The organism is Paenarthrobacter aurescens (assembly GCF_041549525.1).
In the GTDB taxonomy this organism is placed as follows: domain Bacteria; phylum Actinomycetota; class Actinomycetes; order Actinomycetales; family Micrococcaceae; genus Arthrobacter; species Arthrobacter aurescens.
Window position 1 is genome coordinate 736524 of sequence record NZ_CP157456.1, and the last position, 115343, is coordinate 851866.

At 63.0% G+C, this 115343-nt stretch carries 97 protein-coding genes, 4 tRNA genes, 1 pseudogene and 1 riboswitch (1 of these 103 only partly in view); of the genes and pseudogenes, 50 read left to right on the forward strand and 52 right to left on the reverse strand.

The window, feature by feature from the left end:
* The 5 genes in view from ABI796_RS03605 to ABI796_RS03625 are tightly spaced (at most 14 nt apart) and all read left to right on the forward strand, a layout consistent with a single transcriptional unit that may run on beyond the window.
* Positions 1-100, forward strand: the 3' portion of a protein-coding gene (locus tag ABI796_RS03605; protein ID WP_090824798.1) for an MFS transporter. The gene continues 1232 nt to the left of window position 1, outside the view; the window shows 100 of its 1332 coding nt (coding positions 1233-1332); its start codon lies beyond the left edge, outside the window; its stop codon occupies positions 98-100.
* Positions 97-1719, forward strand: coding sequence for a thiamine pyrophosphate-dependent enzyme (locus tag ABI796_RS03610; RefSeq protein ID WP_141283201.1), 1623 nt, complete (start codon positions 97-99; stop codon positions 1717-1719). Before ABI796_RS03605 ends, ABI796_RS03610 begins: the two co-directional genes overlap by 4 nt.
* Positions 1720-1733: 14 nt before the next feature.
* Positions 1734-3140: a gamma-aminobutyraldehyde dehydrogenase gene (locus ABI796_RS03615; RefSeq protein ID WP_141283200.1), complete on the forward strand. Its 1407-nt coding sequence runs from the start codon at positions 1734-1736 to the stop codon at positions 3138-3140.
* Between the two features lie 8 nt (positions 3141-3148).
* Positions 3149-4885 (forward strand): amidohydrolase, encoded by a 1737-nt coding sequence (locus ABI796_RS03620; RefSeq protein WP_141283199.1) that lies wholly within the window; start codon positions 3149-3151, stop codon positions 4883-4885.
* Positions 4886-4893: 8 nt separating this feature from the next.
* On the forward strand, positions 4894-6153 hold the full coding sequence (locus ABI796_RS03625) for a M20 family metallo-hydrolase (protein WP_141283198.1): 1260 nt from the start codon (positions 4894-4896) through the stop codon (positions 6151-6153).
* 10 nt (positions 6154-6163) lie between these two features.
* Here the strand turns inward: ABI796_RS03625 and ABI796_RS03630 are convergent, their stop codons facing one another.
* Positions 6164-6895: a hypothetical protein gene (locus ABI796_RS03630; protein ID WP_141283197.1), complete on the reverse strand. Its 732-nt coding sequence runs from the start codon at positions 6893-6895 to the stop codon at positions 6164-6166.
* A gap of 43 nt (positions 6896-6938) precedes the next feature.
* On the opposite strand from ABI796_RS03630, the gene ABI796_RS03635 reads away from it, so the two are divergent.
* Complete coding sequence (locus ABI796_RS03635; RefSeq protein ID WP_141283196.1) at positions 6939-7544, forward strand: YdeI family protein; 606 nt, start codon at positions 6939-6941, stop codon at positions 7542-7544.
* Here the strand turns inward: ABI796_RS03635 and ABI796_RS03640 are convergent.
* A complete protein-coding gene (locus ABI796_RS03640; protein ID WP_141283195.1) occupies positions 7541-8698 on the reverse strand; it encodes a glycoside hydrolase family 76 protein in 1158 nt (385 codons plus the stop codon). The genes ABI796_RS03635 and ABI796_RS03640 overlap by 4 nt on opposite strands.
* Positions 8699-8789: 91 nt before the next feature.
* On the opposite strand from ABI796_RS03640, the gene ABI796_RS03645 reads away from it, so the two are divergent.
* The gene (locus ABI796_RS03645) at positions 8790-9587 is read left to right on the forward strand and encodes an SDR family NAD(P)-dependent oxidoreductase (RefSeq protein ID WP_141283194.1); all 798 of its coding nucleotides are present in this window, start codon (positions 8790-8792) and stop codon (positions 9585-9587) included.
* Positions 9584-10813: an acyl-CoA dehydrogenase family protein gene (locus ABI796_RS03650; RefSeq protein ID WP_141283193.1), complete on the forward strand. Its 1230-nt coding sequence runs from the start codon at positions 9584-9586 to the stop codon at positions 10811-10813. Before ABI796_RS03645 ends, ABI796_RS03650 begins: the two co-directional genes overlap by 4 nt.
* 9 nt (positions 10814-10822) lie before the next feature.
* Here ABI796_RS03650 and ABI796_RS03655 read toward each other — a convergent pair whose 3' ends face one another.
* From ABI796_RS03655 to ABI796_RS03665, 3 genes are all read right to left on the reverse strand, one after another.
* Entirely contained in the window at positions 10823-11650 is an 828-nt protein-coding gene (locus tag ABI796_RS03655) for a DUF1684 domain-containing protein (RefSeq protein ID WP_141283192.1), read from the reverse strand.
* A 229-nt stretch (positions 11651-11879) separates the two neighbouring features.
* Positions 11880-13184, reverse strand: coding sequence for an Ig-like domain-containing protein (locus ABI796_RS03660; protein WP_170224902.1), 1305 nt, complete (start codon positions 13182-13184; stop codon positions 11880-11882).
* A gap of 100 nt (positions 13185-13284) precedes the next feature.
* Positions 13285-14031: a hypothetical protein gene (locus tag ABI796_RS03665; protein WP_141283190.1), complete on the reverse strand. Its 747-nt coding sequence runs from the start codon at positions 14029-14031 to the stop codon at positions 13285-13287.
* A 151-nt stretch (positions 14032-14182) separates the two neighbouring features.
* Between ABI796_RS03665 and ABI796_RS03670 the strand changes: the two genes are divergently transcribed.
* The 4 genes from ABI796_RS03670 to ABI796_RS03685 all read left to right on the forward strand — a co-directional run bounded on the left by ABI796_RS03670 (position 14183) and on the right by ABI796_RS03685 (position 20284).
* Positions 14183-15793 carry a sigma-70 family RNA polymerase sigma factor gene (locus ABI796_RS03670; RefSeq protein WP_141283189.1) on the forward strand — a complete coding sequence of 537 codons (1611 nt, stop codon included), beginning with the start codon at positions 14183-14185 and terminating at the stop codon, positions 15791-15793.
* Positions 15794-15964: 171 nt separating this feature from the next.
* Positions 15965-16891 carry an ATP-grasp domain-containing protein gene (locus ABI796_RS03675; protein WP_141283188.1) on the forward strand — a complete coding sequence of 309 codons (927 nt, stop codon included), beginning with the start codon at positions 15965-15967 and terminating at the stop codon, positions 16889-16891.
* Between the two features lie 183 nt (positions 16892-17074).
* Entirely contained in the window at positions 17075-19873 is a 2799-nt protein-coding gene (gene ppc / locus ABI796_RS03680) for a phosphoenolpyruvate carboxylase (RefSeq protein ID WP_141283187.1), read from the forward strand.
* A 105-nt stretch (positions 19874-19978) separates the two neighbouring features.
* Positions 19979-20284, forward strand: a complete 306-nt coding sequence (locus ABI796_RS03685; RefSeq protein ID WP_141283186.1) for a hypothetical protein — start codon at positions 19979-19981, stop codon at positions 20282-20284.
* Positions 20285-20307: 23 nt separating this feature from the next.
* Here the strand turns inward: ABI796_RS03685 and ABI796_RS03690 are convergent, their stop codons facing one another.
* Positions 20308-20952, reverse strand: a complete 645-nt coding sequence (locus ABI796_RS03690) for a DedA family protein (RefSeq protein ID WP_141283185.1) — start codon at positions 20950-20952, stop codon at positions 20308-20310.
* Between the two features lie 54 nt (positions 20953-21006).
* Here ABI796_RS03690 and ABI796_RS03695 point away from each other — a divergent pair, with 54 nt between their 5' ends.
* Positions 21007-21555 carry an O-acetyl-ADP-ribose deacetylase gene (locus ABI796_RS03695; protein ID WP_141283184.1) on the forward strand — a complete coding sequence of 183 codons (549 nt, stop codon included), beginning with the start codon at positions 21007-21009 and terminating at the stop codon, positions 21553-21555.
* Between the two features lie 11 nt (positions 21556-21566).
* On the opposite strand, the gene ABI796_RS03700 is transcribed toward ABI796_RS03695, so the two are convergent.
* Entirely contained in the window at positions 21567-22226 is a 660-nt protein-coding gene (locus ABI796_RS03700) for a hypothetical protein (protein WP_141283183.1), read from the reverse strand.
* 77 nt (positions 22227-22303) lie between these two features.
* Complete coding sequence (locus ABI796_RS03705) at positions 22304-23233, reverse strand: RluA family pseudouridine synthase (protein WP_141283318.1); 930 nt, start codon at positions 23231-23233, stop codon at positions 22304-22306.
* A 146-nt stretch (positions 23234-23379) separates the two neighbouring features.
* Between ABI796_RS03705 and ABI796_RS03710 the strand changes: the two genes are divergently transcribed.
* Together ABI796_RS03710 and ABI796_RS03715 are read left to right on the forward strand one after the other, a co-directional pair.
* Positions 23380-24021: a helix-turn-helix domain-containing protein gene (locus ABI796_RS03710; protein WP_141283182.1), complete on the forward strand. Its 642-nt coding sequence runs from the start codon at positions 23380-23382 to the stop codon at positions 24019-24021.
* A complete protein-coding gene (locus ABI796_RS03715; RefSeq protein WP_141283181.1) occupies positions 24014-24706 on the forward strand; it encodes an SRPBCC domain-containing protein in 693 nt (230 codons plus the stop codon). The genes ABI796_RS03710 and ABI796_RS03715 overlap by 8 nt, the downstream gene beginning before the upstream one ends.
* On the opposite strand, the gene ABI796_RS03720 is transcribed toward ABI796_RS03715, so the two are convergent.
* Complete coding sequence (locus ABI796_RS03720; RefSeq protein ID WP_246095757.1) at positions 24703-25290, reverse strand: TetR-like C-terminal domain-containing protein; 588 nt, start codon at positions 25288-25290, stop codon at positions 24703-24705. The genes ABI796_RS03715 and ABI796_RS03720 overlap by 4 nt on opposite strands.
* 89 nt (positions 25291-25379) lie before the next feature.
* On the opposite strand from ABI796_RS03720, the gene ABI796_RS03725 reads away from it, so the two are divergent.
* Complete coding sequence (locus tag ABI796_RS03725) at positions 25380-25883, forward strand: DUF4188 domain-containing protein (protein ID WP_141283180.1); 504 nt, start codon at positions 25380-25382, stop codon at positions 25881-25883.
* Here ABI796_RS03725 and ABI796_RS03730 read toward each other — a convergent pair.
* Entirely contained in the window at positions 25880-27343 is a 1464-nt protein-coding gene (locus tag ABI796_RS03730) for a PLP-dependent aminotransferase family protein (protein ID WP_141283179.1), read from the reverse strand. The genes ABI796_RS03725 and ABI796_RS03730 overlap by 4 nt on opposite strands.
* A 61-nt stretch (positions 27344-27404) precedes the next feature.
* Between ABI796_RS03730 and ABI796_RS03735 the strand changes: the two genes are divergently transcribed.
* Positions 27405-28028, forward strand: coding sequence for a YitT family protein (locus ABI796_RS03735; protein WP_141283178.1), 624 nt, complete (start codon positions 27405-27407; stop codon positions 28026-28028).
* 36 nt (positions 28029-28064) lie between these two features.
* Here ABI796_RS03735 and ABI796_RS03740 read toward each other — a convergent pair whose 3' ends face one another.
* Genes ABI796_RS03740 through ABI796_RS03750 form a run of 3 tightly spaced genes read right to left on the reverse strand, consistent with a single transcriptional unit; the run spans position 28065 to position 31657 of the window.
* Positions 28065-29294, reverse strand: a complete 1230-nt coding sequence (locus ABI796_RS03740; RefSeq protein ID WP_141283177.1) for a glycoside hydrolase family 26 protein — start codon at positions 29292-29294, stop codon at positions 28065-28067.
* A complete protein-coding gene (locus tag ABI796_RS03745) occupies positions 29285-29728 on the reverse strand; it encodes an STAS domain-containing protein (RefSeq protein ID WP_141283176.1) in 444 nt (147 codons plus the stop codon). Before ABI796_RS03745 ends, ABI796_RS03740 begins: the two co-directional genes overlap by 10 nt.
* A 51-nt stretch (positions 29729-29779) precedes the next feature.
* Positions 29780-31657, reverse strand: coding sequence for a glycosyltransferase (locus tag ABI796_RS03750; RefSeq protein ID WP_174754516.1), 1878 nt, complete (start codon positions 31655-31657; stop codon positions 29780-29782).
* 342 nt (positions 31658-31999) lie between these two features.
* Between ABI796_RS03750 and ABI796_RS03755 the strand changes: the two genes are divergently transcribed.
* Positions 32000-33262, forward strand: a complete 1263-nt coding sequence (locus tag ABI796_RS03755) for a glycoside hydrolase family 16 protein (protein WP_141283175.1) — start codon at positions 32000-32002, stop codon at positions 33260-33262.
* Between the two features lie 221 nt (positions 33263-33483).
* Here the strand turns inward: ABI796_RS03755 and ABI796_RS03760 are convergent, their stop codons facing one another.
* From ABI796_RS03760 to ABI796_RS03785, 6 genes and pseudogenes are all read right to left on the reverse strand, one after another.
* A complete protein-coding gene (locus ABI796_RS03760; RefSeq protein ID WP_141283174.1) occupies positions 33484-34314 on the reverse strand; it encodes a DNA-formamidopyrimidine glycosylase family protein in 831 nt (276 codons plus the stop codon).
* On the reverse strand, positions 34307-39331 hold the full coding sequence (locus ABI796_RS03765; RefSeq protein ID WP_141283173.1) for a DEAD/DEAH box helicase: 5025 nt from the start codon (positions 39329-39331) through the stop codon (positions 34307-34309). The genes ABI796_RS03760 and ABI796_RS03765 overlap by 8 nt, the downstream gene beginning before the upstream one ends.
* Before the next feature lie 55 nt (positions 39332-39386).
* Positions 39387-40043 carry a DUF4232 domain-containing protein gene (locus ABI796_RS03770; protein WP_174754515.1) on the reverse strand — a complete coding sequence of 219 codons (657 nt, stop codon included), beginning with the start codon at positions 40041-40043 and terminating at the stop codon, positions 39387-39389.
* A gap of 104 nt (positions 40044-40147) precedes the next feature.
* Positions 40148-40882, reverse strand: a complete 735-nt coding sequence (locus tag ABI796_RS03775) for a YcnI family protein (protein WP_141283170.1) — start codon at positions 40880-40882, stop codon at positions 40148-40150.
* Positions 40883-41004: 122 nt separating this feature from the next.
* Positions 41005-41625: a hypothetical protein gene (locus tag ABI796_RS03780; RefSeq protein WP_141283169.1), complete on the reverse strand. Its 621-nt coding sequence runs from the start codon at positions 41623-41625 to the stop codon at positions 41005-41007.
* A gap of 149 nt (positions 41626-41774) precedes the next feature.
* A pseudogene (locus tag ABI796_RS03785) lies at positions 41775-42125 on the reverse strand (polyketide cyclase); the annotation flags it as partial.
* 33 nt (positions 42126-42158) lie between these two features.
* Here ABI796_RS03785 and ABI796_RS03790 point away from each other — a divergent pair.
* The 4 genes from ABI796_RS03790 to ABI796_RS03805 all read left to right on the forward strand — a co-directional run bounded on the left by ABI796_RS03790 (position 42159) and on the right by ABI796_RS03805 (position 44711).
* Entirely contained in the window at positions 42159-43301 is a 1143-nt protein-coding gene (locus ABI796_RS03790) for an RHS repeat-associated core domain-containing protein (protein WP_344763603.1), read from the forward strand.
* Positions 43295-43720 carry a hypothetical protein gene (locus ABI796_RS03795; protein WP_141286742.1) on the forward strand — a complete coding sequence of 142 codons (426 nt, stop codon included), beginning with the start codon at positions 43295-43297 and terminating at the stop codon, positions 43718-43720. The genes ABI796_RS03790 and ABI796_RS03795 overlap by 7 nt, the downstream gene beginning before the upstream one ends.
* Positions 43721-43937: 217 nt before the next feature.
* Positions 43938-44321, forward strand: coding sequence for an RHS repeat-associated core domain-containing protein (locus ABI796_RS03800; RefSeq protein WP_344763604.1), 384 nt, complete (start codon positions 43938-43940; stop codon positions 44319-44321).
* 78 nt (positions 44322-44399) lie between these two features.
* A complete protein-coding gene (locus tag ABI796_RS03805; protein ID WP_141285475.1) occupies positions 44400-44711 on the forward strand; it encodes a hypothetical protein in 312 nt (103 codons plus the stop codon).
* A 235-nt stretch (positions 44712-44946) separates the two neighbouring features.
* Here the strand turns inward: ABI796_RS03805 and ABI796_RS03810 are convergent.
* Positions 44947-45036: transfer RNA gene (locus ABI796_RS03810), tRNA-Ser, on the reverse strand.
* Positions 45037-45173: 137 nt separating this feature from the next.
* Here ABI796_RS03810 and ABI796_RS03815 point away from each other — a divergent pair.
* From ABI796_RS03815 to ABI796_RS03825, 3 genes are read left to right on the forward strand one after another with little or no spacing between them, the layout of a single operon-like run.
* Entirely contained in the window at positions 45174-46181 is a 1008-nt protein-coding gene (locus ABI796_RS03815) for a zinc-binding alcohol dehydrogenase (RefSeq protein ID WP_141285477.1), read from the forward strand.
* 3 nt (positions 46182-46184) lie between these two features.
* Positions 46185-46583: a 6-carboxytetrahydropterin synthase gene (locus ABI796_RS03820; protein WP_024819572.1), complete on the forward strand. Its 399-nt coding sequence runs from the start codon at positions 46185-46187 to the stop codon at positions 46581-46583.
* 14 nt (positions 46584-46597) lie between these two features.
* Positions 46598-47644 carry a glycosyltransferase family 4 protein gene (locus ABI796_RS03825; protein ID WP_141285479.1) on the forward strand — a complete coding sequence of 349 codons (1047 nt, stop codon included), beginning with the start codon at positions 46598-46600 and terminating at the stop codon, positions 47642-47644.
* On the opposite strand, the gene ABI796_RS03830 is transcribed toward ABI796_RS03825, so the two are convergent.
* On the reverse strand, positions 47610-48122 hold the full coding sequence (locus ABI796_RS03830; protein ID WP_141285481.1) for a nucleoside deaminase: 513 nt from the start codon (positions 48120-48122) through the stop codon (positions 47610-47612). The genes ABI796_RS03825 and ABI796_RS03830 overlap by 35 nt on opposite strands.
* A 22-nt stretch (positions 48123-48144) precedes the next feature.
* Between ABI796_RS03830 and upp the strand changes: the two genes are divergently transcribed.
* From upp to ABI796_RS03850, 4 genes are all read left to right on the forward strand, one after another.
* Complete coding sequence (gene upp / locus ABI796_RS03835; protein WP_017198151.1) at positions 48145-48780, forward strand: uracil phosphoribosyltransferase; 636 nt, start codon at positions 48145-48147, stop codon at positions 48778-48780.
* Positions 48781-48826: 46 nt separating this feature from the next.
* Positions 48827-49204: a glyoxalase superfamily protein gene (locus ABI796_RS03840; protein ID WP_141285483.1), complete on the forward strand. Its 378-nt coding sequence runs from the start codon at positions 48827-48829 to the stop codon at positions 49202-49204.
* Between the two features lie 45 nt (positions 49205-49249).
* Positions 49250-49969 (forward strand): HAD-IA family hydrolase, encoded by a 720-nt coding sequence (locus ABI796_RS03845; protein ID WP_141285485.1) that lies wholly within the window; start codon positions 49250-49252, stop codon positions 49967-49969.
* Between the two features lie 61 nt (positions 49970-50030).
* On the forward strand, positions 50031-51422 hold the full coding sequence (locus ABI796_RS03850; RefSeq protein ID WP_141285487.1) for an aminotransferase class V-fold PLP-dependent enzyme: 1392 nt from the start codon (positions 50031-50033) through the stop codon (positions 51420-51422).
* 96 nt (positions 51423-51518) lie between these two features.
* Here ABI796_RS03850 and ABI796_RS03855 read toward each other — a convergent pair whose 3' ends face one another.
* The 3 genes from ABI796_RS03855 to ABI796_RS03865 all read right to left on the reverse strand — a co-directional run bounded on the left by ABI796_RS03855 (position 51519) and on the right by ABI796_RS03865 (position 54912).
* Positions 51519-52370: a hypothetical protein gene (locus ABI796_RS03855; RefSeq protein WP_141285489.1), complete on the reverse strand. Its 852-nt coding sequence runs from the start codon at positions 52368-52370 to the stop codon at positions 51519-51521.
* 3 nt (positions 52371-52373) lie between these two features.
* Positions 52374-52559: riboswitch (cyclic di-AMP (ydaO/yuaA leader) on the reverse strand.
* A gap of 76 nt (positions 52560-52635) precedes the next feature.
* Positions 52636-54168, reverse strand: coding sequence for a HAMP domain-containing sensor histidine kinase (locus tag ABI796_RS03860; protein ID WP_141285491.1), 1533 nt, complete (start codon positions 54166-54168; stop codon positions 52636-52638).
* Positions 54169-54171: 3 nt separating this feature from the next.
* Positions 54172-54912 carry a response regulator transcription factor gene (locus tag ABI796_RS03865; RefSeq protein ID WP_141285493.1) on the reverse strand — a complete coding sequence of 247 codons (741 nt, stop codon included), beginning with the start codon at positions 54910-54912 and terminating at the stop codon, positions 54172-54174.
* 642 nt (positions 54913-55554) lie between these two features.
* Between ABI796_RS03865 and ABI796_RS03870 the strand changes: the two genes are divergently transcribed.
* Positions 55555-56421 (forward strand): winged helix-turn-helix domain-containing protein, encoded by an 867-nt coding sequence (locus tag ABI796_RS03870; RefSeq protein WP_141285495.1) that lies wholly within the window; start codon positions 55555-55557, stop codon positions 56419-56421.
* 202 nt (positions 56422-56623) lie between these two features.
* A complete protein-coding gene (locus ABI796_RS03875; protein ID WP_141285497.1) occupies positions 56624-57148 on the forward strand; it encodes a SixA phosphatase family protein in 525 nt (174 codons plus the stop codon).
* 46 nt (positions 57149-57194) lie between these two features.
* On the opposite strand, the gene ABI796_RS03880 is transcribed toward ABI796_RS03875, so the two are convergent.
* A complete protein-coding gene (locus ABI796_RS03880) occupies positions 57195-57521 on the reverse strand; it encodes a hypothetical protein (RefSeq protein WP_246095868.1) in 327 nt (108 codons plus the stop codon).
* 125 nt (positions 57522-57646) lie between these two features.
* Positions 57647-58564: a LysR family transcriptional regulator gene (locus ABI796_RS03885; protein ID WP_141285499.1), complete on the reverse strand. Its 918-nt coding sequence runs from the start codon at positions 58562-58564 to the stop codon at positions 57647-57649.
* A 21-nt stretch (positions 58565-58585) separates the two neighbouring features.
* On the opposite strand from ABI796_RS03885, the gene ABI796_RS03890 reads away from it, so the two are divergent.
* Positions 58586-59551, forward strand: coding sequence for an EamA family transporter (locus tag ABI796_RS03890; RefSeq protein ID WP_141285501.1), 966 nt, complete (start codon positions 58586-58588; stop codon positions 59549-59551).
* A gap of 43 nt (positions 59552-59594) precedes the next feature.
* Here ABI796_RS03890 and ABI796_RS03895 read toward each other — a convergent pair whose 3' ends face one another.
* Positions 59595-61073, reverse strand: coding sequence for a gamma-aminobutyraldehyde dehydrogenase (locus ABI796_RS03895; RefSeq protein WP_141285503.1), 1479 nt, complete (start codon positions 61071-61073; stop codon positions 59595-59597).
* Positions 61074-61187: 114 nt separating this feature from the next.
* Positions 61188-61868 (reverse strand): TetR/AcrR family transcriptional regulator, encoded by a 681-nt coding sequence (locus ABI796_RS03900; protein ID WP_141285505.1) that lies wholly within the window; start codon positions 61866-61868, stop codon positions 61188-61190.
* Between the two features lie 195 nt (positions 61869-62063).
* Between ABI796_RS03900 and ABI796_RS03905 the strand changes: the two genes are divergently transcribed.
* The 6 genes from ABI796_RS03905 to ABI796_RS03930 all read left to right on the forward strand — a co-directional run bounded on the left by ABI796_RS03905 (position 62064) and on the right by ABI796_RS03930 (position 70434).
* Positions 62064-63761, forward strand: coding sequence for an amidohydrolase (locus ABI796_RS03905; protein ID WP_141285507.1), 1698 nt, complete (start codon positions 62064-62066; stop codon positions 63759-63761).
* Positions 63758-65452 carry an ABC transporter substrate-binding protein gene (locus tag ABI796_RS03910; protein ID WP_141285509.1) on the forward strand — a complete coding sequence of 565 codons (1695 nt, stop codon included), beginning with the start codon at positions 63758-63760 and terminating at the stop codon, positions 65450-65452. The genes ABI796_RS03905 and ABI796_RS03910 overlap by 4 nt, the downstream gene beginning before the upstream one ends.
* Position 65453: 1 nt before the next feature.
* Positions 65454-66476, forward strand: coding sequence for an ABC transporter permease (locus ABI796_RS03915; protein WP_141285511.1), 1023 nt, complete (start codon positions 65454-65456; stop codon positions 66474-66476).
* A complete protein-coding gene (locus ABI796_RS03920; protein ID WP_141285513.1) occupies positions 66473-67330 on the forward strand; it encodes an ABC transporter permease in 858 nt (285 codons plus the stop codon). The genes ABI796_RS03915 and ABI796_RS03920 overlap by 4 nt, the downstream gene beginning before the upstream one ends.
* Positions 67327-68943, forward strand: a complete 1617-nt coding sequence (locus tag ABI796_RS03925) for an ABC transporter ATP-binding protein (RefSeq protein ID WP_141285515.1) — start codon at positions 67327-67329, stop codon at positions 68941-68943. Before ABI796_RS03920 ends, ABI796_RS03925 begins: the two co-directional genes overlap by 4 nt.
* A 72-nt stretch (positions 68944-69015) precedes the next feature.
* The gene (locus ABI796_RS03930; protein WP_141285517.1) at positions 69016-70434 is read left to right on the forward strand and encodes an FAD-binding oxidoreductase; all 1419 of its coding nucleotides are present in this window, start codon (positions 69016-69018) and stop codon (positions 70432-70434) included.
* Positions 70435-70659: 225 nt separating this feature from the next.
* Here the strand turns inward: ABI796_RS03930 and ABI796_RS03935 are convergent, their stop codons facing one another.
* The 5 genes from ABI796_RS03935 to ABI796_RS03955 form a co-directional block, all read right to left on the reverse strand.
* On the reverse strand, positions 70660-71331 hold the full coding sequence (locus tag ABI796_RS03935) for a hypothetical protein (protein ID WP_246095869.1): 672 nt from the start codon (positions 71329-71331) through the stop codon (positions 70660-70662).
* A gap of 212 nt (positions 71332-71543) precedes the next feature.
* The gene (locus ABI796_RS03940; RefSeq protein ID WP_141285521.1) at positions 71544-72179 is read right to left on the reverse strand and encodes a TetR/AcrR family transcriptional regulator; all 636 of its coding nucleotides are present in this window, start codon (positions 72177-72179) and stop codon (positions 71544-71546) included.
* Complete coding sequence (locus tag ABI796_RS03945) at positions 72176-74212, reverse strand: YhgE/Pip domain-containing protein (protein WP_141285523.1); 2037 nt, start codon at positions 74210-74212, stop codon at positions 72176-72178. Before ABI796_RS03945 ends, ABI796_RS03940 begins: the two co-directional genes overlap by 4 nt.
* A complete protein-coding gene (locus tag ABI796_RS03950; RefSeq protein ID WP_141285525.1) occupies positions 74209-75009 on the reverse strand; it encodes an ABC transporter ATP-binding protein in 801 nt (266 codons plus the stop codon). Before ABI796_RS03950 ends, ABI796_RS03945 begins: the two co-directional genes overlap by 4 nt.
* Before the next feature lie 72 nt (positions 75010-75081).
* Positions 75082-76539 carry an NAD(P)/FAD-dependent oxidoreductase gene (locus ABI796_RS03955; RefSeq protein ID WP_141285527.1) on the reverse strand — a complete coding sequence of 486 codons (1458 nt, stop codon included), beginning with the start codon at positions 76537-76539 and terminating at the stop codon, positions 75082-75084.
* Positions 76540-76695: 156 nt separating this feature from the next.
* Here ABI796_RS03955 and ABI796_RS03960 point away from each other — a divergent pair, with 156 nt between their 5' ends.
* Positions 76696-77517 carry a sulfurtransferase gene (locus ABI796_RS03960; RefSeq protein WP_141285529.1) on the forward strand — a complete coding sequence of 274 codons (822 nt, stop codon included), beginning with the start codon at positions 76696-76698 and terminating at the stop codon, positions 77515-77517.
* 111 nt (positions 77518-77628) lie between these two features.
* Here ABI796_RS03960 and ABI796_RS03965 read toward each other — a convergent pair whose 3' ends face one another.
* From ABI796_RS03965 to ABI796_RS04000, 8 genes are all read right to left on the reverse strand, one after another.
* Positions 77629-78828, reverse strand: coding sequence for a hypothetical protein (locus ABI796_RS03965; protein WP_141285531.1), 1200 nt, complete (start codon positions 78826-78828; stop codon positions 77629-77631).
* 163 nt (positions 78829-78991) lie between these two features.
* A complete protein-coding gene (locus tag ABI796_RS03970) occupies positions 78992-79678 on the reverse strand; it encodes an N-acetylmannosamine-6-phosphate 2-epimerase (protein ID WP_141285533.1) in 687 nt (228 codons plus the stop codon).
* Positions 79679-79711: 33 nt separating this feature from the next.
* Positions 79712-80698 carry an ROK family protein gene (locus tag ABI796_RS03975; protein WP_141285597.1) on the reverse strand — a complete coding sequence of 329 codons (987 nt, stop codon included), beginning with the start codon at positions 80696-80698 and terminating at the stop codon, positions 79712-79714.
* 18 nt (positions 80699-80716) lie between these two features.
* The gene (locus ABI796_RS03980) at positions 80717-81634 is read right to left on the reverse strand and encodes a dihydrodipicolinate synthase family protein (RefSeq protein ID WP_141285535.1); all 918 of its coding nucleotides are present in this window, start codon (positions 81632-81634) and stop codon (positions 80717-80719) included.
* Positions 81635-81671: 37 nt separating this feature from the next.
* Positions 81672-82487: an ABC transporter ATP-binding protein gene (locus ABI796_RS03985; RefSeq protein ID WP_141285537.1), complete on the reverse strand. Its 816-nt coding sequence runs from the start codon at positions 82485-82487 to the stop codon at positions 81672-81674.
* A complete protein-coding gene (locus ABI796_RS03990) occupies positions 82484-84595 on the reverse strand; it encodes a dipeptide/oligopeptide/nickel ABC transporter permease/ATP-binding protein (protein ID WP_141285539.1) in 2112 nt (703 codons plus the stop codon). The genes ABI796_RS03985 and ABI796_RS03990 overlap by 4 nt, the downstream gene beginning before the upstream one ends.
* 3 nt (positions 84596-84598) lie before the next feature.
* Positions 84599-85555, reverse strand: a complete 957-nt coding sequence (locus ABI796_RS03995) for an ABC transporter permease (RefSeq protein WP_170224972.1) — start codon at positions 85553-85555, stop codon at positions 84599-84601.
* A 101-nt stretch (positions 85556-85656) separates the two neighbouring features.
* Positions 85657-87291: an ABC transporter substrate-binding protein gene (locus ABI796_RS04000; protein ID WP_141285541.1), complete on the reverse strand. Its 1635-nt coding sequence runs from the start codon at positions 87289-87291 to the stop codon at positions 85657-85659.
* A 310-nt stretch (positions 87292-87601) separates the two neighbouring features.
* Here ABI796_RS04000 and ABI796_RS04005 point away from each other — a divergent pair, with 310 nt between their 5' ends.
* Complete coding sequence (locus ABI796_RS04005; protein WP_141285543.1) at positions 87602-88330, forward strand: FadR/GntR family transcriptional regulator; 729 nt, start codon at positions 87602-87604, stop codon at positions 88328-88330.
* Between the two features lie 143 nt (positions 88331-88473).
* Here ABI796_RS04005 and ABI796_RS04010 read toward each other — a convergent pair.
* A tRNA-Arg gene (locus ABI796_RS04010) sits at positions 88474-88547 on the reverse strand.
* A gap of 284 nt (positions 88548-88831) precedes the next feature.
* Between ABI796_RS04010 and ABI796_RS04015 the strand changes: the two genes are divergently transcribed.
* On the forward strand, positions 88832-90658 hold the full coding sequence (locus ABI796_RS04015; protein WP_141285545.1) for a phosphoenolpyruvate carboxykinase (GTP): 1827 nt from the start codon (positions 88832-88834) through the stop codon (positions 90656-90658).
* 111 nt (positions 90659-90769) lie between these two features.
* Here the strand turns inward: ABI796_RS04015 and ABI796_RS04020 are convergent, their stop codons facing one another.
* The 5 genes from ABI796_RS04020 to ABI796_RS04040 form a co-directional block, all read right to left on the reverse strand.
* Positions 90770-91927, reverse strand: a complete 1158-nt coding sequence (locus ABI796_RS04020) for a globin domain-containing protein (protein WP_141285547.1) — start codon at positions 91925-91927, stop codon at positions 90770-90772.
* A 134-nt stretch (positions 91928-92061) separates the two neighbouring features.
* The gene (locus ABI796_RS04025; RefSeq protein WP_141285549.1) at positions 92062-92532 is read right to left on the reverse strand and encodes an Rrf2 family transcriptional regulator; all 471 of its coding nucleotides are present in this window, start codon (positions 92530-92532) and stop codon (positions 92062-92064) included.
* 22 nt (positions 92533-92554) lie between these two features.
* The gene (locus ABI796_RS04030; RefSeq protein WP_141285551.1) at positions 92555-93010 is read right to left on the reverse strand and encodes a hypothetical protein; all 456 of its coding nucleotides are present in this window, start codon (positions 93008-93010) and stop codon (positions 92555-92557) included.
* Positions 93007-93927 carry a hypothetical protein gene (locus ABI796_RS04035; protein WP_141285553.1) on the reverse strand — a complete coding sequence of 307 codons (921 nt, stop codon included), beginning with the start codon at positions 93925-93927 and terminating at the stop codon, positions 93007-93009. The genes ABI796_RS04030 and ABI796_RS04035 overlap by 4 nt, the downstream gene beginning before the upstream one ends.
* A gap of 12 nt (positions 93928-93939) precedes the next feature.
* Complete coding sequence (locus ABI796_RS04040; RefSeq protein ID WP_141285555.1) at positions 93940-95358, reverse strand: phosphomannomutase/phosphoglucomutase; 1419 nt, start codon at positions 95356-95358, stop codon at positions 93940-93942.
* A gap of 125 nt (positions 95359-95483) precedes the next feature.
* Between ABI796_RS04040 and ABI796_RS04045 the strand changes: the two genes are divergently transcribed.
* Positions 95484-97649, forward strand: a complete 2166-nt coding sequence (locus tag ABI796_RS04045; RefSeq protein WP_141285557.1) for a RecQ family ATP-dependent DNA helicase — start codon at positions 95484-95486, stop codon at positions 97647-97649.
* Positions 97650-97799: 150 nt separating this feature from the next.
* Positions 97800-99230 carry an MFS transporter gene (locus ABI796_RS04050; RefSeq protein WP_141285559.1) on the forward strand — a complete coding sequence of 477 codons (1431 nt, stop codon included), beginning with the start codon at positions 97800-97802 and terminating at the stop codon, positions 99228-99230.
* Positions 99231-99268: 38 nt separating this feature from the next.
* Here the strand turns inward: ABI796_RS04050 and ABI796_RS04055 are convergent.
* A tRNA-Ser gene (locus tag ABI796_RS04055) sits at positions 99269-99356 on the reverse strand.
* A gap of 148 nt (positions 99357-99504) precedes the next feature.
* On the reverse strand, positions 99505-101775 hold the full coding sequence (locus ABI796_RS04060) for a prolyl oligopeptidase family protein (protein ID WP_141285561.1): 2271 nt from the start codon (positions 101773-101775) through the stop codon (positions 99505-99507).
* A gap of 59 nt (positions 101776-101834) precedes the next feature.
* On the opposite strand from ABI796_RS04060, the gene ABI796_RS04065 reads away from it, so the two are divergent.
* Entirely contained in the window at positions 101835-103772 is a 1938-nt protein-coding gene (locus ABI796_RS04065) for an FAD/NAD(P)-binding protein (RefSeq protein WP_141285563.1), read from the forward strand.
* A 107-nt stretch (positions 103773-103879) separates the two neighbouring features.
* Here ABI796_RS04065 and ABI796_RS04070 read toward each other — a convergent pair whose 3' ends face one another.
* From ABI796_RS04070 to ABI796_RS04080, 3 genes are all read right to left on the reverse strand, one after another.
* Complete coding sequence (locus ABI796_RS04070) at positions 103880-108412, reverse strand: ExeM/NucH family extracellular endonuclease (RefSeq protein ID WP_373092314.1); 4533 nt, start codon at positions 108410-108412, stop codon at positions 103880-103882.
* Between the two features lie 190 nt (positions 108413-108602).
* Positions 108603-109388, reverse strand: a complete 786-nt coding sequence (locus tag ABI796_RS04075) for a VOC family protein (protein ID WP_141285565.1) — start codon at positions 109386-109388, stop codon at positions 108603-108605.
* 204 nt (positions 109389-109592) lie between these two features.
* A tRNA-Ser gene (locus ABI796_RS04080) sits at positions 109593-109680 on the reverse strand.
* A 102-nt stretch (positions 109681-109782) separates the two neighbouring features.
* Between ABI796_RS04080 and ABI796_RS04085 the strand changes: the two genes are divergently transcribed.
* The 6 genes from ABI796_RS04085 to ABI796_RS04110 all read left to right on the forward strand — a co-directional run bounded on the left by ABI796_RS04085 (position 109783) and on the right by ABI796_RS04110 (position 115195).
* Positions 109783-110766: an NAD(P)H-quinone oxidoreductase gene (locus tag ABI796_RS04085; protein WP_141285567.1), complete on the forward strand. Its 984-nt coding sequence runs from the start codon at positions 109783-109785 to the stop codon at positions 110764-110766.
* A gap of 47 nt (positions 110767-110813) precedes the next feature.
* Positions 110814-111380: a PadR family transcriptional regulator gene (locus ABI796_RS04090; protein WP_141285569.1), complete on the forward strand. Its 567-nt coding sequence runs from the start codon at positions 110814-110816 to the stop codon at positions 111378-111380.
* A gap of 128 nt (positions 111381-111508) precedes the next feature.
* Positions 111509-113779, forward strand: a complete 2271-nt coding sequence (locus ABI796_RS04095; RefSeq protein WP_141285571.1) for a carbon starvation CstA family protein — start codon at positions 111509-111511, stop codon at positions 113777-113779.
* A gap of 31 nt (positions 113780-113810) precedes the next feature.
* Complete coding sequence (locus tag ABI796_RS04100) at positions 113811-114002, forward strand: YbdD/YjiX family protein (protein WP_141285603.1); 192 nt, start codon at positions 113811-113813, stop codon at positions 114000-114002.
* A 90-nt stretch (positions 114003-114092) separates the two neighbouring features.
* Complete coding sequence (locus ABI796_RS04105; RefSeq protein WP_141285573.1) at positions 114093-114746, forward strand: bacterial proteasome activator family protein; 654 nt, start codon at positions 114093-114095, stop codon at positions 114744-114746.
* A gap of 8 nt (positions 114747-114754) precedes the next feature.
* Positions 114755-115195 (forward strand): hypothetical protein, encoded by a 441-nt coding sequence (locus tag ABI796_RS04110; protein ID WP_141285575.1) that lies wholly within the window; start codon positions 114755-114757, stop codon positions 115193-115195.
* The last annotated feature ends 148 nt before the right edge of the window (positions 115196-115343 follow it).

Below are 115343 nucleotides of genomic sequence, written 5' to 3' on the forward strand. Positions count from 1 at the left end.
GCCGGGCGCCATCATCCTGCTGGTTGTGTCCGTACTGACCGCACTGTCCGGTCTGTTCCTCCCCGCCCTTTCCATCAAAGAAGAAGGAATGAAGCATTGAGCACCACTACCGCAGGTCACTTGATTGTTGGCCAACTCGAACGGGCAGGCATCAATCGTGTGTACACCGTTCCCGGCGAGAGCTTCCTCGACGTCCTTGACGGCCTGCACGGCTCGCCCATCCAGAACGTGGTGGCCCGCCAGGAAGGCGGTGCCGGGTTCATGGCACTCGCCGAAGGCCGTCTGACTGAGCTCCCGGGCGTTGCCATGGTGACCCGGGGTCCGGGTGCAGCCAACGCCTTCATCGCCATCCACACCGCCTACCAGGACGCCACTCCGCTCATCCTGTTCGTCGGCCTGATTCCGGTGGCCGACCGGGGCCGCGAGTCCTTCCAGGAATTCGATATCAACGCCTGGTTCGGCAGCACCGCCAAGAAGGTAGTGACCCTCGACGACGCCGCTTCCGCCGCCCGCGTGGTGGACGACGCCATCTTCACCGCCCTGAGCGGACGCCCCGGCCCCGTGGTGATCGGCCTCCCGGAAGACGTGTTGGTGCACGTCGTGGAGAACGCCACGGTGGAACCCCGCAAGGTTGCCCGTCCGGAGCCTGCCGCGGCGGACCTGTCAGGCCTCACCCAAAAACTGGAGAAGGCACGCAAGCCGCTCATCGTCGTCGGCGGTGAAGGCTGGACGCAGGACTCCGGCGAGCAGCTGTCCGCCTGGGCCAGCCGTAACAGCATCCCGGTGGTGGCCGACTTCCGCGCCTACGACGCCGTCCCGCACCGCAGCGACGCCTACGCCGGCTTCCTTGGCTACGGCCGCAGCGACGCCAACGCCCAGCGCCTGGACGACGCCGATCTGATCGTCTTTGTTGGATGCGTCCGCGGCGACGTCCTCTCCGACGGCTACAAGCGCGGACTCGACGCAGAAACCGTAGTGGTCAACGCGGACGCCAATCTCCTGGGCCACTTCGGCCGCGTGGACCAGCACATCATCGCGGACGTCACCGCATTCGCTGCGGCCCTCCCCGCCACGGCTGTGGAGGCCAACCGCGAGGAAGGCTGGTTCGCCAGCGCCCGCGCCGATCAGCTCGCCTTCTCCACGCCAGCGCCCGACGGCGGCATTGGCGTCGACTTGGGGGTCGCCATGGAGGTCCTCAAGAAGGAAATGGCTGACAACGCCGTCCTCACCTTTGGTGCCGGGAACCACGCCCTGTGGCCCGCCCGGTACTTGGACCACAACTCGGCCAACTCCCTGGCCGCTCCGCGCAACGGCGCCATGGGCATGGGTATCCCGGCAGCCGTGGCAGCCTCGCTCGCCTACCCGGGCCGCCAGGTCATCTCCGTGGCAGGCGACGGTTGCTTCATGATGAACGGCCAGGAGATCGCCACGGCCATGGGCTACGGCGCCACGTTCATTGTCCTGGTGGTGGACAACGGCATCTTTGCCACCATCCGCGAGCACCAGGAAGCGCACTACCCGGACCGCCCGTCCGGCACCCACATGACCAACCCGGACTTCGCCGCACTCGCCCGCTCCTACGGCGGTTACGGCGAGCGTGTGGACCGCACGGAAGACTTCGCGGCCGCGTTCCGCCGCGCCGTCGACTCCGGCCTCCCGGCCCTGTTGCACCTGCCGCAGGACCCCACCACGCGTTCCCCCAAGACTTCAACACACTGACCGGAGCCCTCACCGTGATCCAGCTTCAGAACATCATCAACGGCGAGTCCGTGTGCGCCACGGCCAGCCTGCCGTTCTTCGACCCCGCCACGGGCCAGCAGATCGGCACCGCGCCGGACAGTGACGCGGCCGCCGTCGGCGCCGCTTTCCAGGCCGCTGCCGCAGCTTTCAAGAGCTACAAGCGCACGACGCCGGGAACGCGCCAGTCGCTGCTGTTGCAGCTGGCCGACCTCATCGAGGCGAACGTTGACCGTCTGCTCGAGGCTGAGGTTGCCTGCACGGGCAAGCCTTCCGCCCTCACCAAAGAGCTCGAAATCCTGCGCGGCGCGGACCAACTGCGCTTCTTCGCCGGGGCGTGCCGGGTGGTTTCCGGTACGGCGCAGACCGAGTATGTGGAGGGTTTCTCGTCCACCATCCGGCGTGAACCCATCGGTGTGGTGGCCCAGATTACCCCGTGGAACTACCCGTTCATGATGGCCATCTGGAAGATTGGTCCGGCCCTCGCAGCGGGCAACACCTTGGTCCTCAAGCCTGCCGATACCACCCCTTGGTCCACGCTGGTCCTGGGTGAACTGGCGCAGCAGGTCTACCCGGCCGGCGTAGTGAACATCGTGTGCGGCGGGCGCGAAGCCGGTGCTGCGATGGTGGACCATGACATCCCGGAGATGGTGTCCATTACTGGCTCCACCCGGGCCGGTGCGCAGGTCATGTCCGCGGCGTCCAAGACGCTCAAGGACGTGCACTTGGAGCTTGGCGGCAAGGCGCCCGCTGTGGTGTTTGCCGACGTCGATATCCAGCGGACTGCCAGCGAAATCGCCCTGGCTGCCTTCTTCAACGCCGGGCAGGACTGCACTGCGGTGACCCGCGTACTGGTGCACCAGGACATTCATACGGAGTTCGCAGCAGCCCTGGCTGACGCCGCCTCTGCCTTGAAGGTGGGCGGTTCCGATGCGGATCTTGGCCCGCTCAACAGTGCCGCGCAGTTGGAGCGGGTAGAGGGCTTCATGTCCCGCCTGCCCGCCAATGCCCGCGTCCTCTCCGGCGGCAAGCGCACCGGAACCGGCTTCCACTTCGAGCCAACGGTGATCGACGGCGTCTTCCAGAGCGACGAGGTGGTGTGCGACGAAATCTTCGGCCCCGTGCTGACCGTCCAGCCGTTCGCCACCGAGGAAGAAGCGATCGAACTCGCCAACGGCACCAAGTACGCGCTGGCCTCCAGCGTGTGGTCCGAGAACCATGGCGTGGTGACCCGCGTATCCAACGAGCTCGACTTCGGGGCCGTCTGGATCAACTGCCACCAGGTGATCCCGGCCGAAGCACCCCACGGCGGATTCAAACATTCAGGCACGGGCAAGGACCTCTCCGTCTACGGACTTGAGGACTACACGCGCATCAAATCCGTCACCACCTCCCACCGCTAGAACCGGACATGAAACTCGACCTCCTCCTGCGGAACGCAGAGATCATCACCATGGATCCGGACCGCCCGGTGGCCGGTTCGCTGGGCATCTGGCAGGGCCGCATCGTGGGCTTGGACGAGGATCTGGATGGCTTGGATGCTGTTCAGGTGCTCGATCTTGGCGGTGCCATCGTCACCCCAGGCTTCATCGATGCCCACTGCCACACCACGTGGTTCGGGCTTGGCCTGGCGGAACTGGACGTCTCCGGTGCCCGCGGTTTGGAGGAGCTCTATGAGTTGCTTCGGGGCGTTGTTGCCAACCCCGGGACCGACGTCGAGGGCTGGCTCTTCGCCACCGGCTTCAGCCAGACCCAGCACGGCGGGGTCTTCCCGGACATCGTCGAGTTGGACCGCATCACGGGGGAGCGGCCGCTGTTCATGCGGCACAACTCCGGGCACATGGCCGTGGTCAACACAGCCGCGTTGCGGCTGGCAGGTGCGGAGTCGCCGTCGTTCCCGGATCCCGACGGCGGAGCGATCGTCCGCGACGCAGCGGGACATCCCACGGGACTGGTTCAGGAGACGGCCCAGGAACTGATCCAGCAGCTGATCCTGCCGTATTCGCTGGAGGACATCGAGGCCGCCCTTGAGAGGGCCACGTTGTATTACGCTTCCGAGGGCATCACGAGTTTCACCGAGGCCGGGGTGGGCGGCGGCTGGATCGGGCACAGCCCCGCCGAACTTGCTGCCTACCAGAGCGCCTCCGCCAACGGCCGGTTGCATGCCCGGGCACAGGTCATGCCCGTGCTCGATGTGCTGCATGGCCTGGGCGGTCATGCTTCTGACAGTGCTGGTGCCGCACCGGCCGGGCTGGACCTTGGCATCACCAGCGGCTTCGGGAACGAGTACCTGTCCCTGGGCCCCGCGAAGGTGTTCCTGGATGGCTCGCTCCTGGGAGAAACCGCGGCCGTGAGCCACGAGTTCTGCAGCCACGGGCACAAGGACAACAGGGGCAACGTCGGCTACTTCCAAGCGGACCCGGCCCAGTTGCGGGAACGCATCGAGGCCGCCTACGCCGCCGGGTGGTCCATCGCGGCCCACGCCATCGGGGACCGGGCCGTTGACCTGGCCGTGGATATCATCACCGACTGCCAGGCCGTGTATGGGCAGCGCCGTTTGCCCAATAGGATCGAACACGCCTCCATGACCCGCCCCGAGCAGCTGGCGAGGCTCGCGGACGCAGGAATCGCCGTGACACCTCAGGCAAGTTTCTTCCGCGACGGTGGGGACGGCATGACCGCGTCCCTCGGGCCGGACCGTTTGCCGTGGGCCTACCGCGCAGCCAGTTTCCTGGACGCAGGAGTGATGCTCGCGGGCAGCTCGGACCGGCCTGTTGCCGATGGGAACGTGCTCCGCGGCATGCAGGCGTTCGTGGACCGCAGGACCGGGTCCGGGGCTGTCTTCGGTAACCCGGCCGAACGCCTCACCCCACACCAGGCACTGGCCACGTACACCTCCGGGGCCGCCGCAGCCACGGGGACCCTGGCCGAGAAAGGCACGCTGACACCGGGCAAGCTTGCCGACTTCGCCGTCCTGTCCGCTTCACCGTTGAAGGCACCTTCCATCAGCGAACTGCAGGTCCTGGCCACTGCCGTCGGAGGCCGTTTTACCTACCAATCGACCCACTTCCACGAGGCACTTTCCCCGGAAAGTCCGTTTGCGGCCCGTGTTTCAGCGAACCGCGTATCAGCAACCCAAAGCTCATAGGGGAGACCATGACCATCACCACCAGTTTCACCACCCAGGACACCGCCTTCGTGCAGGACTTCCGCGCCATGAGTGCCTTCGGTGCCACGGAGAACGGCGGCGTGGACCGCCAAGCCGCAACCATTCCCGACGGCGAGCAGCGCCGCTGGCTCGCCGGACTCCTGGAGGAGCACGGCTTCACGGTGAAGTTCGATCACGCCGGCAACCAGTGGGGCCTCTACGAAGCCGTGCCCGGTGCGCCCTACGTGGTGGTCGGCTCACACATGGATTCACAGCCGACGGCGGGACGTTACGACGGCGCGTATGGCGTCCTCGCTGCTGCCCACGCCGCATTCCGCTTGGCCGCCCGCTGGGAAGCCGGCGCAACGGCACCCACGTTCAACCTCGCCGTCGTCAACTGGTTCAACGAGGAAGGCAGCCGTTTCAAGCCGTCCATGATGGGCTCGTCCGTCTACACCGGCAAGCTGGAACTCGAGGACGCCCTCAACACCAAGGACGCCGCCGGGGTCTCCGTGCGCGATGCCTTGGACGCGATCGGCTGCCGCGGAACGTACGAGGGGCCGGAGGCAGCGTACTGCGCCGAGATCCACATCGAGCAGGGCCGCAGCATGGAGCGCGACGGCGTCACCATCGGGCTGGTCAGCTCCAACTGGGCCGCCAACAAGTACGAGTTCGTGGTTCACGGAGAGCAGGCACACACCGGTTCCACGGTGATCGCGGACCGCAAGGATGCCCTCCTGGGCGCCTCGATGCTGGTGGTTGCGGCACGCGAACTCGCCGACCGCTTCCCGGGTGTCCTGCACACCTCAGTGGGTCAGCTCAACGTGTACCCCAACTCGCCCGTGGTGGTGCCGTCCCGCGTGAACCTCCTGCTGGACCTGCGCAGCGCCGACGAAGCCGTCCTGGCCGAGGCCGACGCCCTGCTGCACGCCCGCATCACGGAGATCGAACAGCTGGCCAACGTCACCGTAGAGAAAAACCACTCACACTCCTGGGCCGTCACCCCGTACCAGCCCGAAGGCGTGGAGCTCGCAGCCAAGGTTGCCGCGGACCTGGGGCTGTCCAACAAGGAAGTGATGACCCTCGCCGGGCACGACTCCACGAACATGAAGGACATCGTTCCCACCGTGATGCTGTTCGTGCCCAGCGTTGATGGCATCTCCCACAACGAGCACGAATACACCACCGACCAGGACATCGTGGCCGGGCTTACCATGCTCACCGAGGTTGTTGCCCGTCTATGTGACGGTGCGCTGGAGAACAGCTGAACTAGCTGTTCTAGCTCGCTTGCGGTGCCGGCTTTCGGTCAACCGGTGGGCTTTCCACCACGATCGACGCCGGCGCCGCGCCACCTGAGGCGTCAGGATTGGCGATGTACAGGACATCCTCGCTGATCCTGGCCTCAATGTCCGCAGCCTTGAGCCGCGCCAGCAGCGGTTCCAGATCGCCGTCGTACTCAAAGGCCAAGTCCCCGTTGGTGGCGTCCGCGCCGTGAATGACCTGGAGGATGCCACCATTCTTGGTGGTGAAAGTGGCTGATTCGTCGTCCTCGGTGCGCGGTCGGGCGCCGATGTTCCTCAGATCGTTGGCCGCAAGGCCCACAAGAGGGCTGACCCACGTGGCTACCACCGTCAGCGCCGGCTCAGCCTCCTTGGATGTGGCCCAGGTGCCATCCGCTGCCCGTTGTGCGGGGAAAGCGAAGAAGTCAAAGCCGTCGTCGGTGGAGATCTGTACCGTGGTTCCGGACTCTGCCTCGTGGAGTTCGGCCTGGGTCCCTGCTTCCTCAGTGCGCCGGGCAAACTCCTGCACATCACCCACCTCCACACCGAAAACCGTGGAGCCATCCAGTGGGTGGCCGTGAACCACTGAGGCCACCGCAAGGCGACCCGAACCGGCGTCGAACTCCTGCCAGTCATCCTCGTCCACGGTCTTCACCAGTCCGAGTGCGGTCAGCAGCGTGGCCCACTGCCGGGGGTGTGAGGTGTAGTGGGTGGGTCGGGCTCGCAACATTGGTCCTCCTGGGTGGGTCCTCATCAAAGCCTATGCTGAACCCATGGCCACTGAACTTGAAGAACTTCTTGTCCAAGACGGCGCCCAATGGCGTGCTTGGCTTGCAGCGCACGGAGCGGAGAGCCCCGGCGTGTGGCTGATCCTGCACAAGAAGGGCGGCACGGTCACAGAGTTGGACTACGACGCCGCGCTGGACGAAGCCCTGTGCTTCGGCTGGATCGACGGCCAGGCAAAGAGCCGCGACGCCGAAAGTTACTTCCAGCGCATGACACCCCGGGGCCGCAGGAGTATCTGGTCGGCGCGGAACGTGGGGCACATTGCGCGTCTGGAATCCGAGGGCAGAATGACCGACGCCGGACGTGCCGCCGTGGAAGCTGCAAAAGCTGATGGCCGCTGGGAAGCCGCCTATGCCGGGCCGGCGGATTCGGTGGTTCCGGACGATCTCGCAGCCGCCATTGCCGCAGTCCCGGAGGCCCAGGCCATGTTCGAGTGCCTGACGTCCCAAAACCGCTTCGCGCTCATTCACCGCACCAACGGGGTCAAACGGGCTGAGACCCGGGCACGCAAGATCGAAGGTTTTGTGGAAATGCTTGCCCGCCACGAAACTCCGTACCCACAGCGGAAACGTCCCGGCTCCAGCGGCAATTAGAGCGTGGCCGCGGCTTCCAGCGCCATCCAGGCTTGCAGCTGGGTGGAAAGCTCGACGGCGGCCCCCGCCGGATAGGTTTCGGCTGCCGGCCGCTGGGGGTCGAATGAGAACACGATCGCGGGTGTGCCCCGGCTGGGATTGCCCGTGTTGACACGGCGGCCTGCCCAGAACGCTTCAGCAGTGCTGTGAACCAGGGACTTGGCGGTGTCCCGTGTTGGGGCCGGAAGCCTGCCATCGCGGGCAGCCAGGGCGAGGTAGCGGAGCAGGATGCCGGTAAAAAGACCGCCATCGCCCGTGCCCTCGCCGCGGATGACCTCCATCCCGGGAAGCGTGAGTTCCCGTTTCACGGCGTCCACCAAAAGGTCTGCCCTGCGCAGATTGTCTTCTCCACCCAACTCCAGCAACGCGCCCAGGACCGGGCCTTGGTTGTAGGTGTAGATGGCCGTATCAACCGCCAACCCGCCCTCTTTGATCCGAACCCCGTCCTGATAAATACCGCGTTCGGGGTGAAGGAGTTTGCTGTTGAGCCAGTTCACCAACTGCTGTGCACGCTCTGTGTGGCCGGTCCGGGCGTAGTACAGGGCAACCGGGGCTGTGGCCGGCGTGTTCTTGAAGTCACGTTTGGTGCTCCAAAACGTGCCACCGCCAAAGTCGTCAGTAGATGCCGAATCGAATTGCAGCGTCAGGCTCTTTTGGACGTACGCGTTCCTCCGGCGGCCGGGTTTCCGGGTCTCTTCGGCCAGCTTCTCCAAACGCAGCGTCGCCAGGGCCAGCCACGCCATGTCGTCGTAATAGTCGTTGACGAACCGCAACAGATTCCGCAACCGGATGGTGGTGACCAGCCGGGAAGCGAGCCTGCCGGCGCTCGGCCGGGAGCCGCCGTCGAACTTTGTCTTCCCCGCGAGCTCGCGGCGGCCGGCATCCACCAGGCAGTCCACGTAGTGCGCTTGCCACCAATAGTGCCAGGGGCCGGAGAGGCTCTTAAGGGAACTGCTGGGCAGGCTTACTGCGCCAATGTGGGTGCCGGGCAGGAAGAGGAAGCGCCTGCCGAAGCTGCGGGTTACTGATCGGGCCGCCTGGTTGGCGCGCGCTGCCCACTCGGCGGCGTCTTTGGTGGGGGCCGGTGTTCCGTTTGGCTGGATCTGGCTGGACATGTCTTTAGCCTAGCGGGGCTGGAAATGTGCGCTGGACCACAATTCCAGTTAACATGCATTAACGGATCTGGGTCTGCATCAAGGAGGATGAATGGACATCAAGGGCACTGTAGCGCTGGTAACCGGTGGGGCATCAGGACTGGGGGCCGCCACCGCCAGGCGCTTGTACGACGCCGGAGCATCGGTGGTGCTGGTTGACCTGCCGCAATCAGCAGGTCAGTCCTACGCCGCCGAGCTGAATGCCCTGGATGCGGGCGAGGCGCAGCGTGCGGTCTTCGCCCCGGCGGATGTGACCAATGAATCCCAAATCCAGGCCGCCGTCGATGCCGCAAACTCCATGGGGCCGCTCCGGATCGTGGTCAACTGCGCAGGCATTGCGACACCCGGAAAAGTCCTTGGCCGTGATGGCGTGCTGCCGCTGGAAACCTTCAATAAGGTCATCCAGATCAACCTTGTAGGCACCTTCAACGTGATTCGCTTGGCCGCCGCGGCCATGGCGGAAACCGAGCCTGTCACTACGGAACTGGGCGGGCCCGAACGTGGCGTCATCATCAACACCGCATCCGTTGCCGCCTTCGAAGGCCAGATCGGCCAACCCGCGTACGCCGCTTCCAAGGGCGCGGTTGCAGCCATGACGCTGCCCCTGGCACGAGAGTTCGCCCGTTCCCTGATCCGGGTGGCCACCATTGCGCCCGGCATCTTTGAAACGCCCATGATGGCCGGACTTCCCCAGGCGGCCCAGGACTCTCTTGGACAGCAGGTTCCACACCCCGCACGCCTCGGCCGTGCCGCGGAATACGCAAACCTGGCTGCCCACATCGTGGAGAACGCCATGCTCAACGGGGAAACCATCCGGCTCGATGGCGCCATCCGCATGGGACTCAAATGATGGGGGATGCCAGCTGCGCGGACCTTCCTTCTGCCGACTTCTTTGACTTCGAGTCGCTGCTCAGCGTCCAGGAACAGCGGAAGCTCAACGAACTCCGGGCATTCCTTGCCTCCGAGATCGCCCCCTACGCCGGGCAATGGTGGGAGAAGGCGGAGTTCCCGGAACACATCCTTCCCAAACTCGCGGCCCTCCGGCTCAGCGCGCCAGCCCAGCGCGGGTACACGCACCTGTTCGCTGGACTGGTGATCGCGGAAATGACACGCGTGGACACCTCGATCGCCACGTTCTTCATGGTCCACCACGATCTCTTCGTGGAATCCCTGTACGACTTCGGCAGCGATCAGCAACAGGACCGCTACCTCGACGACGCCTCCAACCTTCGCACCACCGGAGCCTTCGCCCTCACAGAACCGAACCACGGGTCCGACGTCGCCGGCGGGATGGAGACCACCGCACGCCGGGTTGAGCGGCCAGAATCCGACGGCGGCGATTACTGGGTGATCAACGGCGCCAAACGCTGGATTGGCAACGGGACGTTCTGCGACTACATGCTGGTGTGGGCCAAGGACGAATCAGACGGCTCCGTACGTGCCTTCATTGTTGATGCTTCCCTGCCGGGCATCACACGCAGCCGGATCGAGAACAAAATTGCCCTACGCACGGTGCAGAACGCCGACATCGTCTTTGAGGACGTTGAGGTAGCTGAAGCGGACCGCTTCGCCGGCATCAGCAGCTTCGTGGACACCAACCATCTCCTCCGCGGATCCCGCATCATGGTTGCCTGGCAAGCAGTAGGCCAACAACTGGCTGCATTCGACGTCGCCCGGCAATACGCCGTCGAGCGCATGCAGTTCGGCAAGCCACTGGCCAAGTTCCAGCTGGTCCAACAACACCTGGTGGACATGCTCGGCAACGCGGTGGCCAGCATGGGGATGATGGTCCGCATAGCGCAGTTGCAGGAGGACATCTTCACAGACGCCCAAGGGGAGCGCCACGGTGGCGCCGAAATGGCGCAGGTGGCGCTCGCCAAGGCCTACTGCAGCGCCAGGATGCGGGAAACCGTGGCATTGGGCCGGTCCATCCTGGGCGGAAACGGGATTGTCACCGATTACCGCATTGCCAAGATCTTTGCCGATGCCGAGGCAATCTTCACCTACGAAGGCTCCTACGAAATCAACTCATTGATTGTTGGCCGGGCAGTGACAGGGGTTTCAGCCATTACCTAGGCCCTGCCCTCACTCCTGCGGAAGCTTCTCTCCCGCTTCCACCCGCACGTCCAGTGAGTTTCCACGGACGGGCATAGGGCAGGTGCCATATGGAGTGAAGGCGCTGGGGTAGTTGATTGCGCGGTTGAAATCGATGATCACCGAACCGTCCGGACGGGGACGCGGAATGAAAACCTTGCGCCATTCATCCGTGGTTTCGCCGTTGCTTTCATCATGGAAAGTCACGTTCAGGGCGCCCAGCTTCTCCGCTTCCGCGTGAAGCCGGACTTCGTGGGCAACACCCGGGACACGGAACACCACCTCACCCACTGACCGGTGGACGCCATCCACCAAGGGATTCGCCGTGCCGATCGGTACGTCCACGGGTTCGGCGTAAGCCTCAAACCGGCCTTGAATCACCCAATCCGGGCTGTACTCATACGTGGGGACACCAGTGAACCCAGTCAACACAGGCGAGCCGTTGTCCCGGGTGCGGAGGGCATACTTGTCCGCACGCATGGCAAGTTCCACCACAACCTGCTTGCCGTCGTCGCCACCGTACTGCACCCACATGAGCGACTCTTCGTCCTGCAATGTGGCTTTGATGGTTCCCTCCACCACCTGACCTGTTTCAACCACAGTCAATCCGTCCGCTGCGCTCGCCGTGAGGAAAGCCGTAGTGCCATCGGTAGACCAAAGGCCAGGGACCAGTTCCATCCGGGACGGCTGGGACTCAAGCCACTGGAAAGAGGTGAGCGTCAACCATCCGTGTTCCGTGGCAAGGGCTGAATGTCGGCCTGCACGGAACCGCTCCCAACGGGCATGCTGGGCATCGGTTGCGGTAGTGGGCGAGCTCATGGTTCTCCTCGGCTGGTGTTCGCTTCAGTTGCACTTGCCTCAACTATGCGCCGGGCATACGCATTCCCTGAATTCTTCCGGGCCGAGAGAGAACTCCGCTACCTTGGATCGGCTCGCGCTGGCCCTGAAACCATGCCAGCGCGAGCCGGGTCTGATGGACGGCGACTGTTGGACCCTCACCACCTGCCAGGCCCTTGCCGCCGTACTGCCTCGAAAGGCGTTTTCCTCCCTAGTGCGAACCGCGCCTGTATCTGCGGGCTCCCATCAAGGCGAGCGCAGATCCCACGGCCAACAACGCCCCGGCCAGGAAGAGGAATGCCTGGCCATTCGCACCCGTCTCAGCCAGCTGTCCTGGAGTGCCAACCGGAGATGGAGTGGTTGCCTGGACCGGTTCGTTTGGTTGAATCGGTACGTTCACCTGGGCTGGTGGAGTGGTTTCTGTGGGTGGAACAACAACTACGGGGCTGCTGGTGGTTGGTTCCGGCGTGGGGGTTGCTGAGGCACTGCTCGGGGACGGCGTGGGGGTTGCCGTAGTGCTCGGGGTAGGCGTTGCCGTAGGCGTCGGGATGGCAGTTCCTTGCCCCGTTCCGCTGGCACTGCTCCGGCGCGTTTGGGCCCCTACAGGGATTTCCTCGCCCGAGATGGTCACTGTTCCGCTATTTTCGTAGGCGTCCCGAGAATCATCGGAGACTGTGGTCATCACGAAGAGCTCAACGTTTTCGCCCTTGGGGAGGCCGGTCCAGCTGACGGTGAGTGACTGGGGAGTGCAATCGATGGTGGCTGGATATTGCTCGTCGTCGAAGGGTTCAACAATGTTGCCGGCAACTCCCCGCACCATCCCCACACGGGGTGTTACACGGCTGCAGTCGATCACCATGCCGGGTGCGGGGACATCAGTGACTACAACATCGTTGCTTTCGGACGGCATAGGCGGCATGTAAATGATCGATTGAAGTTCTGTTTGGGCAGGATCTGCCCACCACATCGACTTTCCGGCAGATGTGGGTACCTCCGGAAGGCAGTTTTCCGTGCACGGCTCAATGTTCACGGGAATGCGGAGCACGGTCTCGCCGAACACGAAGCTGAGGTCCTGTGTTCCTCCCGTGTCCGGATCCACGGAGTATTGGGTGGCGAACGAACAGGTTCCGCCCACGTTCAGCGGATGCGAGGCTACAAAGTCCGTAAGCGTAAAGACCACTAGGCCGGCATCGGTTGCTGCAGCCGATGCTACGGTCTGGCCGTCGGGGTTCTTCAGGTCAAAGGTAGAAGCGCCGAACCACCGAAGTTCAGCAGGAAGCTGCAAAGTGAACGTGTCCCCGGGTTGCGAGTTGTCCGGGACGGACCATGTACAGCTCAGGTCCACTTGGTCCCATTGTTTAGTAACCACGGAGCTGGTGTTGAGCGTAATCTCCGCATCCTGGATCTCCTCAGCACTGGCTGGCAGGGCCGAGAGCCCCAGCCCCAGGACAGCCATGACAGCGGCCAGCAAAGCCGTCACCATTGACATGGTTCTTAGATGGATCTGGTTGTTCATGATGGGAAAGTCCTTAGAATCCTTGGGATGTGTCCGTCACAAGGTGAGTGTCCGCAGTGCGCGGTTCGTTACGCTGCGGAACTGATTTCGGTCAAACCAGCTAGAAGGACGCATCCCGCGCGGCCGTAATGACAGCCGTTTCAGGGCCCCCGGAAAGCGGATAGAACTTCATTCCCGAAGGGCAAAGGCTGCCATCGCCCAAGGCTTCGAGGGCAGTCTTGCATTCCACCAGTCGCGTCAGGTTGCTTTCGCTGACGGAAAAAAGGATGTGGACGGCGGAGTGTTGATACATTGCGGTGGCGCCGGTTCCTTGCAGCTCCACCTTGACGAGGTCTCCGAGGCGGGCCAGCAGTGTCCAGCAATGGCTGCGGCTCCCGCGGGGCCGGGGAAGGGAGATGATTGCCAACGCATAACTGCCTGGCCACTCCGCAGCGGATACTTCATGGATCCGTCGTTGAAAGTGGGCTTGGGTTGCCAACCCCGTGTAGACGTCAGTGCAGGAAAGCGCGGGTGCGGTTTCTGCCACTTCGGCCCAGCCTTCGGCTATGGAGAGGAGCGCCTCCACATCGAGCGCCTGCTCGGCTGCGGTGAACAGGGCTCTGAAGTCGTTGAGGGTTTCCCTGATGCTGACGCCGTTTTTGGCGCGTGCAGCTCCCAGTGACTTAGCGGCAGGGGCGGGAACCACTGCGTCACTGGCGAGGGAAATGACCACTGTCCGGACTTCCGGCAGGAACCAATCCGCCCGGTACCGCCAACCCTTTTGGTAACTGGTGGTCCGCCACCTGTGCAGCAGATGGTGCTGCGAAAAGGTGCGTTCGACAGTTGATTTTGTCCGGAACGATGTCATAACCCAACAGTGCACAAAAGTACCGATTCGTGACGGAGTCCGGCTCCCGGAATCGTTGTAAAAGACTGTGTACAAACAGGCGTCACGACTCGGGTGGAACGCACACTCCATATGTATGGGCAGAGTTTTCTACGGTTTGGGGGTGCCATCCATGGCACGGGTGTCACATGCGAGCAACAAAATCAGCTTCGACGACGGTCAGCTCATTGAATTGGTCCGCAGCGGAGATATGTCTGCATTTGACGGACTCTACGAACGCCACGTCCAGGTCGCGTCCAAGGTTGCCAGACGCAACGTGGACAACCAGAGCGATGCTGAGGATGTGGTGGCTGAGGCTTTCCAGTCCGTTCTGCAAAGCCTCGTGTCCGGAAAAGGGCCGGATACGTTTTTCAGGGCGTACCTCTTGTCAACAGTTTCCCGGTTATCCCACCAACGGAATCGAAAAGCCGGCAGGGTACTTCCCAGCGGTGATGATTCCGTCCTGGATCAGACGCTGGCAGATGTGGATCCGGCAATCGGCGCTTTCGAGTCACACACGGTAGCCAAGGCGTTCCGCGCCTTGCCTGAACGGTGGCAGGCCGTGCTCTGGTATTTGGACGTCGAACGCATGAAACCTGCAGCCGTGGCACCCATCCTTGGTTTGTCCGCAAACGCAGTATCGGCGCTCGCCCTTCGTGCCCGTGAAGGCCTGAGGAGGCAGTACCTGCAATTCCACGTTGCGGACCAGGCTGACAGCAAGTGTTCTGAGTACTCTTCGAAGCTCGGTAACTACATCCGCGGTGGAGTGTCCAGTGCCACTGAGCGCAGGATCCGCGAGCACCTTGACGGTTGTGCTGCCTGCACGGCGGCTCTTGCGGAATTGAGGGATGTTCAGGGGACCATGCGGGCAGTCCTCCTACCGCTGGTTACCGGGATCCCCGCGGCGCTGTGGGCGGGAAAAGGGGCCGGACTTGGAATGATGGGCAGTATGGTGCCCGCAAAGATGGCCGGGGCTGTCCCGGCCCTGGCGCAACCTGCGCTGATGGCGCTCGTTGCAACAACCGCCCTGGGACTCGTGCTGGGGGCCTTAGGCGTCGTTGACCACTTGACCCCGGATTCATACACCCAGCAGCGTGCTGTGGAATCCGCAGTTTCTCCCAGAGACACAACGCCCGTCACTCCCGTGCCGTCACCAACAAGCACGCCGGCTCCTGCCGCCCCCCAAACAGTTGTGTCTCCGGTCGTGCCGCAACCAGTGGACGTGCAACTCGTTGACGTGCCGCCCGAGCCACAGGAGCCGGCAGGGGCGAACCCCGTGCCGACGACTCCCGCGGAACCACCGGCTGCGGCGTCCCCTGCCCCTCCAACCGTCGCCACCCCATCTGCAGTGCCAGTGGTAGTTCCATCAACAGTCCCGCCGGTTGTTGTTGATGCCTCAGTGCGCCGTGCCGGGGACAGGGAACGTCACTTCACAGTTATGGAAATTGACTTCAAAGTATCCGGATCCCGCACTTTGCGTACCGTCAAGGCGGTGTTCTCGGTGGAGAAGAGCTCTTGGATAGTAGAAGATTCCGTGAAGGCTCCGGAGGGGTGGAACTGCTCATTCGAGGGCAGGAGCGTGGTCAGTTGCTCCTCCGACTCCGTTCAGCCCGCCGATCTTCACTTTCAGATCGGAACAGTCTCCAAACGGAACCACGGCCACGGGGACAAGGATGAAGGGGTTCTCACCTATTCGTTGAGCGGACAAGGTGTGGCCTCGAAAAGGTTTTCTGCCGTGTACTGACGCGAATAGTCCTGCGCATTGCGTCATGAATTTCACCACCGGTGCACTCATCCCTTGGCAAGACCCGATCCCGGGTGGCGTGCACTATCCCTAAAGGTGAGAAATGAAAGCAAAGACGGACTACCGCGTGGAGGAACCTTCGAGTCCGTTAGCTGCAGCAGGGGCACTCTGATGTCGCGTGTGCTGGTGACGGGCATCGCCAACCCGGCCGGTTCGTCCCTTGCCCGGCAGCTGAAGGCAAAGGGGCACTGGGTGCTGGGGGTGGACGTGCTGCCTACCCATCGCGGCGTTGCGGACGTTGTCTCCATCGTTTCGCCCCCGGACGCTCCGGGCTACCTGTGGGAGTTGCGGGGCCTGGTGGCTAAGTACGGGACTGAAATCCTCATCCCCACCATGAGCGCGGAGCTGGTGGTGGTTTCCGAGGCCCGGGACGATTTCGCCCCTGGAGTTCGTGTGGTCATAGCCGATCCTGCGCCGGTAAAAGCAGCTCAGGATAAATACTTCACCATGACCTGCCTCGCTGCGGCGGGGGTGAGCGTTCCTAAGTTTGGTCTGCCGAGTGCTCTGGGATCTGTGCATGATGCCATGGATTCGTTGGGTGGTCCGCTGGTGGTCAAGCCCCGCATTTCACGTGACGGCCGAGGCATCAGGTTGCTGGACCGCACTTCCGACGCCGGTGTCCGGGCCGCGCATTTCTGGGCCAGCCTGGACGATTCGTGGATGGTCCAAAAGTTTGCGCCCGGCACTGAGTACGCTTCAGCAGGTTTTCGCCACGGACAACACACGGATCCGGATGATGTTCTGGTGGTCCTCGAGAAAGCCGTTGGTGAAGCCACCAGGAGTGGTTCCAGGACGGTCCAGGCCCGGAAAGTCCAGGATCCTGCAGGCTCTGATGTTGCCGCTTTGGCGGTTTCTGCTGCTGCCGCCCTTGGACTGACCGGACCATTCAGCGTAGACATCAGGCGCTTGCAGAACGGCAGACCGGCAGTGTTGGAAGTAGAAGCGCGCTTTGGAATGTTCAGTGCCCATGCTCCGGGGCTCCTGGACACCGTTCTCCACCGCTCCTTGAAGAGGCATTCGATTGGCCTGTCTGCATAAGGCATGGTCTTTCAAGCACTGTGTTCCCGCAGCCCGTAAAGAAGCCAGCCGGTGACGCCAAACTCTGAGACGCATTCTTTTTGTTGAGTTCGGTGCGGGTAAGATCCCGTAGGAAACAAGTAATCCGGCTCACAGTATCCAGCGCAGTGTACGGGCCCCACCAGATCCCGAAGGTATGTATCTATGGTTCACGCTGCCCACCAAGACACCGATCTCGCCGCCGAACTGCGTGCCGACGTACGCCGGGTTTCCACCCTCTTGGGCGAATCCCTGGTAAGACAACACGGCCCGGAGTTGCTCCAGCTGGTGGAGCAGGTGCGCTTGCTGACCAAGGAGTCCAAGGAAGCCGCCCGGGGTGGCGCGGACGCCACAGGCCCGTGGAGCGCGCACGACGTCGTTGCCCAGGTCCGTGAACTGCTCGCCTCCCTGCCGCTGGACCAGGCGACTGACTTGGTCCGCGCCTTTGCGTTCTACTTCCACCTCAGCAACGCCGCAGAGCAAGTCCACCGCGTCCGGGGACTGCGTACCCGGCAGGAAAAAGACGGTTGGCTGGCAAAAGCGGTCTCGGAGATCGCCGGGCAGGCCGGTCCGCAGGTCCTGCAGGATGTCATCAACGAACTCGATGTCCGGCCCATTTTCACGGCGCACCCCACCGAGGCCTCACGCCGTTCGGTCCTGGACAAGGTCCGTAAACTTTCGGACGTCCTTGCCGAGCCCACCGCGGAGGGGACCTCAGCCCGTCGTCGTCAGGACCGTCAACTTGCTGAAATCATCGATCAGATGTGGCAGACCGATGAGCTCCGCCAAGTGCGTCCCACTCCTGTGGATGAGGCCCGGAATGCCATCTACTACCTGAACAGCATCCTGACCGACGCCATGCCGGAAATGCTGACGGATCTTTCGGAGCTCCTGGCCGAGCATGGCGTCGCGCTTCCGGCTGCCGCAGCACCCCTGAAGTTCGGCTCGTGGATCGGCGGTGACCGCGACGGCAACCCGAACGTTACCGCCGCTGTCACCCGGGAGATCCTGCAGTTGCAGAACCAGAACGCCGTCCGCATCAGCATCGCCCTGATCGATGAACTCATTTCGGTGCTCTCCAACTCCACCGCGCTCTTTGGGGCCGATCAGGAGCTGCTGGATTCCATTGCCACGGACCTCAAGAACCTCCCCGGACTGGACAAGCGAATCCTTGAACTGAATGCGCAGGAGCCGTACAGGCTCAAACTGACCTGCATCAAGGCCAAGCTCATCAACACCGGCCGCCGGATTTCAGCATCCACTTATCACGAGCCGGGCCGGGACTATGCAACCACCCCCGAGTTGCTGGCGGAGTTCGGATTGCTTGAGGCCTCGCTGCGGAATCACTCGGCGGGGCTGGTGGCGGACGGTGCCCTGGCCCGCGTGCGCCGGGCGATAGCTGCCTTCGGCCTGCATCTGGCAACCTTGGACATCCGCGAACACGCCGATTACCACCACGATGCTGTGGGCCAGCTGGTGGACAGGCTCGGCACCGAGAAGCCCTACGGCGAGTTGACGCGTCAGGAGCGTTTCACTTTCCTGGGGGCAGAGCTGGCTTCCCGCCGGCCTCTCTCCGGCCACCCGATCAAGCTCGAGGGCACTGCGGATGGAACGTATGACGTTTTCCGGAGCATCCGCCAGGCCTTGCATACCTACGGGCCGGACGTTGTGGAAACGTACATCATTTCCATGACCCGCGGGGCCGATGATGTTCTTGCTGCAGCAGTACTTGCCCGCGAGGCCGGGTTGATAGATCTCTTCAGCGGCAAACCCCACGCCAAGATCGGGTTCGCTCCACTGTTGGAAACGGTGGAAGAATTGCGGGCTTCGGCCGAGATTGTGGATCAGCTGCTGTCTGATCCCTCTTACCGTGAGCTGGTCCGCCTTCGCGGGGACATCCAGGAAGTGATGCTGGGTTACTCCGATTCCAACAAGGAATCCGGCGTGATGACCAGTCAGTGGGAAATCCACAAAACCCAGCGCAAACTGCGTGACGTGGCTGCCAAGCATGGTGTGCGGGTTCGTCTCTTCCACGGCCGCGGAGGATCCGTGGGCCGCGGTGGCGGACCTACCTACGATGCCATCATGGCCCAGCCAAACGGCGTGCTTGAAGGAGAAATCAAGTTCACCGAGCAGGGCGAGGTCATCTCGGACAAGTACTCCCTGCCTGAACTTGCCCGCGAGAACCTTGAGCTTTCCCTGGCCGCAGTGATGCAGGGCTCGGCACTGCACCGCACTCCGCGCACCTCGGAGGACGAGCGCGAGCGCTACGCCAACGTCATGGAAACCATCTCGGACGCAGCGTTCGCCCGCTACCGCACCCTCATTGATGATCCCCAGCTTCCGGCTTACTTCCTGGCCTCCACGCCGGTAGAGCAGCTGGGTTCGCTGAATATTGGTTCACGCCCCTCCAAGCGCCCGGACTCAGGGGCTGGACTGGGTGGCCTGCGGGCCATTCCTTGGGTTTTCGGTTGGACACAGTCCCGCCAGATCGTTCCGGGCTGGTTTGGTGTGGGTTCAGGTTTGAAGGCCGCCCGCGAGGCCGGAGATGCTGAACAGCTCCTGGAAATGATGGACCGTTGGCACTTCTTCCGTTCGGTCATCTCCAATGTGGAGATGACCCTGGCGAAGACTGACATGGAGATTGCGGGCCACTACGTTTCCTCCTTGGTCCCGACGGAACTGCACCGGCTGTTCCATATGATCCGGGACGAGTACGAGCTCACGGTGGCCGAAATTGAGCGGCTCACCGGCGAGACTGAACTGCTCGATGCCCAGCCCACGCTCAAGCGTTCACTGGAAATCCGTGACCAGTATCTGGACCCGATCAGCTACCTGCAGGTGGAGCTTCTCCGGCGGGTCCGTGAGGAGCAGGTGTCCGGGGGCGAGATTGATGAGCGGCTCCAGCGGGCCATGCTCATCACCGTCAATGGTGTAGCTGCCGGCCTCCGCAACACCGGCTAGCACCCTCTCTCACATCCCGAGGGGTATCGACGGATCCCTCTCTCATCTGGTGAGAGAGGGATCCGCTGGAGGGCGCGGGATGTGAGAGACCGTTAGGGTAGTGGAATGCCGTCGTTTCAGACCAAGTTGAAGATCACTGGCCTCAAACCGGGCAACCCACCGGAATCGGTGATGGCCGCAGCAGTGGAAGCGCTGGAAACCCGGCACCACGTTGAATCCAATCAGCTGGACATCGTTGGGGGAGTACCCCAGCTCAGCCTCCGCTTCACAGTAGATGACCGCGATTACTCAGGTGAGAACCAGGAAGCCCGGACGTCGGCAGCCATGATGCGTGACGCCGTCGAGCGTGTTGCTTTGACCGGCAGCCTGTACGTGCTGCGTCGCAGCCGCGGACGCTGGTCACCGGTTTAGAAACCCCGCTATAGGACCCGGCCCTACTCGGGCTGGGGCACGTCGCCGGGCTCGTCGGCGTCGAACGGTTCGTCCACGGGAGATCGGTTGCCGCGCCGCCGGGTGACGATCAGTCCCACCACCACCCCGATCACCAAACCCAGACCCACTCCAATGAGTGAACTGGCCCAAAAAGGCAGCTTGGTGGTGGAACCGGTGAAGTACCCCAAACCCACCTGCCACACCGCCCACAGCACCGCGCCCAGTCCGGCGCACAGGCTGAAACCTCGCACGGAGACGTTGGCGATGCCGGCCGCGGATGAGGTGGCGAGCCTTCCACCGGGGATGAAGCGCGCGCCAATGATGGCGCCGTAAGTTGAGGATCGTCCCGCTTTGGCTATTGCCTCGTGGATACCGCGGTGGACCCTGCGGCCCCACGACCACCGGTCCAGGACGTGGCTGATACGCCGTTTGAACAGCAGAAATACGGCCATATCGCCCAGCCAGGAAGCGAAAGCTGCCAGGAAAAGGACCAGCCAGAAGTTCGCGTGGCCATCGGCTGCCAGCGCCCCGCCGGTGATCACCACCATCTCAGAGGGGATGGGCGGGAAGATGGCGTCGCCCAGCACAATGGGGACGATCCACAGGTAGATTGCGGATCCCCATGTTTCCGGGGCGATGATGTCCATGGGCACAAGGTACCGTACTTGCCGTGTCTGCCGCTTCGGAGTGAGACTGGCGCCATGCGAATCGAGATTCTGCACGGTGACATCACTGCGCGCAAGGTGGACGCAATCGTCAACGCTGCCAACTCGTCACTGCTCGGTGGAGGGGGAGTGGACGGCGCCATCCACAGGGCCGCGGGCGGGGAACTGCTTGAGGCGTGCCGCGAGCTGAGGCGAACCCAACTGCAGGACGGCCTGCCGGTAGGTTCGGCAGTGGCGACTCCGGCTTTTCGGTTGCCTGCGCGCTGGGTGATCCATACTGTGGGGCCCAACCGGCACGCGGGGCAGACAGATCCGGCGCTGCTTGCTTCCTGCTTTCAGGAAAGTTTGACCGTGGCGGCGGGGCTTGGTGCCCAATCAGTGGCGTTCCCTGCGATCAGCGCCGGAATTTATGGCTGGGACGCCCGCCAGGTAGCGCAGGTTGCGTTCGACGCCGTGGGCTCCTTCTCCTCTTCGGGACGTGCCGGGGACAGCCCGCTTGAGGTGGTTGAGTTCGTGCTGTTTTCAGAGGATACGACGGCGGTCTTCCGCACAGTGCTTGAATCCTCACCGGGGCTTGGAGGCTGACCTCGCAAAGGTCAGGCCGGTTCCGGAGCGGCACCCCTTGGCGTCTCAACGGCCCGCTTGTGGCCAAGGAATTTGCCTGCCTTGAAGTACCAATAGGGCCACGCCGCCCACGATGATGCCCCGGCCACGAAACCCGCTCCCATGACCGCGTATCGGAGCCACTCCGGGCCGGGGATAAGAAAGCCCAGGCCGGCAAGAGGTAGTCCGATCAACAGTGATCCGCCAATGAACCGGCCCAGCTTCGCGAATCCCTTCGGGTAGTCATCAACGTGGAGAAGTTTGTTGTTTGCCACGAAGAACCAGAGCCCTTGGATCACGATGGCGGCCACGGAAACTGCCGTGGATGGCCCGAAATCCATGACCTTGAGTACCAGCAACGCGGAGCTTGTGGCCCCGGCCGCGCAGGCAGCAGCGGTTACCCATTTCAGTGGCTCGGTCCATGGTGCTTGTGGAAGTCGCTTGTGGACTTGGAGGATCACCGGGATGACCAGCACGTTGAACACAGCTCCTGTGGCGTCGTTGATGGCCCCGAACACAAAAGGGCCGCCTTTGGGGACTTCCACGGCGTACATTGCCCCGAGTGTCAGGACGCCGGCTACGCCCACGCCAGCTGCAGAGTAGGCGAGGATCGAAGCGGTCCTGTCGCCCGGCACTTCAGTGAATTGCTCCATGGGAACTCCCGGATTCTGCCCAGCAAACCCATGGTAGTCCGGGTGGCCAGCGGAGGAAATGGGCCGCCCAAAAGGGGTCAGCCGTGGGCTTCGCTGAGCTCCAATTGGCTGCGGTATTCCACGCGCTGCTTGCTGATGGGGTCCACGAAGGTGATGCCACGGGCCAGTAGCTGCAGGGGTTTGGTGTAGTCGTCCGGGGCTTTGTCCAGCAGGTCCGGGTAGAAGGCGTCGTTGACGATTCCCAGCCCGAGCGAGGCCATATGCACGCGGAGTTGGTGCGTTTTTCCGGTGTGCGGCTCCAGCCGGTACAGCGCCCGCTGGTGAGTTCCGGCGTCGAACGTTCTTGTCTGTTCAATGCGCGTTTCGGCGTTCGGCTCACCGGGAATGACTTCGGCGAGCAGGTAGCTGCGGGACTTGGTCATGCGGTTGCGGACCACTGTTGGGAACTCGACGGCGGGATAGCCCACCGCGGGCGTGGCGGCGGACACGCACTCGTATTCTTTCTGGACTTGGCGCTTCTCGAAGAGCACCTGGTACTTGCCGCGCGTTTCCGGGTTGGTGGAGAGCAGCAGCAGGCCAGCGGTCATGCGGTCCAGCCGGTGCATGGGGATGAGGTCCGGGAGGTCCAGCAGGTTCCGGAGCCGGACCAGCGCGGATTCCTGGATGTAGGTGCCTCCGGGCGTGGTGGGAAGGAAGTGTGGTTTGTCCACCACGAGGATGTGCTCGTCCTGGTGGAGGATGGTGATTTCCACGGGCAGCCGTGTCTCGGGTGGGAGGGTGCGGTAGTACCAAATGAAGGTATGGTCCTCCAGTTTGGTGCTGCGGTCCAGGGGTACGCCGCCCTCGCCCACGATTTCGCCGGCGTCGAACCGGTCCTCGATGCCTTGGGGATCTATGTGTCCCCACCGGTGCATCATGTAGTCCATGGCGGTGGTCCACGGGCCCTCGTCCGGCAGGCGCAGGCGGGTAGCGTTCACGCCGTCGCGCACGGGGAGGGGGGATTGCATCACGTGCCAATTCTACCGGCGTTGAGGGGCCCGCTCTGCGCCCCTCATCACACGGGAAGCACGCAGAGCGGGCCTCACAACGGAAGAGCTAACCGAACATAAAAAAGTTCTTGACAATAAAAGTTGTCGGTACCCATACTTGGAGCATGTTGGACATCGAAGTGATCGAGGACCCGGCCGCGGCGGAAGCCTCGCTGGACCCCATCCGCACCCGCATCCTGCAGGAGCTTGTGGAACCGGCATCCGCCACGCAGTTGGCGGTGAAGGTGGGGCTGCCCAGGCAGAAGGTGAACTACCACCTCAAAGCCTTGGAGCGCCATGGGCTGGTGGAGCTGGTGGAGGAGCGCCGCAAAGGCAACGTCACCGAGCGCGTATTGCGCGCCACGGCGGCCTCCTACCTGATTTCGCCCGTTGCGTTGGCCTCCGTGGCTCCAGATCCGCGCCGTTTCTCGGACCGGTTCTCGGCTTTCTGGTTGCTGTCCCTGGCCTCCCGCACGGTGCAGGAAATGGGCAAACTCATTGCCGGCGCTGCAGTGGCCAAGAAGAAGCTGGCCAGTTTCGCGATCGACGGCGAGATCACCTTCCGCTCTGCTGCCGAACGCGCGGCATTCGCGGAAGAACTCGGCGTTGCGGTGACCCGACTCGTAGATAAGTACCACGACGGCGGTGCTGCCGCCCAGGCGGGCGGCGCACGCAAGCACCGCCTCGTCGTCGTACTTCACCCCGCTCTCAAAACAACCCAAGCCTCCCCGGAGCAACCAGCAGAAAAGGATCAAAGCAATGACTGACAACCGGAAATTCGAGATCGAAGCGGACGTCGAACTGCCCGGCACTCCCGAGCGCGTGTGGCAGGCTGTCACCAAGGACACTCCGGCTTGGATGTTCCCCACGGATCAATGGCCGGACGTCAAAACCACCGAGGAATACCCCAGCCACCTGGTGTCCCGGATGGATGGACCTGATGGCTGGTTCAACCAGTTGGAGCACGTCCTTGAGCCCCTTGAGGGTGGCCGCGCCAAGCTGCACTATGTTCACAGTGGCATCTTTGCCGACAACTGGGACGAACAGTACGACGGCGCCAGCAAACACACCGAGTTCTACCTGCACACCCTGGGCCAGTACCTGCGGTACTTCGATGGCAAGCCGGTGGTCTTCACTGACATCCAGGCGCCCGCGTCATCGCAGACGCCCGACGGTTTCGTGCAGCTGAAAAGGGCCTTGGGTGTGGATGGTGCCGCCGCCGGTTCGCCGTTCGAAGCGGACCTCGACGGCGTGGGCCGGCTGAGCGGGGAAGTGGACTTCTCGAACAAGAACTTCCTGGGCATCCGAACTGGGGACACCATGTACCGCTTCTTCGGCCGGAACGCGTTCGGCGCTCCGGTTGGCATGACGGTGCACGAGTTCAGCGGCTCCGGCGATTCAGAGCTCACGGCCAAGGCCTGGGGTGCATTCCTGGAGAAGGTGTACGCCTAGGAACCCGGTGAGGCCACCCAGGCGCGGGCAACGGAGTCCAGTGCGGCCTCGTATATTGCGGCCCAATCGGTGGCCGGGTCATTCATTTGTGCCAGCTCCAGGCTGACCAGCCCATGGACTTGGCCCCAGATGGCCATGGCCACCAGGGTGGGATCGTCCATGCGCAGTGCACCGGCCCGCTGGGCTGTTACCACTGCTTCCACCAAGGGGAGCATCGACTCGGAGGCGACTTCCGGCGTCGGGCTGCAATCAACATAGGCGGACAACGCGCCGCCGAACATCAGGCGGTAAAGGGCTGTATGTTCCAGTGCCCAGGCGCGGTAGGCGCGGCCCAATCCCAGCAGCCCTTCTTTGGCCGCCTCCCGTTGGGAGTCGCCGAAGGAACGGAAACCGTGGTCGACGGCGGCCGTCAGCAGTTGCGCTTTCCCGCCGAAGAGCGAGTAGATCGCGGTGGTGGACGTTCCGGCGGCTGCGGCGACGTCGCGCAGGGTGACACGGGCCGGGCCCTCGCGGTCCACCAACTCGGCGGTGACCGCAAGAAGTCTGCTCTGGACATGCTGATCATGAATGACGGGTCTTGCCATACCCCCAAGTGTTTCATAACATTGTTTCATAACAGTGTTATGAAACTCTGGAACCAGCAACCGATCGGTTCCCCTACTGAAGGATTCCCATGGCACAGGACGTTTTCCCCGGCCGCTTCACCGCGGACACAGGGCGCGAATCAGTGACCGTCTTCCTCATTGGGATGCGGGCCAACCGGTGGTGGAAGCTGGGCCGGGTGGCCAAGGTGGCCTCAGCGATGCCCATCATGATGCAGCACCTGGCCAAAAACCCTGATGCCGGTCTCCTCGGCAGCGAACAATGGTTTGGGCGAACCACCATGCTGCTCAGCTACTGGGAAAGCCCGGAGCACCTGAGGCGTTTTGCCGCGGACAAGGACTCGCCGCACCTGGGCCCCTGGCGGAAGTTCATGAAAGAGGTCTCAGGAAGCGGCGACATTGGTGTGTGGCACGAGACGTACCAAGTGCCGGCGTCGGGTATTGAAGTGGTGTACAACGGCATGCCGCTCTTCGGCCTGGCCAAGGCCACCACGCATGTCCCCGTGGGACCCGGCAGCAACACAGCTAAGCAGCGCATGGGCGGGGCGGCTCGATCCGCAGGCCCGGCTGCCTAGGCAACCGCGACGGCGGCTGGCCGCTCTGCCTTGAGGGTCCTGCGGAGGTGCGGCGAAGCGTCGAGCTTGTCCTGGGCGGCCCGAAGCGCGCCAACAGCGAACTCCAATTGCGCGGCGGGCAAGGTAAACGGAACGCGAACATAGTGCTCGAACGCCCCACCCACCCCAAAGCGGGGACCGGCTGCCAAGCGAACGCCGAAATCGGGGGCGAGCACAGTCAGGGCGGTGCTGCACGGCGTGGGAAGCCGGCACCACACAGTGAGTCCGCCCCGGGGCCGCTCCACCTCCCATTCCGGCAGGCGCTCCGCAAGCAACCCCAGCAGGGATTCCCGCTGATGCCGAAGCTCCGCGAGCCTGGCATCAAGGGGTTCGGCGAAAGCCCGCACCAGGCGTGCCGCCGCCAGTTGTTCCACCACCGGCCCGCCAAGATCCATGACGGTCCTGGTGGCAACAAAGCGGGCAATAAGGGACTCCTCTGCCCGGATCCACCCGGTCCGCAGCCCTGCCCAATGCGACTTGCTGAGCGAACCAATGGACACCACAGCGGGACTGAAGGATGACATCGGCGCGGTGCGGACGGCGTCGAGATTCAACCCGCGCAGCGTTTCATCCACCACCAACACGGTCCCGGAAGCGGTGGCTGCACGGGCAAGCCGCCGCCGTTGCAGGTCCGACATGATGCGCCCGGTGGGGTTGTGGAAGTCGGGCACCAAGTAGGCCATGGCGGGGCGCTGCTGGTTCATGGTGGCCACCATCGCATCAATATCCCAGGCCGGCGAGGTACTCGACTGTAGTGCAGGCAACGCGACTGGAAGCGGCTTGCAGCCCGCGGCGCGGATGGCGTCCAGGGCGTTGGGATACGTGGGGTGTTCCACCAGGACCCGGTCCTGCTTTCCGGCCAGCGCGCGCAGCACAATGTTGAGCGCATGCTGGGCGCCGGAGGTAACAAGGATCTGGCCAGGGGTGGTGGGGACCCCCTCGGCCGTGTACTTCCCGGCGATGGCTTCGCGGAGGGCCGGAACACCCACGGCGTCGTACCCGAATCCTGGCAGGAGAGCGGGCAACTCGGTGAGCGCGTCAGCGAAGGCCCGGTGGACTACTTCCCCGGCCGCCGGAAGCGAGGCATAAGCCAGGTCCAGAAGTCCCTCCGGAACCGCGAGCCCGGGTGCGCTCACCGGAGTGGTGCGGTGGGGGATGGATGTCCGCCCGCGGCTGCCCTGACCGGCGGTGAGGAAGCCCTGTTCGCGCAGGTTCGCGTACGCGGCCGTGACCGTGGTGCGGCTGAGGCCAAGGGTCTGGGCGAGCGCCCTCTCGCTGGGCAGGGCGACGTCCAGCGGGATTCGGCCGTCCATCACCAGCAAACGCACGACGTCGGACAGCTCGCGGTAGGCGGGCAGGGCGCCGGAGTTCCAGGCGCCGAGGAGACGAACCAGTGCGGTGGGATTCAATGAGCCGGACATCAGACCAGTATTTCAAACTGGCTATGGAATGCAAGGCCAGTTTCATCGGAGGATGGAACCCATGATGACCCGAAGAATCACTCAACTCCTGATCGGCCTGGCAATGTACGGCATCTCCTTGGCCATGTTCATCCGTGCCGGGCTCGGTTTGGACCCGTGGGACGTGTTCCACCAAGGCGTCTCCGAAAAGACCGGCCTCAGCATTGGAGTTGTGGTCATCGCGGTCAGCTTCCTGGTACTTCTCCTGTGGATCCCGCTCCGGCAGATGCCGGGGATCGGAACCATAGCCAACGCAGTGCTGGTGGGTCTCTTCGCTGACCTGGGCCTGTTTCTCATCCCGGAGTTCTCACATCTGGGCGGACAGATCGCCATGCTTGCCGGTGCCGTGATCCTCAACGGCATCGCCTCCGCTTGCTACATCGGCGCCCGTCTTGGACCCGGCGCCCGCGATGGGCTGATGACCGGACTTGTCCGCCGCACCGGCTGGTCCGTGCGCCTGGTTCGCACAGGCATCGAAGTTGTGGTCCTCGCTGTGGGCTTCCTGCTGGGCGGCTCAGTGGGTGTTGGAACGGTGGTCTACGCGTTGGCCATCGGCCCAATTGTGCAGGTCCTGCTCCCCAGGTTCATGGTTCCGGAGAAGGCAAAGGCAACGGCCCCCACGGAAGTTGTGGAAGCCGCTGCCTAGTTCTTGCCCGGGATGGTTCTTACTCAGGATCCCCAGCTAACGGCAGGCCTCAAGATCTTCGCCGTACCGCAACCAGTCCGGCAGGTCCTGACTGAAGGCATCGCGGATGGCAGGCGATCCAGCGCTCCGCCAGTCGACGTCGTCGTTAATTTCGATCTCGTATTTCTTCCACTCGAACCAGTTGATCATTTTCAGCTGTGGATATTTTTGGTGGGTTTCGTCGGAGAAGACCTGACGCCACCAGGCCTGTTTAACGTCCAGCTCGGACGCCCCGGCGCGGGCGGGGGTGAAGATGGCCGCCGTCTCCGGGATGGCTACTGGCTTGCCGTGGTCAACGCCGTATACCTGGTAAAAATCCGGGACGGGGCTGTCGTCGCCGGCGGTGCCGCTGTACGTGCCGGTCAGCATGGCGAGGAACTTGCCGGGCTCGGAGATGTCGTTGTTGCCCCATGGCCGCTGATTGCCCCAGTGATAGAGGGAAACGCCCACCCAATCCACGGCATCGTCCCCTGGATAGTAGGGTGCGTAAGTGTCGTCTGCCATGGTGAGGGTGCCGTCATGGTCTGTATCGAGCGCAGCGAAGTCCGCGGTCCCCGGACGAGCCGCGAACTGGCCCCCGGTAAACGGGTAGCCACCGCCATAGTTGGGCGCCCACATCATGGACGTACCCGGCGCCCCCGCATGGATTGCGGCGGCTACTTTGCGGAACACCTCCACGTAACGCAGCGGCTGCTGGCCCCAGGAATACCAGGACCCGTTCATCTCGTGCGCAAAACGTACGACGACGGTGGTCCCCTGATCATTGATGGCCCGTAAGTCTGTGGCCAATTTGGCGATCACTTCCTCGCTCATGGTCTCCAAGCCGCCGTGCGGTTCGAGTGTCAGCAGGAGCACGCCGCCCGTTGCGCGGACCTGGGTGACGGCGTTGGTGGTGTGCGCCCACGTTTGATCGTCATAAGGGATGTCAGAGAACTGCACCACCACTGCGGGATCATGGCCAAGATTCCCACGGTGCTCTGACAAGGTCTCCGAGTCCCAATCCAGGTTCACGCCCAAAAGCACACCGTCCTTGGGAATCACGGTGGAAGCATCACCTGCCCTGCAGAGTGACAATGCCTGAACTACGGGGACCACCTCCTTGGACGCAAAACCCAGGCCCGTGGCCGTCAACGCCGTCACCAGCAAAGGGATGAGCAGGCTGGCCCGGCGACGTTTCCTGTTCGGGTGGCCGGCGAAAGTGGGAGTCTGTGCCACGGTCAGCCCCATCCGAGGGAACGATGCCGGCGCCCGAACAGCTTCGGCCATCTGGAGCCGGGCGAAAGCCGGCGCGGCCGCCCGGGAGCAGCGCCGCCGTCGACGGCTTCCTCCCGGGTTGGGTAGATGCGGGCGACGTGACCCAGATGGGCTTGGAGCCGGGTGTCCTGCAGCTCATTGGAAGTGCCGAAGAGGCGAAGATCGCCGCCGCGGGACCGGAGCAGGTGGAGCACCTCGAACAGCCCCACAACCCCTGACGCTGCTACGGATCTCACCGCCGTGACATTGAGCAGGACCAGGATGGGGCCGTCCTCAGCGGCCTTGGCGGAGGCTTCACGGACGGCACGAACGGTAGTGGCATCCAGGGTTCCGGCGATCTTCAGATCCAAACCGGTCAGCTGTGCAGATGGAGAGGAAAGGGTGCTCGGGGCATGGGAGAGGGACATGGGGGCGCTCCTTGCTGGGGGATGGAACGGCTTTTACTGAAGGGTGTTTGGTTACGGTGCGGGCGGAGCGTTCACTGCGCTGGTGAATTCCTTGGGAGCAGGCATTGGCTCCACGAGGTCCTCTCCGGGGCCCCGGTACCTGGCGGCTCCGATCACCACGCTCAGCAGGGCAAGGTCCAACGCAACCCAGGCCAGGGTGATGAGGGTGGGATACAGCGGCGCTTCACCGGTGGACACCCGCGCGATGCCCATCAACGAGGACACAACAAGCAACGCCATGGCAGCCACCTGCAACCTGACGTGGCGGAAGCCGCGTCCTGTGGCTTGCTTGCTCTTGGCTGTGACAGAGAACGTGAGGTGTTTGCCGAGAAAAACCGCGGCCGCACCTGAACAGGTTGCCGCGATCCAGGTGGGAAACAACGCAAAGGACCATTGCTGGCCGCGCCACAAGCCCTTGGAGCCGTTGCCCGCTGCTTGGAAGAGCAACTGGCAGGAGAAGAAGAAAGGCAGGAAGAGGCAGAAGAACACCACGGGACTGGCAGTGAGCGGGTACGTACCTGCCACCAGAAACACCACCGGCGCTGCGATATAGCTCAGGGCAGCGAAACCGTTGAGGTAACTGGTCATGGTTCCCAAATACATGAGGCGCTGGGCCACCGTGAGCCCCCGGAGCAACAACGGATTGTCACTGAAGAACACCTGCATGGTCCCTGCCGCCCATCTGTGCCGCTGGGAGAGCATGGTGGAGACGTCCTCCGGGGCCAGCCCGTGAACCAGGACCTCGTGGTGGTAGACGCTGCCCCAACCCATCGCGTGGAGATGCATGGCCGTGGCCATATCCTCGGTGATGGTGGTGGTGTCCATGGGGTGGATGGCCAGCGCTTGGTCCGTGTGGGCCACATCTACCGATTCCAGGACCGCGTCCAATTCCGGCACCACGTCCTCCATGGCTTCGGGGACCGCCAAGGCAGCTGTATGGAAAGCTACGCGGAGTTCAAACGTGATCTCGGCAAGGACATCACCACGGCGCACCTGCCGTTCCGCACGCGCCACCGCCTCCAGGGCCTGCTCCACCACGGGCATCGCGGCGGGATGACGCCTGCCCAGTTCGCCGTGAAGGTCCTGCAAACGCGATCTGCCCCGGCGCAAGGCCCGCCACGTCTGCTCGGTGGCGGTCCGCGTGTAGCGGGTCAAGCCAAGGGCCATGAGGGCTTCCCTGCGAAGGACGGCATTGGAACCGCAGAAGAACGCTGCGTCCCAGCCATCCTTGCCCTGTTGGATGGGACCGTAGAAGAGTTCCGCCTGGCTTCCCAGCGGATCCCGCTCCGGAACATTCCAAAAGTGCTGCGGGGTTTGTACGAAGGCCACTTCCTCAGCATCGAAATAGCCCAGCACGCGGTCCAGGAAGCGCGGTTCAGGAACTTGGTCTGCGTCGAAAATAGCCACGAACTCACCTGTTGTCACGGACAGGGCGTTGTTGACGTTTCCTGCCTTGGCAAAGCGCTGGCGGCCATCCCACTCAGGACCACGGGTGATATACCCGACGCCGATCTCCCGTGCTGCTTCAGCAAATTCGGCCCGATCTCCGTCGTCAAGAATCCACGTTTGGTGGGGGTACTCCATGTCCCGGGCCGCGACGGCCGTTTTCAGCACCAGGTCCAAGGGCTCGTTATAGGTGGCAATGAACACGTCCACCGATCTGCCCGGCAGGGCAGGCGGGGGAGGGGGACGTCGTCGTGCATTCCACATGGTCACGGCGTAAAGCGCCGATTCGCCAAGGCTGTAGGTTTCCGCGGCCACAAGGGGCAGCGAGATCCACCAAGCATCCCAGGCAACGGTGCTGGACCACCGCCAACTGATATAGATCAGCCCAAAGGAAACCACCAGAACTGCAAGGATCCTTACCAGTATTTGTCTGTAAATGCCCATCATTAGCCTCCGGTAACTGCTGGGGAAAAGGCCAAGGCGCGCCGGAATGTCCACACGCTCCTCAGAGCGAGGTTGGGAGGACACGGCTGACGCGCCTGGAGCTGCATCATCGATGCTCAAGGGAAGGAATTCGGCTGCGAACGGAATGTCCTCATGCCAACTGCCTTGACCGAAGCGGTTTCGAGCCAGTTGGTTCCTGATTCCACTGTCCCGCGCCTGTATTTCATCCTCGTTACGGACTGGAAAAGTAAACTCGCGTTGATTATTTCCTTGCCGTGACGTTTTGCGTGTTGGCTTCAAAAGGCTTGCGCGTTACGGGCAGAGACCCTCAAAGTGGCAACCATGAAGCGAAGACTCATGCCCCTGACGATGCTCGTCGTCGGCCTGACCATCGCAGCTACCGTCATAGCTCCGGAGCCGTCCGCACTGGCAGCAGCAGGCATGCCCGCCCCCGGCGCGCTGGTGTGGAGCGACGAATTCAACGGCCCCGCCGGCACAGCACCCGACCCCGAAAAATGGACACAGGACACAGGAGGATCCGGATGGGGCAACGGTGAACTGCAGTACTACACCGGGCGCACCAGCAACGCCGCCGCAGATGGACAGGGCAACATGGCCATCACTGCGCGCAGGGAAAATCCTGCCGGGTACCAGTGCCACTACGGGACGTGCCAGTACACCTCAGCCCGGCTGTTGACGGCGGGCAAATTCAGCAGGATGCACGGCAGGTTTGAAGCACGTCTCAAGCTGCCTCAAGGGCAAGGAATGTGGCCCGCATTCTGGATGCTGGGCGACAACGTTTTCACGGATGGTTGGCCAGCGAGCGGCGAACTGGACGTCATGGAAAACGTTGGCAAGGAACCCGGCACGGTCTGGGGAAGCATCCACGGCCCCGGCTACTCCGGATCCAGCGCTGCCAACGCCAGCTACACGCTGCCCAACGGCAAAGCATTGAGCGATGCTTTCCACACGTTCACCGTGGACTGGGCTCCGGAATCCATCACCTGGTACATCGACGGCATTCCCTACTCACAAAAGAGCAAAGCCGGAACCACAGGCCCCTGGGTGTTCGACCACAACTTCTTCCTCCTCCTGAACCTTGCCGTGGGCGGCCACTGGCCGGGCGCACCCGATTCAGGCACAGAGTTTCCGCAATCGCTGCTGGTTGATTACGTCCGCGTGTACGAACTCGCAGCGGCTCCGGCCGCACCTGCCGCTGCTGCCGCTACCCGCATACAGGGCTACGCCGGGAAGTGCATCGACATAGCCGGCCGCCAGGCCGTTGACGGTGCCCCGCTTCAGCTGTGGGACTGCGATACCTCCGCGTCGGAGCAATGGACCTTTGCCACCAACGGCACCGTCCGCTCACTGGGCAAATGCATGGATGTTGCCTGGGGTTCAACCGCTAACGGCGCCAGAATCCAGCTCACAGGCTGCAACGGCAGTGCGGCGCAAAAGTTCGTCCTGAACCACTCCGGTGATCTGGTGAACCCGCAGGCCAACAAATGCGTAGATGTTACCGACTGGAATTCGTCCAACGGGGCCTACTTACAGTTATGGGATTGCGCCGGCTCCACCAACCAAAAGTGGTGGCGGATGGCGTAGAAAACGTCCGACGGCGGCGCGCAGCTTGCGGTGTCCGGCGGCTATTGCTGGGGCGGCTGGGGAGCTTCCTGGAGTAGCGGGCCGGACAGGCAGATGCGCGCAGCCGTCGCGGCGGCAGGTGGCCGGGCCTGGCCGGCTTTAATGTGGCCAGGTCCGGCTGGTTGTTGGTGTGCCTGGACAGGGTGCCGGCTCGGGGCTTTTGCGGCGCAGGTTGCAGGGTTTCACGGCGCCGGCTGGCAGCGCGGACAGAAGTAGATGTCCCGTTCCTCCGTGCCGTCCGGTCCTGCCAAGAGCCCGCGGCGAACGGTGGCGCCGCAGCGCCTGCACGGTTGGCGTTCCCGCCCGTACACCCAGTATCCGGGGCGCAATGCGCGCGGGCCCAGGGTGGTTCGCCGGCCCGGGCCCAGGTTCTCGCCGAGGAGGCGTTTGGCATCGTTGATGGTCTTGGCGAGGTCCGGCACTTCGCCCACGGGCAGGGCAGGGTGGATACCGGAGAGGTAGCACGCCTCGCAGCGGTAGATGTTGCCAATGCCCGCGAGCTTCCGCTGATCCAGCAGGGCAAATCCCACGGTAACGTCGGGTTCGGCGCGAAGCCTGCGCAGGGCCTCCTCTTCATCCCAATCCGGGCCGAGCAGATCCGGGCCCAGGTGCCCCACAATCTTCTCTTCCTCAGCAGTAGGCACCACTTCCAGGATTCCGAGTGAAAACCCGACGGCGTCCGCCGAGTCCGTGCGGAGCACACACCGCGCAGTGTGGCCGGGTTTGGTCCAACGGCCACCCGGCGGATAAATCATCCAGCTCCCTTCCATTTTGAGGTGGGAGTGGATGGTTAGTGCGCGGGGTTTCCTGCTGGCCCCGGGTTCCTCATCAACCGGTCCCGCCAAGCGCATGAGCAGGTGCTTTCCGCGGGGGACAACCTCGGTCATGGTCCAGCCCGCAAGGTTCAAGGTGGCGAACCGAGGCACGCGGAAGTCTGAGGCGTTGATGATCTTTCCGGCCAATGCCTCGTTCAGGCGTGAGGCAGCCCGCCAAATGGAATCGCCTTCAGGCACGGATCCGCAGTCCCTTCGGTGTGGAGTAGGCGCCCGCGGCCGCGAGGGCAACGGCGATGGGAGTTTCCAGGAGATCGTGACCGTTGACCTTCTCCATGAAGAGCTTGTCCACGGCGCCGCGGCGGACCACATCCACCAATGCCTGCGCCGCTACGGTCAGCACGGCGTCGTCCTGGCTGAAGGTGAGCAGCGTCTTGCCTCCGCGTTCAACGTAAAGGATCAACGCGCCGTCCACCATCACCACCAACGCTCCGGCTTTACGTCCCGGGCGGTGACCTGAACCGGCATCGACGGACAATGCCGGCCAGGGGAGGGCCGCCCCGTACGGGTTGGCGGGATCGGTGGCTGCCAGGGCCAGTGCGGACGGCTCGGCTTTGGAGATCCGGGCATCCTCGGTGAAGGACCTGAGCCGATCCACCGTGGCCGGCACGGCGAACTGGGCTGCCCCAAGATGCTCAATGAAGTAGCCCCGCCGGCACCGCCCGGCCTCTTCCAGGCGTGCCAGCACTTTATACATGAGCCCGAAGCCGCCAATGATGTTCTCTGCCATCACCGAGCCACGGGTAACCACGCCGTAGCGGTCCAACAAAAGCTCAGCGGTGCCGCGGGCATGAATGGTGGGGTCCAGTTCCGGCGCGGGCAGCGCTGACCAGCGGCCCACTGCCGACGGCGGCGCGGCGGCAATGCCACCCGATACGGAGCCGTAGCGACCACCCGTGAGCCCGGGAGAGCCCAGCAATCCCGTCCCGTGGGAACGGCCAAGCCTGCTCATCCGCGGAGCCCGGGCCCTGGGCGCCTTGGCTACTTGCCGGTGGGCGGTCTTCCCGCCTGCGATCATGGCCCTGACCGGGGCGAAAGTATCGCCCGTCACCCGGCCTGCCCACACGAGGTCCCAAAGCGCGGAGACCACGGCGTCGTCACTCAACACCGCATCCATTCCACCGGCCACATCCGTGAGTTGCCGGAAGAAATAGCCACCACCGGCACTGAAATGCTCCAGGAGCCGCTGCTGCGCATCGCCGGGTTCGAACTCGGGGTCCGGGTTGAGCGTCAGCTCAGCGGAATCGGCCACATGGAGGCTGATCCAGCCGTCGTTCCCGGGTAGGGACCCCGCCCCGGACCACAGGAGTTCACCGGCTGCCATGAGTTCATCCAACATGGCCGGTTTATAGTCGGCCACCCTGCTGGCCAGGACCAATGGTTCCCACGCTGATGCAGGGATAGGTACGCCGGACAGTTGATCCACTGCCGTGATGATCCCGTCCAGCCCCCTCAACGCCTGGCTTCGGGACTTACCCGGCGCGGTCACGTTCTGCCAGGCAGGCAGGAAACGCCCATAGGCTGCAGTGTCTACAGGCTCCACCTCAGCCCGCAGGGCCGCGAGCGAACGGCGCCGCAGTTTCCGCAGGACCTCGGCGTCACACCATTCACTGGAGGGTGGGGCGTCTACGCTCATGAGCTCTGAATCGGCTCGTTCTGCGGGCTGCTCAGCCACGGCGTGAGGCCGGAATTCGCCTTCCACCACACGGCCGTCATCGGCGAGGCGCCTCAAAGCCGTGTTGACCACTGCGACACCAAGGCCCAGCCTGGACGCAGCTTCGGACGCCGTGAAAGGTCCGTGGGTTCGCGCGTAACGGGAAACGAGATCGCCCAAAGGATCGTGGACCGGCTCAATGAAAGCCAGCGGCACACCCATGGGAAGCGGAACTCCGATTGCGTCGCGGAGTCGAGCAGCATCCTCAATGGCAGCAAAACGCTCGACGCCGCCGATTGTTACCTTCAGCGCGCGGTTGGCTTTCTGCAAGGCCGCGAGGTGGGCCCCGGCGTCCGCCACGCTGCCGGATGGGGTGGTGACGGAAGCTTCCTCTGCGAGCTGGGCGTCATCGAGCTGCGGGTCAACCAGCTGTGCGTCAGCGAGCTGTGCGTCAGCTGGGGACGGCGCTCGTGTTTCCGGCTGCGGGCTGGATTCGGGTTGTTGGGTACCCTCCAGTCGCTCTGCCACTTCTGCAGTACTGAGTGGGCCGAGCAGGCGCAGAAGATCGGCTACGCCTTCCATGCCACGGACCCTGCGGTCCGGGGCCAAACGCTGAAGCTCCAACTCCGTGGAGTCGATGACCTGGGCGTCCAGGAGTTCGCGCAGTTCCACACGGCCCAGGAGCTCGTTGAGGAGGGTGGAGTCCAGGGCGAGGGCAGCTGCCCTGCGTTCGGCCAAGGGAGAGTCGCCCTCGTAAAGGAACTGGGCAACGTAGCCGAACAACAGAGACTTTGCGAAAGGGGAGGGTTGCTGCGTGGTGGTTTCCACGATCCTCAATTCCCTGCGCTCTACTGATGCGGCAATGTCCTTCAACGCTGGGAGATCGTAAACATCCTGCAAGCATTCCCGGACGGCTTCGAGAACTATCGGGAAGGAAGGGTACTTCTTGGCGACATCCAGCAATTGTGCTGAGCGTTGGCGTTGCTGCCATAAGGGCTGGCGCTTGGCCGGATTCTGGCGGGGCAGGAGCAAGGCGCGGGCTGCACATTCACGGAAGCGGGATGCGAACAGTGCACTGCCGCCCACCTCAGCCGTGACAATTTGTTCGAGTTCCTCGGGGTCGAAGAGGAAGAGCTCAGCACCCGGTGGCTCATCCTCCATCATGGGCACCCGCAGGACAATGCCGTCGTCCGCTGCCATGGCCGAGCCGTCCAAACCATAGCGCTGCTGCAGCCGTTGGCCCACGGCAAGTGCCCAAGGGGCGTGAACGGGCATGCCAAACGGGCTGTGCAGGACTACCCGCCAATCGCCCAGTTCGTCGTGGAACCGTTCCACCACCAAGGTGCGGTCGTTGGGGACGATCTCCGTGGCTTCCTTCTGCTCCCTGAGGTATTGAATCAGGTTGCTCGCGGCGAAGGCATCCAAACCACTGGCCTGGCAACGTTCCATGGCAGGGGCTTCATCTGCAGCCGATAGTTCCCTGATGAAGGCACCCAACGCGCGGCCCAAGTCCACAGGCCTGCCCAAGGAGTCGCCCTTCCAGAAAGGAAGTTTGCCGGGCTGACCAAACGCGGGGGAGACCAGCACGCGATCATGGGTGATGTCCTCGATCTTCCAACTGGTGGCACCCAGCGCAAAGACGTCCCCTACACGGGACTCGTACACCATTTCCTCGTCGAGCTCACCAACCCTGCGTCCACCCTTGGCAGCGCGGGCGTTTGCTGTGGGTTCGGAGCCGTCGGCACTGCCGGGAGAAGCCGAGCCCTCCACTTCCGTGCCGATGATGTAAACGCCAAAGAGGCCACGGTCCGGGATGGTGCCGCCGGAAGTCACTGCCAAGCGCTGGGCACCGGGCCGGCCTTCAATGGTCCCGGCGTGCCGGTCCCAGATGATGCGTGGCCTCAGTTCCGCGAATTCGTCCGATGGGTACCTGCCAGCCAAGAGGTCCAATGTGGCCTCGAATGCCGAGCGCGGCAGGCTGGCAAAGGGCGCGGAGCGACGCACGGTGCTGAACCACTCCTCAACATCAATGCTGCCCAAAGCGGTAGCGGCCACTGTTTGCTGGGCAAGGATGTCCAACGGATTGGCCGGGATGCTCAGGCGCTCAATCTGCCCGGCGAGCATACGCTCAACGGTGACACTCGTATGGAGGAGATCGGCCCGGTGCTTGGGGAAGAGGACGCCCTCTGAGATTTCGCCAACTTGGTGCCCGGCACGGCCGACGCGTTGCAGGCCACTGGCAACAGAAGGTGGCGATTCCACTTGGACCACCAGATCTACGGCACCCATATCGATGCCGAGCTCCAGTGATGACGTTGCAACCACGCAGCGCAGCCGTCCGGACTTAAGATCGTCCTCGATCATGGCGCGCTGGTCCTTGGACACCGAGCCGTGGTGGGCGCGGGCCAGCACAGGATCGGCCCCGTTGGTACTGCCTGCCTGAGCCATCATGTGCGCGGGGGTAGCCGTGGAGGCGGGAACTCCCGGTCCGGTTTCAGGGTTGCCTTCCGGAGCCGCCCACTCGCTGCCGCCCACCGCCATTAGCTGGCGTTCGGCATAGATCTCGTTGAGCCTGGCTGTGAGGCGTTCCGAGAGCCGGCGGGAATTGGCGAAGACAATGGTGGATTGCTTGGACAGGACCAGATCCACAATCTGTTCCTCAACATGCGGCCAGATGGACGCCTGCGGCTGCAACCCCGACGCCGGCCCGGAGTCGAACGCACCCGCAGCGCCTTGGAGATCGGACATGTCCTCCACAGGAACCGTGACCGTGAGGTTCCAGTTCTTCTTGGACGGCGGCGCCACGATTTCCACCGGAGCTTGGCCGGCCAGGAATTGGGCCACCAGTTCCCTCGGCTGCACAGTAGCGGAAAGTCCGATTCGTTGAGCGGGCTTGGGAAGCAGGGCGTCGAGCCGTTCGAGGGACACAGCCAAATGAGCGCCGCGCTTGGTCCCGGCCACGGCGTGCACTTCATCGATGATGATGGTGTCCACTTCGCTGAGGGTCTCCCGGGCACGGGAGGTCAGCATGAGGAACAGGGATTCCGGTGTAGTGATGAGGATATCCGGCGGGCTGGTCAACAGCGTGCGGCGATCCGCCGCCGTCGTATCTCCCGAGCGGACGCCCACCGTCACCAGCGGTGCGGGAAGCCCTAAGCGTTTGGCAGTTTGGGTGATGCCGATCAAGGGCGCACGGAGGTTTCGCTCAACATCCACACCCAGCGCTTTCAGCGGCGATATGTAGAGGACGCGCGTCTTGGTTTTGGGCCGCTTCGCCCTGCCCTTGCCATTGGCCGGAACATTTTCGAGACCCGGCAGAGCATCGCTGGGCTTGGAATGCAGGCGATCGAGCGCCCACAGGAAAGCAGCGAGGGTTTTACCGGACCCCGTAGGAGCCACTACCAGGGCATGGGAGCCTGAGGAGATCGCGTTCCACGCGCCGTCCTGCGCGGGTGTGGGCTCGGAAAAAGCGCCGAGGAACCATTCCCTGGTTGCCTGGCTGAAACGGCTGATGGCGCCATCCGACGCCTGCGGCTCCTGCATCCCTCCATCATGCCCCACGGCTCCGACAGAATAAGCCGAAGCCGTGGGAATACGGTCAGACCGCCTGGAAAGCGGTGATGGTCAGGAGCTTGATGCCGGCATTGCTGCACGCATCGTGGGGCTCGGGGATGAACAGTGACGCGGTGTCGTTGGGCGGATAGATCCGGTATCCGGCCGCGGGGGTCTTGGTGCAGTCGCCGTAATTGCCGGCCTGCGTGTAACGGATTTCTGCCCAGGCGGACTTACCCGGGGCCAGTTCGATTTTGGTCACAGGGGTTGTGGTTTCCCGGGTTGCCGGTTCGCCGATCGGTTCACCGTTGGCGTCGGCAGTGAGGGAAACTCCCGCAAAACCTTCCAGGATGCAGGGGGCGCTGCCGGAGTTGGTCAGGATCAACTTTTCATAGATGCTGCCCGCAGCACCGCCGCCGGTTGCGTCAGTTGCTGCGGCGAGGGACGCCGCTTTGCACAAGCCCGCTGCTGCGGGTGCTTCGGACGTTGCTGTTGCCGAGGGGGATGGCGGCGTGGTGGCGGTTGGGGATGGCGGGTTCGACGTCGCTGACGCTGACGGCGCTGATGCCGACGGCGTGGAAGAGGTTGGCGGGGCAGTGCTGGTTCCTGACGGGCTGGGGCTTGGCCCACAGGCAGCAAGAAGGAGCAGCGCAGCGGCTGCCGTCGTCGTCACAAGACCGGTTTTGATGCGCTGAGTCCACATGGGCACCAGCTTTGCCACGGCCGCGGTACGAGTCAATTCAGCCACGGCCGTGAAAACGGATTGGCGCCCGGATCGTGATCTTCCGGGCGCCAATCCGGCGTCAACTACTTGGTGGTGGCCTTCGCCGCTGCCGGCTTTGCTGAACGGCTACGGAAGAACGCGGCGCCGCCCAGGCCCAAGCCGGCGATTCCCGCGATCAGGCCGGCCCAGCTACGTGCCTGCGAGCCGTCGTCGGTTACAGCCGAGGCCTGCTCTGTGGAGACGGCTTCCGCGGCGTGGTGGTCGCCGGCAGCGTCGGCCGGAGTGATGGTGACCGACGGCGCCGGAGCCTTGAGGTCATGCGGATCCTGGCCCTCCTTGGCGATTTCAGACCAGTCAGTTTGACCCTGCTCGCAGGTCTGCAGAGTGGGGAAGTAAATGGTTTTGCCCGCTGCGTCCGGCAGCTTGACCGACAAGACCAGGGCGTCACGCAGGTGCGGGTCCAGGGGCGTCTTGGCCGTGTACACGATCTGGCTTGTCCGCTTGGTGATGGTGGTGCCGTCATCCAGTTTCTTGGGCTCAGCGAGCGTCTCGGTAACCTTCTCCACGGTCCAGTTGGGGTTGACCGTGGGCTGGGCGTCGTTCAGTTCCTCGGGCAGTGAAATGGCCACTTTGGTGGTGCCGAAGGTATCGCAGCCGTGGGGGATTCCAAAGGTCACCAGCGCGTAGGAGTTGGCGGCGGTCTTGTTGGGGTCGGCGCCAACGTGAGCGGATGCTCCGGCCAGTCCGGCCATCATCAGGGCAGCGGTTCCACCGGCGACGGCGGTGGCGGAGAGGGTGCGGCGAATCGAGGATTTCATGGGAAGTGCCTTTCGGGGGCGCCGAATGAAGCGGCGCGGGGTACGGGTTTGAGGCCCGTCACCATGCAAAGGCTGTGCTGTTGCAGCGCGTGATTTTTGTGCGCAGAAGGTGCCGGGCGGAACTAAGGAAGTACGACGACGGCGGGCGGGCCGCGGCGGCTGTCTTGCCTGAGGTTCCGCCAGGGGCGGGGGATGAAGACGTCGGGTGCGCCGACTGACACAGGCGAGGCCGCGGCGTCGGGCCTGAACAACAACGCCGGCAGGGTGACCAACGGACGCAACCACGCGGCGAGCTGCCAGAGCGCGGTTTCGCCTTTGGCCAGGACCAGGGCAGAAGCAACAGTGGCGACGACGTGGCCCACGAACATGATGGTGCCGAATGCTGTGCCGAGCTCATGGGTATGTGTAGCTGCGATGTCCAGCCCGGCGCTCAAAGGTTCAGCGCCGAGGTGGTGCTTTGTTTCCTGCACGTTTGCCGATATTGGGCCCAAGGCGGTGAAAGCCTCGTGAAGCGCCAACTGGCCTGCGCCCAAGATTCCGGCCATGGTGACCAGATTCAGCTTGAACCGGGTGGCCAGCGTGGCAGCCAGGGCCGTCAGCGCAACGAGCGCCAGGAGGACCGGTGCTGTGGGAAGTTCCCCGCCGCCCGCCACGTGGGCCGCTGCGGCGAGAATGACAATAACCAACGAGACGGCGCCGGAACGCAACGCATGGAAGGGCACCCGGGCCTGCGATGTGCGCACGGGACCTCCCTCATCTATGGCTGTTGTTGATCGAGCGTTTTGATTCTATCGGGAGTTCGGTGCGGGTCTGGTCTCGGATGGGTGCGTATGTGGATACTTGCGCCGAGGAGTGAGCTTCCGGCGCTTTGGCAGGCTGAAAGTACCGAGAGCTAACCCCTCAAGGACCTGACGAAGGTTGGTTTCGGCGGCTCGGGAACACTTGATGAGCCCGCGGGTGAACGCCGACGGCGAAGCTCAAGTTTCAGGCTCTCCTCACCGCGAGCCATGGCCCAGTGATGATTGGCAGAGAACGCCGGTTTGAACAACCAGCTCAGCCGACGAAGCAAAGGTTTGGATGCACTGACCCGCCAGTCGTAAGTGATCACAACTTCGGGGCCGTCAGTCTCGAAGGTCCAACGGCCTGTGCCGTTGAGATCCCCTGTGGCGGTGAGCGCGAAGCCGTCCAAGGTGACGGGTTCTGTGACTGTGAGCTGCCACTTGAGCGTGTAGGGGAGCCAGCCGGTATCGGCCTGACCGCAGGTGGCGGGATCGACATCGCCGGACTCGAATGGCTCGGCAAACGCGCCTACGACCCGGCCACCCGGGGGTTCCTCTCCACCGACCCCCTCGCCCCCGTCCTCGGCGCGGGCTGGGACGGCAACCCGTACTCGTACGCCGGAAACAACCCCCTCAACACCACGGACCCCACCGGCCTGCGGCCCCTGAGCGACGCTGACCTGAAAGCCTACGACGGCTCCTCCCGCGGCGCGTTCGCCGCAGCAGGAGACTGGTGGCACAAGAACAAGGAATATGTTGCCGGTGTTGCGATGGTGGCTGTCGGTGGTGCCCTCATGGCCAGCGGTGTTGGTGGGCCTGTTGGTTTGGCGTTGATCGGTGCGGGTGCTGACACGATTATCCAGAAAGCTACGACGGGCTCTGTGAACTGGGGTCAGGTGGCGTTGACGGGTGCTGTTGGTGTGGTGGCGGGGCCGTTGGCCGGGAAGGTCAGCAGTGCTGTGACGGCGGGGCTGGGTCGGGCGGGGACGGCGGTGAGTACGCAGTTGTTGCCGGCCATGGGCCGTGCGGGTTCTCTTGTCGCGTCGGGCGCGGCCCGGGCAGGGTCTGCGGTGTCGGCTGTGGGTTCGCGTGTTGGGACTGCGGTCACTGCGGGGGTGTCTCGTGTCAGTGCCGGTGCGGGAAGTTACTTGTCGCAGTTGTCGGCCCAGCAGATGGGCCGGGCCGCGCTGACCAATGGAATATCGGGGGGGCTGGGGAACACCGGGATGTACTTCGTTACGACTCCCCGGGATGAGAAAGACGGTTGGACTCTTCAGGGTATCGGCGGGGCTTTTGCCGAGGGCGCGCTCGGCGGTGCGATAAGTTCCCAGGGCGGCTACTTGGCAGATCCAATAAGAGGCCGTCTTTCAGCGGCAATTCCGTACGTCCTCGGGGCAGGAGGGGCTATGGCTGGAGGGGCCGCCGACCAAATGATTAACGGGGAAGAATACGACGGCTACGAAATGATCTTTGACGGCGCGGGTGGGGCGGCTCTTTCCCGCTTCCCTGGGGCCTCCGGCTTGGAGCCGAACCCTGGATGGATGACGCATTCCCTCGCCGCGTATGGTGGAGCCCACGCCGGGGCTATCGTTGAAAGCGTGAAATTCGTAGCTGAAGAGACCGGAGTGGTGCGATGGTGAAGGATGGCAAAGATTCCGGAGCAGGGGAAGATCCTTTGGGTGAGCTCACCGAGCAGGATCTGCTGTTGGGGAAGAAGGCCTCTAAATTCATTGACCTTATTTGCATTGCGGCACTCGTCGCCTGTATTGCGATCGCTCTCTTTATTTTCATGAATGTTCCGTGGGACACACGGATGCCGTATGACGGTAAGTACAACAGAAGCGGTAGTGGTATACCGATGCAGATCGCAATGCTTCCCTGCCCGGTAGTTCTCATTGGATTTTGGCGATCAGGGAAAAAAACTGATGCGCATCACATGGGCAAGGGATCGCGTATCGGCTTGTATATCCTCGGAACGGCGATCGTTGTTGCATGTGTCGTCGGCCAGTGGGTGATGGCGAGCGGGATCCTGACTGCAGGCGGCTACTTTGGGAGTTAGTATTCCTTTCCGTTCTCCGTGGGCGTGAGACTTTTAATCTTGGGTGTAACCGGAACTTCGGCTGTGATCGCTTTTCGGGTTTGCCGTTCGACACGTTGCTGAGTCTGCCTCGTGCGGTGGTCCGGTGAAAGCGGCAGGTTTCTGCCCCCGTCGCACCTCCGTCACCAGCCCGCACCAACGCGATCCGTAAGGGATCACCCTGACTGCCGGTGGCGGGATCGACAGTGCCGGGCTTGAATGGCTTGGTGCCAGGCCGTATGACCCGGCCACCCGGGGGTTCCTCTCCACCGACCCTCTCGTCCCCGTCCTCGGCGCGGGCTGGGACGGCAACCCGTACTCGTACGCCGGAAACAACCCCCTCAACACCACGGACCCCACCGGCCTGCGGCCCCTGAGCGACGCTGACCTGAAAGCCTACGACGGCTCCTCCCGCGGCGCGTTCGCCGCAGCAGGAGACTGGTGGCACAAGAACAAGGAATATGTTGCCGGTGTTGCGATGGTGGCTGTCGGTGGTGCCCTCATGGCCAGCGGTGTTGGTGGGCCTGTTGGTTTGGCGTTGATCGGTGCGGGTGGGTTCATGTGGAACGGCATTTCGCGATGAGTTCGAACGGCACGCCTCTCAAGGCCTACGCGACGAACTCAATAGCATGATCAATCGTGGAGAATTCAACATCCCTACGTGAACGCCGTGGAGACGATGGACGACGGCGGCTCGGACTGGCAGCGCGGCGGCGTCGGGCAGAGCCTTTGGTCGATCATGGTGGTCGATCCGGATCTGTGCCAAAAGCTACCCGGCGCTGTACGGATCTGCATGGAGGCAGGGCAGCTGCAGGCGGCACTCCGTCTGGTGATCTGCTACCAGTACCTGGCCGATGATCCGGTAGCCATCGTGGACGCGATGATGAAGGAGCACCCGACACTGGCGGAAGATGAGATGGCCGGATACCTCGTAGAACATGTGCATGAGTGGGGACGGCTCGACGTCTACTGAATGCCCAAACAGGCCTGCCTCTTGATGCCTCTCGGCCTGGCCGCGATAACCAAGGTGCGTGCCACATGTCTGGCGCACGCTGACGCCGACAGCGTGCCCGTCCCCGCCATGGCGTCGCCACCGTGAGAGTTTGGCCGTTCGTCAATTCTTGTCAGATCCTTGTCAGATCGCCTCTCCGACAAAGCAAAAAGGCCCCGCCTCCCTTATAAACAAAGGGAAGCAGGGCCTTTCTCATTGGCGGTGACGGTGGGATTTGAACCCACGTTGGCTTTTACACCAAACAACATTTCGAGTGTTGCACCTTCGGCCGCTCGGACACGTCACCAACTGAAATAGGCTACCCGAGATTGGCCCGGTTCCCCAAAACGAGCCCCTCTGCACCAACCCAAAAAGCAGGCGGCGGACCCATCAATCTACGCCAACTTCCGTCCACAGGTCCGCACCGATAGATTCGTAAGCATCATGACGATTTCGCAGGAACACGAACAAGAACACGAAGCCCGCGCCTACTGGGTCACCGAGAAGGGCGACGGTGAGCTGCGCTCCGAGACCATCGCCAAACCCCAAGAAGGCGAAGCCCTCGTCAGGACCCTGTACTCAGGTGTCAGCCGGGGCACGGAGCGCGTGGTCCACGAAGGCCGCGTCCCGGAACGCGTGGCTGACCTCATGCAGGCCCCGCACCAGGAAGGCGACTTCCCGGGCCCGGTGAAGTACGGCTACCTGAGCGTCGGGGTAGTGGAAGAAGGACCAGATGAATGGCGGGGAAAGACTGTGTTCAGCCTCCATCCGCACCAGGACTTCTTTATCCTCCCCACCAGCCAGCTCACGGCAATCCCCGAGGACGTCCCGGCCAAACGCGCCGTTCTCACGGGCATCGTCGAAGTTGCCATCAACGCCCTCTGGGAAGCCGGACCGAGGCTGGGAGACCGTGTCGCCGTCGTCGGTGGTGGTTTGGTGGGTGGCGTCCTGGCGACGCTCCTGCGGAAGTATCCGCTGGGCCGACTGCAGCTGGTGGATGCGGATCCGGAGAAGCGGACGCTGGCAGAAACCATCAACGTCGACTTCGCCGAACCAGAGAATGCAAAAAGCGACAACGACATCGTCTTCCACTGTTCCGCCTCCAACGAGGGCCTCAAGCTGAGCCTGCAATTGGCGGGTGACGATTCGGACGTCATCGAGCTTTCGTGGTTCGCCGACAAGGAAGTCACCCTGCCACTCGGCGAGGACTTCCACGCCCGCAGGCTGAACATCCGTTCCAGCCAGGTGGGTGCGGTCGCCCTGCCCAGAAGGCATCGCCGGAGTAACGCCGAGCGCCTTGAACAGGCGGCACACGAGCTCAAGGACCCGCTGTTCGACACCTTCCTGACCAGCGAATGCCAGTTCCAGAACTTGCCCACCACCCTCGTTAAATTGTTCGAACAGCCCGGCGGCTTCTGCCACGTGGTCGCCTACCCCACCCTGGAGGATTAGTACATGTTCAGCTTGACCGTCCGACGCCACTTCATGATTGCCCACAGCCTTCCCCGCGAAGCCTTCGGCCCGGCCCAAGGCCTGCACGGCGCCACGTTCGTGGCCGAGGTCACCTTCCGCCGCCCCAACGTCAACGACGACGCAATCGTCCTGGATATCGGTGCCGCCGGCGGCATCCTCGAGGAAGTACTCGCGGACCTGAACTACAAGAACCTGGACGAACACCCCGCTTTCAAGGGCAAGCTCTCCACCACAGAGGCGCTGGCCAAGCACATCGCTGACGCCATGGCTGCCCAAATCCAGGACACAGCCGATGGCCCGGCCCTCACCGGCATTGACGTGGTCCTCCGCGAAAACCCCGACGCTTGGGCAGGCTACTCGCTGGAACTCCCGGTCAAGTAAACCCGGTCAAGAAAGTGCGCATCCGCTTCCTGGTCCCGGGGAACGTCCGGCACGGCTCCGGCGGCAACAAGTACAACGCCAAGCTCGCCGAGCACCTGACCGCCTTGGGCGTCACCGTTGAGACAGTAACGGTCGACGGCGACTGGCCGGTCGGCAGCCGCGCGGACAGGATCCGTTTTGGTGAAGCGCTCGACGGCGGCACAACAGTAATTGCCGACGGACTGGTAGCCAGTGGGGCGCCGGAAGAGGTCGCCGGCGCCGCCGGTAAAGGAACCCAAGTGTGGATACTGTCCCACATGGCCTTGGCGGACCATCCCGGGCTTGAGGCCAAGGCGTTGGCTGGCGCCACGGGAATCATCTGCCCGAGTGCCCATGCCGCCGCTGGGTTGGAGGCACGCTACGGAAGCCTCAACGCGGTCATCGCCATTCCGGGCGCGGACAGTGCGGACATCGCTGCCGGCTCGGAGCCTCCGCACATTGTGGCTGTCGCGGCGTTGCTGCCCAACAAGTCCCAACTCGAACTAGTGGAAACCTTCGCAGGGATGCAGGACCTGGAATGGTCCGCAGCCCTCATCGGCTCGGAGAACGCTGACACGAGCTATGCCGCGGAGGTGAGGGCCGCCGTCGAGCGTTACGGGCTTGAGAACCGCATCAGCGTCACAGGCGAGCTGACCGGTAAACCGCTGGAGGACCAGTGGCACAAGGCCGACCTCAGCGTTCTTCTCTCCCGATCAGAATCCTTCGGAATGGTGGTCACGGAGTCGTTGGCCCACGGCGTTCCTGCGATTGTCCGGCAGGGGACCGGGGCAGTTGAAGCGCTCGGTACCAAAGAAGCAGGTGCAGCGCTGGACCTCGCCACCGGAGAGGAACCAGCCAAAACCCTCCGCCGCTGGCTTACCGATCAAGGGCTGCAACAAAGCTGGCGCAACAACGCCCTCCAAGCCCGCCAAGACCTCCAAGGTTGGGACACCACGGCCGCCACCGTCCTGAAGGCCCTCCAAAGCCCGCCAAATCAGGGCAGCCGAACTAGCCCAGCCGGTGAGTGGCGAAGAAATCCCTGAGCAAGGCTGCGCACTCGTCCTCCCGCACGCCCGCGTAAACCTCCACCCAGTGGTTGAGCCGGCGCTCGCGGAGGATATCGAACACGGAGCCCACGGCACCTGCCTTCTCATCCCACGCCCCAAACACAACTCGCGGAATCCTGGCCAGGACTATGGCTCCGGCACACATGGCGCACGGCTCCAGGGTGACCACCAAGGTGCAGTCCTCAAGGCGCCAACCGTCACCCGGGCCGCCCGCAGCCTGAGCGCGCTCCCGCAGAGAAGCGGCCGCCTGACGTATGGCCACCACCTCGGCATGGGCGGTGGGGTCCCCGTGCGCTTCGCGTTCGTTGCGCCCGGAACCCAGCACGCCGCCGTCGGGCCCCAAGACTACCGCGCCAATGGGGACGTCGTCAGTTTTCAACGCCAACCGGGCCTCGTCCAGGGCAAGGACCATCCAGGCCAGGTGATCTGCGTGGTACGGCTCGGTGGCGCTCATGTCTCAATGATAGTTTTGGGGGATGCGCACACTCGTCGTGGACCACCCGCTGGTCGCTCACAAGCTCACCGTTCTGCGGGATAAGAACACCCCTTCACCGGTCTTCCGGCAGCTCACTGAAGAACTCGTCACCCTCCTGGCCTATGAAGCCACCCGCGAGGTTAAGACGCAGCCAGTGGAAATCGAGACCCCCGTCACCACCACAATCGGCACGGCTTTCACCAAGCCCACCCCGTTGGTGGTCCCCATCCTGCGCGCGGGCCTTGGCATGCTTGAAGGCATGACCAAGCTGGTTCCCACCGCGGAGGTTGGCTTCCTGGGCATGGCCCGCGACGAAGAAACCCTGGACATCATCACCTACGCCGAGCGCCTCCCCGAGGACCTCACCGGCCGCCAGATCTTCGTCCTGGACCCCATGCTCGCCACCGGCGGCACCCTGCGCGAGGCCATCAAGTTCCTCTTCAAGCGTGGTGCCTCGGACGTAACGTGCATCTGCCTGCTGGCCGCCCCGGAGGGATTGTCCAAGCTGGAGGAAGAACTCTCGGACGCCAACGTGAAGATCGTCCTGGCCTCCATTGACGAGAAACTCAACGAAAAGTCCTACATCGTGCCAGGCCTGGGCGACGCCGGTGACCGCCTCTACGGCGTAGCGGGTTAAGAAAGCCCCCTACCGGTTTCTGATCCGTCCCGTTAGCCTGTGGCGCATGGACTGGAAACTTGAACTGGTATTTGTCCCTGTCTCCGATGTGGACCGCGCGAAGGATTTCTACGTCAACAAGGTTGGTTTCAACGCCGATTTTGATGAACGTCCCACTGACGGCATCCGCTTTGTGCAACTGACACCTCCGGGTTCTGCGTGTTCCATCGCTATCGGCGAGGGCCTCACGGACGCTCCTCCAGGTTCGGCGCCCAACCTGCAAGTGGTGGTGTCGGACATCAACAAGGCCCACGAGCACCTCAAGGCCAATGGTGTGGACGTCAGCGACGTTGACGTCCAGGACTGGGGCCACTTTGTCTACTTCGCCGATCCTGATGGCAACCAATGGGCGGTCCAGTACCTTCCGCAACGGCCCAACGGCTAAGTCACACTCAGCACCACCGGCTTCAGGGTGCGGCAGGATGGAACCATGAGCCATCCTGCCGAACCAGCCGCCCACACCGAATCTGCCTCCCAACCATCAGTGCTGACCGTCCGTGCCGTCCTCTTTGACATGGACGGCACGCTGGTGGATTCAACGGCGATTGTTGAACAGGTGTGGCTCGAGTTCGCCGAGCGCTACGGCCTGGATTTCAGCGAAATTCTGCGCACTTCACACGGTGTCCAAGCCGGCGACACTGTCCGCCGGTACGCGCCGGCCGGCTCTGACATTGAAGCTCTCACCGCCGAGCTCGGTGAAATGGAACGATCCCGTACGGATGGCGTGATCGCCCTTCCCGGCGCCGAAGCCCTGTTGGCGGGTCTACCTGACGACGCCATTGCGTTGGTCACCTCCGCGGACCGGATTCTTGCGGAGATCCGTATGCAGGCGGCGGGGCTCACCATGCCCTCCACCGCGGTTACCGCTGAGTCCGTCACCCGCGGCAAGCCGCATCCGGAGGGTTACCTCAAGGCAGCCGCGCTGCTGGGAGCCGATCCGGCCGACGTCGTTGTTTTCGAAGACGCACCCGCAGGCATTGCTGCCGCCCGCGCGGCAGGGATGCGGACTGTGGTGGTGGGCGAGGCCGCTGCAGGGCACAACGCGGAGCTGGAGCAGGGCATGTGGCGGATCCCGGACTACTCGGCAGTGACGGTCACCGTTGTGAAGGATCACGACGGCGGGCACCTCCTCACGCTGAACCTACCGTGACGCTGAGCCAGCCGTAGCCGAACTACTTTTCCCAGCGATGAACCCGGCGTAGGCTGTGCGCATGTCTGCGATGCCGGAGGCGTACGGTGCTGCATTGGAGCGGGCCATGGTCCACGCCGGTGACTGGCTGTCGTCTGTGCCCACACGTTCTGTCCGCCCGTCTTCTGACGCCGATCAGGTAGCCAAGAGCATCCTGCAGCGCCTCCCGGATGAAGCCACTGATGCCGCCGAAGTAGTGGATGAGCTTGCGGCGCTGGCCGAGCCGGGCTTGATGGCGATTCAGTCCGGACGCTTCTTTGGATGGGTCATGGGCGGAACCCTGCCCGCCGCCATGGCTGCCGATTGGCTTGTCTCCGCGTGGGACCAGAACAACGGGCTCCGATTCGCCACACCTTCCGCTGCTGCCATTGAAGAATCTGCCGCCGCATGGCTGTTGGACCTTTTGCATCTGCCGGCCACGGCCGACGTTGGATTCACCACCGGCGCTACTACCGCCAACTTCGTGGGTCTGGCAGCGGGGCGGCAGTATTTGATGGACGAGGCCGGCTGGGATCTTGAAGCGTTGGGCCTCAGCGGAGCACCGCGGATCACGGTCTTCGCAGGCCGTGAAAGGCACGCCTCAGTGGATCTCGCCCTGCGGTACCTCGGCCTGGGTGCGTGTGTTCCGGTAGACGCCGATCACGAAGGCAGGATTCTTCCCGACGCCCTGGCCGAGGCCATGGATCAGCAAACCGGCCCATCCTTGGTAAGTCTGCAAGCGGGCAACCTCCATTCCGGGGCCTTTGATCCCATGAGGGAAGCCATAGCCGTGGCCCATGATCGGGGCGCTTGGGTGCACGTGGACGGCGCTTTTGGTTTGTGGGCCGCTGTCAGCCCAACGCTGCGGGGGCGACTGGCCGGCCTGGAGGACGCTGATTCGTGGGCAACGGATGCGCATAAAACCCTGAACGTCCCTTACGACTGTGGCCTGGCCATTGTGGCCCGCCCCGAAGCCTTGCGGCGGGCTTTCAGCGTGCACACCAGTTACCTGATTGCCACTGATGCCGGGCCGGGGGACCCCTTTGAGAAGGTTCCCGAGATGTCCCGCCGTGCCCGCGGAATACCGGTGTGGGCCGCACTCAGGCAATTGGGCCGTGACGGAGTGATTGCCATGGTGGACCGCTTGGCTGCAAACGCACGCGCCCTGGCTGAAGGGCTGGCTGCGATTCCCGGCGTGGAAGTCCTCAATGATGTGGTGTTTACGCAGGTCTCGGTGAGCTTCGGCAGTGATGACCGCACGCACCGGGTAACCCAGCGGCTCATGGCCGAAGGGGCTGTGTGGATGTCCGGTTCGTCATGGCGCGGCCGGGAAATCCTCCGTATCTCCGTGAGCAACTGGACCACGGATGCCGGCGATGTTGCTGCGTCCATCGCCGCAGTGCGTGGCGCGCTGGAGGCCGAACCGGAGGCGTAGCTGTGAAACGGCAAAAGCCGCGCCCGTTTCCGCTTTCCGCATCAGTGGGTACTGGGGCGGGCAGCGGCAACGGGCGCGGCTTTCAAACAGTCTGGTTTAGTACCAGTTGTTGGCCAAGTGGAAACCAAGGGCAGCTGACGGGGATCCGTAGCGTTCCTTGATGTAGTTCAGGCCCCACTTGATCTGGGTCTGGTAGTTGGTTTGCCAGTCAGCACCAGCTGAGGCCATCTTGCCGGCCGGCAGGGACTGGACGATTCCGTAGGCGCCGCTGGAAGCGTTCGTGGCAGTGGTCCTCCAGTTGGATTCCTTCTCCCACAGGGTGTTCAAAGCGGTCATCTCGGCAGCGCTCCAGCCGTAGTTGCCCAGGATGCTCGCGGCATAGGCCTTGGCAGCAGCGGGGTCGTCAACAGCCTTGGGGGCGGCAGCAGCAGCTGCGGCTTCCGCGGCGGCAGCGGCAGCAGCGGCGTCGGCGGCTTGCTTGGCAGCAGCGTCAGCAGCCGCCTTTTCAGCGGCAGCCTGGTCAGCTGCAGCCTTCTCCGCTGCGGCCTGTGCGGCAGCGGCCTGGTCAGCGGCCGCCTTCTCTGCGGCTGCCTTTTCTGCAGCTGCCTTCGCGGCAGCGTCGGCAGTTGCCCTGTCAGCTGCGCCCTTTTCAGCGGCAGCATTCAGGGAAGCGGAGATCTCGGCCGACTTGTTGGGGCTGACCTGCGCGGCGGCCTGCGTTCCGGCTACCCGGCTCGCCTCGGGGAGGGTCAGGGCAGCGTTTGCGGCCGTGCCCAGCGATGCAACGCCCAGTGCAGCGGCTACAACACCGGCAACAACGGACATGCGGTGGCCGGACTTGCCCTGGCGGGCTGCGTTCTTGAGGACGTTCTGCGACTTGCCGTGCGGTGCGTTGATATCGTCGCGGTGACGCGCGGAAGGGCGCGTCTGATCGTTAAGTTCAGACATGTGTGATTACCTCTCAGCGCCTGCGGAGTTAGCTGTCGGGTTCGGATGAGGTCATCCGGCCGCGCATCACGCTGCGGCTTCACCCCAAGGACCGGCCAAAAGGCCTGGCCCGGAGACTCTGGGTCCCCCGTCTCTGCCTCGGAGAAAGAACGGACTCCGGGAAGTGGCAGAGCTCGGCGCATCCCGGATGTGGGCCTGCTTGGGGCGACCCACCCTTTCGACGGTACAGGAGGTTTTCGCAGAAGTCACATTTAGGTAACAGAGATCACGACGCCGGTGAGTCGCCTTGCCGGTTCTGCCCCAAGTCTCCGGTGGATGCGGGTGGGAGCCGAAGCGCGAACTCAGTGAGCCCCGGCCGTGAGGTCACCTCCACGCTACCGCCATGCGCCAACACGATCGATTCCACAATGGACAAGCCCAGTCCGGACGTGCCCTCAGTGCCTGAGCGGGCTGCGTCGGCGCGGGCAAAACGGGAGAAGATCCGGCCCTGGAATTCGTCCGGGATTCCGGGCCCGTTATCCGTCACCGTGACCACGGCGCTGCCATCGGCGGACAGCGTGACGCCCGTGCTCACCGTGGTGCCGGGGTCCGTGTGCTTGCGGGCGTTGGACAGCAAATTGGCCAGCACCTGGTGAAGTTGAGTGGCATCTCCGCGCACCGTAACGGGCTCGTCGGGGAGTTGCAGCCGCCACACGTGCTCCGGTGCCATGACTTTCTCGTCACTGACAGTCTCGATCACCAACTGGGTGAGATCCACGTCCTCCACCTTCAGGGGCTGGCCCTCGTCCAACCGGGCCAGCAGGAGAAGATCTTCCACCAGGGTGGTCATGCGCTCTGATTGGCTTTGCATGCGCGCCAAGGACTTCCGGCCATCCTCGGTGAAATCCTCCGTCATCCGCAGCAGCTCGGTGTAACCCCTGATGGCCGTCAGGGGAGTCCGCAGCTCATGGGACGCGTCCGCCACGAACTGGCGCACTCTGGTTTCGCTTTTCTGGCGGGCTTCCAGGGCGCTCGCAACGTTGTTCAGCATTTGGTTCAGTGCATAGCCAACGCTGCCCACTTCAGTTCCGGGATGAGAGGCCGACGGCGGTACGCGCACCGCGAGTGCCACTTCACCGGCGTCGAGGGGTAGCCGCGAAACCTTGGTGGCCACTTCGGAGAGCTGCTCCAGGGGCCGCATGGTCCGCCGGATGATGACCGTCCCCACGAGGCCGATGATGACCAGCCCGCCCAGCGATACCAGAACCATGGTCCACACCAGGGAAGCTTGGGCACTCTGCTTGTCCGCCAGCGGCAGCCCCGTCACGATCACATCGCCATACGAGGTTTCCACTGCCACCAAACGGTAATCACCGTTGGACAGGGACCGGTCCACAGGCGGGCGGTCCGTGGGGAGCGAGAGAAGAACCTGTTCGTCCCCGGCTGAGAGGGAGACGCGGTTGCCTTGGGCGTCAATCAGGCCCGAGCTGCGCACTGCAGTGCCGTCGATCCTCGCATTGAGCGTTCCCGCGGCCTGGCCGCGCGCTTCCAGCGGATCCGGTCTTCCGGACGGCGCATTGGGAAAGTTCGACGGCGGCCTGCCGAAGTCTTCGGCCCGGGTGGACGCCTGCTCCAGCTGCCTGTCCAGCTGCCTGTTGAACACCATCTCCATGGATGCGTAGCTGACCACTCCCACGGCAGCGCAGATGGCCACAAGCAGGGCCATGGCTACCAGGACCAGCCGGGTTCGCAAGTGCCACGTGGACGGGTTGAGCCAACTGCGGCCGGATGTCCGGGTCACCCGTGAAAGTGTGCTCAAGGCCTAGTCCGCTGGCTTGATGACGTATCCCGCGCCACGGATGGTGTGGATCATGGGCGGATGGTGGGCTTCGATTTTCTTGCGCAAGTAGGAAATGTACAGCTCCACGATGTTGGCTTGGCCGCCGAAATCGTAGTCCCACACGCGGTCAAGGATCTGTGCTTTGCTGATCACCCGTTTGGGGTTCTCCATGAGGTAGCGCAAAAGCTCAAACTGTGTGGCGGTGAGCGGGATGTCCTCGCCGGCCCGGGTGACTTCGCGGGTATCCACGTTCAGTGTCAGATCGCCCACAACAAGCTCAGCTGTGTCCATGGCGGCAACACCGGAGCGCTGGACCAGGCGGTGGAGCCGCAGGAGGACTTCTTCCATGCTGAAAGGTTTGGTCACGTAGTCATCACCACCGGCAGCGAGCCCAACGATCCGGTCCTGCACGGCATCCTTGGCCGTGAGGAACAACGCGGGAACTTCCGGAGCGAAGCTGCGGATGCGGTTGAGGACCTCCACGCCATCGAAGCCCGGGAGCATGACGTCCAGCACCAGGACGTCAGGGCGGAAATCCTTGGCCAGCTTCACAGCTGCCGGTCCGTCGGCGGCTACGGCCACGGACCATCCCGCCATGCGCAGGCCCATGCTCATGAGCTCGGCGAGGCTGGGTTCATCGTCCACCACCAGGGCGCGGATGGGGGAACCGTCCGGGTGGGACAGCTGGGGGAGATTGTTGGTCATGGAATGCGGGGAGGCCATGGGTCAACTCTCTGTTCTGCCGGTATGCCGGCGCTTTGCCGGTCCTGTGAGGATGCTGTGAAGTCAACATTAGCGAGACAGGGGTGGCGGGACACGCGAGCTGTTTCTACCGCTTGTAGCAGAATTTTCCGAAAAATTTGTTCAGCGAGGCCGCTCTCGATTGGACAACAAATGTTTCAGATCGTGAGATTCCGCGGTGGGGCTGTTCGTGTGGATGAAGGCGCACATCATGCCCGAATGGTCGAAGAAAATTCAGAAAAAGGCGAATATTTCTCGTCCAACCCGAATGAAATGCCATTCATTTACGGGCACGACGGAATTGTGATTTGCAGCACAATAGACCCCTGTGTCTCAAAATGTGGACGGTTCGGCGCTTTGTTACTTGCGTGTTGCCTTTGTTACGTTGCACACTTCCAATGTGAACAAGAACTCAACAGCACCTGCAGCCGCAGCAACCTGGTCCAGCACACCCGCTGGCCATGATGACCGCTGTTGTCGAATGCAAGCCTAACTTTCCACCCCAAGAAGTTTCAGGCATTCGCCCCCTAGCCCAGCGTTGGGCGCCCCTCCCCAAACTCATTGCGGGGACAACCAGCATTCGAAGCCGCGATGACGGCTATTCACCATTGAGGTAAGCACTCCATGTCAGTTGCATCTGGATACGTCCACATCTCCGTCCGTAACGCCAACAAGGCCGCGTCAAACGCAGGGCTTCGCCCCGGCTTCGGCAACCGCCCGGGCTACTCTCCGGCTCCTCAAGGGGCCGGGCAGCAGGCTCCCGGTTACGTGCCGCAGGGCTACAACCCCAACTCCTATGGCCAGTTGCGGGCAGTCCCCGCAGCAGAGCCGGCCCCCATGACGGCACCCACTCCTGTGATTGCCCAGTCGGACAAGCTCCGCCCGGTTGCCAACGACAACGTGGCCCGCGGATTCGTCCTCTACATGGGTATTGACGAAGAAACTGCAGCCGCTGCAGGAACGTCCATTGCCAAGCTTGCCCAGGAGATCCGGGCCTACGCCCAGTCCCTGGTGACCGGCGCGGAAAGCTACGCGGCCGTGGCAGTTGCCCCCGCCGGGGCACCCGGGTCCGCACTCGACGTCGTGCGTTCCACCTTCGGCGACCCCACGGTCGCCGCACGCCAGCGCACCGAAGCTGCCCGCCCCACGCCCCAGCAGGAATCCCGCCCCTCCGGCGTGCTGATCGACCTCGCCCGGCGCGAAGTGCACCTGGACGGCGAATCGCTGAACCTGACGTTCAAGGAATTCGAACTCCTCAACTACCTCGTCGAAAACGGCACCCGCACCGTGGGTCGCGATGAACTGCTTGAGGGCCTGTGGCGCAACGCTGAAGAGGTGCCCAACGAGCGCACCATCGACGTTCACATCCGGCGCCTCCGCTCCAAGCTGGGCCGCCTTGCCAACACCGTCCGCACGGTCCGTGGCCAGGGCTACCGTTTCTACGAGCACCCCGAGGTCATCGTCTGGGCCGCTCCGGAATACTCGATCTAGCTCTTAGTAGCTGCCATAGCGCCCGTCTCCGTGAGGAGGCGGGCGCTTTTCGCTTTCGCGGAACCATCCCTTGGCGCCTGCGCTCATTCTTCGCGCGACAACGGCGCTTGCTGGATGTTCCGCTGCGCTTCAGCGCCACCACAACGGAGGAGTTGCTCGCGGCACCAGTGAGCATGTGCCTCCGCGGCTATAGGGTTGGGTTATGAGTGACCATCACATTAAGCGCCTGGTGATCATGCGGCACGCCAAGGCTGATTGGCCTACCGGTGTGCCCGATCATGAGCGTCCCCTGGAGGAGCGCGGGCATCGGGAGGCTCCGCTGGCCGGTAAATGGTTGGTCCAGCAAGGTGTGGTGCCGGATTTCATCCTGTGCTCGTCAGCGTTGAGGACCCGGCAGACCTGCACCTGGGTATGCGACGAACTGGGTGACAAAGCTCCGACGCCCAAACTTGAGGACGGCCTGTACTCCGCCTCTGCCAACCGTATGCTGACGGTCATCAACCATGTCCCGGACACGGTGACCACGCTAATGGTCATCTCGCACATGCCCGGCGTCCAGGATCTCGCCATGCATTTGGCCTCCCGCGACTCTGACCATGATGCCTACATGGACGCTGCCACCAGATACCCAACGAGTGCGTTGACGGTGTTGGAGACGGAAAAGCCGTGGGCTGAGCTGGATGGGCAGGACGCCCGGCTGACGCATTTCACAGTGCCCCGCCACTAGCCCAACTAACTGGCGTTAGTGGTTGTTTCGGGGCCCTGAACAACCACTATTGCGAGCTGCTTGGATCCCCGTATGCCAGTTGCGGCATGCACATGCAGCGGATCTCAAATACGGGCAGACCTGCAGCTTCTTCGCCGTGCCCTGTTGCCACGAGGTATTCGCCGTCGAACATGTACACGGGCAACTGGGGTGCCATGTGTTGGTTGTAGCGGCTGGGATAAACCCATTGTCCGCGGATGTCGAACGCCGGAAGTGCGTAGGGATCGCGCCGATTGTGGGCGCTGGGATACAGTCCGTCGTCGATCATGATGTAACTCACCAGGCCATACGTGTGGTGGTGGTTCATGTCCGTGGGAAAGAGGATTGCTTCCACGTGCGGGCCCCTTCGAGGAGTTGACGGCCGCACTCCGGAATTGTGCGGCAGCTGGGTAAGGTTAGCCTAAGCTAACAGGCATCCCGGCGTCGAATGTTCCTCAGCGTGACATTGATCGCTCCCGTTCAGCCGGAGGGCAGCGCCAGCCCGCCGGATATCTCCCGAAGCATCCCTACGGCCATCCGGATGTTGGGGCTCGCGGTCATCGTCTTCCGGTAGACCACGCCCACGGATCGTTGCTGCACGGGGTTGATCACCGGGATGGCCACCACATTGCCTGGCAGCGGGGGCCTGCCGAGCCTCGGAACCAGTGCTACAGCCACCCCCTGCTCCACCATGGCTATGTGGGTGGAGAAATCGGGATCATAGATGCGGATGTCAGGGACCTTGCCCAGTCCCGCGAAAATTTGCAGCAGGGCTTCATTGCAGATGGCGCCGGCAGGGGTGCTGATCCAGGTCTCCTCGAGCAAGTCTTCACGCTCGACGCTGGCGCGACCGGACAGTGGGTGGGTGCTGTTGAGGAGCACATCGGCTTGGTCGATGCAAAGATCCTCCAGCACCAGGTTCTCCGGGATCACCAGAGGCACAGAGTTCCAGTTGTGGACCACTGCCAATTCAGCTTCGCCGGTGGCAACCCGCTGCACCGCCTCACGCGGATCCTCGGCCAGAACAGTGACGTTCAAGGCCGGGTGTTCGCTGGACATGCGCCCGAGCATGGGCCCCACCAGGCCGCGGCACGCCGTAGAAAAGGCAACCAACCTCAGCAGGCCGGACGGTTTGCTGGGATCGGCCAGCAGGGTAGCCTGCAGTTCTTCAAGCTCGCCCATGATCCGCCGGCCATAGCCGGCCAAAGCCAGGCCTCGCTCCGTGAGAAGCACCCCACGGCCGTTGCGTTCGAGGACTATGACGCCGGTTTGTTTCTCGAGTTTCTTGATCTGCTGTGACACCGCCGACGGGCTGAAGCCCATGACATCCGATGCTGCAACAACAGAACCGTGGAGCTCAACAGCCACCAATGCCCGCAGTGCCGAGATATCAATCATGAAGCAAATCTACGCTGTTCCATGTTGAATTCAACGCTGGTGCTTCAACCAGTTAAGGATCAGAGTGTACTTGTGAACCTTCGCCACTCTGCCCTAGCCGTTGTAGTTGCTGTCCTCTGGGGCATCAATTTCGTTGCCATTGACCTTGGCCTGCACACTAACGGCAGGGAAGTCCCCCCGCTCCTTTTCGTCGCCATGCGCTTCATGCTGGTCGTGTTTCCTTTCATCCTGTTCATCCGCAAACCGGAGGTGGGCTGGAAGGCGATCATCGGCGTCGGGCTCTTCATGAGTGCCGGCCAGTTCGGTCTCTTGTATTTGGGCATGGCACTTGGCATGCCGGCGGGATTGGCATCGCTGGTCCTGCAGGCGCAGGTTCTGTTCACCATTGTGATTGCAGCGAGAGTCCTCGGTGAACGGCCTAGCCGCCGCCAAATGGCTGGGGTGGTGCTTGGCGTTGCCGGCCTGGGAGTGGTGGCATGGGGCCGTAGTGCCGTGGCACCCGTCCTTCCGCTCATGATCGTCCTGGCCGCGGCGTTGTCCTGGGCCGTGGGTAACGTTGTGGCCCGGCACTCCAAAGCTGCCTCCGGCCTGGGCCTGGTGGTGTGGTCCGGCGCGGTGGTTCCGGTTCCGCTGGCTGGGTTGTCGCTGGTGGTGGACGGGCCGGGCGCTGTGTGGGCCACCCTCACCGACCTGCAGCCCGCCACCATCCTGAGCGCCATCTACACGGCCGTGTTCGCGTCTTTGATTGGCTACGGCATCTGGAACCGGCTGTTGTCGCTGTACCCGAGTTCCGACGTCGTGCCCTTCACGCTTTTGGTCCCCGTGGTGGGGATGACGGCGGCCTGGCTGGTCCTCAACGAGATTCCCACGCTGACCGAAATTCTCGGAGGACTGATTCTTCTCCTGGGAGTTGCCACCGCAGTACTCGGTGCCGGACGCAAAATCCGTCCCCAAACTCCCGTTGTGAGGCCCGCTCTGCGGCTCTAAATCCCCCGCAAGCGCGCAGAGCGGGCCCCACAACGCAGGGAAATCAGCGCAAGGTGAAGATGGTCCGGTGCCAGTCCTTCCGGGCCACGCCCTCCAGCTCGATCATCACATGCTTCACCTGCGTGTACTCCTCAAAGGAGTAGGCGGACATGTCCTTGCCGAAGCCGGACTGCTTGAAGCCACCGTGGGGCATCTCGGAAATGATCGGGATATGGTCGTTGACCCAAACGCAGCCTGCTTTGATGTCGCGGGTGGCGCGCATTGCCCGCTGGAGGTTGTTCGTCCACGCCGAGGCAGCCAGCCCGTAAACGGTGTCGTTGGCCAGGTGGATCGCTTCGTCGTCGGTATCGAAGGGGAGAACCACGAGGACCGGGCCAAACACCTCGTCCTTGACGATTTCCGAGTCAGGCGCCGCGTCCACCACTAGCGTGGGCCGGTAGAAGGCACCGTTTTCCAACCCACCATCGGTTGGAGCGTAACCGCCCGCCAACACCTTGCTGTAGCTCCGGGCTCGCTCCACCATTGCCGCCACGTGATCCCGCTGCTTGAAGGAGACCAGGGGGCCGAGGTCCGCATCGGTATCTCCGGGCGCGCCCAGGACGATCCCGTCAAAGCGGGCTGCCACCTTCGCAACGAATTCCTCATACACGCTCCGGTGCACAATGGCCCGTGTTGCAGCGGTGCAGTCCTGGCCCGTGTTGATCAGTGAGCCGGCCACGGCGCCGTGCACCGCGGCATCCAGATCGGCGTCGTCGAACACTATGAAGGGGGCCTTGCCGCCCAACTCGAGGTGCACGCGCTTGGCGTTCACGGCAGCAGCTTCCAGCACGGTGCGTCCAACGGCGGTAGAGCCCGTGAAGGACACCATGTCCACATCCGGATGCCGCATCAACGCTGCCCCAACAGTGGCGCCGTCGCCCACCACCACGTTCACCACGCCGTCGGGCAGTCCCGCATCACTGAGCGCTTGGGCGAACATCAGGGACGTGAGCGGGGTGATCTCCGCGGGCTTGAGGACAATGGTGTTACCGGCCGCGATGGCCGGGAGGATCTTCCACGCCGCCATTTGCAGTGGGTAGTTCCACGGGGCAATGGATCCCACCACGCCAATGGATTCGCGGCGTATGGAAGAGGTGTGCTGCGGCGAGTACTCGGCTGTTGCTTTGCCTTCAAGGTGCCGTGCAGCTCCGGCGAAGAAGTCTATGTTGTCAATGGTCCCGGGGACGTCGAACTCCCTGGTCAGGCGCCAAGGTTTGCCCGTCTGTAAACTCTCAACCCGGGCGAATTCCTCCGCGCGGGCCTCCATGATCCGGGCGAACTTTTGCAGGATCCCGGCGCGTTCTCCCGGGGCTGTCCGGGACCAACCCGGGAACGCTGAACGGGCAGCTGCCACGGCGGAGTCCAGATCATCCAGCGAGGCCAGTCCCACCGTTTCCACCACCTCCGAGGTGGCCGGGTTGATGACGTCCAGGCTGTTTCCCGAGGTGCCGGACTGCAGTTTTCCGTTGATGAACTGGTGCATGAGGGTACCGTGCTTTCCCTGCCGGGCGTCGCTGCCGGGGCAGTGCTGAAGGAACGACGCCGGATGGTGGCGTCGTGTGGGGGAGTGCGGGTTGGTTGCCGGCCGGGCCGCCGCTCAGGCGGGCTTGCTGCTTTCCCGCTCGGCGCTGTCCAGGATGGCGGCCAGGCCAGCCTGGAATGCTTTGAGGGAGTCCAGGTTCTGCAGTGCTGCGTGGTGTTTCTCAAGGAGCGGGTGGCCGGTGATGCGCGTGAAAACCCGGGGGCTGATCCAGGGATCGTGGCCCTCGGAGTCCGGTAGCCGCTGGATTTCCACTGCGATTCCGGCACCGAGTGCAAGGGTGTAGCTCTCCAGGGCAGCGTAGTAATGCACCACCCGGTCCTCTGCCAGCCCCGCATCGGTGAGGCATTGCAGAACAAACTCGATCGCTTTCAACTCGCCGGGGCCGTAGGTGTCCGTGGCGAATGATTCGCTCCCCACGGACGGGTGCTGCATAAAGGCCTTGAGGAGTTCATTGAGGTAGGCCTCAAGCCGGGCCCGCCAGTGGTGGTCCCGTGCGGTTTTCAGCGTGCGCTCAACGGACATCATGAACAACTGGTCCAGTGCTGCCCTGACAATTGCGTCGCGGTTGCGGAAGTGGCGGTAAACGGCGGTGGCATCCACCTCGAGTTCCTGTCCCAACCGGCGGACAGTGAGCCGTTCCCCGAGCTCCTGGCTCGAGATCCGCAGGACGGCATCAATGATGGTGGCGGGGTCCAGGCGTGTACGGCGGTCTGTTGACTGTGCTGGCTGCACCATCAGTTGTCCACCTTCCCTGCGTCCCCGGTTGAATATCAACCTACATGATTCATGGCCGCCTCCTTTCACGTTCACGTCAACTTTCCAGGTCCAGTCAAAGACTTTGTCAGCACTGATGTCAACACTGTTGACTTAATTGTGATCCGGCTCATAGTCTGTCTGCGAGAGTTGAATTTCCCACGAAAGGACTCCACTGTGCACGCAGAGATTTTGTTTGAGAACGGATGGGTGTACACCGGCAACGACGCCGGACCCCTCCGAGCAAACCTTGCAATAGCCAAAGGCCGGATCATCGCCGTAGGCCAACCCGAAGACGTGAACCGAACCGTCACCCCGGAGACAACCAGGGTGGACCTGGACGGCCAACTGGTGATCCCCGGATTCCAGGACGCCCATATTCACCCCATCTTTGCCGGGATCGAACTGCTCCAATGCGATCTCACCCAGGCCCGGAGCGCCGAAGAAGCCGTGGCAGCCGTGGCCCGCTACGCCGCAGATAACCCTGACGAGCCATGGATTTCAGGTGCCGGGTGGTCCATGGATTTCTTCCCGGGCGGCACTCCCACACGGCAATTGCTGGACGCCGTGGTGCCGGACCGGCCCGTCTACCTCATCAACCGGGACCATCACGGTGCTTGGGCCAACACGGCAGCTTTCGCGGCTGCGGGAATCAGCGCAGACACCCCTGATCCCGAGGGCGGCCGGCTGGAACGCGAAGAGGACGGGACCCCGGCCGGCACGGTTCATGAAGGCGCCATGGACCTGTTCAACGCAGCCAAACCGCCGGTGCCCTACGAGTTGGCGTACCGGGGCCTCCTGGCATCCCAACAACTGCTCCTGGCGCAAGGAATTACCGCCTGGCAGGACGCCTGGGTTCCCATTCCGGAAGGCGGGCATGCCGATCATTTGAACGTTTACACGGATGCAGTGAAGGCCGGGGATCTCAAAGTCCGCGTCACCGCATGCCAATGGTGGGACCGTACAGCTGGCATGGGCCAACTGCAGGAAATCGTGGAACGCCGGGATAGGGTGGCCGGCACTTTCGATCACCAGACACTCAACGCCAACACCGTCAAAGTCATGGTGGATGGAGTGGCAGAGAATTACACCGCCGCCATGCACCACGTCTACCTGGACCACCACGGCCACCCAACAGAGAACCGTGGCATCGAATTCTTCGCACCCGATGAGCTGAAAGAATTCGTTACCGCGATCGACGCCTCGGGCATGCAGGTTCACTTCCACGCACTGGGCGACCGCGCCGTGACCGACGCCTTGGACGCGCTGGAGGCAGCACGGGATACCAACGGAGTTAATGACAACAGGCACCACCTGGCCCACCTCCAACTAGTCAGAAGCGAGGATGTTCCCCGTTTTGCCGCACTGAATGCAGCGGCCAACGTTCAAGCTCTCTGGGCATGCCACGAAGAGCAAATGGACACCCTGACCCTCCCATTCCTTGAGCCCGGTGCCGAAGACAGGCATTACCCCTTCGGTGAACTGGCCTCGGCGGGCGCCCGTTTGGTGGCGGGCAGCGACTGGCCGGTCTCAACGGCGGACCCCATCGCAGCCATGCACGTGGCAGTCAACCGCGCAGCACCGGAGGAGGACCTGCCCCCGCTCGGTCCCGAATCGCAGAAACTCAGCGTCAAGCAGATCCTGGACGCCTACACGCACGGCTCCGCCTGGATCAACCACCTGGACGCTGAGACGGGAACGTTGGAACCGGGAAAACTCGCAGACCTCGCCGTCCTGAACCTGAACATCTTTGACCTCCCTGCACAGGAACTGCACCGCGCGGAGGTGACGCAGACGTGGATTGGGGGCGAATGCGTCTATGACCGCTCCCACACCGGAAACACTGAAACCCTGCCCGTTCCGGTGATGCCATGAGACCCCCAACAACGCCACCTGCGTACGGTACCGTGCGCTCCAAACAGCGGACGACGCCGTCGCGCATCACCGCGGTTGCTGCGGCCGCCGTCGTGGCCGGCTTGGTCCTGGGCGGCTGCGGTGTTCGGCCCGCCGGCGTGACGGACTCCGCAGGCGGTGCCAAGTTCACCATGTCCGACTCCACGCCGGCCCCAACCAAGGAGATCGATAACTTCAACTGGGCCATGTACGCCGAGCCGTTCTCCCTGGACTATGCGTATGCCTTCGACTACCCGGACAACACTGTCCTGTCCAACGTGTGCGAGTCACTGTTCCGCTGGAACGCGGACCTCTCCACCTCGCCGGGACTGGCCACCCGCGTGGAGAACCCGGATCCGCTGACCTGGATTTACACCATCCGGGAGGGCGTGAAGTTTCACGACGGCAGCGAGATGACAGCTGACGATGTTGTGGCATCCCTGAGCCGCCATCTGGACCCTGAGGTGGGCTCCTTCTGGGCCTCCGCCTACCAAAACGTGGAGACGATCCAGAAGACCGGCGACTTTGAGGTCACCGTGACCATGACCCGGCCGGACTACGTGTTCAACAGTTCCCTGGTGGGTGCCACAGGTGTGGTGGAGTCCGCCAAAACGCTGGAAGCCGCGGGCAAGGACTACGGCAACTCCAGCACCGGCGTGAACTGCACAGGGCCTTTCCGCTTTGACCAGTGGGAAGCCGGGGAAAGCATCACGCTCAAACGGTTCGAGGACTACTGGGACCCGGAACTCAAAGCCAAATCCGGGCAAGTGACCTTCAAGATGCTGCCCGATGCCACCTCGCGGATCAACGCCTTCCAGACCGGCGAAATAGACGGAGGTTTCGCCATCCCGTCCAACGCCATGGACATCCTGAAAGCCAGCAAGGACGCCGGTTCACTGTACTTCGGTGCCGATACGTCGGTGCAAAGCCTGGTCTTCAGCAACCTGGCCGGCACCTTCAAGGACGTACGGGTCCGCAAGGCGCTGATGATGGCCATCAACCGTGAAGCCCTGATCAAGGCCGCCGAACAGGGCTATGCGAAGAAGACGGACGCGTTGACCACCAAGAGTGTGTGGACGGACGTGCCGCCGCAGACCACTGACGAGGCTTTCGCCACCCTGCCCTCCACGCCCTATGACTTGGAGGAAGCCAGGAAGCTCATCAAGGAAGCCGGGGCCGAGGGCAGCAAGTTCGTCTTCGCCACCGCCTCACTGAACGCAGCTTTCGACATCACGGCACGCGCCATTGCGTCCGCTGCGAAGGAAATTGGCCTGGAGCCCGAAATCCAGACCATGTCCAACGACAAATACACCACTCTCTTCTCCGACCCCGAGGCCCGCAAGAACGTAGACCTGCTGGTGACCTCCTGGTACCTCTCCAGCACCGAACCCCTGGAAATGTACAGCGTGCTCCGCACCGGCGATTTCAGCAACTACGGCGGCTGGAGCAATGCGGAATTCGATGACCTGGTCAACACCGCGTACACCGTGCAGGACCCCGAGGCCCGCGGCAAGCTCACGGGCAAGGCCGCCGCACTGGCAGCCGAGGACGTGGTGTGGGGGCCGCTCTATGAAACCGTCACGTCAATGTGGCTGGGCAAGCGCATCACCGGAGCGGACCCCTCCATCAATTACATGTACTTCCCGTGGGCAGCCCAGATAGGAGGCCGCTGACATGACCGCTACCCAACAGGCCCAAAGTACAGCGCCGGCTGCCCCCACCCGCAAGCGGGAAAAAGGCCGGGTTCGCCCTGTGGTCTTCATTGCAAAGAAGCTGCTGACCCTGCTGGCCACCCTCTTTGTTGCCTCACTGGCCGTGTTCTTTTCACGCTTCCTGGTCCCGGGAGATCCTGCCAGGTTCCTGCTGAGGGGTCGCAGCCCCAAACCCGAGGCACTGGAAGAGATCACCCGGCAGTTCGGCCTGGACAAACCGGCCTGGGAGCAGTACTTCAACTGGCTCGGCGGCATACTCCAAGGAGACTGGGGCCGCTCCTTGACCTACCGCCAGGACGTCTCGGACGTCTTGCTCGGACGGTTGCCCACCACCCTTCAACTGGTAGCACTCGCTGCGCTTTTCATCACCGTCCTGGGATTGTTCGCCGGCATAGTGGCCAGCCTCAACAAGGGCTTTGGCGATCGCTTCATCCTCATCACCCTCACCGCCGCCGGAGCCGTGCCGCCCTTCGTGGCAGCCACCGCCTTGGTAGCCCTCTTCTCCGTGGGCCTGGGCTGGTTCCCTTCCTTTGGAAGCGGCGACGGCGGATGGGACCGGATCTGGCACCTCACCCTCCCGGCACTGGCCTTGGGCATCACCTACATCGCCATGGTGGCCCGGGTGACCCGTTCATCCATGAACGAGCAATTGCTCCGCGAACACGTAGAAGTGGCCACAAGCCGGGGGCTTACCCGCGGATCCGTGGTGGCACGGCACGTCCTGCGCAACGCCCTGGGCCCCATTCTGACAGTGAGCGGCGTCCTGGTGGCCGGACTCCTGGTCTCCAGCGCCATCATCGAGCGTACCTTCGGGCTCTCCGGCATCGGGCAGCTCCTGGTGCAATCCATCGACAGGCTCGACTTCGGTGTTGTCCAGGCGATCGTCATGGTGGTGGTTGCAGCTTTCGTCCTGGTCAACACCGTGGTGGACCTCCTTCAACCCCTCATTGATCCGCGGATCGCGGCCGGAACGGAGTCCCGATGACGCTAGCCATCCAGCTTCCCCAAGCGGGACTTCGCCGCTACGGCAGTCTCCTCTCACCCATGGCGTGGGGCGCGCTCGCCGTTGCCGCCGTCGTCGTACTTCTCTCACTGTTCGCCCCGGTCCTGGCGCCTTACGATCCGGACTATGTGGACCTGAACAACGTTCTGGCCGGACCCGGCGGGCAGCACCTGCTGGGGACCGACGCCCTGGGCCGTGATCTCCTCAGCCGGCTCATGCACGGTGGCCGGACCTCGCTGCTGGGGCCCACCATTGTGGTGATCGGATCCACCGTACTTGGCCTCCTCCTTGGTTTGGTGGCCGGCTGGTCCGAGGGCTGGCTGGGCAAGGTCCTGGGCCGTCTGTTCGATCTCCTCTTCGCTTTTCCCGCACTGCTCATGGCCATGCTGGCCATCGCATTGTTCGGTAAAGGTCTCTTTGCTCCCATCCTGGCCATGACTATTGCCTACGTTCCGTATGTTGCCAGGTTGACGCAGTCCTTGGTGGTGGCCGAGCGCAGCAGGCCGTATGTGCAGGCCTACCGGGTGCTGGGATTCCGGACACCGTGGGTGGTGCTGGGACGGGTTCTCCCCAACCTGATCCCCACTGTTGGCGCGCAGTCAACACTGAACTTCGGCTATGTGCTGGCCGACCTCGCGGCGCTCTCCTTCATAGGCCTCGGGGTCCAGCCACCCACCAGTGACTGGGGCGCCATGATCGAGGAATCCCGGGGCGCCCTCCTGGGCGGCTACATCCTCCCCGCCTTCTGGCCCGCGTTGGTAGTGGTCCTGGTGGTGGTGGCTGTGAACGTCATCGGCGAAGAACTCTCAGATCGCATCGGAGGAAAACTTTCATGAGCCAGCTTTTGCAGATCCGGAACTTTACGCTCGGCTTTCCAGGCAGGCCGCCGCTGCTGGATAACATCTCACTGACCGTGGACGACGGCGAGGCTGTCGCCTTGGTGGGGGAGTCCGGCTCAGGTAAGTCGCTGACCACCCGTGCCGCGCTGGGGTTGTTGCCCGGCGGCTCCCAGTCCTCCGGCGTCGTATCCGTCAAAGGACTGGATACCTTGACGGCCAGCAAACAACGCCTCATGGAGCTCCGCCGCGGCCACGCATCCATGATCTTCCAGGACCCCAGAGCCGGGATCAATCCCGTCCGGACCGTGGGGGATTTCCTCACCGAAACCCTGCTTCGCTGTGACGGGTTGTCCCGGGCCGAGGCCAACGAACGCGCCGTGAAGCAACTGGAGCAGGTGGGTCTTCGGCGGGCGGGTGGGCTAATGGATCAGCACCCGCACCAGCTCTCCGGCGGGATGCTCCAGCGCGTCATGATCGCCGCGGCACTCCTGAACTCACCGGAACTGTTGTTGTGTGACGAGCCCACCACCGCCCTGGACGTCACTACACAGGCGGGGATCGTGAAGCTCCTGCGTGAGGAACAACAGTCGCGGGGGATGGGCATGCTCTTCATCACCCACGATCTCAACCTTGCCGCCAGTCTGTGTGAACGCGTCTACGTGCTTCGCCGAGGCGAAGTGGTGGAGCACGGACCAACCCGGACTGTCTTCCTGACCCCTGAGCAGGACTACACGCGGCAGTTGGTGGAGGCGACACCCGTCATTGAGACCGGCGCTGGCTCTTCTGTGGCGGCGGTTCCCGGGCTGGACCCAGCCCCTCTGCTGAAGGTCTCAGGGCTATCCAAGACGTACCAGCTTCCCCGCGGCGGGACTGTCACCGCCCTGGATGGGGCCGAATTCAGCCTGCCGGAGGGCGGATCCCTGGGCATCGTGGGTGAATCAGGTTCCGGAAAGTCCACCCTCGCCCGGCTGGTGGTGGCCTTGGAAACCCCCTCTTCCGGTGAACTTACCCTGCGGGACATCCCGCGTCCGCACCGTCCACTGAAAGCCTCCGAACGGAAAGCCTTGGCCAAGGACGTCCAGATAGTGTTCCAGGATCCCTACCTGTCCTTGGACCCGCGCATCCCGGTAGGTAACGCCGTGGCCGATGTCTTCCGCCTGCATCAGAAACAGGGGCGCAAGGAAGCCAGGGACAGTGCCCGCAACCTGCTGGGCCGGGTGGGAATCGGGCCTGAACGCTTCGATGCCCTGCCCCGAGCACTCTCGGGTGGACAGCGGCAACGTGTTGCGTTGGCAAAAGCGCTCGCTGCCCGCCCACGACTCCTGGTTCTGGACGAAGCCACCAGTGCCTTGGACGTCTCCGTTCAGGCGCAGGTGCTGGAGCTTGTGGAAGAACTGCGGGACCAGCTGGGACTGACCATCCTGTTCGTCACCCATGACCTGGCTGTCGTCTCGCGCTTGTGCTCGGAGGTACTGGTGATGCATCAAGGACGGGTCGTGGAGCAAGGGCCCACTGCCCGAATCCTTGAGGACCCCGGAGACGACTACACGAGGAACCTCATCGCCTCGCGTCCCCGGCCCTTGTGGGACGCCGAACCGGTCACCGCCTAAGCAGTAACGGCCTTGGCCACCAACAACAGTCCCGGCGCCCCATCAGTGCGCCTAGAAGCAGGAGAATTCCCCGTGAATACCACCGTTTTCGAACGGAATGTCCCCCAAGCCACCGTCGTGGCCCGTGCCTTGGAAGGTGCGGCCCACCGGCCGTTCTGGATCGACCACCTCAAGGACTCAGCAACCCGCTACCCACAGCTCGACGGCGATGCTGCCGCCGATCTGGTGATCGTCGGCGGCGGCTACACCGGCTTGTGGACAGCGCTGCGCGCCAAGGAGCGCGAGCCTGGCCGGACCGTGATCCTGCTGGAAGGGGAGCGGGTGGCATGGGCAGCGTCGGGCCGTAACGGCGGCTTCTGCGAGGCGAGCCTCACCCACGGCCACGAGAACGGCAAGAACCGTTGGCCGGACGAGCTGGAAGTGTTGGACCGGCTGGGCATGGAAAACCTGGACCGCATGCAGGAAGCCGTGGAGAAGTACGGCATGGACTGCGAGTGGGAACGCACAGGTGAGCTCAACGTTGCAGTGGAACCGCACCAAGTGGCGTGGCTCCAGGAGGACGACACCCCCGGCAGCGTTTTCCTGGACCAGGAGGCCGTTCGGGCGGAGGTTGATTCCCCTACCTATCTGGCGGGCCGCTGGCACAAGGACTCTGTGGCCATGGTCCACCCGTACAAACTGGGCCTGGAACTGGCACGGGTGGCTCATGAGCTCGGCGTAGTGATTCATGAGGGCACCCGTGTGCGGGAGCTGAAGGACCACGAGCACGGCGTCACCGTAGTCACTGAGCGCGGCACCGTGGAAGCGGCGCACGTAGTCCTCGGTACCAACGTGTTCCCGTCACTTTTGAAGCGCAATCAGCTCATGACAGTGCCGGTGTATGACTATGCGCTCATGACCGAACCGCTGACTCCTGAACAACTGGCCTCCCTCGGATGGGCCAAACGGCAGGGGATCGGGGATGTAGCCAACCAGTTCCACTACTACCGGATCACCAAGGACCACAGAATCCTGTTTGGCGGGTACGACGCCCTCTACTTCTGGGGCCGGCGCGTGGACCAAAAACACGAGCATCAGCCTGCAACATGGGAGAAGATCGCCTCGCACTTCTTCACCACGTTCCCGCAGCTCGAGGGGCTGAAGTTCACCCACAAGTGGGCCGGACCCATCGATTCAAGCACGCAGTTCTGCGCGTTCTTTGGCACCGCGCGGAAGGGCCGGGTGGCGTACGCGGCCGGATTTACGGGGCTCGGTGTGGGCGCCACGGCCTTCGCCGCTGATGTCCTTCTGGACCTGTTGGCCGGGCTCGATACCGAGCGCACCCGGCTGGAGATGGTCCGGAAACGGCCGCTGCCCTTCCCGCCCGAGCCCTTGGCATCCTTGGGCATCAACCTGACCCGGTGGTCCATGGACAGGGCCGATCACAACCAGGGCAAACGGAACCTCATCCTCAAAGCCCTCGACGCCGTGGGCCTGGGCTTCGACTCCTAACCCTCCGTGGTGGGGCCCGCTCTGCGTGTTTGGATCCCGGGGAAGCGCGCAGAGCGGGCCTCGCATCGTGGGGGTGTTGTTGTTGTGGGGCCTGCTCTGCGTGTTTGGATCCCGGGGAAGCGCGCAGAGCGGGCCTCGCAACGCAAGGGGGTCTCGTTGTGGGGCCTGTTGTGCGTGTTTGGATCCCGGGGAAGGGCGCAGAGCGGGCCTCGCAACGCAGGGGTTTTAGCGTTTCGGGGCAGGCTTACGTTGGGCGGAAGCGCTCGACGTCGGACGCTTGGCTGCCGTCGTTGGCGTGCGCGGCGCGGGACGCTTCACAGCAGGGGTCTTCGCGGCGCCGGATGCTCTCGTAGCACCGGATGTCCGAGCTGCATTGGATGGACGAGGGGACGAAGCAGCCGGGCGTTTGGCAGGGGTAGCCGGACGGGCAGCTGACTTGCGCTGTTCCCGGGTTCGTTTGGCCGGGGTTCGTTTGGCCGGAGCCGCGGGACGCTGGAGGGGAGTTGCAGATCGTGAACCAAATGACGGCACCACCGCCCCAAGGAAGAGCACGCCCAGCGTTCCAACTCCAGCCGCGGCTGCCAGGTAAAAGTAGATGTCAGAATCCTGGGTGCTCACGGCACTGCCCAAGGCATTGGCATCCTGATTGAAAGCGATGCCCCACATCCGCAGGAAAGCGATGATGCAACCAATGAACAGGCTGGTTCCCGCTGCGCCCAGAAGTACCACGAGGTAACGCCGCCTGTTGAAGACCTGGACGAGGGAAGCTAAATAGCAGACCAGCACAGCGCCAAGGAACAAGTACAGAACCAGTTCCTCGAGGACCACAGCAGCCAGCACCAACAGCCCCAGCGATACGAAGGCGGCCACCACCGCAAGCTTCCCACTGTTCCCCATGTGACGCATGAGGTTAATCATCGCCGACCAACCGGCCACGCCACGCCGTCGTACATTGCAGTTGAATACCGTTGTGGGGCCCGGTTTGCGCCCCAATAGCCAAAAATGGCGCGCAGAGCGGGCCTCGCAACGTTCGTCCGTTTGTTTGTGGGGCCTGGTTTGCGCTCCAATAGCCCAAACGAAGGCGCAGAGCGGGCCCCGCAACGGGCAGGCTACTTGATGACGTACCCGTGCATGATGGTCATAACGGCTGCGACGCTTTGCTCCCGGGTGCGCTCAGGGTTGTACGTTTGCCGGTCCAGGCCCACCACGAAGATGGCCCCGAAAATCGCTGCCTCCAATGAGCCCCGGGCAATCGATTCGTCCACCTTGTATCCCGCGGCGACGCTCTCAACGGCCGAGCCGATCACCGCCAGTAGCTCAGCCCGCAGCTCGGCAAACACGGCGCTCCACTCGCCCGGAGTGCGCCAGTTTTCGCTGACCCATAGACGGGCGAAGGAGGGGTAATCGTCCATGAATTCCATGGCCTGTCCCACCATGTTGTTCATGGATTCCAGGGGGTCGTTGCTCTTGCCGCGAACGTCCTGCAGCCGTACCAGCATGATGTCCACGCCATGCCGAAGCAACTGTGCGATCAGATCGGACTTGCTGCCGAAGTTGTAGTACACAGTCCCCTTGGACACACCCGCAGCGGCCGCGATCTCATCAACGGTCACCCCCGCAGCGCCGCGCTCGCCGATCAACTCCATGGAAGCCTCGAACAGTCGCTGCTTGGTGGCGTTGGTTCGGCCGGGGCGGAGCTTTTTCTCCGCGGCGCCGGCGGAAGGGGCCGGCTCGGTGGTACTCATACGGCAATCTCCGGCTTCAGCGTCTTGAGGGTCCACATTTTGTGCTTGCGGACGGCGAGCGTTGACAGGGCCGCTCCCAGCAAAGTGTATCCAAGCAGACCCAGCACCGTAGGCCAGATCATGCTGAGTTCGCCGCCGTAGATCAGGTGACGCATGCCGGTGACCACGTATCCCATAGGCAGGACTTCGTGCACAACATGGAGCGGCATGGGCGTGGTCTGCCAGGGGAACGTTCCGCCCGAGGACACGAGTTGCAGGACCAGCAGGATCAGCACCACGAACTTCCCGGGTGTGCCCATGAGCGCCACGATGCCTTGGATGATGGCGCTGAAAGCCATGACGGCGGCCAGCATGAACAGCCACATTCCTATGGGGTGTGCGGGGTTCAATCCGAGGCCAAGATTCACTACCAAGGTGAGGATGGTGGCCTGCAGGACCGAGACCACGAAGAACGGCAGCCAGCCTCCGACGGCGATTTTCCAGGCGGGGGCGTTCGACGCCAAGGCCCGCTGGGTGATGGGCCGCATGGCCTGGACCAGCATGAACACGCCGATCCAGAGGGCCAGTGTCAGGAAGAACGGTGCCAGCCCGGCGCCATAGGAACCAGCCTTTGCCTGGGACACGTTGTCCACGGCCACCGGATCCGCGATCACCTTGGACACACTGTTTTTCTGCTCATCGTTCGGGTTGGGGATGTCTCCGGCGCCCTTGGCAAGCTCCGTGGCCAAGGTATGGGAACCGTCGGATGCCGTCACGGCACCGGAGGCGAGCTGGCCTGCGCCGTCGTTGAGTTGGTGGGCGCCGTCGTCGAGCTTGGCTGCGCCATCAAGAGCGCTCTGCTGGCCGGCGGCCAACGTTGCTGCGCCCGTGCTCAGTTGCCCGGCTCCATCGGCTGCTTGTGAGATCGCGTCGGTCAGCGCCGGCGTGGCGGCGGCCAGCTTGGATGCTCCGGCGCTCACAGCGGCTGAACCGTCGGAGAGTTGCTGGATTTTGGCAGCATCACCGGCAATTTTTGCCTTCGCATCGGTGACCGGGCTCGACGCTGCGGCAGCATCGAAGTCTGCCAGAACCTTGTCGGCCTGCTCCTGTGTCAGCACACCGGCCGTGACCAGTCGCGCGTTCGATTCGAGCACGCGGGTACGGAGGCCCTTGTCTGCCGCTTCGAGCTGTCCGACGACGTCTTGGACTTTCGTGTTCAGCTCGGCGTTCCCGGCGGCTACTTGAGCTGCCCCGTCGGCGAGTTTCTGCGAATCCGACGGAAGCGTTGCGGTCTTGTTCCTCAGCTCGTTCAGGCCCGAGCTCAGCTGGCCCGCGCCGGCGTTCAGCTGCACAGCACCATCGCGCAATTGGGTTTGCCCGGCCACGAGTTGGTCCGCGCCGGTGACCAGCTGGGTGGTGCCGGTGTGCAGCGTCGCGGCGCCATCACTGAGTTTCCCCACACCCGTGGCCAACTCCGAGGCACCATCGGCGGCTTTCACGATGGACGCATGAATGGTGCCAAAACCGGTGAGGAGCTGGTTGGCGGTTTCCTCGCCCACTTCCTTGGCGACAGTGGAGTGCACTGCCGTGGTGAGCTTGTCCACGATGGTGCTCAGGAGATAGTTGTTGGCGTCGTTGGTGGTGACGTGCAGCATGGCCTGGTTGGCGGCGTCGAAACTACCGGGGGAGACCAGGTTGGCCGAGAAATCCTTGGGGATGCGTAGCGCGAAAGCATATTCACCCGTGCGGACACCTGCGTCTGCGGCCTCGGCGCTGGAGACCTGCTTCCAGTTGAAGACGTGGCCCTCAACGAGGCTGTCTGCCACCTTTTTGCCGGCCTGAAGTTCCGTGCCGTCCTTTGACGTGGCGCCCGTGTCTTCAACCACCAAGGCGGCGTCGATCTGGTTCAGGTTGCCGTACGGATCCCAGTTCGCGTAAAGGTACACCGCGCCGTAGAGCAACGGAACCATGGTGAGGGCGAGGATGGTCAGCTTGGGCAGGAGCCCGCCGGTCATGCGCTTGAGTTCGGAGCGGGCCAGCCGCAGAACAGTCACTTTGCAGTCCTTTGAAGGTTTTCGGATTCAGCTTGGGCAGCTGCTGATGTCTCGGGAGCCGGTTGGGCGGCATGCTTGGCTTTGGGCTCGGTTGCGGGCTCGGTTGCGGGCTCGACGACGACCGCTGGCTTGGCTTGGGTCGGCGCGGCTTCCGTCTCCGGTTCAGGAGGATGCGTCACGGAGTTTCCGATCACCGCGGCGGCTCCGGTCCAGTTGTCCGGGAGGGCACTGACAACCGCGACGACGGCAAGCGGCCGCCCGGCGTCGGACGCCAATGCCTGAAGCCGGGGCAGCCATGCCGCCTGATCCGCGCTGTGGCGGTCCGGGGAGTCCACCACGAGGAGGTCCGTTGCCGGATCTGCCAGGGCGAGCGCGGTGAGGAGTTCCAAGCGGCGAGCGGCGGGAATTTGTTCTATCCAGAGGCCTGCTATGTCTTCAAAGCTGTTGACCTTCAGCCACGGCTTGCTGAGCAGCGCACCTCGGTAGCGGCGTGGGATGAGGGAGAGGTCCTCGGTGACGAGGTCGCGGACGCTGAGGTGTTGCTCGGGCTCGTTGACGCCGGGGGAGTCCACCAATGCACTGGCCAGGCGGATCTTCTTGGTTTTGGTGGTGGTGTCCCAGCTGAGGACGCCGTTGCTGGGCTTCATGCGGCCGCTCAAAGCCAACGCCAATGCGGTCCGCTGGTCCTGGCCCTCTCCGGCAACAAGCAGGAGTTCGCCGCGACGGACTTGAAGTGACGTTGCCGGAAGGAGATCGCCCCGGCGGCCGTTGATCTGAAGTTGCTGTACGGACAGCACAATGAAGCCTTTCGCAGAAATGGTGTCTGCTGAAAGTCTAACTAAACTGACCAGTCAGTTCAAATAGAAGTTTTAGAGTCCGTACTTTTCCATAAGCCGCAGCCACACTTCGCTGATGGTGGGGTACGACGGAACCGCATGCCACAGGCGCTCCAGCGGAACTTCGCCCACTATCGCGATCGTTGCGGAATGGAGGAGTTCTGCAACTCCAGGGCCCACAAAAGTGGCGCCCAGAATGACTTTCCGGTCCTCATCAACCACTACCTGCGCCCAGCCCTTGTAGTCGGGGGAGTGCAGTTGGGAGCCGGAGACGTTGATGGGGAGTTCCACGCCGGTGACGTTCTTGCCCTGCAGGAGCGCCTGCTCCAGGCTTGGGCCAACCGAGGCCACTTCGGGATCCGTGAACACCACGCTGGGGACGGCGTGGTCATTGGCCGTGTGCGCGTAGGGGCTCCACGGCTTCGGGGAGCCGGTGAGCTTGCCGTTGGCCCTTGCCACAATCGCGTCACCAGTGGCTCGGGCCTCGTATTTGCCCTGATGGGTCAGGAGTACCTTGCCGGCCGCATCCCCTGCGGCGTAGAGCCAGAATCCGCTGGTCCCGTCACTGGCAGGGCCTTCCACCAGGCCGCTGGCGTCAGCAGTGAGGCGCAAGGGTTTGCCGTCCTGCGCTTCCACGCCCACATTTTCCAGGCCTAGATTGGCCAGGGCGGGGTGCCGTCCCGAGGCGACCAGGAGTTTATCGGCTGTGAGCGTCTTGCCGTCGAACGTGACCGTCACGGATCCGTCGTCGTTCTTCTCTGTTTTCTCCACGTCGGTGTGGGCGTGGACGGTGACGCCGTCGGCGCGAAGCCCGGCCAAGACCAGATTCGCGGCTTCCTCCGGGTAGCTGCTCAGCAAACGGCCACGGGCGATCAGTGTGACGTCCGAGCCGAGGCGGGCGAACGCCTGCGCCATTTCCACACCCGCCACGCCGCCGCCCAGCACCGCAAAACGCTTGGGGATTTCCTTGGCTGCCGTGGCACCGCGGGTTGTCCAGAAGGGGACGTCGCTGAGGCCGTCAATGTCCGGGATGGTTGGTGTTGAACCCGTTGCAATCACCACCGCGTGGTGGGCTTTGAGCGAGTAACTGTTGCCGTCGAGTCCGTCCACCTGGACCTCGCGGGGACCAGTGACGCGGCCACGCCCGCGGATCAACTCGATACCGGCACTGTCCAGCCACTCCACCTGGCTGCCGTCCTGCCAATTATTGGTGAACCAATCCCGATGCTTCAGGGCAGCCTCGGCGTGGACCGTTCCAGTGATCGCTTCTTTTGCCCCGGGGATTACTTGCGCTGCGTGAAGCACGTTGCCCGGGCGGAGGAGCGCCTTTGATGGAATGCAGGCCCAGTAGGAGCACTCACCGCCTACCAGCTCGCTCTCGACGATCACCGCCGTCAGGCCGCCGCGGACCACCCGGTCCGCCACGTTCTCTCCAACGGCGCCCGCGCCGATCACAATAACATCGAATTCCCGGGAGCTCTCGGCAGTCATGAGGAAAGCCTACAACCGCTCTGTACCCGTTGTGAGGCCTGCTCTGCGCGCTTTGGGTGGGTTTTGGGGCGCAACGCGGGCCCCGCAACATGAGGCCGTGGTCCATATGTTGGGATGCGTATCTCAAAATATGGAAGTTCTCTTTAAGATCGATACATGGGAGATGAACTGAAGCCCTTTGTCGACTGGAAGTGGTGTGCCCGCAACCTCGGGAGGCTCGTCTTTGTGGATACGCGCTGGTACTTGGACGGCGCCTCCGGTAAAGACGCCTACGACGCCGGACATCTTCCGGATGCAGTGTTTGTCGATATGGATCGTTGGCTTTCCGGGCAGGCATGCCCTGAAAAGGGACGGAATCCGCTGCCCGATCCTGAAGTGTTCGCCCAAGGGATGCGGGAGGCGGGCATCGGCGACTCTGACATGGTGGTTGCCTATGACGATGCCGGGGGAGTCATCGCGGCCCGGCTGGTATGGATGCTCCGATCAACGGGACACCACGCGGCGATCCTGGACGGCGGTATGGGCGACTACCCTGGGGATCTCACCACGGAAACGCCGCTGCGCCGGACCGGGAGCTTCACTGCCAAAGCCTGGCCTGAAGACCTGTTGGCAGACATTTCGGAAGCCTCCTCTGACGCCTTCCTCACCATGGACGCGAGGAATCGCGACCGATTCGAAGGCCGCCAAGACCCCATCGATCCCCGCCCCGGACACATACCCGGTGCTGTGAACGTCCCCTGCCGTGAGAACCTCGACGCCGCGGGTCATCTGCTCCCGGAGCCCCAAATTCGCGCGAACTTCGATCACGCCGGAGTGCTGACCGCGCAGAACACCATTGCCTACTGCGGATCCGGGGTGACCGCGTGCCACAACCTCTTGGTGATGGAGCAGTTGGGAATGGGTACCGGCAGGCTGTTCGTTGGCGGATGGTCCCAGTACGGCCATGCACTGGACAGGCCCGTGGAGACGAAAATCTAGCTTGTGAGGCCTGCTCTGCGGGCTTGTAGAGGGTTTTGGGGCGCAGAGTAGGCCCCGCACCGCAGGCCTGTTCCTCCGCTTGACGGCGGAGAGCCAGTGGGCTGCGGGCAGTTACTTGGCCACAGTCAACTGGCTGGGAATGGTGCTGGCGATGGGTTGCTGGGGTAGACAGAAGTCGTACACGGCGGTTAGATCTTCCGGCAGCCAGTGCGTTCGTCGGCCGGGCAGTATTTCAGCGATTTCGTCCCGGTTTTGGGGCGTTTCCCCATAACTGTGGAAAAGGGAGCCGTCGATTTGCTGATGTCTGCCGCTCAGATGGGGCCGCACGAGCTCAACGTAGGGCGTTCCGAAATAGCTCCACCAGACCGGGTGAGCAGGAAGACCGCGCCATTTGCCTCGATCCACTTGGCTAGAAGCTTCCTCTGTCTGCTTGACGCTTTCTGGTGTCAGGCGACTTCTGGTGACTTCGGCGCTTGCGAAGAAGGAGTTTGAACGTTCTGCAAGTGCCAGGAAGAACCTGCGAAAACTGGCCAACGAGTCCGGATCGAGCAGGCGATGCGTGCGCATTGTCAGGCTGATGGATCCTATTTTGCTGGGCACGTCAGTTCCGGCACCCAGCCCCGAGAATCCGAGGTTCGTCACAATTCCCGATCCAGTCGCGCGGAGCCACGGCATCTTGTTTATCTGCAAGGCCTCCAAAAATGAGTTGTCATTCTCTTGATGCTCCCATGGCCGACCACCAAGGTAACTCCGGTAGTTCGTTGGTAACGCCGAAGGAAAGAGCTCTCGGCACACGTCCAGGTAGGTCTGTGCCAGCTTGCCCGGGACCTCACTCTGGAGGAAGTACCACTGCGTCTCGAGGGACTCTCCCCCGATCGATAAATCCTTGTAGTACTCCTCATAAGACGTCAGCGGGGGCGACTTTGGTTCCGGCCACGTCCCATCAGTCTGCGCGTCTAGAGCGACGCCACTGGCAGCCTTGGCCAATTTCTTCGCAAACGCCCAAGCATGTGGGATCTCAGCTGCTGAGCCCCCGCCCTCGACGCTGATGTCATACCGGTACCTGATCCCAAGCACCGCCGGGCTTGCTTGGCGGTCGTCCATATCCTCGCCGCTGTCCGGGAACGGACCCTCGACGGTGAAACTGTAACTTCGTCGAATGCCCCGGCGGACAAGAAAGCCCCAGGTGTGGTCCTCGGAGGGGCCGCTTTCAGCAGGGTCGAAGCTCAGCCCGCGAATGTTGGTGATGCGGGTAGCCACATCATCATGGCCGATGGCTTCAGAACCGTAAACAAAGAAATCGTAGGACACCGGCCCAGCCTAATGCCCGAATGTTGTGGGGCCTGCTCTGCGGGCTTCGCCGGGGATTTGGGGCGCAGAGTAGGCCCCACAACGCGCGGGCGGTGGCTTGTGAGGCCTGCTCTGCGGGCTTGTAGGGGGTTTTACGGCGCAGAGTAGGCCCCGCAACGCAGGTTTAGGGGTGCATCGCGCCCTTGAACCAGCCTGTAATCGACGCCGGATGGGTGATCGCGGTGCCTACAACAACGGCAAAGGCGCCGGCGTCCAGGGCCTGACGGGCGTGGGCGGGGGTGTGGATGCGGCCCTCTGCGATGAGTGGTTTGCCCAGGTCAGCGGATGCGATCTGCTCCAACAACTCCAGGTCCGGGCCGTCGGTCTTAGGGCGCTCGTCGGTGTAGCCGGACATCGTGGTGCCGATCAGGTCTGCCCCCGCCTCCACGGCAGAAACGGCATCCTCAAACGAGCCGCAATCTGCCATGACCAGTGCATGGGACTCCGAGTGGATACCGGCAACAGTGTCAGCAAGGGAAAGCCCATCGGGCCGTGAACGGCGTGTTCCATCAATCGCCACAACATGCGCGCCCGCATTCGCCACGGCCAGGGCGTGCCGGAGTGTGGGTGTGATGAAGACACCGTGGTGCCCGTCCTTCCAGAGGCCAATCACAGGAACCTCGACGGCGGTGCGCGTGAACTGCACGTCGGCCAACCCTTGGACACGGATCGCCGCAGCGCCGCCGATGACCGCGGACGCGGCCACTTGCCCCGTGGTCCGGGGATCGCGCATGGGCTCTCCGGGGTATGCCTGACAGGAGACGATCAGTTGGGAACGGAGGGCTTTGAGGCCTTCGGGGGTGAGGATCATGATGTCTCCCTATACTTGCGGACTACTTGCGGACTACTTAAGAACGAGTTTGGCCGCGCCAACAATGGCAGCGGTGTTGCCCAGGCGTGCCCTGACAACGGGCACGGAGGCCAAGGGAGCCAGCAGTTCCTGACGCAAGGCGAACTCCATGGGTTTCCACCAGAGCTCGCCGGCGTCGGCCAAACCACCGGAAATCACCACGGTTTCGGGGTCGAGAATGTTGATGAGTCCGCCCACGGCTTGCCCAGCGGCGGCTGCACCGACGTCTATTGCACACAATGCAGCGGCGCGGCCGTCCGCCGATCCTGCGGCAGGAGCGGCGTCGTGAGCAGCAGAAGCCAGCGCAAAGACGCCCCGCGTATCCACCGCATCCACGGCAGAACCACCAAAGCGCAGGAAAGCCTCATACAGGGCGGGCCCGGAAGCGATCGCCTCAACGTGCCCGGATCCACCGCACACACAGGGCAGTGCAACACCGTCCGTGTAGGCGAATGGAGAAGCGAAGTGCCCCACATGCCCGCCCACAAAGCGGTGACCCAAAACCGGTGTGCCGCCCAGGACGAAGCTCCCGCCAACACCGGTCCCAAACGCCACCATGAGTGAACTTGAGGAACCAGCGGCAGCACCCAGCCAGGCTTCGCCGAGGGCATGGGCGTGGACGTCGTTGACGGCGCGCACAGTCCGCACGGACGGCGCAGTCAAGGAAAGCCGCGACGAAAGCCCAGCCACCAGCGCGGTTCCGGCCCAGCCATGAATCGCGTCGGTCGCAGAGACCACAGAACCAACAACAGCGTCAATGACCCCGGCGGAGCCGATGCCGACGCCGGAAACTGAAATCCCGGCGTCGGCAGCGCGCTCCACCAAGCCCGTGATCAGCGCAGCGGTGGCGTCGAGGATGGCTTCGCCACCGGCCCGGTTCATCGTCGGAATGGTCTCCGACATGAGCACTTCACCAGAGGGGGCAACAACCCCGGCGGCGGTTTTGGTGCCGCCGAGGTCAACGCCGATCACGTGGTTCATGGAAGTGGTCATGAAAACCTAGACCAGCCCGTTCCGCTCCAAAATTTCGCGGATCAACGCCGTCTCTTCGGAGTTCAGGGACAGCATCGGAGAGCTCATGGTGTTGGACTCGATGACGCCCATCACCTGAAGCGCGGTCTTGAACGCACCCAGGCCCGCGGCACCGCCGGAAACCCGTCCGTTGGGGGTGTAGACGATCTCGAAGACGTCGGCCAGGCGGTCCTGCTCCCTTGCCGCAAGAGCCCAGTCGCCGGCCTGCGCGGCGTCGAACAGGCGGCGGTAGCCGGCCGGATCAACGTTGCCCAAGCCTGGCACAACGCCCTGCGCGCCGCCCAGGAGCGCGCCGTCCACCACAACTTCGTGACCGGTGAAGATGCTGAAGTTGGGGATGTCCTTGGCTGCGAGGAGCAGCTGGCGGAAGGAAACGTCGTCGCCGGAGGAGTCCTTGACGCCGGCAATGACACCGTCGCGGCCGAGGCGGACCAACAAATCTGTAGGCAGTTTGAAGTGCGTGCGGACCGGAACGTCGTAGGCGAAGATCGGCTTCTCGATTGCGGCGTGGATGCTGCGGAAGTGCGTCTCGGTTTCCGCGGCGTTGCCAATGGCGTAGTACATGGAGGTGACCACGATCGCGTCGGCTCCGAGGTCCACCACTTTGCGCGCTTCTTCGATGACGCGGGTGGTGGTCTGCTCGTTGGCGCCCACGATCAGCGGGACTGCTCCGGCGTTGGCATCGGCGATGGTGGAGACCACCACTTCACGCTCATCGTTGGTGAGGTAGGGGACTTCGCCGGAGGAGCCCAGGACGAAAAGGCCGGACACGCCGCCGTCGATCAGGTGCTTGGTGACGTTTTTCAGCGACGCGGTGTCGATGCTGCCGTCTGCGTGGCGGGGGGTGATGACCGGCGGGATGACGCCCTGGAACTGAGTGGACACAGAATTCTCCGTTGTTTGTAGCTTGTGAAGGGAAAAACTAGATGTGAAGCAGGCTGGGAGCGGCGCCCAGCAGCTTCTTGGTGTAGTCGTTGCTCGGGTTGTCGAAGACCTGTGCGGCGGTGCCTTGTTCGACGATCTTGCCGAAGTACATGACGCAGATGCGGTCCGAGACGTAGCGGACTGTTTGGATATCGTGCGAGATGAACACCATGCCCAGATTCAGCTGTTTCTTCAGGTCCGAGAGCAGGTTCAGGACCTGCGCGCGGACCGAAACGTCCAGGGCCGACGTCGGCTCGTCAGCCACGATGATGTCCGGGTCCAAAGCCAACGCGCGGGCGATCGCCACGCGCTGTCGCTGGCCGCCGGAAACCTGCGACGGCGTCACTTCGGCTGCCGATTGCGGCAAGCCAACCAGCGCCAACAGTTCTTTGACCTTGGCGGCGCGGGAAGCAGCGTTGCCGATCCCATGGATTTGCAGGGGATCCGTCAGGATGTCCTGGATGGTCATGCGCGGGTTCAAAGCGGTTGCCGGGTCCTGGAAGACCACGGAGACGGAGCGGCCAAACTGCTTGCGCATGGCCGCGTTCCGCTTGATGGCCGGCTTTCCGTGGAACAAAACCTTGCCCGACGTCGGCGGCTGAAGTCCCACGAGCACCGAAGCAAGCGTGGACTTGCCGCAGCCGGACTCACCCACGATGCCGACGGTTTCGCCGCGGCTGATGGTGAAGTCCACGCCGTCCACGGCTTTGACGATGTTCGGCCGGAACAGCCCACCGGTTCGTGCATGGTGGTAGACCTTGACGTCCTTGAGCTCGATGACCGGCTTAGACGCTTGTTGAATTGAGTCACTCATTTCGCATCCTCCTTCAAGTGGCTCGCCCAGTAGTGGTCGGCATCGCCGCCATTCGAAGCCGAAACGGTGGTGAGGACCAGTTTCTGGTGGGGATCGGCGTCGGGCCGCAGTGAGCGGGCCGCAAAGCGGTCGCCCGTGGCGAAGTCCCGCGGGGACGGAACAGTGCCGGGGATCTGGTGGAGGCGGACAGCGTCAGCCTCGATGGAGAGGACAGCGCCGAGGAGTCCACGGGTGTACTCGTGCTTGGGGTTCTGGAGGAGTTCCGAAGCCTGTGCGGATTCCACCACTTGGCCGGCGTACATCACCGTGATGCGGTGTGCCAGCGAGGCCACCAGGGCGAGGTCGTGGCTGACGAAAACCATGGCGAAGCCGAGTTGTTCGCGCAGTTCATTGAGGAGGTCCACCACCTGCTTCTGGACGGTGACGTCGAGAGCGGTGGTGGGCTCATCGGCAACAACGATCTTCGGAGAACGGGACAGGGCCATAGCGATCAGCACGCGTTGGCGCTGGCCGCCGGAGAGCTCGTGCGGGTAGCTGGCAAGGGTCCGAACGGGATCCAGTTTGACCATTTCCAGCAGCTCGGCCGGGGTCTTGCGGCCACCGCGCTTGGTGAGCTGCTCCATCTGGTCCTTGATCTTCATGGACGGGTTCAGGGAGCTCAACGCATCCTGGTAAACCATGGCAATCTGCTGGCCGCGCAGGCCCTCGTAGGCCTTGGGATTGCTGTGCTTGGTGTTCGGATCCAGGAGTTCCTTGCCATCGAACATGATGGATCCGGTGACCTGGGCGGTCTTGGGCAGCAGCCCCATCACAGCCAGTGAAGTGATGGACTTACCGCAACCGGATTCGCCCACCAAACCCATGGTTTCGCCTTCCCGGACGGTAAAGGAGACGTTGTCCACGATCGCAATCTCACCAAAACGGCCCGGGAAGCGGATGGAGAGATTCTTCACTTCAAGGACATTGCGGGCACCGGGGGAGACCTGCGGGAGGCGGTCGGTGCGTTTCGCTTCGATGGCAGCCAGCAGTTCCAGTTCGCGGTCCAGGAGGAGGTGCGGGTTCGTGGCGGCCAGCTTCACATCGGTGAGGACGGCTGAAGTGCCCGAATCGTCGGGAAAGCCGTCAGCGGAAGCCGCACGGACGCCGTCGAGCTCGTGTTCCTCAACGACGGAAGGCTGGGCAACGGAGGTGGCAACCTCGGTGTCCACGGCCACGGCGGCCGAAGCGCCGTCGTCGTCCTTTACTACAGGCGCGCGGCGCAGTTTCGGGTTCACCATGGCGTCGGTGAGGCCCTCGGCCAGGATGTTCAGGGACAGCACGGTCAGCAGGATGGTGAGGCCAGCGAACGTGGTGGCCCACCAACCGCCGGACAGCACAAGGTTGCGGCCGTAGGAAATGACGTTGCCCCAGGACGGTGCCGGGTCCTGCACGCCGGCGCCCAGGAAGGAGAGCGAGGCTTCGAGGATGATGGCGTCGGCCACCATGACCGTGGCGAACACCAGCACGGGGGCTGCGGTGTTGCGGACGATGTGCTTGACCAGGATGTAGAAGCGGCCTGCACCGATCACGCGCTCGGCACGGACGTAGTCTTCGCCGTACTGTGCCAGCACGTTGGCGCGGACCACGCGGGCCAGCTGCGGTGTGTAGATGATGGCGATCGCGATGATGATGGTGGGCACCGAGTTGCCGAATGCCGCCAACAGCACGGCTGCCAAAGCGATGCCGGGGAACGCCATGAGGATGTCCATGAGCCGCATGATGATCTCATTGACGGACTTGCTGGAGGTCGCGGCGAAGGAGCCCAGGAGCGCGCCGGCGAGGATGGCCAAGGCCACCGCGCCGAGGCCGATCATCAGCGACGACTGCGCGCCGAACAGGAGGCGGGAGAAGATGTCGCGGCCCAGGCGGTCCGTGCCGAAGAAGTGCTCGGCGCCGGGCGGGGTGGCCGGAATGAAGGTCTCCAGCGGATCATGCGGGGCCAGGACCGGCGCGAAGATGGCCGCCAGGACAATCATGATGAGGAAGAGCAGGGCGATGCGGGAGCCCCAGGGCAGGGCCTTGAAACGAATGCCCGGGGCACTTAGCCGTTCTGCGAGCTTGCTGCGCATGAGCTATACCGTCCTGATTCGGGGGTTGATGAGCAGGTAGAGAAGGTCCACCACGATGTTCACCAGAACAAAGGTGACCGAGATGGTGAGCACCACGCCCTGGACCAGGTTGACGTCCAGGTTGGTGATGCCGTTGAGGATCAGCTGGCCCATGCCGGGCAGCGCGAAAATCATTTCAATCACGACGGCGCCACCCAGCAGGTAGCCCACGCGGAGTCCCAGCACGGTCACCGGGGTGACGAGCGCGTTGCGAAGAACGTTCTTGGAGACCACCTCGCGGTAGGGGACGCCGTTGCCGATGGCGGTCCGGACGTAGTCGCGGTCCAGTTCTTCCACCATGGAGGTGCGGACCACGCGGATCAATGACGCGGATACGGGAATGCCGAGCGCGAGTGCCGGAAGGGCCATGGAGTTGAGCCAACCGCCAAAGCCGGACTCCGGCGTCGCAATTCCGCCCGAGGGGAACATGGGGTTGGCCCCGAGAGCGAACCACTGGATGAGCAGGATGCCGAGCCAGAACGACGGCGTGGCGATCGCGGCGATGGAGAAGACACGGACCAACTGGTCCTGCCACTTATCGCGATACAGGGCGCCGAGGATGCCGAACGCGAGGGAGAGGACGATCGCAATGAGGACGCCAAGGAAGGTGAGCTGGAGCGTCAGGGGGAACGCCGAGCCGATCATGGATGCCACCGACTTGGCCGGTGGGGTGGTGACGCCGAGGTCGAACTGCAGGAGCTTGCCGAGGAATCGGAAGTACTGCAGGACCAGGGGGTCGTTCAGGCCGTTGTCCTGGCGGTACTGTTGCTTGGCTTCTTCGCTGGCGCCGTCACCGAGGGCGGAGCTTGCCTGGTCGCCGGGAGCGGCCTGCAGGACGAGGAAGACGAGCAACGTAATGCCCAGGATCATCAATGGCAATGCTGCAAGTCTGCGGCCAAGCAAACGCAATATCGTGACCAATTTGTTCTCCGGTTGGTTGGGTGCTGCTGGTTGTGGGGCCCGCTCTGCGGGCTATTGGGGGAATTTAGGACGCAGAGCGGGCCCCACAACTCGAGGGGTGCTTAGGCGGTTCGTCCGACGTCGATGAACGACAGGCCGGTGGTAGGAAGGGGCTGGAAGCCGTTGAGCTTCTTCTCATCCCAGGCGCTGGGGAGTTGGCGGTGGAAGACGGGGTACAGGGGAACCTCATCGGAGACCATGTCCACGATTTCGCCCACGATCTTCTTGGCTTCGTCACCGGATGCCTGGGAGCCCTTGTTCATGAGCTCCTGGAGTTTGGTGCGCTCCGGGGTGGTCCAGAAGGCACGCTTGTCCATCCACGTTGCGCCGGAGTAGAACCAGCTCAGCAGCAGGTCAGCATCGTTGCCGAAGACGGACGGATCGCCCGGGGCTGCAACTACGGAGAAGTCGCCCTTGCCCACGCGGTCGCTGTACAAAGCGCCGGACTGGAGGCTCTTCACGGTGACCTTGACGCCGGGGATCTTGTTCCAGGATTCGAGGATCAGGGGTGCGACGTCCTTGACCCAGGCGGTGTCCGTGGTGAGGAGTTCGAACTCGAGGTTGGTGACGCCGGCCTGCTTCAGAAGTTCTTCTGCCTTGGAGGTATCAAAGCCGTAGACGTTCTTGGCCTTGACGTAGTCCGGGTGGCCTTCCTGGAAGTAGGACGTGGCGGCCTTGGCGTTGCCGAACAGGGCCTTCTTGATGATGGATTCTTTGTCCATGCCATAGTGCAGGGCTTGGCGGACCAGTTTGTTGTCGAACGGTGCCTTGGCGCAGTTGAACATGAGGAACAGCAGGCCGAAGGACTGGACGGATTCAACCTTGACCTTGGACTTCAGGCCGTCGACGTCCAGGTAAGGAACGTCTTCGATTGCCTGAACGCGGCCGGACTGGACCGCGGTGACGCGGGCAGCAGCGTCGGAGAGCAGCAGCCAGGTCATGCCCTTGGCCAGTGCCGGCTTGGGGCCGTTGTAATCGGCGAAGGCTTCGAAGACGATCTTGTCGTCCTTGACTGCCGAGATGAGCTTGTACGGACCGGATCCCACCGGTGATGCGTCGAAGGCCTTCAGGTCCGTAGCGAGTGCCTTGGGGACGATCTTGACCACCGAGATGCGGGGGCCGAAGCCGGGGAAGGCGTACTTGAGGGTGAACTCCACCGTCTTCGCGTCCAGCGGCTTGACGTCCTGGATGAAGGGGATGAACTGGGAGAACAGCGACTTGTTGGCCGGGTCCATGACCCGGGTGAAGGAGAAGGCGACGTCCTCAGTGGTGACGGGGGAGCCGTCGTGGAACTTCGCGCCGTCGCGGATGGTCACCTGGTAGGTGGTGTCGTTGACCTTCTTGGGATCCGTCGCTGCGAGGGCGTTGTAGGGCTGGCGCGTCGCCGGGTGGAGTTCAATGAGGCCTTCGAAGATGTGCAGGTTGGCTGCCATCGGTGTGGCTCCGGAGGAGCTCAGGGGATCGAAGCCGGTAGACAGCGCGTAGGAGATGCCTGCCTCGATGGTGAGGTCTTTGTTGACCGCGGCAGCGTTGGTGGTACCCGTGGTGGTGCTGGCAGCGCCGCCGCACGCGGAGAGAGATGCCGTGAAGGCGGCTGCTGCACCAACTGCGCCGCTTAGCTTCAGGAAGTTCCGGCGGCTGGCGTCGTTGACCAGCGGCAGGCTTTGGATCGTGTTGCTCATAGGGTGCCTCACCATTCACATTTTGTGGGTTATCGGATGTAGGACGTCCGATGCTCGTAGTGAAACTGTAAGGGCGGTCACAACGGAACGTCAAGTGTGAAAAGGGGCCGTGCGCTGGTCTGAGTTGCCGATCGCGGCTGGCGCAGGACGGAAATCCGGCTAATTCACGGCACATAGCTATGACGGAGGTGGGACATCCGATATTGTATGTTGCGAGTCACTGATCGTGGCCGGGCGCTAAGCTCGCCTCAATATTAACACCGCACATGCTTACCGGGCTGGCTTTCAGAGGAGCCGGGGCAGGTGCATCGGCAAGGAGAAAGCCATGACAACTTCCGGTGTGGTTCCGCAGGCGCGGTTCAGCGCACAGGCCCGGCTGCGCGCCTTGCAGTCGGACATTATGGAATTGATTCTTGAGCGCGAGCTTGAGGCAGGCGATCCGTTGCCCACCGAAAGTGAGCTTTCCGCCGCGCTTGGAGTGGGGCGCAATACGCTCCGTGAATCCCTCAAAGTCCTCCAAGCGCTGGGCGTTATTGAAATCCGCCACGGCTTCGGCATGTTCGTAGCTCCGAGTAACTTCGACGCCCTGGCGGACGGGCTGACGTTCCGCGGCCGTCTTTCCCTCCGGCACCAAGGCCTTGAAGCGTTGCAGCTGGTGGATGTCCGGCAGGCGCTCGAGTCCGGACTGATTGGCTCCTCCATGGATGTGATGACCAAGGAGCAGCTGGCGTCCATTGAAGAAGCCGTCAAGCAGATGGAGGAGTTGGCTGCTGCCGGTGAGAACTTCGTGGCCGCAGACGCCGAATTCCACCGCCGCCTCTTCGAACCCCTGAACAACGAGCTCCTGATCAACCTCATGGGTGTGTTCTGGAAGGTGTACCGGAAGATCCATGTGGAAATCGGTCCAGGAAACGAGGACCTGGCCAAAACTGCGGCCATGCACCGCAACATTTACGCCGCTGTTGCTGCCGGGGACAAAGTTTCGGCCTCCGAACTGCTGAACCGGCACTTCGACGGTATCCGCCGCCGCATCACTGAGGCCGTAGGGGACTAAGCTTCCGCGCCCAACGCAAGGGCCGCCGTCGTACTTCTGTGTGAGGTACGACGGCGGCCCTTTCCGTTCTGCGTACGGCTCACTTGGGCGTCGCCGGCATAACAAAAGACCCGCACCGGCGAACCGGTGCGGGTCTTCATTTGTGCGCCCAAAGGGATTCGAACCCCTGACCTTCTGTTCCGTAGACAGACGCTCTATCCAGCTGAGCTATGGGCGCATTTCGTGTGATTCTCGGCGGTCTGTTTCTCTGACCCCCTCGAACCTCAATAAACTTTACAGAAGTTCATGTGAAGTTCCAAATCGAAAAGCTGTAATCTGCACAACTAGACCGGTCTACGTGACCTTCGTCACTTAAATTTACCTTTTCAGAAGTTGAATCCCTTATTTCTAGCGGTTTTCCCCTTTCGCCCCCTTGGATGTCCGATGTCTGACAGCGGATTGGTCTGGTCCGCGGCCCCTATCGTTTAGGACACACCACTGAACCCGAGGAAGGGAACCGCAATGGGCGATCTGGCGCGACTGCCGCTGCTTGAGAAGGCACCTACTACGCATGCACGCCTTCTGGCCTGGGTTGAGGAAGTTGCCGAGCTGACTCAGCCGGACCGCATCCACTGGGTTGATGGCAGCGAAGCAGAAAACAAGAAGCTCACCGACGAACTGGTTGAGGCCGGCACTCTGAAGCGGCTGAACCCGGAAACGTTCCCGAATTCCTTCGCGGCGTTCTCTGACCCCGCCGACGTTGCCCGTGTGGAAGAGCAGACCTTCATCTGCTCCGAGAACGAGCGCGACGCAGGCTTCACCAACAACTGGATGGCCCCGGCCGAGATGAAGCAGAAGCTGCGCGGACTGTTCGCCGGCTCCATGCGCGGCCGCACCATGTACGTCATTCCTTTCGTCATGGGTCACCTTGACGCCGAGGACCCGAAGTTCGGCGTTGAGATCACCGACTCCGCCTACGTTGTAGCCTCCATGCGCATCATGGCCCGCATCGGTACGGACGTCCTGGATCGCATCACGCAGACCGACGCCTTCTTCGTCCCGGCCCTCCATTCACTGGGTGCCCCGCTGGAAGCCGGCCAGGCCGACGTCGCATGGCCCTGCAACCCGGACAAATGGATTGTTCACTTCCCCGAAGAGCGCTCCATCTGGTCCTTCGGCTCCGGCTACGGCGGCAACGCCCTCCTGGGCAAGAAGTGCTACGCACTGCGTATTGCCTCGGTGATGGCCCGCGACGAAGGCTGGCTGGCCGAGCACATGCTCATTCTCAAGCTGACCTCCCCGGAGCAGAAGACCTACTACATCTCTGCTGCTTTCCCGTCCGCTTGCGGCAAGACCAACCTCGCGTTGCTCGACCCCACCATCAAGGGCTGGAAAGTTGAAACCCTTGGCGACGACATCACCTGGATGCGGTTCGGCAAGGAAGGCGAGCTGCGCGCCGTCAACCCTGAGGCCGGACTGTTCGGCGTTGCACCGGGTACCGGTTGGGGCACAAACCCCAATGCAATGCGCGCAATCGCCAAGGGCAACAGCATCTTCACCAACGTGGCTCTGACCGACGACGGTGGCGTGTGGTGGGAAGGTATGACCGAAGAAACTCCGTCGCACCTGACCGACTGGCGCGGTGAGTCCTGGACTCCGGACTCCGACGCCCCGGCTGCCCACCCGAACTCCCGCTTCTGCACGCCGATCGACCAGATCGACATGCTGGCCGAGGAGTACTTCAGCCCGGACGGCGTGGAACTCTCCGCGATCCTGTTCGGTGGCCGCCGCAAGACTACCATCCCGCTGGTCACCGAGGCCCGCGACTGGTCCAATGGCATCTTCATGGGCTCAACGCTGTCTTCGGAAACCACGGCTGCTGCCGCTGGCGCCGTTGGCGTGGTCCGCCGCGATCCCATGGCAATGCTTCCGTTCATCGGCTACGACGCCGGCGATTACCTGAACCACTGGGTGAACCTGTCCGCCAAGGCCAACCCGGAACGGCTGCCCAAGATCTTCCTGGTCAACTGGTTCCGTCGCACCGCTGAAGGCGGCTTCGCCTGGCCTGGCTTCGGGGACAACGCCCGTGTGCTCAAGTGGGCCATAGAGCGCCTTGAGGGGAAGGCCGACGCCGTGGAAACCCCCATCGGCTACGTGCCAACCGGTGAATCCATCGACCTCGAGGGCCTGGACATGACCCCGGCCGAGGTTGAGCAGGCCGTTCGCGTTGACCCCGAAGAGTGGGCAACCGAGCTGGCGTCCATCGAGGAATGGTTTGCCAACTTCGGCGAGTCCCTCCCGGCGGCACTGCAGTCTGAACTGGACGGTCTCAAGACCCGTCTGGGCTAGACCTCTTAGGAACAACGGCGTTCTTAAGTGAACGACGACGGCCCGTCACCTTTCGTTTGAAAGGTGACGGGCCGCCGTCGTTAGCTGCCTAGCTGGGCCGTCGTTACCTGCCTAGTTGGCGAGCCACACATCCGGGCCGAAGACTTCATAGTGGATCCGGGTGGCCGGAATTCCGGCGTCGATGGCTTCGTCCCTGATCTTCTTCATGAAGGGGAGCGGGCCGCAAAGATACAGCGAAGCATCGGCAGGAACGTCCACTTCGCGCAGCGACATGAAGCCTTGGCTGGCCGAGGCGTGCGGCGTTTCGAGCCAGAGCTTCAGGTGGGCGTCGATTGCGGCCGCGTCTGCCCTCATCTGGCCGCTAAGTGCCCAATTTTCCACCGTCTTCTCGGCATGGAGGACCATGACCTGCCGGTCCGTGCCTGACTCTGCAAGCGACCGGAGGATGGACGCCGTGGGGGTGCAGCCGATACCCGCCGATGCCAGGATGAGCGGGCCAGAACCGTCCTTAAGCGTGATTTCGCCATAGGGGTTGGAGATCTCAAGGATGTCGCCGGGTTCGACGCCCGTGTGCAGAGCGGTGGACACCTCGCCTCCGTGGTTGAGCTTGGTGGTGAAGACCCGACCTGTGCCGGCTTGATCTGACAGGGAATACTGGCGGACTTGGCGCAATCCATCCGGCAGCTGAACCTTCACGCTGATGTACTGGCCCGGCGTGGCTTCAGTAATGGGGGTGCTGTCCGCTGGTTCCAGGGTGAAAGTCATGGAGTCCTCGCCCGCCGGCTCCTTGGCGACGACCCGCCAGGGCATCCACATTTTTGTGTTGGCCTGGGATGCGTAAAGGTCCTTCTCCAGCTTGATCAGGGCATCGGCCATGAGCCAGTAGACCTCAGTCCACGCCTCGGCGATCTGAGGAGTAATGACATCGGCCAAGTCTGCGGCGATGGCTGCGAAGAGGTGCTCGTAGACAACTCCGTACTGATCCTCGGTGATTCCGAGGGAGGCGTGCTTGTGGGCGATGCGGGAAAGAACGTGCTCCGGGAGTGTGCCCGGGTTGTTCACCAGATGGGTTGCGAAGGCTGCGATGCTCCCTGCCAGTGCCTTCTGCTGCTCTCCGGAACGCTGGTTGGAACGGCTGAAGAGACCATCAAGCAGTTCCGGGTGCGCTGTGAAAAGACGGTTGTAGAAGTCTGTGGTGATGGCGCCGATTCGTGAGCCCACCAGTGGCAAGGTGGCTTCGATGACGGGGCGGGATTTTTCCGAGAGCATGGTTCTCCTGGGAGGGTAGGGGCCGGGCTTTGTGCCCGGACACTGATACAAGCATTTGTAATGCTTGTATTTGTACCTCAACTTCTACTCCTTGTAGAAGAGTTCCGCAAATTGCGTCAGTTATGCCCTGGAGGTCAGCGTTGTGCTGCGGCAGGCCGGAACTCCGGGCGCAGTCCTATGGACTGAAACACCGGGATCATCTGGCGTGCATGGGGGAGGGAAGAGATCACCACGGTATCGAGTTCTGTGTAGAACGCTTCCCTGGCGCGGTTCATCGCATGGCGCAGGCCGCACTCGGTGATGAGCGGGCAGTTCTTTGTGGGGGACTGGCACTCGGCTGGATCCTGCCGGCTGTCCAGATGCCTAAGGACTTCCCCCACCGTGGCCCGCCGTCCGGATTCATTGAGCCTGGATCCTCCGAGGCGTCCCCGCTCAACATCGATGTAACCCAACGCTCGCAGGCGGACCATTGCCTTGCTCACGTGGTTGTACGGTGTTCCCACTGCATCAGCCACTGCCTGTGTGGTCAGCAGCGTGCCTTCAGGGGCCGCAGCCAACACCATGATGGCGCGAAGGCTGACATCTGCGAAGGCGTTGATTTTCATGGGATCAGCTCACGGATAAGGTCTAGTCCACCCAAATGGATGGCTCGTGGGTGTCGGGCTCCATCGCGCTGAACTCGAAGCCGTCCGCTGTGGGACTGTACGGAATAATCGCCGCACGGACTTCGCCGTCCCTGTGTTCGGCTGCACCATGAATGCCGTCAGATCCATGATCCGGCAGGTAGACGTCACTCACAACAGCTACTGCCTTAAATTCGGCGCGGCCTTGCAGCAGGAGTTCCTGAATGTCTGCAAGCATCCCGCCGGCATCTATATCACCGTGCTCGTCAGGTTCCCCCGGAGTGACCAGAACAATCCGGAGCTCGTCGTCGTCGGAGAGCGTGACGGCAAACGGAAGGAACCCGCCGTTCTGCTGGAGATGCTCTTGAGCGGTCCCCAAGGCCGTGCCCAGAGTCTCGCGGAGCTCGCGGTCCTGGACCGACTCACCCTCGCCAGGTGTGGTGGCTGACTGCTCGCTCATACGGACCACACCTGAGCAGGAGTTGGTATTACTGCTGTCTCTCCGAAAGCCACGGTCTGAGACTGTTCGTCAATTTCATAGGGTTTCAAAAGGAGCATGGAAAGACCCTCGGTGTGTTCAATGTGGAGCCTGAGTGCGTCAAGGGCAACGCCCTCACCGCTACTGGGGGTGAGGCGGACATCGCTGATGATGCACGTCCCGCGCAACGACTCCAGCTTCTGACGGAAGCCCTCGGTCATCATCTGGACGGACTCCGCCGAATCTACCTCGTCATCCTCGTTGGCATCCTGGTACGCCATGTGGTGGCCGATTTCCCCGGAGAGATCGCTGGTCAGACCGTAGGGCGCCAACGAGCCGTTCCTCCCCAACTGATCCTGGGCAAAAGGAACAGCCGCGCCAACAAGTTTGAAAACATCCTGGATGGCCTGTTCTGAGAGGCCCTCATGCCACCATTCTTCAGCAGGATCCGGGGTATCCCCGTTCCATACATAGGACTCCTGGGCGTCTACCTTGGGCTCGCTCAAAACGGGGTGTTTCAAAAACTTCTTGCGGGTGAAGTCCACACGGATGATTTGGCTGATGCCACTACGGTGTTCAGCCCAGAGGTGGAGCGTGTCCTCTTTCATGCTCGCCTGCGGATCCAGCACAGCAACCATTGCGAGGAGGTTTCCGGCATGGCCTGAGAAGAAATCAATGGTCAGCTTCACGGACAGCATTGGATCCGGGGGCATGCTCCCCTGGATTTCGTGTGGAACTTCGCCGCGGTGGATGGTGCCGTCTGCATCGAGCATAAAGACGAACGGGGCAAAGCTCTTCTTAACCACCAACTGAGCGTCGGCCAGTTTCAGCGCCTCCGCCACAACGGCAGCCAGTTCGGATTCGGGCGAGGTACGTGCCTCGGACGGAATCTGCGTCATGCCGGCCAGCCCCTAGGCCCGGACCAGCGCCAGGACGCGATCCCGGATCTTTTCCATGGTGGCCTGGTCCTTGGCTTCTGCATTCAGGCGCAGGAAAGGCTCTGTGTTGGACGGGCGCAGGTTGAACCACCAGCTGCCGTCCTTGGCCGTGAACGTGCTGCCGTCCATGTGATCGATCTCGATGTCTTCGGTTTCGAAGTCCACGCGGACGCGCTCCACCGCACCCGCTTTGTCCTCGATCTCGGAGTTGATCTCACCGGAGGAGACGTACGGCTCGTATTGGCGGCCCAGCTCGGACAGCGGACCGTCCTGCTCGCCCAAGGCGGCGAGAACGTGCATTGCGGCAAGCATGCCGGTGTCAGCGTTCCAGAAATCCCGGAAGTAGAAATGCGCCGAGTGCTCTCCGCCGAACACAGCGCCTTCCTCGGCCATGACGGCCTTGATGAACGAGTGACCAACACGGGTCCGTACGGCACGGCCGCCATCCTTGGCAACGAGCTCGGGCACGGCCTTGGACGTGAGGAGATTATGGATGATCACGGGGGTCTCTTCGCCTGCGGCCTGGGCGCGGGCAATCTCACGCCTGGCCACCATACCGGTGATCGCCGACGGGGAAACGGGCTCGCCCTTTTCATCAATGACGAAGCAACGGTCCGCGTCGCCGTCGAATGCCAGGCCGATGTCGGCGCCGTGCTTGACCACGGCGGCCTGGAGATCGCGCAGGTTCTCCGGTTCCAGAGGGTTGGCGGGGTGGTTCGGGAACGAGCCGTCCAATTCGAAATACAGGGGAACAATTTCAAAGGGCAGCGCCGGAAGGAGTTTGTCGCCCAGCACTGCAGGGGTGGTGAGGCCGGCCATGCCGTTTCCTGCATCCACCACAATCTTCAGGGGGCGGGACCCGGAAAGGTCCACGAGCTTCCGCAGGTATTCGGAGTAGTCCTTCAGGACGTCACGCACACCGATTTCGCCCCTTGTGGGTGCTGCGGGAATCACGCCCGTGTTCAGGTACTGCTCAGCCAGGGCCTGGATCTCCTTCAAGCCGCTCTCGGAGGAGATGGGCTGGGCGCCGGCCTTGGACATCTTGATCCCGTTGTACGCGGCGGGGTTGTGACTGGCGGTGAACGTAGCGCCAGCGGCGTTCAGGGCACCGCATGCGTAGTAAAGCTCATCGGTGGAGATGAGGTCCAGCAACTGGACGTTGGCGCCACGTGTAGCTGCGCCGTTGGCAAAGGCCTGGCTGAACTCCGGAGAAGAGGGGCGCATATCGCCGCCAACCAGTACCGTTTCACCCTCCAGCCCCAGGACGTCGATGAAGGCAGCGCCAACGGCCTCGACGATTTCAGCCGTGATGGTTTCACCCACGATGCCCCGGACGTCGTACGCCTTGAAGGAAGCCGAGAGGTCGAATGTCTTGTTCTGCTCGCTAGTCACGCGCTCAATCCTACTGTGGCAACGGAGTTGGGGTTGAACCTGAATGCAGGACCTGTGGATTGTGGTTGTCCACATAGCGGGGCCGCAGGGTTCTGGCTGTCAGAGTCGGCTGGAATACTGGGTTGATGGCCAACAACTCCCCAAACGCTGCCGTTTCCGTGCAATCACCTACCCATCAGCAGGCGCTGGCGTGCCTCCGTGAGCTGGTGGGCCACCCCGAAGCACAGTTCCATGACGGACAGTTTGAAGCCATCGAGGCCCTGGTGGATGCGGGCCGCCGGACCCTGGTGGTGCAGCGAACCGGTTGGGGTAAGTCTGCGGTTTACTTTGTGGCGTCATTGCTGCTGCGTCGGCGGGGCGCCGGACCAACCCTTATCGTCTCGCCTTTGCTTGCCCTCATGCGTGACCAGGTGGCCGCTGCTGCCAGGGCCGGGGTACGGGCCGTCGCCATCAACTCCGCAAACGCCCTCGAATGGGACACGGTTCTGGCACAGCTGGCCGCGGACGAGGTAGACGTCCTCCTGGTCTCTCCGGAACGGCTTACCAACCCTTCGTTCAGGGAGAACCAGCTCCCGGAGCTCATTCGTCGCACGGGGCTCCTGGTGATCGACGAAGCCCACTGTATTTCGGACTGGGGACACGATTTCCGCCCCGACTACCGTCGCATTGCAGATCTCATTGCTCAATTGCCGGACTCCGTCCCCGTCCTGGCCACCACTGCTACGGCCAATTCCAGGGTGGTTCACGACATCGAGGAACAGCTGGGCGCCGGAGTGCTGACCATCCGTGGTGCGCTGGGCCGGGAATCGTTGCGGCTGGGTGTCCTGACGCTGCCGGACTCCCGGGATCGCCTCGGATGGCTGCTGACGCACCTGGCTGACATGCCGGGCAGCGGCATCATCTATACGCTCACGGTCTCGGCGGCAGAGGACACGGCACGGCTCCTCGCGGAGGCCGGACACAACGTCCTTTCCTACACAGGCAGGACTGACCCCGCTGATCGGGAGCGCGCTGAACAACTCCTCAAAGAGAACCAGGTGAAAGCTCTGGTGGCCACTTCCGCACTGGGTATGGGCTTTGACAAACCGGACCTTGGTTTTGTGATCCACTTGGGTGCTCCGTCGTCGCCGGTTGCCTACTACCAGCAAGTTGGCCGTGCGGGTCGTGGGGCAGCCAACGCAGATGTGTTACTGCTGCCGGGCTCAGAAGACCGTGAAATCTGGCAGTACTTCGCCACAGCGTCCATGCCCTCGGCCGAGAAAGCCGACGCCGTGCTGAGCGTACTGGGGGAAGCCGGGTCAGCTCTTTCCACCGTGGCTCTTGAAGCACGCGTGGACCTTCGCCGCACACCGTTGGAACTGCTCCTGAAGGTCCTGGCAGTTGATGGAGCCGTGGAACGCGTCGGGGGCGGCTGGAAATCTACGGGCACGGCGTGGAATTACGATGCTGAGCGGTATGCACGCATTGCCGAGGCCCGCGTGGATGAGCAGGATTCCATGGTGATTTACCAAGACACAGCCGGCTGCCGCATGGAGTTCATCACTTCCGTCCTCGATGACGAAACGGCTGCTGCTTGCGGACGCTGCGACAACTGCGCAGGGCGATGGTTCCCCGTGGACGTGTCCGCGTCCGCTGCAGATGCCGCGGGCCAAACTCTCCGACGCGCCGGCATAGCTGTTGAGCCGCGCCTGCAGTGGCCCAGCGGCATGGACCGGCTGGGCGTAGCCGTCAAGGGAAAAATCAAGCCGGACGAGAGCCTTTCAGAGGGACGCATCCTTGCCAGACTCACCGATCTGGGTTGGGGCGGTGCCCTCAGGGAATTGTTCGCCGCTGGCGCTCCGGACCGCGCCGTGGATCCTGCCATGCTGCAGGCCTGCGTCCAAGTATTGCGCGAATGGTCAGGGGCCGAAGGCGGAACGCCGTGGAGCGGAGTCGGACGTCCGGCAGCGGTCGTCAGCATTCCGTCCCGGAGCAAGCCTCACTTGGTGGAGTCCTTAGCGCAGGGGATAGCCGGGATAGGGCGGATGCCATATCTGGGCCAGTTGCAGCCACAGCACGGAGGACCAACCGGAGCGCGTGGAGGCAACAGCGCTTACAGGTTGGCCGGCGTCTGGGACCGGCTCATTGTTGGTCCCGAGCTCGCTCAGGCCTTGGCAGGTACGGGAGGGCAACCCGTGTTGCTGGTGGATGACATCATTGACAGCCGCTGGACCATGACCGTGTCCGCCCGGGCCTTGCGCCATGCCGGAGTAGGAGCAGTCCTGCCATTGGCCTTGGCCCAAGCGGGATAGCTTCCCGGCCCGGCCAGCTTCTCGCACGGAAGGACTCACAAGCTGTCGGACTACGTCATGTTGTGATCGCTCCCACTCTGCCTCTATAGGATCGAGCAAACACCCCTGCTTGCCCGTTCGCGGGCCACCCGCCGACCTTGGACCGGAGCCATGAGCACACAACCCAGCGCCGACGTCGAAACTTCCGACCCAACCAGTTGGCGGCCGCGGCTGGCCCTGTTGGTGGCCGCGACGTTCTTCATGGAGTTCCTGGACGGCACCATCCTCACCACGGCCATCCCCAGCATCGCTTCGGACTTCAGCGTGGCTCCGGCGGACATCAACATCACCATGACCGCCTACTTGGTGACTGTGGCCATGGGAATTCCGTTGAGCAGTTGGCTTGCCGAGAGATTCGGTGCCCGCAGGATCTTCTGTCTGGCAATATCGGTGTTCACCATCGCATCGTTGCTCTGCGCCATCAGCACGGACCTGACCATGCTGACTCTGAGCCGAGTGGCCCAAGGGATGGGTGGAGCCATGATGGTTCCGGTAGGCACATTGGTGGTTTTGAGGGGCACCCCCAAATCGGAGCTCCTCCGTGCCACCGCCTATCTTGTGTGGCCTGGCTTGCTGGCACCGGTCCTGGCTCCGATGGTTGGGGGCGCCCTCACCACCTTCCTGTCATGGCACTGGATCTTCATCATCAACGTCCCGCTGGGCCTTGCCGCCTTCATTGCCGCACTGAGGTTGGTGCCGCGAACAACTTTTGACGCCAAGCGTCGTCTGGACTGGTTTGGGCTCCTTCTGACCACGGTGGGCGTGGGTGCCCTGGTGGTTGGCTTGGAAACCTTGGGTGGCCACGCGTCCAACGTCCTCGCGGTGCTGGTGGTTGTTGGCGGCCTACTGTCTTTGGCCGGTGCCGTGTGGTGGATGAAGAAGGCTCGCGTTCCGCTGTTCAATCTGAGCGTCTTTGGCACCAGAACGTTCAGGGCAACCTCCACAGGCGGTTTCATCTACCGGCTGACCATCAGTTCGGTTCCTTTCCTGCTGCCCTTGATGTTCCAGGACGGATTTGGCTGGGATCCCCTGAAAGCCGGGGTAATGGTTGCGGCCGTGTTCGTGGGAAACATCGGCATCAAGCCAGCCACTACGCCCCTCATCAGGCGCTTTGGATTCAAACCGGTGCTCGTCTTTGCATCGTTCGCCTCCGCGGTGACCTTTGCTTTGTGCGCCTTCCTGGATGCCCAAACACCCGAGCCGCTGATCTTTGCCCTGCTGCTGTTCAGCGGCGCATTCCGGTCCATAGGGTTCTCCGCTTACGCCTCGGTGCAGTATGCGGACATCGTCCCGTTGCAGTTGCCCTCAGCCAACGCCATTTCAGCAACCCTCGTTCAATTGGCAGCGGCGGCAGGCATCGCGGTGGGGGCCCTGTTCCTGCGTCTGTTCGAAACCACGCAGGTATTCGGGGCTGATGAGGGGTCCGCCTACAGGGGAGCGTTTATTGCCATGGCCGTCCTGATGCTGATCAGCACTGCGGATAGCCTGAGCCTCCACCGCAACGCCGGCGCCGAAGTGAGTGGCGGGGCCAAACGCAATTAAACGCAAAAGGTCCCGGTTCGAAAACCGGGACCTGTTCGCGGAGACGGGGGGATTTGAACCCCCGGTGGAGTTGTGCCCCACACTTCATTAGCAGTGAAGCCCATTCGGCCGCTCTGGCACGTCTCCCTTTGCTATTGCTAGCCCACCAAGGATACGCAGAACGTGCCGTCCAGCGCAAAACAGCTTTTGCCAAGCTGCCCATTTCGTGGGTTCCCTGCCAGCGGTGCCGTGCGCACGGCACTCCCGGCAGGGAACCATCGAAGCGGGCGGGGTGTCAGTGTCCCCCAGCCAGGGAACGCCACAGGAAGTGGTTGCTCCGGGCCTGAAGGGCCGCGGCCTGCCTGTTATCCGAGGCACCCGCATGCCCACCTTCCAAGGCCTCATGGAACCAAACGTTGGGGATTCCCATGGCCTGCATGCGCGCGGCCATCTTGCGTGCTTGGACTGGCCCCACACGGTCATCGGAGGTGGCAGTCCATATGAAAGTCTCCGGGTATTCCACGCCGTCGTGCAGCAAGTGGTAAGGCGAGAAAGTGCGGATGAACTCCCATTGAGCAGGGACGTCGGGGTCGCCGTATTCGGCAATCCAGGAGTAACCGGCGGAGAGCTTGGTGTATCTGCGCATGTCCAGGAGCGGCACCCCGCAGGACACGGCACCGAACAATTCCGGGTACTGGGTGAGCATGTTGCCTACCAGGAGGCCTCCGTTGGAACCGCCTACGCAACCCAGGCGACGCCTGCTGGTGACACCTCGCGAAATGAGGTCCTTCGCCACGGCGGCAAAGTCTTCATAAGCGCGGTGTCGGTTTTCCTGGAGTGCCGCGCGGTGCCATGAGGGCCCGTATTCGCCGCCTCCACGGATGTTGGCAACCACGTAGACGCCGCCCCGTGAGTGGGTGGCCGTACCGTCGTCGGACTCTGTGCCGGAGGTGCGGCGCTCAAGCCAGGCACGGCCGATGGTTCCGCTGTAGGCGGGCGTTCGGGAAATCTCAAAGCCGCCATAACCGGAGAGTTGCGTGGGGTTTTGGCCGTCCAGCACCAGGTCCTTTGACGCCACTTGGAAGTAGGGGACTTTGGTGCCGTCGGCGGACACGGCGAAGTGTTGCTGGACTTCGTAGCCGGATTCGTTGAAGAACGACGGCGACCGCTTCACTTCGGCGTGCTGGCTCACCACACCGGGACGGCCAGCGTCCGCGTCGGCATCGGCGTCGGCATCAGCGCCGGCGTCCGGGGAAGAAGCGAGGAGTGTCCCGCGGGTCAAGGTGGAGGGTGTTGTGAAGCCTGTGGCCACCAGCCAGAAGTCGTTTCCTTCAGCCCCGGCGTCCTCGTCGTCCACAGCGTAGGCATTGACGTCGTGGAGGGGTGGGCAGGCGTCCAGCACGGTGGATGCCCAGCCGCCGGTTGAATCGGTATGGGCGGGGTTGAGTACGCGGATCTCGGAGGAGACATCGCGCAGGAGGTTCAACAGGAGGTAGTCCTTGGTCCAGCTCCAGGACTGCAACGAGGTGTGGTCATCCGGTGTGAACAGGACCAGCAAGGAACGGGAACCGGCCAGGTAACCCTCGAAGTCGGCGGCCAACAAGGAACCGGCGGGGTAGAGGGCGCCGTCAACCTCCCAGTCCTTTTGAGGACGGAAGAGCAGCCAGTCCCGGTGGGCGCTGATGTTCACGTCCGTGGGAACGTCAATTGCCACCCAGGCGTCCTCGCGCAGCAGGAAGGTACTGCGGTTGTAGAAGTCGATGTAGTCCACGGCGAAGGTCCGCTGGTAGCCCGGGGTGGAGTCGTGAGCCACCATGGCCAGCATGTGGTCCTCGGGGATTTCGAAGAGTTGCTCCGCCTGGGCCAGGGTTTGGCCGCGGCGAAGCTTCACGCCGGTGCGGGCGTACGAAGACGTGGTGGCGGGCAGTCCGTCCGCGGTGCTTGAGACGAGCAGAGTGTCGGCATCGAGCCAGCTCACGTTGCCCTTGGCTGTGGGAAGGTCGAAGCCGCCCTCAACGAAGGTGCGGGATTCGACGTCGAACTCGCGGTGGCGGTCAGCGTCGCCGCCGTCGGGGGAGAGGGAGACCATGGCCAGACGGTACCCGGCGCCTTCGGCGGGGCGCAGGAAACCGGCGCCATGAAAGACCCATTCGATGCCTTCGGCCGCAGCCAGGGCGTCGATATCCAGCAGCACATCCCATTCGGGTTCATCGGTGAGGTAGCTCTCCCACGTGGTGCGGCGCCAAAGCCCTTTGGGGTGTTCCTGGTCTTTCCAGAAGTTGTAGTAGAAATCTCCGCGTTTGGAGACCATGGCAATGCGGTCGGTGGAGTCGAGGACCTCCAAAATTCCGGCCTCAACGGCCGCATATTCGGAGTCGTCCAGCAATTCCTCGGTGCGGGCATTCTGCTCGCGAACCCACGCCAGCTGCTCTTCGCCGTGGATGTCCTCAAGCCAAACGTTTTCATCCGTGGGCTCAGGCGCCACGTCCGCTGCATGCCGCGGGCCGCGGGGCTGCGCGCTCTCATTCTCGGGAAGTGGCGACTGATCAGCTTCTGTGGTGGTCATCGCCCCATCCAAGCAACACTCTTCAACGGTAAGCAAGTCATAGGACGTTAGGCTTGAGCGTGGCTAAATCGCAAACCAACCGTGTTGCCCTGATCGGGGCCGGCCCCCGGGGCACCAGTGTCCTTGAGCGGTTGCTCGCGAATTGGGCCGCGGACACCCCGCCTGGGGCCACTCTTGACGTCCATGTTGTGGACCCGTACCCGGCAGGTTCGGGGCACGTGTGGCAGCCGGAGCAGTCACGCCTGTACCTGATGAATACGCAGTCCTTCTATCCCACTCTTATTCCCGAGGATCCTGAACTCGCGCCTCCACTGACCGGCACCTCGTTCGATCAGTGGAGGGAGGCACGCCGTGGTGATGGCGAAGGGTTGAACGATGCCGATAAGGCGGAGTTGGCTACGCTTGAATCGCACGACTTCCCCAGCCGCGCGCTGTACGGACGCTACCTTCGCCAAACTTTGGCGGCTTTGCTGGAGCGCCTGCCCGACGGCGTCGAGGTCACCTTTCATCAGACGCTGGCAGTTGCGGCGAGGCCCGTCCAGGAGGGGTTCGACGTCGAACTCGCCGACGGCGGCACGCTCACGGTCGGTTCCGTGGTCCTCGCACTGGGCCACATCGAGTCCCGGCTGAATCCTGAGCAGCGGTCCTTCAAGAACGCGGCCGCGGAGCAGGGGCTGCTCTACTTTCCGCCGGCTCCGCCGGCCGACGTCGATTGGCTGGCCGTTCCGGACAATGAACCCGTGCTGGTCCGTGGCATGGGTTTGAACTTTTTCGATGTCATGGGGCAGTTGACGGAGGGCCGCGGAGGCAAGTTCGTTGAGGCCGGTTCACCGGGCGCTGGCCTTCTCGAGTACCGGGCATCGGGCCGGGAACCCAAAATCATTGCTGCTTCCCGGCGCGGAACCCCGTATCGCGCGAAGGCCGGATTGGCGGGCTACTATCCGAGCAGCATCACCATGCGTTACCTCACAGAAGATGCAGTGGACCGGTTCCGGGCGGCCGGTATCCAGCCCGGGTTCGATCATGACCTGTGGCCGTTGCTTCACCGCGATGCACTGTGGGCCTACTATTCCACTTTGGCCCGGTCCCAGCCCGCCGCCATCAAGGACCCCGCGCAGTTCCTCGCCGATCTTGAAGACGCGCTCCAGCCTCATGCGCACACCACGGCAAATTGGGAAATCGAGGTGGGAAACGTCGTTGAAAAATACGTTGTGGCTTCCCGCCGTTTGAATCTGCGAGGGCTCGCAGCGCCGTTGGCGGGCCGGACGTTTGCTTCCCGGAGCGAGCTGGATGCTGCCATCACCGCTTACCTTGATGACGATGCCCGCCGATCGGCCTTGGGCGAGGCTGACCCTGTCAAGATGGCCATTGGTGCGCTCCACACCGGGCGGGCCATCCTCAAATCTGTGGTGGCGGACGGCGGAATCACCGATGAGTCCTGGTTGGCGGGGTTGCGGGGCTGGTTCGAGTCCTTCGTTGAGGGGTTGGCCAGCGGCGCACCTGCCCTGCGTTCGGAGCAGCTGGCCGCTTTGGCGCGTGCCGGCGTCGTAAGTTTTGTTGGTCCGGACCCCAAGTTCAGCGTGGATCGGGGAGCGAAGGTCTTCCGGGCGGTTTCGCCGTGGGTTCACGACTCCCCGGTTGAAGCGCGGACCCTTGTTGAGGCGATGTCGCCGGCCAACAGGGTGGGCATCAACCTCTCACCGTTGCTGGAGCAGCTCATGAAGGATGGTCTGGTGCGCACCAAGATCATGATGAGTGTTGAGGGAACTCCCGTGCAGACCACCGGGCTGGATGTGGAACCGCACCCTTACCGGCCCTTGGCAGTCAACGGATCCATCACGGAGAACCTGTATGTTCTGGGCCTCCAACTCTCAGCGTCACAGTGGGGGACGGCCATTGCTGCCGAAGCCAGACCCCGCACCGGACCGGCTTATGCGAGCGGACAACGGACACTGCGCGATGCCGACGAGATTGCCCGGAGCATACTGGGCTGCTAACGACTCTGCTTGCCACGGACTGCATGGCAACCAGCAGGGCCCCTCACGAAGAAGATCGTGAGGGGCCCTGCTGTTGTTACTGGCCTATGAGCCATCAGGGGTGCGGGTTAGCCCCTCAAGCACCTCTGATACTCAAGCCAGGCGAAGGCGTACCGGAGCCATCCCACTACGTCGTACCACTTGGACGGCTTGGTGGGCGCGGTGCATTGCGGTGGGTTCGGACCGCTTTCAGCCACGTTTACCAATGCCTTCACCACGGTTCCGCTTTCGACGGCGGTGAGCACCAGGGTTCCGGTTCCGGCAGCTGCCGCTGCGGGCACCTTGAGGTCCACAGTTGCGGCGCCCGCAGTTACCGGGACTGGGCCGAGTGCGACTGCTGCGCCCTTGGAGTCAATGAACACGGCGTTCAGCGTCGTGTTGGCCGGGCTGCCGATGGAGGTGAGGTTGAGCTTGGAGACCGCCAAAGCAATGGGGTCTCCTGCTTTTACTTCAGCGGCCGTGGTGTTGGCCACGGCAACGGAGCGGCGTGCGAAGTCCGGTGATACTGGATTGTGCTCGCGCAGGTACTTGATCCAAGCGTCGCGGTCCACCAGGCCTGTGTCCTTGGTGTTGCTGCCTTCCTTGAAGATCCGGAAGTTGTCACCTCCGGTGGCGAGGAAGCTGAAGGTTCCAATCCTGTACTGCTTGGCAGGATCAATCACGGCTCCGTTCACCCAGATGCCGGTGATGCGGTCCCCGGCGGGGCGATTGGCGTCGTAGGTGTAGTTGACGTTTTTGGACACGCCCAGCTGCTGGTAGGGGCGGCTGGGGATGGTGCCGTCAGCGTTGGTCTGCCACTGCTGCTCCAGGAGCGTCTTGAACTGTGCCCCGGTAAGGGAGGTGGTCCAAAGGTTGTTCACGAACGGCAGGACCGCATTCGCTTCCGCGTAGGTGATAGTCCCGTCCGGTGCGTAGTACAGCTCGTTACGCAGCCCGCCGGGGTTCACGACGCCGATCTCCGCCGCACCCAGTTCCGGCGCCTTAAGCGTGTCCACCAGGGAGTCCGCCACTAGGTTTCCGAGCGTGGATTCGTTGGCGCGGTCGTCCCGCTTGGGGGCGCCGCCCGCCGGATCCGGGGTGAAGGCTGTGGTGATATCAGCAGTCACGGCTCCTACGGGCTGGTTGCCGATGACGGCAGCTTCTGCGAGGGCCTTGTCCACAATGCTCTTCACCGTGGCCACCCTCGGGTACGCAGCAACGAGGCTTTCAGCGGTATCGGTGGTTCGGTCCACCACTGCTGCCTTGTAAGCCGTGACTGTGTTGCTTGCGGTGTCTACCGTAAGGGTCACGCTGCCCACGTTCTCGCCGTAATTTCCGGTCTGAACAATGGGGCGGGTCTTGCCGGTGGGCTGGCCGTTGGCGTCCAATACCGGGGCGTCCCAGGCATATTCCTTGTGGGTGTGACCGGTGAAGATCGCGGCCACGTCAGGAGTGGTTTCGTTGACGAGCTTGGCAAACGGTCCGCCGGCTGCCACTTCCTGCTCCAACGTGGCGCCCTCAGGCGTTCCGGACGCAGCGCCGTCGTGATTTTCCACGATGATGAGGTCCGCCCGGTTTTCGGCCTTGATCTTCGCCGCTACCCGGTTGATGGCATCCACGGGATCGCCGAACTCCAGGTCCGCAATGCCGGCCGGTGTCACCAGGGAAGGAACTTCCTGTGTGACAGTGCCGATCACTGCAACCCTGGTTCCGTTCATGTCCAGGACTTTGTACTCCGGAAGGACAGGAGTGGTGGTGCCTTTCTGGTAAACGTTGGCGCCCAGGTAGGCGAACTTCGCGTTGGTACCTCCAGCGATCACGCGATCCCGCAGATCAGCCCAACCGCCGTCGAACTCGTGGTTGCCTACCGCCGAAGCCTGCAGGTCAAGGGCATTGAGGACATCGATGGTGGGCTGGTCCTTCGCCACCGAGGAAGCGAAGAGCGAAGCGCCGATGTTGTCGCCCGCAGAAATGAAGGCTGTGGCGCCGGGCGCAGCGGCTGCGCGGAGCTTCTCAAGTGTTCCCGCGAAGAGGACCGTGTTGGAATCGATCCGGCCATGGAAGTCATTGATGCCCAGGAATTGCAGATCAACGGTGGCCGGCTCGTCGGCAGTCAGGTTCAGGCCCACCACCACGGGGTCGTGGTCGCTGGCCCGGAACTCGTCACCGGCATAGTAGTTGGTCACATTGTTGTTATACCTGCTGTACTCCAGTGCCACCGACTCCACGGAGTTGATGTTCCAGATGTCCGTTCCTGTGACCACCTTTTGGGCGGCAGGGGAAGCCAGGATGTGGTCCAGGGAACCAACCATGCCACCGAACAGGTACGAATGCTTGCCTGTGCCTGCCTCCAGGTCGGTGTAGCCGGCCCCGGTGAGGACGTTGATGGGGTCTTCCTTGGCGTAGGCGTTGAAGTCACCGATCAGGAAGACCTTGTCCGTGCCTTTGGATTGCTGAAGCTCATTGGAAAAGGCGAGCAGGGATTCAGCCTGCTTGGTGCGGGCGATATTCGAGGCACCCTGGCCCTTGTCCGTGTCATCCGGCGTCGCAGCCGAGCCCTTGGACTTGAAGTGGTTCACGATCGCGATGAACTTTTTATCATCAGGAGCACCAACCGGTTTGAAGACCTGCGCCAGGGGCTTGCGTGCACTGGCGAACGCCACGGTGTCGTTGTGGATGATGGACTCACCCACGGGCTCGGCCACGGCCTTCTTGAAGATGAATGCGGTGCGGATCATGTCCTCGTCGCTCAGCGGAGGAGCGTTGGCGGGTGTCCGTACGTAGTCCCAGACCCCGGGGGTCTTGACGTTGAGGGCGTCCACCAGCTTGGACAAGGCGTCGTCACGGTTCTTGCCGAACTGGGCCGAGTTCTCAATCTCTTCCAGGGATACGACGTCGGCGCCGGACTTAGTGATGGCGGCGACGATCTTGGTCTGCTGGCGCTCGAAGTTCTCCGCGTTGGCAGCACCACGGGCGTTGCAGCCTTCTTTGACAGTGATGGGGTTGCCGTCGCGGTCGGTGTAGAAGACGCAGCCGGTCAGCTGGTCACCTGTGGTGGGGAAGTAGTTCAACACATTGAAAGAAGCCAGCTTGAGGTTGCCTCCAACATCTGCAGGACCCTCGGGCCTGGTGGCCGTGAAGCTGGCAGGCTGGACGGAGTCTGCGTTGGCCGCTGTCAGGGCAGCCAGCGGCTGGAACTTCCAGGAGTTGTTGCCGTAGCCCAAAATGACGTCGGTCCGGAACTGCGCCGGCGAGCCCACGCGGACGGGGTCCGATGTGGTCAGGTACGGCAGCTGCTGGGCCTTGGTGGTGGCGTCCTTGAGGAAGTTGGTGGACGCGCCGTCGTCGAGCTTGATGCCTCGCAGGGCATTGTCCGCCACAACTGCGGCGTACTCGGGCGAACCATAGGAGGCCACCGCGGTCGGCTGAACCAGAGGGGTTGTGCCGGCCGCAAGGCCGATCTCGCCGTACTGGTTCAGGGAGTAGTTGTCCGTGACCGTGTAGTCACCCTGAGGTGCCAGGAGCATGCCTTCCAGGCTCTCGCGGGCAGCTTCATTGGCGGGCAGCGTGAACGGTGTGGACTTAACCTCCGGTGCCGCCTCGGTGAGCTTCTTCAACCCTGCCGCTTCAACGGTGAGCTGGGTCTGGCTGGCGAATTCGCTGACAACACCGGTGAGTTGTACGTAGTCGCCCGGCTGGACCGTCGCCGCCGTCGTGGGTGAATAGACGAACAAAGCGTCCGACGCCGTCCTTGCCGCCCCCGCTCCTTCACCGCCGGTTCCGGGGGTCTGAATGTAGTAGCCGTTGAAACCGCCTGTTGCGTAGACGGCCGTGACTTTGCCGCTGGTGGTCACGGTACTGCCCACGAAGGGACTGGCCGGGCCGGTTCCCTGAATCTCTGCAATGGCCTTGACTCCAGGCTCCGGTTGGGGGTCAACCGGAGGAGTCCCGCCCCCGTTGGAGGCAGTGGGAGTGATGGTGGCACTGAGGCTGAAGTCGGCGGCGTTGGAGTCGGTGTCCACACCGTTGGTCCGGTTGAGGCTCTTGACGTCGGAGTTGCCCGTTGGTGCGGTGGCAACGGCAGCCTCAAAGGTGTTGGAGGTGCCGTAGCCCAGGAGGTCAGCGATCACGGCGTTACCCGTTACCGAGCCCACCGGAAGAGGAGAGACCGCGGTTGCCTGCTTGGCCAGGACCAAAGTTCCGGCTGTCCCGGCAGGGTTAAGCGTGCCGGTTGCCTGAACATCCGCGGCGGGTATCTCCGGTGCGGTTGACGTGCCGCTGTTGGTGGCGCCCTTGACCAAGAAGTGTCCCTTTGCCGGAATGCTGCCCGTCAGGGGAGTGATTCCCGTGGGCGCCGCAGAGGCGGTGGCAGACCGATACTGCAGCGACCAGCCCGCCAGGCTGACCGGGGCGTCCGAGGAGTTGTAAAGCTCCACAAACTTATTTTTGAAGGCCGCTCCGCTGCTTCCGCCGCTGAGATACGCCTCGTTGATCACCACCGGGGAGGTGCCTGCCGTAGCCGGATCATCCGCAGCTACGGCCGGTACGGCTGTCAGCGGGGCGGAAAGCAACCCGACTGACAGGACCGTTCCCGCCAAGGATTTCCAATGCATAAATTTCATCCGCTCGAACTTTCATCAGTGAGCCTTTTGGAGCTCCATGAATGGCGCCCACTGTCTTGTGAAGTGGGCGAATGCCGGAAGCTACTCCCGGGTAAAGCTGCCTCGGACCTAGCTGAACACGAACGGATGAATGGAGGGTTGACCCAAGGTCAACAATGAGGGACCGTGCCACGGTCCGGTGGTACGGCGACTAGTTGGTCTGACCCAAGTCCTGGATGACCTTGAAGACAGCCCCGGTGGGGTCCGCTAACGTAGCAAGCCGTCCGAAAGGAGTGTCTTCCGCGGGCTGCATGACGGTGGCACCCAGAGCCGTGGCTTGCTCAACGCTGGCGTCTGTGTCCTTCACGGCGAAGTACACACTCCACATCGAGGGGACCTGCTCGGGGAGGAAACGGGAGGCATCCATGATGCCTGCCTTGGCCTCATCGCCGGCGCCCAAGGTCACGTAACGGAACTCCGGGGTGTCACTCATGACTGACGTGTCCCAGCCGAAGACCTTCTGGTAGAAGGCCACCGCGGACTCGTAGTCCTTGCTCAGGAGTTCGTGCCAAGCGGGAGCACCGGCCTCCGCCGCGATCTCATAGCCCTTCATTTCCCCGAACTGCCAAGCACCGATAGCGGCACCGGAAGCATCCGCGTACATGGCCATGCTGCCTTGCTCAGGGACCTCCATGGGTTCCAGGAGCACCTGGCCCCCGTTGGCGGCTGCGGCCGCGGTAGTGGCTGCGATGTCGTCAGTGCGCAGGTACGTGGACCAGAGGTCCGGCATGGCACCCATATCCGCCTGCTTCTCCATGATGCCCGCAACCATCCGGCCGTCCTTGGAGGCCGTGATGTAGCCGCCGTACTTCTCCTGGTCTCCTGTTTCGTAGGTCCAACCGAAAAGTGCCGTGTAAAAGGCCTTCGCTTTTTCCGTATCGGACGTCATGAGGTCAATCCAGCAAGGGGAACCGGGAGTGATGTCGGGCTTGGGCATAGGTGAGGCTCCTGTTGTAATGCCGCAGCCAAAAGCTGCAGCTGATGTCCGTGGTGTGGAGACAGGAAGAACACTATGTGGGGCCTCTGACAGTTTCAATGATTTTCCGGTTGTCAGTTCTCAGTTCCGTCCTGGAACCCCACCGCACCTACGTCTGCAGACACAAAAATGCCCCGGGTCCTGGGACCCGGGGCATCTTCTTTGCGGAAGGTAAGGGATTTGAACCCTTGGTACGGGGTTACCGCACACTGGTTTTCAAGACCAGCTCCTTAGGCCGCTCGGACAACCTTCCTCGCCTAGTAGTGTTTCATAGGGAGTTGGCTGTTCCAAAACATCACGTCTTCCAAGCCCTGCCCCGGGGTCTGGAAGACAAGCAAGAAACCGGGAGTTCGTCATGAAAGCCGTCTACATCTCAGAGCCGGGCGGGCCCGAAGTCCTCGAAATCCGCGAGGTCCCTTCTCCAGCGCCCGGCGAGGGCGAGGTCCTGATCGACGTCGTGGCTGCGGGACTGAACCGTGCCGATGTCCAGCAGCGTAGAGGGTTCTACCCGCCGCCGCCGGGAGCCTCGGAAGTTCCAGGTTTGGAGGTTTCCGGTCGCATCGCAGCGTTTGGCCCCGGCGTCACCAAAGCATTCTCGGTGGGAGACAAAGTGGTGGCGCTGTTGTCCGGTGGTGGTTACGCCCAGCAGGTGGCAGTCCCGGCGGAGCAAGTACTGCGGGTTCCCGAAGGAGTGGACCTGATCACAGCGGCCTCCCTGCCTGAAGTTGCAGCCACCGTTTACTCGAACCTCATCATGACCGCACAACTGCAACCGGGCGAGACTGTACTTATCCACGGTGCAACCGGCGGGATTGGCACCATGGCTATCCAGCTGGCCAAAGCCTACGGCGCGAAGGTGGCAACCACGGCAGGTAATGACGAAAAAGTCGGCACGGCCAAAGCTTTCCTAGGTGCCGATATAGCCATCAACTACACCGAAGAAGACTTTGCCGAAAGTCTCAAGGCACACAACGGAGGCAAAGGCGCGGACGTGATCCTCGACGTCGTGGGTGCCAAATACCTCCAGCAGAACATCAATGCCCTCGCTGACTACGGGCGACTCATCGTCATCGGCCTGCAGGGTGGCACCAAGGCAGAGATCAACCTGGGGCAACTCCTCAGCAAAAGGGCTGCCGTGATCGGGACAGCACTGAGGCCCCGTCCCGTCGCTGAAAAGGGAATCATTATGTCCGCCGTCCGCGAGTTCGTCTGGCCCATGCTGAGCGATGGCCGTATCCGGCCGCTGGTGGCCAAATCCTTCCCGTTGGAGCAGGTCCGCGAAGCACACCAATACTTCGACTCCGGCGAGCACGTGGGGAAGGTCCTCTTGCTCCTCTGACCCCCGGTTGTCCGCCTCCGTCCGTCCCACTGCAGCGAAGGAGCCCCATGTCCATTCGGCACAGCCTGCTGGCCCTGCTCCAGGACCAGCCGCGGTACGGCTACGAGCTGCGTGTTGAATTCGAGGACCGTACCGGTGCTGCATGGCCGTTGAACATCGGACAGGTTTACACCACCTTGGACAGGCTTGAGCGCGACGGTTTGGTCAGCAAAGACGGCGACGACGGCGGCGGCCACGTCATTTACAGCATCACTGACGCCGGGGTTGAGGAAGTGGAGGCCTGGTTCTCCGGAGCAGTGGACAGGGGCAACCCTCCGCGGAACGAGATCGCCATCAAGCTGGCGCTCGCCGTCACGCTTCCGGGTGTGGATACATCCGCTGTGATTCAGTCCCAGCGTGAGGTCTCGGTAAAGGCCCTGCAGGAGCATACGCAGGCCAGGAAGACGGTCTCGGCCAACCAACGGTCCTCGGATACCGCTTGGCTTCTGGTACTGGATTCCTTGATTTTCCAAGCTGAGGCGGAGGTTCGCTGGTTGGATCTTTGCGAGGCCCGCATGGTGCAGGGTCAGGTCAACGGGGGATCGGGGCAAGCAACGTCCAAACGGCTGAGCTGACGTCCGGCGCAGGGGAATGACCGTTCACCGCGTACCTGGAGACGGTTGGCGTGTAGCGCCCTATCCTGTCCGTGTGGGTTGTTAAGGTGAACAGAAGTACCCACCGCAGCAGTTCTCAAGGAGGAGATATGGGCAAGCTTTCTGACCAGTCCGGACTTGCGGAAGGATTGGACCCCACCCTGCCTCCTCCGGCTGTGGAGGACTCCGTGAGGGAAGCGGAGGAACGCAGGTGGACCCCGGCCAAAATCGGTCTGTGGATTGCCATCTCGCTGCTGGGAGCGGTGGCCTGGTTCATGCTCGCGCTGGTGCGCGGTGAAACAGTCAACGCCATCTGGTTCGTTTTCGCGGCCGTGTGTACGTACCTGATCGGCTACCGCTTCTACTCCAAAGTCATTGAGCGGTACTTGCTTAAGCCCGATGACCGTCGGGCCACTCCTGCAGAGTACAAAGCTGACGGCAAGGACTACGTCCGAACTGACAGGAACGTGTTGTTCGGGCACCACTTCGCCGCGATCGCTGGCGCCGGGCCGCTGGTGGGCCCTGTTATCGCGGCCCAGATGGGCTACCTTCCCGGCACTCTCTGGATCATCATCGGCGTCGTTCTTGCCGGGGCCGTGCAGGACTATCTGGTCATGTTCTTCTCCATGCGCCGCGGTGGCCGTTCGCTGGGCCAGATGGCTCGTGAGGAACTCGGCGTCATAGGCGGCACGGCAGCCCTGGTGGCCACGCTGCTGATCATGATCATCATTGTGGCCATCCTTGCGCTGGTAGTGGTCAACGCCCTGGGTGAAAGCCCGTGGGGCGTGTTCTCGGTGGGTATGACCATCCCCATCGCGTTGTTCATGGGTGTCTACCTGCGGTTCATCCGGCCGGGCAAGGTCATGGAGGTGTCCATCATCGGCTTCGTGCTCCTGATGGCAGCCATCATTGGTGGCGGTGCCGTTGCCGGAACCGAGTGGGGCGCGGCCTTCTTCCACTTGGACAAGGTCACCATCGCCTGGGGCATCATCATTTACGGTTTCATCGCAGCGATCCTGCCCGTCTGGCTCCTTCTTGCACCGCGCGATTACCTTTCCACCTTCATGAAGATCGGCGTAATTGTGATGCTGGCCCTGGCCATCATTGTGGTGCGGCCGGAAATCACGGTCCCGGCGTTCAGCGAGTTCGCCAGCCGTGAAAACGGTCCGGTGTTCTCCGGTGCCCTGTTCCCCTTCCTGTTTGTCACCATCGCTTGTGGCGCCCTGTCCGGGTTCCATGCGCTCATTTCTTCTGGAACAACGCCCAAGCTGATTGAGAAGGAACGGCAAACCCGCTTCATCGGCTACGGCGGCATGCTCATGGAATCCTTCGTGGCCATCATGGCTTTGGTAGCCGCGATCTCGATCGACCGTGGCATCTACTTCGCCATGAACGCGCCGTTGGCCCTGACCGGCGGCACCGTGGAATCCGCAGCGCAGTGGGTCAACAGCCTCGGCTTGGCCAACGTGAACATCACACCGGATGCGCTGGCCCAGACCGCCAAGGACGTGGGAGAAGAAAGCATCATTTCCCGCTCCGGCGGTGCTCCCACGTTGGCTGTCGGGTTGGCCCACATCATGCAGCAGTTCATTGGTGGACCCGGAATGATGGCCTTCTGGTATCACTTCGCCATCATGTTCGAAGCACTCTTCATCCTCACCGCCGTGGACGCCGGAACCCGCGTGGCCCGGTTCATGCTCCAGGACTCCATTGGCAACTTCGTTCCCAAGTTCAAGGAGGCCTCATGGCGTCCGGGGGCGTGGCTGTGCACGGCAATCATGGTGGGTGCCTGGGGTGCGGTGCTTCTCATGGGCGTCACGGATCCGCTGGGCGGCATCAACACGCTCTTCCCGTTGTTCGGCATTGCCAACCAGTTGCTGGCGGCCATCGCCTTGGCTGTCTGCCTCGCGATCACGGCCAAACGCGGGGTGTTCAAATGGCTCTGGATCGTAGCTGTTCCGCTGACTTTTGCGGCCGTTGTGACCATTACCGCCAGCTTCCACAAGATTTTCTCGCCGGTCCCTGCTGTGGGCTACTTCGCCAACAACCAGGCATTCTCCAAAGCGCTGGCGGATGGAAAAACGGAGTTTGGCACAGCCAAGACCGTTGCCGCCATGGAAGCGGTGGTCCGCAACACCATGATCCAAGGGGTACTTTCGGTCATCTTCGTAACGCTGAGCATCATTGTGATCATCGCCGCCCTCCTGGCAACCATCAAGGCAATACGTGCCGGCGGAGGCCAGGACCATGAAGACCCGCCTGTTCCTTCCAAGGTATATGCGCCGGCAGGGCTGTTCCCCACGGCTGCAGAGAAGAAACTGCTCGCGGACTGGAACGCCCTGCCAGCGGAGAAACGGACCCAGAAGGCGGGCCATCACTGATGAAGGCCTCTATCAGTGAGGAAAGAAGATGATGAATACGGTCGTCAAGGGCCTCCGGGGCTTTGCCAGCTACATGGGATCACTCATGGGCGCCGATGCCTACCGGAAGTACCTTGAGCACCATGAAGCCAGCGGCCATTCCGGTCCCGCCATGACTGAACGCGAGTTCTGGCGGGACCGCATGGACCGGCAGGACAGCAACCCTCAGGGCAGGTGCTGCTGAAAGGCAGCCGCTGCTAAGTTTCGCTACGAACGAAGTCCAAAATCAGGGCTCGGACGGGGGTTCCTGTGAAGCACGTGAGAGTATGAACGGATGAGCGATCTGAACAACATTCAGCCCACGGATGAGGCTTCGGAGGACACCCCGGTGGAGGGAACCACACTGGATGAGGGCCCGGAGACGCCCGCCGGACAGCACCCATCGGCGGAAGAGGTGGTAAAGGACGCCAAGCCCAAGGGAGGCAATCTTCACGAGCTTGTGGATGAGCCGGCCAAGGTGATGAGGATCGGCACCATGGTCCGGCAGCTCTTAGAGGAAGTGAAGTCCGCGCCTTTGGATGACGCCGCCCGCGGTCGCCTTGCCGAGATTCACGAGCGGTCCATCAAGGAACTCGAGGATGGGCTGGCTCCGGAACTCATCGAGGAGCTGGAGCGAATCAGCTTGCCTTTCCCTGAGGAGAAGGCGCCCTCTGATGCGGAGCTTCGTATCGCCCAGGCACAGCTGGTTGGGTGGTTGGAGGGCTTGTTTCACGGCATTCAGGCTGCCATTGCCGCACAACAGGCGGCAAAGGAACATGCGGCCGCGCAGATGCAGCTCCGCCAGCTTCCGCCCGGAACTGTCATTGCTCCGGGAATCATCATTGGTGAGAACGGCCAACCGCAGAGGGCGGCAGCACCCGGTGCGCCTGGCGCTGCCCCGCAGGGCCGCAGGGAAGATCCCGATCACGGCCCGGGTCAGTACCTCTGAGTTCGCCGGTGGGTTTCTTTGGGGCCGTCCGGCAAGGGCGGAAGGACGATCTGGAACTTGGCAAGGGGCTATGGCGCCGTGCCCATGACCGTTTTCACAGGGGACTGGACCGGTACCACCAAGTCCTTGAAGGAGTTGACGATGAGCAGCTTTACAACGAGCTCGTGGAGATCGCCAACGAGCTCGCCGAGTTGTCCTCGAGGGTGAGGATTATCTGCGTCGAGGCGCAGAAGCGTTCTCCGAGTGACGGGTTGGATGTCCCGGGATCACTTGCAGGCGTACACCGCGCATTGTCCAAGGCCGGAAACTCCTTGGCCACCACAGCGGAGGCTGCAGCCATGTTGAGGTTGGCGGTGGGGCCCGTCCCCGTTGGAGCCTTGTCTGTGAGGCGGAGGGCGGAGTCAGTCTTCGAGCAGGTTGCTGACGCGGAGCGTCAACTCAGCGCCTGAAGAGCCGCATGCTTGAGGGGCGAAGAGTGAATGTGGGGCGTATGCAACTACCGGCGCGCGCCTTTATTCCTTGGATGCAAGAAGTTAAGCGCATAGCTGATCTGCGTCATATTCGGCCGCTCCATGGCCTTCGTGCTGGCAGGATGGC

What these genes read in the sequence shown, in the direction of transcription:
- ABI796_RS04095 (WP_141285571.1), top strand. Translation starts at nt 111,509, where the DNA reads ATGGGCAAGCTTTCTGACCAGTCCGGACTTGCGGAAGGATTGGACCCC.
- ABI796_RS03700 (WP_141283183.1), bottom strand. Translation starts at nt 22,226, where the DNA reads ATGGAGCAATTCACTGAAGTGCCGGGCGACAGGACCGCTTCGATCCTC.
- ABI796_RS04025 (WP_141285549.1), bottom strand. Translation starts at nt 92,532, where the DNA reads ATGAAAATCAACGCCTTCGCAGATGTCAGCCTTCGCGCCATCATGGTG.
- ABI796_RS04075 (WP_141285565.1), bottom strand. Translation starts at nt 109,388, where the DNA reads ATGCCCAAGCCCGACATCACTCCCGGTTCCCCTTGCTGGATTGACCTC.
- ABI796_RS03935 (WP_246095869.1), bottom strand. Translation starts at nt 71,331, where the DNA reads ATGGGGAACAGTGGGAAGCTTGCGGTGGTGGCCGCCTTCGTATCGCTG.
- ABI796_RS03960 (WP_141285529.1), top strand. Translation starts at nt 76,696, where the DNA reads ATGGGAGATGAACTGAAGCCCTTTGTCGACTGGAAGTGGTGTGCCCGC.
- ABI796_RS03845 (WP_141285485.1), top strand. Translation starts at nt 49,250, where the DNA reads ATGAGCCATCCTGCCGAACCAGCCGCCCACACCGAATCTGCCTCCCAA.
- ABI796_RS03690 (WP_141283185.1), bottom strand. Translation starts at nt 20,952, where the DNA reads ATGGACATCATCGCCCCGGAAACATGGGGATCCGCAATCTACCTGTGG.
- ABI796_RS03685 (WP_141283186.1), top strand. Translation starts at nt 19,979, where the DNA reads ATGCCGTCGTTTCAGACCAAGTTGAAGATCACTGGCCTCAAACCGGGC.
- upp (WP_017198151.1), top strand. Translation starts at nt 48,145, where the DNA reads ATGCGCACACTCGTCGTGGACCACCCGCTGGTCGCTCACAAGCTCACC.
- ABI796_RS03670 (WP_141283189.1), top strand. Translation starts at nt 14,183, where the DNA reads ATGGCACGGGTGTCACATGCGAGCAACAAAATCAGCTTCGACGACGGT.
- ABI796_RS03915 (WP_141285511.1), top strand. Translation starts at nt 65,454, where the DNA reads ATGACCGCTACCCAACAGGCCCAAAGTACAGCGCCGGCTGCCCCCACC.
- ABI796_RS03990 (WP_141285539.1), bottom strand. Translation starts at nt 84,595, where the DNA reads ATGCGCAGCAAGCTCGCAGAACGGCTAAGTGCCCCGGGCATTCGTTTC.
- ppc (WP_141283187.1), top strand. Translation starts at nt 17,075, where the DNA reads ATGGTTCACGCTGCCCACCAAGACACCGATCTCGCCGCCGAACTGCGT.
- ABI796_RS04100 (WP_141285603.1), top strand. Translation starts at nt 113,811, where the DNA reads ATGAATACGGTCGTCAAGGGCCTCCGGGGCTTTGCCAGCTACATGGGA.
- ABI796_RS04045 (WP_141285557.1), top strand. Translation starts at nt 95,484, where the DNA reads ATGGCCAACAACTCCCCAAACGCTGCCGTTTCCGTGCAATCACCTACC.
- ABI796_RS03840 (WP_141285483.1), top strand. Translation starts at nt 48,827, where the DNA reads ATGGACTGGAAACTTGAACTGGTATTTGTCCCTGTCTCCGATGTGGAC.
- ABI796_RS03955 (WP_141285527.1), bottom strand. Translation starts at nt 76,539, where the DNA reads ATGACTGCCGAGAGCTCCCGGGAATTCGATGTTATTGTGATCGGCGCG.
- ABI796_RS03940 (WP_141285521.1), bottom strand. Translation starts at nt 72,179, where the DNA reads ATGAGTACCACCGAGCCGGCCCCTTCCGCCGGCGCCGCGGAGAAAAAG.
- ABI796_RS04070 (WP_373092314.1), bottom strand. Translation starts at nt 108,412, where the DNA reads ATGAAATTTATGCATTGGAAATCCTTGGCGGGAACGGTCCTGTCAGTC.
- ABI796_RS03755 (WP_141283175.1), top strand. Translation starts at nt 32,000, where the DNA reads ATGAAGCGAAGACTCATGCCCCTGACGATGCTCGTCGTCGGCCTGACC.
- ABI796_RS03735 (WP_141283178.1), top strand. Translation starts at nt 27,405, where the DNA reads ATGATGACCCGAAGAATCACTCAACTCCTGATCGGCCTGGCAATGTAC.
- ABI796_RS03635 (WP_141283196.1), top strand. Translation starts at nt 6,939, where the DNA reads ATGGCCACTGAACTTGAAGAACTTCTTGTCCAAGACGGCGCCCAATGG.
- ABI796_RS03855 (WP_141285489.1), bottom strand. Translation starts at nt 52,370, where the DNA reads ATGTCTGAACTTAACGATCAGACGCGCCCTTCCGCGCGTCACCGCGAC.
- ABI796_RS03895 (WP_141285503.1), bottom strand. Translation starts at nt 61,073, where the DNA reads ATGCACCAGTTCATCAACGGAAAACTGCAGTCCGGCACCTCGGGAAAC.
- ABI796_RS03715 (WP_141283181.1), top strand. Translation starts at nt 24,014, where the DNA reads ATGACTGACAACCGGAAATTCGAGATCGAAGCGGACGTCGAACTGCCC.
- ABI796_RS03750 (WP_174754516.1), bottom strand. Translation starts at nt 31,657, where the DNA reads ATGGGCATTTACAGACAAATACTGGTAAGGATCCTTGCAGTTCTGGTG.
- ABI796_RS03875 (WP_141285497.1), top strand. Translation starts at nt 56,624, where the DNA reads ATGAGTGACCATCACATTAAGCGCCTGGTGATCATGCGGCACGCCAAG.
- ABI796_RS03620 (WP_141283199.1), top strand. Translation starts at nt 3,149, where the DNA reads ATGAAACTCGACCTCCTCCTGCGGAACGCAGAGATCATCACCATGGAT.
- ABI796_RS03705 (WP_141283318.1), bottom strand. Translation starts at nt 23,233, where the DNA reads ATGCAATCCCCCCTCCCCGTGCGCGACGGCGTGAACGCTACCCGCCTG.
- ABI796_RS03665 (WP_141283190.1), bottom strand. Translation starts at nt 14,031, where the DNA reads ATGACATCGTTCCGGACAAAATCAACTGTCGAACGCACCTTTTCGCAG.
- ABI796_RS03660 (WP_170224902.1), bottom strand. Translation starts at nt 13,184, where the DNA reads ATGAACAACCAGATCCATCTAAGAACCATGTCAATGGTGACGGCTTTG.
- ABI796_RS03770 (WP_174754515.1), bottom strand. Translation starts at nt 40,043, where the DNA reads ATGTGGACTCAGCGCATCAAAACCGGTCTTGTGACGACGACGGCAGCC.
- ABI796_RS03890 (WP_141285501.1), top strand. Translation starts at nt 58,586, where the DNA reads ATGTTGAATTCAACGCTGGTGCTTCAACCAGTTAAGGATCAGAGTGTA.
- ABI796_RS03775 (WP_141283170.1), bottom strand. Translation starts at nt 40,882, where the DNA reads ATGAAATCCTCGATTCGCCGCACCCTCTCCGCCACCGCCGTCGCCGGT.
- ABI796_RS04005 (WP_141285543.1), top strand. Translation starts at nt 87,602, where the DNA reads ATGACAACTTCCGGTGTGGTTCCGCAGGCGCGGTTCAGCGCACAGGCC.
- ABI796_RS03970 (WP_141285533.1), bottom strand. Translation starts at nt 79,678, where the DNA reads ATGATCCTCACCCCCGAAGGCCTCAAAGCCCTCCGTTCCCAACTGATC.
- ABI796_RS03720 (WP_246095757.1), bottom strand. Translation starts at nt 25,290, where the DNA reads ATGGCAAGACCCGTCATTCATGATCAGCATGTCCAGAGCAGACTTCTT.
- ABI796_RS04030 (WP_141285551.1), bottom strand. Translation starts at nt 93,010, where the DNA reads ATGAGCGAGCAGTCAGCCACCACACCTGGCGAGGGTGAGTCGGTCCAG.
- ABI796_RS03645 (WP_141283194.1), top strand. Translation starts at nt 8,790, where the DNA reads ATGGACATCAAGGGCACTGTAGCGCTGGTAACCGGTGGGGCATCAGGA.
- ABI796_RS04000 (WP_141285541.1), bottom strand. Translation starts at nt 87,291, where the DNA reads ATGGTGAGGCACCCTATGAGCAACACGATCCAAAGCCTGCCGCTGGTC.
- ABI796_RS03640 (WP_141283195.1), bottom strand. Translation starts at nt 8,698, where the DNA reads ATGTCCAGCCAGATCCAGCCAAACGGAACACCGGCCCCCACCAAAGAC.
- ABI796_RS03730 (WP_141283179.1), bottom strand. Translation starts at nt 27,343, where the DNA reads ATGTCCGGCTCATTGAATCCCACCGCACTGGTTCGTCTCCTCGGCGCC.
- ABI796_RS03710 (WP_141283182.1), top strand. Translation starts at nt 23,380, where the DNA reads ATGTTGGACATCGAAGTGATCGAGGACCCGGCCGCGGCGGAAGCCTCG.
- ABI796_RS04050 (WP_141285559.1), top strand. Translation starts at nt 97,800, where the DNA reads ATGAGCACACAACCCAGCGCCGACGTCGAAACTTCCGACCCAACCAGT.
- ABI796_RS03920 (WP_141285513.1), top strand. Translation starts at nt 66,473, where the DNA reads ATGACGCTAGCCATCCAGCTTCCCCAAGCGGGACTTCGCCGCTACGGC.
- ABI796_RS03630 (WP_141283197.1), bottom strand. Translation starts at nt 6,895, where the DNA reads ATGTTGCGAGCCCGACCCACCCACTACACCTCACACCCCCGGCAGTGG.
- ABI796_RS03985 (WP_141285537.1), bottom strand. Translation starts at nt 82,487, where the DNA reads ATGAGTGACTCAATTCAACAAGCGTCTAAGCCGGTCATCGAGCTCAAG.
- ABI796_RS03695 (WP_141283184.1), top strand. Translation starts at nt 21,007, where the DNA reads ATGCGAATCGAGATTCTGCACGGTGACATCACTGCGCGCAAGGTGGAC.
- ABI796_RS04015 (WP_141285545.1), top strand. Translation starts at nt 88,832, where the DNA reads ATGGGCGATCTGGCGCGACTGCCGCTGCTTGAGAAGGCACCTACTACG.
- ABI796_RS04035 (WP_141285553.1), bottom strand. Translation starts at nt 93,927, where the DNA reads ATGACGCAGATTCCGTCCGAGGCACGTACCTCGCCCGAATCCGAACTG.
- ABI796_RS03765 (WP_141283173.1), bottom strand. Translation starts at nt 39,331, where the DNA reads ATGCAGGAGCCGCAGGCGTCGGATGGCGCCATCAGCCGTTTCAGCCAG.
- ABI796_RS03830 (WP_141285481.1), bottom strand. Translation starts at nt 48,122, where the DNA reads ATGAGCGCCACCGAGCCGTACCACGCAGATCACCTGGCCTGGATGGTC.
- ABI796_RS03850 (WP_141285487.1), top strand. Translation starts at nt 50,031, where the DNA reads ATGTCTGCGATGCCGGAGGCGTACGGTGCTGCATTGGAGCGGGCCATG.
- ABI796_RS03625 (WP_141283198.1), top strand. Translation starts at nt 4,894, where the DNA reads ATGACCATCACCACCAGTTTCACCACCCAGGACACCGCCTTCGTGCAG.
- ABI796_RS04090 (WP_141285569.1), top strand. Translation starts at nt 110,814, where the DNA reads ATGTCCATTCGGCACAGCCTGCTGGCCCTGCTCCAGGACCAGCCGCGG.
- ABI796_RS03725 (WP_141283180.1), top strand. Translation starts at nt 25,380, where the DNA reads ATGGCACAGGACGTTTTCCCCGGCCGCTTCACCGCGGACACAGGGCGC.
- ABI796_RS03745 (WP_141283176.1), bottom strand. Translation starts at nt 29,728, where the DNA reads ATGTCCCTCTCCCATGCCCCGAGCACCCTTTCCTCTCCATCTGCACAG.
- ABI796_RS03885 (WP_141285499.1), bottom strand. Translation starts at nt 58,564, where the DNA reads ATGATTGATATCTCGGCACTGCGGGCATTGGTGGCTGTTGAGCTCCAC.
- ABI796_RS04105 (WP_141285573.1), top strand. Translation starts at nt 114,093, where the DNA reads ATGAGCGATCTGAACAACATTCAGCCCACGGATGAGGCTTCGGAGGAC.
- ABI796_RS03900 (WP_141285505.1), bottom strand. Translation starts at nt 61,868, where the DNA reads ATGGTGCAGCCAGCACAGTCAACAGACCGCCGTACACGCCTGGACCCC.
- ABI796_RS03925 (WP_141285515.1), top strand. Translation starts at nt 67,327, where the DNA reads ATGAGCCAGCTTTTGCAGATCCGGAACTTTACGCTCGGCTTTCCAGGC.
- ABI796_RS03815 (WP_141285477.1), top strand. Translation starts at nt 45,174, where the DNA reads ATGACGATTTCGCAGGAACACGAACAAGAACACGAAGCCCGCGCCTAC.
- ABI796_RS04085 (WP_141285567.1), top strand. Translation starts at nt 109,783, where the DNA reads ATGAAAGCCGTCTACATCTCAGAGCCGGGCGGGCCCGAAGTCCTCGAA.
- ABI796_RS03795 (WP_141286742.1), top strand. Translation starts at nt 43,295, where the DNA reads ATGGTGAAGGATGGCAAAGATTCCGGAGCAGGGGAAGATCCTTTGGGT.
- ABI796_RS03655 (WP_141283192.1), bottom strand. Translation starts at nt 11,650, where the DNA reads ATGAGCTCGCCCACTACCGCAACCGATGCCCAGCATGCCCGTTGGGAG.
- ABI796_RS03865 (WP_141285493.1), bottom strand. Translation starts at nt 54,912, where the DNA reads ATGGCCTCCCCGCATTCCATGACCAACAATCTCCCCCAGCTGTCCCAC.
- ABI796_RS03740 (WP_141283177.1), bottom strand. Translation starts at nt 29,294, where the DNA reads ATGGGGCTGACCGTGGCACAGACTCCCACTTTCGCCGGCCACCCGAAC.
- ABI796_RS03675 (WP_141283188.1), top strand. Translation starts at nt 15,965, where the DNA reads ATGTCGCGTGTGCTGGTGACGGGCATCGCCAACCCGGCCGGTTCGTCC.
- ABI796_RS03910 (WP_141285509.1), top strand. Translation starts at nt 63,758, where the DNA reads ATGAGACCCCCAACAACGCCACCTGCGTACGGTACCGTGCGCTCCAAA.
- ABI796_RS04020 (WP_141285547.1), bottom strand. Translation starts at nt 91,927, where the DNA reads ATGCTCTCGGAAAAATCCCGCCCCGTCATCGAAGCCACCTTGCCACTG.
- ABI796_RS03870 (WP_141285495.1), top strand. Translation starts at nt 55,555, where the DNA reads ATGTCAGTTGCATCTGGATACGTCCACATCTCCGTCCGTAACGCCAAC.
- ABI796_RS03820 (WP_024819572.1), top strand. Translation starts at nt 46,185, where the DNA reads ATGTTCAGCTTGACCGTCCGACGCCACTTCATGATTGCCCACAGCCTT.
- ABI796_RS03650 (WP_141283193.1), top strand. Translation starts at nt 9,584, where the DNA reads ATGATGGGGGATGCCAGCTGCGCGGACCTTCCTTCTGCCGACTTCTTT.
- ABI796_RS03975 (WP_141285597.1), bottom strand. Translation starts at nt 80,698, where the DNA reads ATGAACCACGTGATCGGCGTTGACCTCGGCGGCACCAAAACCGCCGCC.
- ABI796_RS04060 (WP_141285561.1), bottom strand. Translation starts at nt 101,775, where the DNA reads ATGACCACCACAGAAGCTGATCAGTCGCCACTTCCCGAGAATGAGAGC.